This window comes from Hydrocarboniphaga sp. FW305-C-57 (assembly GCF_058783045.1).
Map to the genome: position 1 here is coordinate 1 of NZ_JBYSYG010000001.1, position 113,096 is coordinate 113,096.

Here is a 113,096-nt window from a genome sequence, read left to right on the forward strand (position 1 = left end):
GCCAACTGGGTGTATCGCGCACCGGCTACTGCCAATGGCGAACGCGGCCGCCGAGTCCGCGCGCGCAGGCCAATGCGGCGCTGGATGCGCAGGTGGCTGCGCTTCACGCCCAGTACAAGTGCCGCTACGGCCGCCCACGGATTCTGCGGGAGCTGGGACAGCCGATCGGGCACGAGCGCGTACGCAAGAGCCTGCAGCGCCAGGGGCTGCGCCCGCTGTATCGGCGACCCTACCGGGTGACGACGGACTCGGATCATCGCAAGCCGGTAGCCCCGAATGTGCTCGATCGTCGCTTCGACGGCTGGCAGATCAATCAGGCGTGGGTCGGCGACATCACCTACATCGCTACGGCCGAGGGCTGGCTGTATCTGGCCTGCGTCATGGACTTGGCCAGCCGCCGTATCGTCGGCTGGTCGATGAGCGATCGCATCAAGGCCGATCTGGTTTGTCAGGCGCTCAAATCCGCGTATTGGCAGCGCAAGCCGGTGCCGGGACTGATCATGCACACGGACCGTGGCAGCCAATACGCTGGCGATCGGCACCGCGCGCTGATCAAGGATTTCCGCATGGTCCAGTCCATGAGTCGCAAGGGCAACTGCTGGGACAACGCACCGATGGAGAGCTTCTTCAAGACGCTCAAGGTCGAGCGCGTGCATCAGCTACGCTACGACACGCGGGCGCAGGCCCGGCTCGATATCGTCGATTGGGTCGAGGGCTTCTACAATCGGCAACGCATGCACTCGGCGATCAACTATCAGATTCCCGTGGCTGCAGAGTCAGGCCTCAAGGCCGCATAGGCTGCTGTACGTCGAAACGAGGCAAGGTCACAATGGAGTTGAGCCGGCTATTGAGGCATATGCCAGTCAAAGACCGGGAGCAGATCAGCGAGCGCGAAATTGACCAGATTACATCGCTAGTGTCTGATCCAGACCCAACAGTTAGTGGGTGCGCGGTTGATTCTTTGGGTTATGTCGGAAGACGTGCTGAGCGAGCCGCTCCTGCAGTCCGAGCATATTTGGCGCAAGTGCAAGCTGAGGAGAAGGCCATGATACTAAAGCCTTCGGTTTCAAAGACTATCCCAGCGTACCTGGCGCTTGAGAGCATCACAGGTGAGTCGCCGCCAACTGGTGTTATTCGATAATCTGAGAGCGGGCAGCGAGAGTTGGCAGAGGAAAACCGGCGGTTGAAGAAGATGTACGCTGAGGCGTAACTGGGCATCGTTGCTCAGGGGAGCCTTGGACAAAAAAATGGTGAGGCCATCTCAGCCGCCCCTAGCTGCTTCATGAATTTAGGGATAGAAGGGCTAACGCTAAGCGCTCGATAGGCCGTTCTTCGATTTCCGCGACTTTATTTAACGGTAATAGCCGCTGCAGCAGACGCTCAGCGCCCGACGACTTCCACTTTGACCGGATCGAGCTCCGCGCAGCGGCTGCTTCGATTTTGCGTGCCGAGCTTGGCATCGACGCAGCCCTGCAGCAGCGGCATCAGGATGGGACTCGGGTTGCGCAGGGGCTCGACCATCGGCAGGCCGCGCGCATCGTTCCAGAACGCGCGATGCGTGGAGAAGTTCTTGAAGTAGACCTTGATCAGGTCCGGGTAGTCGTAAATGCCGGTGAACGCTGTCGGTATCAACAAGCTGCGTGACCGCTTCTCGCGACTGTCCGGGTCGAAGCTGTAGGCCGCGATCCAATAACCTTCGCACTGCGCCTTCCTGCAGGCCGTGCTCGCGCCGTGATCGATGCGCAATTGATAGCGCAGCGTCGCGAGCTCACCGTTCTGCGCGACTTTCGCGACCCGATAAAGAATGGGCTGCTCGGGGCTAAAGCGCGTCCATTCGCCGAAGCGCAGCAGCGTCGCCGCCGGTGTCGCCGCTGCTGCGGTGAGCGCTGTGGGCGGTGTGACGCTCGCAGGCGTCGTGACCGGCGCTGCGGGCTTGGACGCAATGACGGGAGCGACGACCGCTGCGGGCCTGGGGGGTGCGGCAGGCGTGATCACCGGAGCCGGCAGTGCCGCGACCGCGGCCGGTGCGACCGCTGCGGGCACCGGCGCCGAGATCGGGATCGGAATCGCGATCGGCAGTGCGACGGCCGCGGCGATTTCAGGGCCCACGACCGGCAGCGCCTTGATCGTGAGCTGGTTCAAGAAGCGCCGAATGCGCTCGTCCATCGACCAGGCTTCGCTGCCGTCCGCAAACGTGTACTGCAGCAGATCCTGCTGATGCTGCCTGAGCGAGCCGACGGTGCGCGTCTGCGCGCCCTTGCATGAGAGCTGCGACACTGCGAACTTGGTGGCGCGTGGATCCTCGAACGAACCGATCAGCGCGCCGCGATTGAAGACGCGCGCCTTCAGCGGCACCGTGCGATTCGCCGCGCGCGCGAGCGTGTAGGCGATGCGAATGTCGTCGCCGCAAGCCATGAACTGATAGCGGATCTCGGCGCTGTCGAGCGGTGGCCCGATCACCACGTTCGCGGTCTTGCCGATCGACGCGCCGATCTCCTGCGAACGCTGCGGACCGTATTTTCGCGGGCGCGGTTTTTCCGCGGCGCCTGCGGGCGCTTTGGAGCTGACCACTTCGGTGACCTTGCAGCCGGTCGGCGTCGCCGATGCGCAGGATTTCTGCTGACCGCGACGGTCGTAGGTCGTCATCGGACCGGACAGATCGCCGTTGGCGTCGAGCGTGCCGACGAGCTTGGCATCATGGCTCCAGAACACCACGGGCCCGGCGCGGCACTCGCCCTCGGGGCCGAGCACGCAGTCCTTGATTTCGCCACCCGAAAAAATCCAGCGGCCGCTGCCGACCCACTTCATGTCGTAGCCCTGCGTGCGCAAAACGCCGTGCAGGGTTTCCTTCGACGGCAGGCGCATCACCGCTTCGCCATTGCAGGCGCCCGTCGCATCGACCACGCATTCGAGCTTGCGGCCGTCGGGATGAATCGTGACCGAGATGCCTTCGTATTCGTCGATGCCCGACTGGATGCGCAGCGATTCGATCTTGCGTTTGCCGTCCGGAAAGAAGGTGGTGAGCTGGCCTTCGCAGCGCCCGCTCGGCGCATAGCTGCAGACGCTGCGCAGGCCGGAGTTTTCGGTGCGCGTGAGCGTGCCGAGCCAGACCACTTCCTGCGGGGCGATCAGCGCGCGCAGTCCGCTCAGGCGTTCGCCGCCTTCGCTCAGTGTGGCAGGGCCCAGGCAATCACCGCTCGGCAAGCGCTTGCTGCAGCTCCAGTCCGCGGCCGCGCCTGCCGCATGCAGCAGCAACGCCAACGGCAGCAGCGCTCGAACGAGCCCGCGGACAGTCATCCGACGATGAGTCACGATCTTTTCTTTCCCCGTGAAAAAGACGCTTTCCGAAGATTCGTTTTTGGGACGTTCTCCCCTTCACTAGCATAGCGCCAGTTTGCCGAGACCCCGGTTCGTATCCAGCGTGCGCGGCGAGCCGCCCAGTGGTCATGTGCGCTGCGTCCTTGCGAGCGCTCGTCTGCGGCAGGCAGACTCGCTACGCGGTTTGGGTGACTCAGGCGGTCGTCATGCGAAGGGGAAGCGTGATGCTCGTGTGGCCGCGCATATCGGTGGCTTTTTTCGAACGGGGGTTTTCAGATGATTCGTGAATTCATGCGGGCCTGCGCCGTGGTCGCGCTGGCCTTCGCCGGCTGCGCCCAGGCGCAGGAACAGACGCAGCAGTCCGATCCCGCCGCGACGGCCTGGCGGGCCGCCAACGAGGCCATGCAGCGCGGGCCGAGCGACGTGCCGCTCAAGAGCGAGGCCACGCTGCATCTGCCCGAGGGCTTCGGCTTCGTTCCGCGCGAGCAGTCCATCGCGGTCATGAACGTGATGGGCAACCAGACCGGCGACGACTTCATCGGCCTGGTGTTTCCGATCGCGGACGAGGAGCAGCACTGGTTCGCCACGCTCGACTACACCGGCGACGGGTACATCGAAGACGAGGAAGCCAAGAACTGGAATGCGGACGAGCTGCTCGACAATCTCAGGAAAGGCACCGAGCACGGCAATGAATTCCGCCAGCAGCACGGTGCGCAGCCGATCGAGGTGACCGGCTGGGTGGAATCGCCCGCCTACGACGCGGCGACGCATCGACTCGTGTGGTCGGTCGGCATCAAGGACAAGGGTGCCGCGGCGAGTGCCGACGACGGCGTCAACTACAACACCTATGTGCTCGGACGCGAAGGCTACATCTCGCTGAACTTCATCACCTCCAAGGCGGCGATCGAAGCCGAGAAGCCGATCGCGCGCCAGCTGCTCGCCGCGGTGGAGTTCAACCAGGGTCGCAGCTACGCGGATTTCTCGGCTTCGACCGACAAGATCGCGGCTTACGGCATCGGCGCGCTCGTCGGTGGCGCGCTGCTCAAGAAAGCCGGCCTGTTCGCGGTGGCGGCGGCTTTCTTCGCCAAATTCTTCAAGCTGATTCTGGTCGGCCTCGCGGCGATCGGCATGCCGATCTATCGCAAGTTCTTCAAGAAGAATTCGCCCTGAGTTTTCAGCGAGTGCGAACGTGATCAAAGGCCTGTTGCTGCTGCTCACCGCGGGCAAGTTCGGCAAGCTGTTGCTGAGCAGCGGCAGCATGCTGCTGTCGGTCGCCGTCTATGGCTGGATGTTCGGCTGGCCGTACGCGGTCGGCATCGTCGCGCTGCTGTTCGCGCACGAGATGGGGCACTACCTCGCCGCGCGCAGCAAGGGGCTCGAAGTCGGCCTGCCGACGTTCATTCCGTTCGTCGGCGCCTGGGTGGCGCTCAAGCAGATGCCGCGCGATGCCGAGACCGAGGCCTACATCGGCCTCGCCGGCCCGCTGATCGGTTCGCTCGCCGCACTCGGTGTCTACTGGATCGCGCGCGACCAGCATGCGCCGTGGCTCTACGCGGTCGCCTACGCGGGCTTCATGCTCAATCTGTTCAACCTGATTCCGCTGTCGCCGTTCGATGGCGGACGCATCACCGCTGTGCTGTCCCCACGCATCTGGCTGCTCGGCGTGCCGATGCTGATCGCGCTGTTCTTTCATCGACCGTCGCCGCTGCTGATCCTGATGGCCGTGCTCGCCGCGCCGCAGGTCATGAAGGCGCTGCGTCACGATTCGACCACCGAGGAGGCGAAGTCCTATTACGGCAGCGCGAGCGCCGAGACGCGCTTTACCTACGCGGTGCTGTATCTCGGGCTCGCGGCGTTTCTCGCGCTCATGTGCGACCAGCTGCATCGCTCGCTGCCGCGCGCGAGCTTCTGAAGCGCTGCGGGTACACTGGATCATCGTCGCCGACTTCGTGCGACTCATTGAACTCCGGAAAACCCCATGACGTCCCGCCTGCACATCAGCGACCGCTTCGACAGCGGCGCCATCGAAGTTCTCTCGCTCGACGATCCGGCCGATATCCGGCTGCGCATACGCCCCGATACGCAGGCCGAGTTCGCGCAGTGGTTCCATTTTCGCCTGAGCGGCGCGCGCGGCCTGGTCTGCAATTTCACATTCGAGAACGCCGGCGAATGCGCGTACCCGGATGGCTGGCGCCACTACAGCGTCGCGGTCAGCGACGACGGCGAACGCTGGTATCGCGTGCCGGCGAGCTATGACGGCAAGCAGCTGCGTTTTTCGCTGACGCCGAAAGTCGATGCGGTCACCATCGCCTACTTCGAGCCTTATTCGGAATCGCGTCATCAGGCCTTCATGGCGCAGGTGCAGACGCATGCGTCGGTAAGGCTCAGCGAAGTTGGCCGCTCGGTGCAGGGCCGTCCGCTCGATCTGCTGACCATCGGCACGCCCGGCGAGGGCAAGCGCAAGCTCTGGATCATCGCGCGCCAGCATCCGGGCGAAACCATGGCCGAATGGCTCGTCGAAGGCCTGCTCAAGCGCCTGCTGAACCTCGGCGATCACGCGGGCGATCCGCTCGGCAACAAGCTATTGCAGCATGCGGTGTTCTACGTCGTGCCGAACATGAATCCGGACGGCGCGGCGCTCGGCAACCTGCGCACGAATGCGGTCGGCGCGAACCTCAATCGCGAATGGATGGAGCCGAGCGCCGGGCGCAGCCCCGAAGTGCTCGCGGTGCGTGAGGCGATCGCGGCGACCGGCTGCGATTTCTTTCTCGACGTGCACGGCGACGAAGCGCTGCCATACGTCTTCGTCGACGGCTGCGGCGGCCTGCCGACCTTCGACGACGCGCAGGCCGCGGAGCAGAAAGCGTTCCTGCAGCGCTTCCTGCGCGCGAGCCCGGATTTCCAGACCCAGCACGGTTACCTGAGCAATCACTTCCGCGAAGAAGTGCTCAAGCTCGCGACCAAGTACATCGGCTATCACTACCGCTGCCTCGCGCTGACGCTCGAGCTGCCGTTCAAGGACAACGCCAACGATCCGCGCCCCGAAACGGGCTGGAACGGAGCGCGCAGCGCAGCGCTCGGAGCCGCCCTGATCAGTGCCCTGTACTGGCACGTGGTGCCTGGCGCCGACGTCTAGTCGGCTCCGGTGTCGATCACGAAAAAGCCCGCTCGCAGCGGGCTCTTTCGGAGGTGTATCGATCGATGCCGATCAATAATGCGCGACCAGCGGCTCGGCGTTGTCCCACAGCCGCAGCCATTCGTTCTTGTATTCCTGCGCGAGCGGCGCGTGGTTGCGGATGTAGAGCACGTTCTCGGCGTTGCGATCGGCCGCGGCCTGCGTGTAGTTGAAGCTGCCGGTCTGAATCGACACGCCGTCGATGACCATGAACTTGTCGTGCATGACCGCGTAGACCGTGCTCACGCGCACCGGAATGCCGGCGTTGGCGAGCGACTGCGGGCCGTTGTACTGGATGCTGCGGCTCGACTGATCCGCCACCACGCGCACGTCGATGCCGCGCTTGCGCGCCTCGACGAGCGCCTTGGCGATCGAGCGCGAGGTGAAGCTGTACGCGGCCACGTCGATCGAACTGCGCGCATCGCGAATGCCTTCGAGCACGAGCGCCTCGGCGGTCAGATCGCCGATGCCCGGCGAGAACGCGACCGCCACGTCGGCGGCGAAGGAGCGTTGCCCGAAGGCGAGCAGGATCAGGAACAGCAGGGCGGTGACGGGAGCGCGGACGGGCGAGGGAGCGGTTTTCATGGCGATCTGTGAGACTGGACAGGAACGGGTTCTAACATTAATGTTAGACACTATTGTTAGTTCAGTCGCCGGAAGTCAAGCCCGGAGTCCTCATGGAAGCCCTTACCGAACGTCAGGCCCAGATTCTCGAATTCCTGCAGCGGCACATCGAAAGCCAGGGCCGCCCGCCGACCCAGGCCGAGCTCGCGCTCGCCTTCGGCTTCAAGGGGCGCACGGCCGCGCGTGATCAGCTGCTGCAGCTCGCCCGCAAGGGCTACATCGAGTTCAACGAAGGCACCGCGCGCGGCCTGCGCGTGCTGCGCAGCCCGCTGAGCGCGCTGCCCGCCAATCGCGTGCCGATCGTCGGGCGCATCGCCGCAGGCTCGCCGGTGCTGTCGGACGAGAACGTCGAGGATTTCCTGACCATCGACCCGGACATGTTCCGGCCGCGCGCCGATTACTTTCGGCGCGTGCAGGGCGAGTCGATGGTGAGCGCCAACATCTTCGATGGCGATCTCGTCGGTTTGCATGCCACTTACGAGGCCGCGCGCGGGCAGATCGTCGCCGTGCGCATCGAAGACCCGGCTACCGGCGAGCCCACGCTGACGCTCAAGCGCCTGCAGCGCGAGCGCGAGGTGGTGGTGCTGTACTCGGAGAATCCGGATCAGGACAGCTATCCGCCGATCCGTCTCGATCCGAGGGAGCAGTTGTTCCAGGTAGAAGGTCTGTTCGTCGGCTTGATTCGAGCGCGGACGCACTGACATTGAATCGTGGCGCGGGAAAGCGGCCGGGAAACCGGGCGTGAAACCATGCACGCGGCGCCGGCGCCTATTCCGAAGGCGCCGGCGCCCCGCTTTCCCGTCCTGCGATGTTGTTTTTGACCGGCCGAGCCGGACTCGGCGAGCCTGGCTTCAGCCGACCAGGTTGTCGAGGTCGACTCGCTCGCCGATGGGTTTTTTCCAGAGTGCGATGTTCTTGATCGGCGCCTTGAAGTAGGGACTCAGCTTGATGAGTCCGAGCAGGGCCTGGTTGGCGGCGGCGCCGACGGCGTCCATCGGGCGGTCGAAATCGAGGAACAGCACGACGCGGCGATCCGGCGTGTCGTTGTGGACTTCGTGCTCGTAGGTGTCGTCGAACAGCACGGCCTTGCCTTCGGTCCAGCTGTAGCGCTGGTCGTCGACGCGGATCCAGCAGCGTTCGCGGTCCTTCGGCACTTCGAGCGCGAGATGGCAGCGCACGAGGGCGCGCGTCGGGCCGCGGTGCGGCGGAATTTTGGTGCCGGGCGCGAGGATCGAGAACCAGGCGTTCTGCAGGCCGGGCAATGAATCGAGCACCGCCGCGGTATGCGGGCAGCGCTCGCGGTTGTAGTCGATGCGCTCGCCGAGCATCAGGAACGCGAAGGTCGTCCACTGGCGGCCTTTCGAAATGCGCGACTGGTCGGGCGAGAGGTCGTGGAAGGCCGGAATGTCGTCCGGGCGCTTGAGCACCTCGTCGAGCTCGCGGCGAATCTCGCGCCAGTTGGCTTCGAGCGTGGCGAGCTGCGGGAAGTCTTCGGCGAACAGGAAGGGGCTGACCGGAATCTTCGAGTGCTTGCCCTGGAAGGCCCAGAGCGAGCGCAGCAGGTTCTTGCCGCCGACATGCACGAGCTGGTGCAGCGGCGAGCGCTTGCGGGCTGTTGAGCCCGCGGCTTCTGTTTTCATGGAAGGAGTGTGGGGTGCTTGGGATGCGAAGCAGCGGGTCAGCCAGTCGATCAGCCCATCCAGCGGCGGATCAGACGCACTTCTTCAGATGCGCATCGAGCAGGCTGCGCGCCGCCGCGCCGGCGTTCACGGCCGGGCCGCCGTCGCACGGAAAGATCAGTCGCGATTGCACGCTGCCGCTCATCAGCAGCATGAGGCCGTCGCCGAGCACGTCGGGGTCGCGGGCCTGCATCTGGTGGGCGAGCGCGCGAAAGCGGGCGCGGATCTCGGTCTTGTGCTCGCGCACGACCATCAGCGCCGGATGGTCCTCTTCGCGGATTTCGACGGCTGCATTGGCCATCGGGCAACCGCGCATGTTGGTGTCGCAGGGGCTGGCGGCGAACAAGGCCTCGCACTGGGCGCGCGGGTTGCCCTCGTGGGCGGCCATGACGCTGTCCCACCAGAGCCAGAAGTCGCGTTCGGAATCGCGCAGATACTCGGCGACGAGCTCGTCCTTGGACGAGAAGCTTCGGTAGAAGCTCATCTTGTTGGTGCCGGCTTCGTTGGCGATCGCATCGACGCCGACGCTGCGGATGCCCTGTTTGTAGAACAGGTCGCAGGCGGTATCGAAGATGCGATCGCGCACGCAGGGCTTGCGCGTCGTTTCACGTGCGGTGTCGGTCGTGGTCACGTCGGCCATAGCCGTGTCGCTCTGTTTCATTTTTCTCCAACCCTCTTGACAGTGGGTGTTACCGGTCAGTAACGTATCACACATTGTTACTGACCGGTAACACCCATCTGCACATTCTCTGCTCATCCGACCGCTCGGTAAAGCGGCACCCGGATGAGGGACCTGGGAATTTTAGTGGAGCGGGCCGGGCGGGGCATCTCGAAGCTTGAACAAGAAGTTTGGATCGCTGTTCCAAGAAAAAGGGGTTGGTCATGAGTCACCGCATTTCCTTTCGCAACACCACCCGCCGCATCACCCGTCGCATCTGGGGCGGCGCTGCCGTCGCGGCTCCGCTGCTCTACCTCGCGCTGCTCACGGGCTGCGAGCGCGCCGAATCCCAGCCGGCTCCGCCGCCTCCGCCGTCCGTCACCGTCAGCAAAGCCCAGCAGGGTGACGTCACCGATTGGGCCGAATTTACCGGCCGCTTCGAGGCCGTCGACCACGTCGAACTGCGGCCGCGCGTGTCGGGCTACATCGAATCGGTGCGCTTCCACGAAGGCGCCGAGGTCAAGAAGGGCGACGTGCTGTTCGTGATCGATCCGCGCCCCTACAAGGCCGCGCTCGATCGCGCCGAAGGCGAACTGGCCCGCATCCGTGCGCAGGCCGCCTACGCCAGCAGCGAGTCGCAGCGCGCCGAGCGCCTGCTGAGCTCGAAGGCGATCAGCCAGGGTGAGCACGATTCCCGGGTCAGCCAGAGCAGCCAGTCGCAGGCCGACGTGCGTTCGGCCCAGGCCGCGGTCGACGCGGCTCGCCTGAACCTGGAATTCACGCGCGTGGTGTCGCCGATCGCCGGCCGCGTGTCGCGTGCGGTGGTCACCGAAGGCAACTACGTGAGTGCCGGCGGCAGCGTGCTGACGTCGGTGGTGTCGCTCGATCCGATCTACGTTTCGTTCGACGGCGACGAGCAGAGCTATCTGAACTTCCGTCCCAGGGTCGGCGGCGACAGTCCCAACAGCGCGGTTTTCGTCGGGCTCGCCAACGAAGAGGGGTATCCGCACACGGGCCAGCTCAACTTCCTCGACAACGCGCTGAACCCCGCCACCGGCACCATCCGCGTGCGCGCCCTGCTCGCGAATCCCGATCGCCAGTTCACGCCGGGCCTGTTCGCCCGCGTGCGCATTCCGGGCAGCGAGCGCTATTCGACGACGCTGGTCCCCGAAGCGGCCATCGCCACCGACCAGGATCGTCGCTACGTGCTCGTCGTCGACGACACCGGCACCGTCGAGTATCGCCCGGTGCAGCTCGGCAGCGTGCACGAAGGCAAGCGCGTGGTTCGCGATGGCCTCAAGCCCGGCGAACAGGTGGTCGTGAGCGGCCTGCAGCGTGCGCGCCCGGGCTCCAAGGTCACGCCGCAATCGGCCGATCAGCCGGCGCAGGCTTCGAACAACAACAGCCCGGCCAAATCTTGAACGTAGCGGCCTAGGGAGCAAGCCATGAGACTCACCCACTTCTTCATCGAGCGGCCGATTTTCGCCGGCGTGCTCTCGGTGCTGATCCTGCTCGCCGGCCTGGTTTCGGCCTTCGTGCTGCCGGTTTCGGAGTACCCGGAAGTCAGCCCGCCCACCGTCGTCGTCACCGCGCAGTATCCGGGCGCCAACCCGCAGGTCATCGCCGACACCGTGTCGTCGCCGCTAGAGCAGGAAATCATCGGCGTCGAGGGCATGATCTACATGAACTCGCAGGCGCAGCAGGACGGCACGCTGCAGATCACCGTGGTGTTCCGCCAGGGCACCGACATCGACACCGCGCAGGTGCAGGTGCAGAACCGCGTCGCCCAGGCGCTGCCGCGCTTGCCCGAGGAGGTCCGCAACTTCGGCGTCACCACGCGCAAGAGCTCGCCCGACCTCACGATGGTCGTGCATCTGTTCTCGCCCGATGGCCGCTACGATGGCCTCTACCTGCGCAACTACGCGGTGATCCAGGTGCGCGACGTGCTCGCGCGTCTGCCCGGCGCGGGCGACGTGCGTATCTTCGGCGCCGGCGACTACGCCATGCGCCTATGGCTCGATCCGCAGAAGATGGCCTCGCGCGACCTGACCACCGGTGACGTCATCGGCGCCGTGCGCGAGCAGAACGTGCAGGTCGCTGCCGGTAGCGTCGGCAGCGCGCCGATGCACTCCGATGTCGAGTTCCAGCTCGCGATCAATGCGCAGGGTCGTCTGACCAACGAGCAGGAGTTCGGCGACATCGTGCTCAAGACCGGTGCCGATGGCTCGGTGACGCGACTGCGCGATGTCGCTCGATTGGAGATGGGCGCCGGCGAATACGCGCTGCGCAGCCTGCTCGACAACAAGTCGGCAGTCGCGTTGCCGGTGTTCCTGCAGCCCGGCGCCAATGCGCTCGACCTCGCCAAGAACGTGCGCGCGACGATGGCCGAGCTCAAGAAGAGCTTCCCCGAAGGCGTCGATTACTCGGTGGTCTACGACCCGACCGTGTTCGTCAGCGACTCGATCAAGAAGGTCATGGAGACGCTCGTCGAGGCGACGCTGCTCGTCGTGCTCGTGGTGCTGCTGTTCCTGCAGCGCTGGCGGGCGGCGCTGATCCCGATCATCGCGGTGCCGGTGTCGATCATCGGCACGCTCGCGGCGCTGCAGTTCTTCGGCTTCTCGCTCAACACGCTGACCTTGTTCGGGCTCGTGCTCGCGGTCGGCATCGTCGTCGACGATGCGATCGTGGTCGTCGAGAACGTCGAGCGCGGAGTGGCCGAAGGACTCACGCCGCGCGCGGCCGCGCACCGTTCGATGGACGAAGTGGGCGGCGCGATCATCGCGATCTCGCTGGTGCTCTGCGCGGTGTTCGTGCCGCCGGCATTGGTGCCCGGATTCACCGGCCTGTTCTATCGCCAGTTCGCGCTGACCATCGCGTTCGCCTCGGTGATTTCGGCGATCAACTCGCTGACCTTGTCGCCGGCGCTCGCCGCGCTGCTGCTGCGCGATCACCACGCCCGGCCCGACGCGCTGCAGCGTGTCATCGACGGCTCGCTCGGCTGGTTCTTCCGCCCGTTCAATCGTGCCTTCGATGCGACCGGCAACGGCTATACGACCGCGGTGCGCCGCATCCTGCGCTTCGGCGTGATCGGTCTGGTCGTCTACGCCGGCCTCGTGCTGTTCGCGGGCGGCGCGTTCAAGGCCGCGCCGACCGGCTTCGTGCCGGCGCAGGACAAGGGCTATCTCGTCACCATCGTGCAGCTGCCGCCATCGGCCTCGATCGAGCGCACCGAACGCATCGCCAAGCAGGTCGGTGAAATCGCGCTCAAGGAACCCGGCGTGATTCACGCGGTGCAGTTCCCGGGCCTGTCGATCAACGGCTTCACGCGTTCGTCGAATGCGGCCGTGGTGTTCCTGACGCTCGCGCCGTTCGAAGAGCGCGGCAGCGACATCACCGGGCAATCGATCGCGGCGAGCCTGAACCAGAAGCTGTCGGCGATCGACGGCGCGATGATCTTCGCGGTCGCGCCGCCGCCAATCCAGGGCTTCGGTCCGGCCGGCGGCATCAAGCTGCAGATCGAAGACAAGACCAACCGCAGCCAGCAGGAGCTCTACGCGCTCACGCAGGAAGTGCTCGCCAAGGTGCGCAGCAATCCGCAGCTCATGAACGCCTTCAGCAACTACGACGTCAACGCTCCGCAGCTCTACGCCGACATCGATCGCGTGCAGGCCAAGCAGCTCGGCATCAGGCTCGGCGATGTGTTCCAGACCCTGCAGACCTACCTGGGCTCGTTCTACATCAACGACTTCAACAGCTTCGGCCGCACTTTCCGCGTGATCGCGCAGGCCGACGAGCAGTATCGCGATCGTCCGCAGGATGCGCTGCTGCTCAAGACGCGCAATGCCGAAGGCGAGATGGTGCCGCTCGGCAGCGTGCTCAAGCTGCGCGAAAGCTTCGGCGCGACCACGGTGCAGCGCTACAACGGCTATCCGTCGGCCGACGTCAACGCCGCTCCGGCGCCCGGCGTGAGCTCGGGCCAGGCGGTCGCGGCGCTCACGCAGATCGCCGAGCAGACGCTGCCGCCCGGCGTGGGCTACGACTGGACCGAGATCACCTATCAGCAGGTGCAGAAGGACGCGCTCGGCTACGTGTTCCCGCTCTGCGTGCTGCTGGTGTTCCTGGTGCTGTCGGCGCAGTACGAAAGCCTGCGCCTGCCGCTCGCGGTGATCCTGATCGTGCCGATGTGCCTGCTGTCGGCCTCGCTCGGCATCCTGATGATGGGCTCGGAGATCAACATCTTCACGCAGATCGGCCTGTTCGTGCTGATCGGCCTGTCGGCGAAGAACTCGATCCTGATCGTCGAGTTCGCCCGCGAGAAGCAGGCCGAAGGCATGGGCGTGATCGAAGCGGCGCTCGAAGCCTGCCGTCTGCGCCTGCGCCCGATCATCATGACCAGCGTCGCCTTCATTCTCGGCGTGCTGCCGCTGGTGCTCGCCACCGGCGCGGGCGCCGAGATCCAGCGCTCGATGGGCATCGCGGTGTTCTTCGGCATGATCGGCGTGACCTTCTTCGGCCTGTTCTTCACGCCGCTGTTCTACGTGGCCATGCGCGGCTGGAGCGAGCGCAAGAAGGCGCTCGAGGTCGAAGTCACCCCAACCAATCACACGGCCGAGCACGCCGTGACGCATCAGTGAGCGAAGCGCACGCAGGCTCATCCACCCCGTATCGGAGAATTTCCATGCAACAGAAGATCGCACTCGTCACCGGCGGCAATCGCAGCATCGGCTTCGAAACCGCGCGCCAGCTCGCGCAGAAAGGCGTGCACGTGATCATCGGCGCGCGTCGTCGCGGCCAGGGCGTCGAAGCGGCCATGCAGCTGCAACTGCAGGGCTTGTCGGTCGAGACCGTCGAGCTCGACGTGTCGAACCGCAACACGATTCTCGCGGCGGCCGACGAAATCGGCCGCAAGCACGGCCGGCTCGACATTCTCGTCAACAACGCCGGCATTGTCGGCGACAAGCCGGGCACCGCCTCGCAGCAGCCGGTGTCGGACTGGCGCGTGGTGTTCGACACCAACCTGTTCGGCGTCATCGAGACCACGCAGGCGTTCCTACCGCTACTCCGGAAATCCGACGCCGGCCGCATCGTCAACGTGTCGAGCGCGCTCGGCTCGATGGCGCTGCATGCGCAGCCCGGCACGCTCGACGCGTTCAAGAACCTGTCGGCCTACAACGTCTCCAAGAGCGCCTTGAACGCGTACACGCTGCATCTGGCGCATGAGCTCGGCGGAACGAGCATCAAGGTCAATGCGATCCACCCGGGCTACGTGAAGTCCGACATGAACAAGGGCGGCGGCGATCTCGACCTCGCCACCGGCGCGAAGACCAGTGTCGATCTCGCGCTGATCGACAGTGATGGCCCGAACGGTAGCTTCTCTCATCTCGGTGAAACACTGCCTTGGTGAGACTGTAGCGGCCGTTTGCAGTCCTCTCTCCCGCTTGCGAGAGGGGGGGCGTCAGGACCGGGAGGGGATTTGGCGGTGCTCTCGCCGGCGACAAAAGCCCCTCTCTCCCTTCGCTGACGCGAGGGACTCTCTCCCGCAAGCGGGAGAGAGGAACGGCAGGGCCGCGACGATCAACGACGACCAAATCCGCTTTCCACTTCGAAAAAGATCAAAGGAATCCCATGACGCTCAAGCTCCACACGCCCACGCAACTCGGTGATCTGAGCCTGCGCAACCGCATCGTGATGTCGCCGATGACGCGCACGCGCAACGAACCCGGCCATGTGCCGGGCGCACTCGTGGTCGAGCATTACGCCGATCGCGCCGATGCCGGCCTGATCATCACCGAATGCACCAGCGTTTCGGCCGACGCCTCGGCCTTCGGCGACGATCCGGGCATCTACAACGAGGCGCAGGTCGCCGGCTGGAAGCGCGTGACCGATGCCGTGCACGCCAAGGGTGGGCTCATCGCGTTGCAGATCTGGCATCCGGGCCGCGCCACGCACCCGTTTCTGAACAATGGTGCGGAGTCGATCTCGTCGACCGATCGCGCGATTCGCGACGACGGCATCCACACGCCCAAGGGCACGGTGCCGCAAGCCAGGCCGCGTGCGCTGCGCACCGACGAGATCCCGGGCATCGTCGCCCAGTTCAAGGCTGGCGCCGAAAATGCCAGGCGCGCGGGCTTCGATGCGATCCAGATCCACGGCGCCCACGGCTATCTGATCGACCAGTTCCTGCGCAGCAGCGTCAACGATCGCAGCGACGAATACGGCGGCTCGATCGAGAACCGCGCACGCCTGCTGCTCGAGATCACCGATGCGATCATCGGCGTGTTCGGCGCCGGCCGCGTCGGCGTGCGCATTTCGCCGCTCGTGGCCTACAACGACATCAGCGATGCCGATCCGCAGGCGCTCGTTGCCTATGTCGCCGAGCAGTACGCCCGGCGCGGTGCCGGCTTCTTCGAACTGCGCCACAACGATCATCGTGTCGCCGAGGAACTCGAACTCGCGCGCATCGCCCGCGCCAGGCTCGGTTCGGTGCCGCTGCTGCGCAACGGCGGCTATGGCGGTGCCGATGGTGACGAGGACCTCGTCGCCGGTCGCGCCGACGCCATCGTCTACGGCAAGCCCTTCATCGCCAATCCCGATCTGGTCTCGCGTCTCGCCAGCGGCACCGAACTCAATGCGGTCGATTTCACCACGCTCTACGCGGGTGGCGCGAAGGGCTACAACGACTATCCGCGGCTCGCTGCTTCATAAGCGACAGCTGCAAGAGGGAGTTTCACCATGAAGACTTCATCATCGCTGCTCAAACTCTCGCCGCTGCTGGCCGCGCTGCTCGCGGCCTGCGCGGTCGGGCCCGACTACGAGCGCCCGGCGCCGCAGACGCAGGCGAGCTTCGCCAATGTCGCCGGCAGCGACGAGTTCCAGCAGGCCCAGCCGGTGGTCGCGTTCTGGACCGTGTTCGACGATGCGCAGCTCACCACGATCGTCGAGCAGTCGCTGCGCTCGAATCACGACCTGCGCATCGCGCTCGCCAACTTGAACCAGGCGCGCGCGCTGCGCCGCGAAGCCAAGTTCGACTACCTGCCGACGATCACGGCCGATGCGGGCTATACGCATCGCCTGCAGCCCGAAGCGCAGCTGCCGGGCTTCGGCCGCGACGTGCGCGAGAACGAAATCTACAGCGGCGGCTTCGACGCCACCTGGGAGCTCGACTTCTTCGGCCGCGTGCGCCGCGCGAACCAGGCCAGCAAGGCGACCGAACAGGCGCTGGCAGCCACGCTCGCCGACGCGCAAGTCAGCGTTGCCGCCGAAGTCGCTCGCACCTACTTCGAACTGCGTGGGGCGCAGGAGCGCCACGCGGTGGCGGCGCGCAATGCCGACAACCAGCTGCAGACCGTGCAGCTCGCCAAGGCCCAGCTCGACGCCGGCAGCGGCACCGAATTCGACGTCGCGCGTGCGCAGGCCCAGCTGTCGACGACGCTGTCGGCGCTGCCGCAGTTCGATGCGAACGTGCAGAACGCGATCCACCGGCTGTCGGTGCTGACCGGCCAGCAGCCGAACGCGCTGCAGGACACGCTGCGTCCGATCAAGGCGCTGCCCGAGCTGCCCAAGCTCACCGCGATCGGTTCTCCGGAGGATCTGCTGCGCCGTCGCGCCGACATCCGTGCGGCCGAACGCCGGCTCGCGGCCTCGACCGCGCAGGTCGGCGTGGCGACGGCCGATCTGTTTCCGCGCGTGAGCTTCCGCGGCGAAATCGGATTCGCCGCCGGCAGCGTCGACGACATCGGTCATGCCGCCGGCGAAACCTGGAGCTACGGGCCGGGCATCACCTGGGCCGCATTCGATCTGGGCCGCGTCAAGGCGCGCATCGACCAGACCAAGGCGATGCAGGACGGCAGCCTCGCACGCTACGAGCAGACCGTGCTGCGGGCGCTCGAGGAAACCGAGAACGCGCTGGTCTCGTACAGCCGCTCGCGCCGGCAGCTCGAATACCTGCGCGATAGCGTCGCCGCCGGTGATCGCGCGGTGGAGCTCGCGCACGTGCGCTACGACGGCGGGGCCAGCGGCTTCCTCGACGTGCTCACGGCCGAGCGTGCGCAGCTGCAGGCCCAGGACGAACTCGCCGCCGCCCGTACCGCGACCGGTACGCATCTGATCGCGCTGTACAAGGCGCTCGGCGGCGGTTGGACCGCGCGCGATTCGGCAGTCGCGAAACAAAGCGATGCAAGCGGTTCAGTTGCGAGCGTGCCAGCCTCGCGCATGATCGCACCCGAGCGCATCGCCGCGATGTCGCTTCCTCACTCGGCGGCTCCTTGAGTCTCAGCAAGCCATGATCGATCTGCACTACTGGACCACGCCGAACGGCCACAAGGTCACGCTGTTTCTCGAAGAGAGCGGCCTGCCGTACCGGCTGTTGCCGGTCAACATCCTGCGCGGCGCGCAGTTCGAACCGCAGTTTCTCGCCATCGCCCCGAACAACCGCATTCCGGCCATCGTCGACCACGAGCCACAAGGCGGCGGTGCGCCGGTGTCGCTGTTCGAGTCGGGCGCGATCCTGCTGTATCTGGCCGAGAAGACGCAGCGTTTCATTCCCACCGATCTGCATGGCCGGGCCGAAGTGCTGCAATGGCTGTTCTGGCAGATGGGCGGGCTCGGGCCGATGGCCGGGCAGAACCATCACTTCGCCCGCTACGCGCCCGAAAAGCTGCCGTATGCGATCGAGCGCTATCGCAAGGAAACCGCCCGGCTCTACGGCGTGCTCGACCGGCGCCTGGCCGATCGGGTCTTCATTGCCGGCGACGACTACAGCATCGCCGACATGGCGAGCTATCCGTGGATCGTTCCGCATGCGGACCAGGGCCAGTCTCTGGACGATTTTCCAAATCTGAAACGCTGGTTCGAAGCGATCCGGCAAAGGCCCGGCACGATTCGCGCTTACGAGTTGGCAGACCGCCTCTCGAAATCGACCGGAAATCTCTCTCCCACGGACGATGAGGCTCGCCGTGTACTGTTCGGACAAGATGCAAAACGCTGACGCCACCGTTGAAGACCCCGCACCGCGGAATCCGCAGGGCTGCGACCACGCCCCCTCGCAGGAGCCGTGGCTGCAGCTGCTGCTGATTCCACTCGCGCTGGCGACGCTGCTGCTGTTCTCGCTGCACGGAAGCGCAGCCTGAGCGTAAGCGTGGGAGGCGTCCCGTTTCGAGGCACGCCGCTCGAATCCCTCAAGTCACCCGTTTCAGGAAGCGCAGCGCGAGCGTCTCGGCCTTGCGCGGCGCTCGCGACAGGTCTTCGCGAACCACCTTGTGCAGCCGGCCGTCGCGCCAGGCTTCGAACACCACCGGATTGATGTAGGACTTCCTGCAAACCGCGGGCGTGTTGCCGAGTTCGCTTGCAACCTGCTTGATCGCGTTGTTGATGCATTGCGTCAGCGAGCGCTCGCTGACGAGCTCGGGCATCGGCGTGCAGCCCATCAGCGCGATCGCGCGCAAGGTGCCTCCCCAGGTGCGGAAATCCTTGGCGGTGAAATCCTGCCCGGTCGCCTCGCGCAGGTAGTCGTTGACCTGCCCCGAATCGACCGGATGGCGCTCGCCTTCGTCGTCGAGATACTGGAACAACTGCTGCCCCGGAATCTGCCTGCAGCGGCGCACGATGCCGGCGAGCCGCTTGTCGTTGATGACGACCTCGCGTTCTAGCCCGCCCTTGCCGCGAAAGCGCAGCAGGGCGCGGCCATTGCGCACGAAGCTGACATGCCGGTCACGCAGCGTGGTGAGTCCGTAGCTCTTGTTGCTGCGCGAATACTCGGGGTTGCCGATGCGCACGAGCGTCGAGTCGAGCAGGGCGACGATGACCGCGAGCACTTTCTCGCGCGGCAGTCCCTTGCGCGCGAGGTCGTGGCGCACGCGCCGGCGCAGACGCGGCAGCGCTTCGCCGAACTCGACCATGCGCTCGAACTTGGCGCCGTCGCGCACGCTGCGCCAGCGCGGGTGATAGCGGTACTGCTTGCGCCCGCGCGCATCCGCATCGCGGATCACCCGTCCCTGCGTATCGAGATAGCGAAAGCCCTTGCCGTCGCGCTCGCGCCGGATGCCGGGCTCGCCGGCCGCGACGTAGCGCAGCCCGGCCGAGCGGGCCGCCATTTCGGCGAGTTCCGCGAGCTCGTTGCGGGTGTCGATCGTGATGGAGGCGTCCATGCCGAGAGCATGCTCAGGCTCAATGAATCGATCATGAGCCCGTGAGGGCCGCTTCAGACCTTGGGCTTCGCGGGTCGACGCGATATGGTTGCAGCTGAATTGAGCCAGGGAATCTTCGATGAGCAAGGGGCTTCAGGGGCGACGCCCTGCGCGAGTCGATCGTGTCAGATGTATTCGCTGAAGTTCCTGCCGATCTCGGTCAAGACGCTGGCCTGGGTGCTGGCGGCGAGTCTCGTCGCGTTCATGGCGATCACCGGCGGCACCTACGCCTACCAGCGTTCGCGCCTGCTCGACGAAGCACACGACTCGGCGCGGCGCTCGGTGCTGCGAAGCCAGGACGCGATTGCCCAGGAGCTCGCGCGAGGTGACATCGAGCACCTGCGCGCATTTCTCTCGGGGCTCGTGCAGACCGGCGCGATCGTGTCGATCGAGCTTGAAACGCAGCAGGGCACGCTGATCCAGTTGAGCCGCGAGGACGGCGTGACCAACCGCGCGATCGATCGCAACTGGCAGCTCGACCTGCGCGACGAAGCCGGCCGTCCTATCGGCGAGCTCCACGTCTACGAATCGTATGTCTCGATCCGCGAGCGCATCCGTACCGACGCGGCGCTGCTGGTGATGGTCGAGCTGCTGCAGATCGTCGGGCTGTCGGCGCTCATCCTGCTGATCGTCTACCGGCTCATCACGCGGCATCTGTCCGCGATCGTCGACGACCTGCAGACGCTGCGACGCCCCGGCGCGACCGGCCTGATCGGCTGGAGCCACCGCAGCGGCTGGCGTGACGAGCTCGATGAGCTCGTCGATGCGCTCAACCGCTTTCATCTCGGCCAGGCGAAGGCCGAGACCGAGCTGCGCGAGCGCATCGCCGAGACCGAGGCCACGCTCGCGGCGCTGACTTCGGGTGTCGTCACGCTCGATAGCCTGGGCCATCTGGTCTATCTGAACCAGGCGGCACGCAGTCAGCTCGGGCTGGCCGGGCAGGACGTCGCCCGCAAGCATTTCCGCGAGCTGTTCACGCTGGTCGACGAAGCCGACGGCCGCGATCGCGGCGCGCTGATCGAAGAAGCCATCGGCGCACGTGACAAACGGTTCATGCGCGGCTCGCTGAGCCTGCGCCCGCTCGCGGCGAGAGCGCCGGCGTTCTGCGCCGAGCTGAGCCTGATGCCGATCTTCGATGCCGGCGAAGTCGCGCTCATCGTGGTGTTTCGCGACATCTCCAGCGAGATCGCGCGCGAACGGCAGATCGAATTCCAGGCTTTCCACGACAGCCTGACCCGCCTCGGCAACCGCTCGCTGCTGCTCGAGAAGCTGCCGTTCGAAATCCAGCGCGCGCGCAGCGAGGGGGCTCGCGTGGCGGTGCTGTTCATCGACCTCGACAACTTCAAGCTCATCAACGACAACCTCGGTCATGGCACCGGCGACCTGCTGCTGCGCGAGCTCGCCGAGCGCCTGCGCGCGAGCGTGCGGGCTCCGGCCTGGGTCACCCGGCATGGCGGCGACGAGTTCATCGTGGTGATGCCGTCGCCCGGCGACGACGCGGCGATCGCCGCCTATGCCGAAACGCTCATGAGCGAAATCCGCCGGCCGTATCGCGTCAGTGGCAACGACCTGCGCGTGTCCTGCTCGATCGGCATCAGCCTGTTCCCCGAGCATGGCGACGGCTACAAAGAGCTCATCAGCCGGGCCGACATGGGCATGTTCGCGGCCAAGAAGCTCGGCCGGAACACGGTCGCACTGTTCGACGACCGCCTGCAGCAGCAGGCGCGCAAGCGCCTGGTGATCGCCGAGGCGCTCAAGACCGCGCTCGACGGCGACGAGTTCTCGCTCGCGTTCCAGCCGATGTTCACGCTGGCCAGCGGCCAGCTCGCCTCGGCCGAAGTGCTGCTGCGCTGGGATTGTCCGAGCCTGGGCCAGGTGTCGCCGGCCCTGTTCATTCCGATCGCCGAGGAGACCGGGCTGATCGTCGACATCGGCGACTGGGTGTTGCGCGGGGCGGCGGCCACGGCGATGCGCTGGCGCGAGCGGCTCGGCCGCGACGTGGTGCTGGCGGTCAATGTCTCGGCGCTGCAGTTCCAGAGCCCGCGGCTGCTCGCGACGCTCGGCGAGCTCGTGCGTGAATCGTCCGACTACGCGAGCCTGCTGAGCCTCGAGATCACCGAAAGCGCGCTGGTCGGCGATCTCGGCGATCTGAGCGACAAGCTGCGCACGATCCGCCAGCTCGGCTTTCGCATCGCGATCGACGATTTCGGCACCGGCTATTCGTCGCTCTCGTATCTCAAGAACCTGCCGATCGACGCGCTCAAGATCGATCGCGAATTCATCCGCGACCTGCATGTGAACGCGCAGGACGTGGCGATCGTGTCGTCCATCATCCAGCTCGGCAAGAGCCTGGGCTACGAGATCGTCGCCGAGGGCATCGAGGCGGCCGAGGCCGTGCGCATCCTGCGCGATCTGCAATGCGACGTGGCGCAGGGCCATTACTACGCGGTGGCGGCGTCCGAGGAGCAGATCCTGCGGCAGCTCGAGCACTGGCTCGATCGGGCGCCGAACCCCTTGCGGGCGCCGGAGCTGCGCTGAGGAAGCGAAAACCCCTCTCCCGAACGGAGAGGGGAGAACCGCTCGCGTCAGGGGCTCAGGAAGCTGTCCTTGAGCGCCTTCATGAGCGGGGCTCGGGCGCCTTCCGGGGCGTTCGGCAGATAGCCCTGGTCGATGGTCCAGACGATCGCGCCGCCGAGGCCGTTCTGCTTCACGTAGAGCGCCTTTTCGGCGATCGAGCGCTCGTCCTCGTACGAGACGAAGTTGCACTTCTGCGGGCCGAGCGGCGTTTTCGAGCTCAGATACGGCGTCTTCGCCGCCTCGTGCCATTTCTTCGTGCCGGGCTGGGTGTAGAGCGTGACGATGTTGGTGTAGCTCATGTCGTTGTCGTCGTTGCCCATGCGCGGCAGGCCGCTGGTGTCATCGCTGGCTTTCATGACCTGATACGGCTCGGTCACGCCGCGCCAGCAGGAGCCGTAGAAGCCGATGCCGATGCCGAGCTTGGCGGCCGGCACGCCAACGCGCAGCCAGTTGCGCACGGTGGAGTCGATCGAGCTCGGCGTGGTGCCGGTTTCGCCGTAGATCGCCGACGAATGCCAGGTGTCCCAGTTCCAGTAGCCCGAGGACATGCCGTAGCTCATGACGTTGATCTGGTCGAGCAGCGGCGCGACCTGGGCATAGTAGGCGTCGGCCTCGTCCGGGAAGTTGTTGTTGACCCAGTAGATTGGCGCGGTGATGAGCTTGTTCGGCGCCGCGCCGCGCAGCGCCTGGGCGAGCCAGGTGAAGGCCGGCTGGTCGGGCTGCTCGATCGGTTCCCAATCGAGATCCCAGCCGTCGAAGCCGTAGTCGTTGGCGAGCTTGACGAGGTTCTGCACGAAGCGCGCGCGGTTCTCGGGCTGGGTCGCGGCGACGAAGTTCTCGTACTCGCCGAAACCGCCGACCATGACGATGGCCTTGGTTCCGGCCGCATGCGCACGCGCGATCACGTCCTTGGCCCATTCCGGACCGTAGACATCGTCGATGTCGAAGTTGGTCACCAGGCCGCCGTCGGCCTTCGGCGTGATGCGGCCGACCGCGACGTGCGTGAGCGCCGAGAAGTCGACCTCGTCGACCGGATACAGGTCACGGTTGTAGCCGACGTAATAGCCCATCACCCACTTGCCCGCGGACGGGGCGCTGTCGTTGTCGACGATCGTGCGCGTGTGCGTCGGCGTGGTTCCGAGCGTGGCGTTGCTAGGCGCGCTCAGGCTCAGCACCACGGTTTCGCTGCTCTCGACGAGGTTGTCGTCGATGAGCTTGATCTTGACCGTCTTGCTGGTCTGGCCCGGGCTGAAGCTGATCGAAGCCGGGCTCGTCGGCGTGAGTTTGTAGTCGGTATTGGCGGTCGCGCTGCCACTCGCGGCGAGCTGCACGCTCACGGTCTGCGTGCTCGCTTTTGAAAGCTTGATCTGCACCTCGCTGTCCTGCGATTCGGGCGCGCTCGCGCTGGCGGACGAGAAGCTCAGCGTCGGCAGGGCGGGCGCATCGTTGTCGACGATGGCCAGGCTCAGGTTGCCGGGCGTGCCGACCGTCGCGTTCTTCGGCGTGCCGAGCGCGATCGTGAGGGTTTCGGTGGATTCGACGTCCTTGTCATCGATCGTCGTCAGCGTGAACTGGCGCGTGGTTTCGAGCACGCCGAAGCTCAAGGATGCCGGAATGTCGTTGCGGTAGTCGCGGCCCTTGGTCGCGCTGCCGGCTAGCGTGAGCGGCACTTTGACGTTGCGCAGGCTGCCCTGCGAGAGCTTGACCGTGACGGTCACCTGACCACCTTCGGTGACGCTGGACGTCGATGCCGTGATGCTCACGGCCGGCGGCTTGAGGATGTCGAGCAGCCCGGCCGATGCGGGCATGGAGGCCGTGACGGCCGGGATCGACAGCAGGCAGGCGAGGGCGCTGGGCGCCCGAGACAGACGAAACATGGAGTTCCCCCAGAGAGCGATGAAGCCGGGAAGGCTGGTTGACCGTCGCTGGCCGATAGGCGGCCGGCGACGGGGCGCAGTCTCGGGATGTCGCTGCGATCAGGCTTGAGGTCGGGCTGATCGATTCATGAGGTTTTGATGAGGCCGCCGCGAACGGTGTTGCGCGGCCGATCGGCGGCCTTGGCTAGGCCGAAAACCAGCGCTCGAGCATCGCGTAGGTCAGCCGGTTGGCGGTCGCGAAGGCGGCGAGGTTTCCGGCCATGCCGGCCGGATGCTGCAGGCCCGAGGCGGCGTCGAGATGCTCGTCGGACAGCCAGCGGTGCAGGTTCGCGGCGGTGACTTCGGGGTGGTACTGCAAGGCCAGCACGCGGCCGCCGTCGTATTCGAAAGCCTGCTGCTCGCAGAGCGTGCTCGAGGCCAGCAGCGTGGCCCCGTGCGGCAGCTCGTAGCCGTAGCCGTGCCAGTGCATGGCCGGATAAACGTCCGGAAAGTCCGCAAACCACGGCGAGCGCCGCCCGGCCTCGCTGAGCGTCAGGTCGAACCAGCCGATCTCGTTGACCGGGTTGCGCGCGACGCGCGCTCCGAGCGCTTCGGCGAGCAGCTGCGCGCCGAGGCAGATGCCCAGGATGCGCTTGCCGCCCGCGAGCGCCTCTTCGATGAAGCGCTTCTCGGCCGTGAGCCACGGATACCGCGCTTCCTCGTCGACGTTCATCGAGCCGCCGAGGATCAGCAGGCTGTCGAAACTGCCCAGTGGCGGCGCCGCATCGCCTTCATAGAACGCGGTGCGCTGCGGGTTGAGACCGCGCGCCGCGAGCCAAGGCGCGATGCAGCCGAGATCGTCTGCGGGCGCGTGCTGCACCCAGTGGACGCGCGGTTTCACTTGCGGCCGCTCAGCGGCGCTCTTCGAAGCTCAGCGAAGCCGAGTTGATGCAGTAGCGCAGGCGCGTCGGCGGCGGGCCGTCCGGGAACACGTGGCCCAGATGGGCGTCGCAGCGGTCGCAGGTGACTTCGATGCGGCGCATGCCGTAGCTGTTGTCCTCGTGCGTGCCGATCGGGGCGTTCGGCGCGGGCTTGAAGAAGCTCGGCCAGCCGGTGCCCGATTCGAACTTGGAGCCCGACTCGAACAGCTCCGCATCGCAGCACACGCAGCGATAGACGCCGATACGATGGTCGTCCCAGAGCGCGCCCGTGAACGCGCATTCGGTGCCGCCATGGCGGGTGACCTGGTACTGCTCGGGTGTCAGCTGGGCGCGCCATTCGGCGTCGGTCTTGACGATCTTCTGCGTCGTCGGCGTCTGGGTCATGTCGGCCTCGATGGCGCGTGCTGCGCCGCTTCGATGAGGGATGAAGTGTCGCGGAACAGCATAGATGGGTCCGTCCCGGCTTTCATTCAAGCTGGCGCGGCAGCCAAGGTGCGCGGTGCGAGTTCGCGTTTAGGCTGCGTCGATAACGAAAACCGGGGAGAACGATCATGTCGACACTGACGCTGCTGTGCCTGGCCGCCGCCGCGAGCGGCCTGCTCGCGATCGCCTGCGAAGTCGTCAACGAGCTGCGCGGCCGGCGTCCGGCCGCGTTCCTGCTGCTCAAGCCGCTGACCACGGTGCTGATCGCGGCGACGCTGTTCGTCGATGGGCGGCCCGAGGCCCTGTTGATCGCCGCGTTCGCGTTCGCGCTGGCCGGCGACATCGCGCTGATGTTCGACGGCCAGGCCGCGTTCCTCGCCGGGCTCGGCAGCTTCTTCGTCGCGCACCTGGCTTTCGTCGCGGTGTTCCTCGACGGCGCGACGCTGTCGGCGACGCCCTGGTGGACGCTGGTCTTCGTCGTCTACGCCGTCGGCTTCTTCGCCTGGCTGCTGCCCAAGACCGGCGAACTCAAGTGGCCGACGCTCGCTTACGGCGTGGTGCTGACCGGCATGGTGCTGGCCTCGGCCGCGGCGTTCGAGACGCTCGCCACGCCGGCGACGAAACTGGGCCTGATCGGCGCGTTGCTGTTCGCGTTCTCCGATTCGGTGCTCGCCGTGCGTCAGTTCAACGGCCCGTATCGCGGGGCGCAGCCTCTGATCCTGTCGAGCTACTGGCTCGCGATCGGGCTCATCGCGGCCTCGCACTGGGGTTGAGGCTCGGAGTCGTCGAGCCGGGCTTTAACGCGCCCGGCTGCCGGGGGCAATAGGGTCTTTCCTTCAGGCGACCCGTGGGAACCTGCGGGACAATCGTGGGGTCCAGCCGCTGTTCTGTTCGTATTGCCGGTGCGAGCACTGCTTCGCCGCACCGCCGCAGCTTCGGCTCCATTCCCCTTTTCGGAGAGGTTCCCCCATGAAGAAACTACTGGCCGGCGCCTGTTGCGCGCTGTCGCTGGCCGCTTGCCACAAGCAGGCCAGCGATACGGCTCCCACCGAGAGCGCGAGCAGCGTGCCCGCCGCCGGCTCGGGCGTCGACAAGGCGCTGTTCGATACCAGCGTGCGTCCGCAGGACGACCTCTATCACGCCATCGACGGCACCTGGCTCAAGAACACGCCGATCCCGGCGGACAAGTCCAATTACGGCGCCTTCACCAAGCTCGCCGACGATGCCGAGGCGCAGCTGCGCGCGATCATCGAAGAGCTCGCGGCCAAGGCCGGCAAGCAGCCCGGCAGCGTCGAGCAGAAGATCGGCGATTACTACGCCGCATTCATGGACGAGGCCAAGGCCGAGCAGCTCGGCCTGGCGCCGATCGAGCCCGAGCTCGCGCGCATCGCCGCGATCAAGGACAAGCAGGAACTGCCGGTGCTGATGGCCGAGCTCGTGCGCAAGGGCGTCAACGTGCCGCTGGTGCCCTACGTGCACCAGGATCCGAAGGATTCGACGCGCTATGCGGGCGATTTCTTCCAGTCTGGCCTGGGCCTGCCGGATCGTGACTTCTACCTGATCGCGGACGACAAGTTCAAAGGCATTCGCGCGAGCTATCTCGCCCACGTGCAGAAGATGTTCGAGCTCGCCAAGATCGACGGCGCGGCGCAGAAAGCCGGCAGCGTGCTCGAACTCGAAACCGCGCTCGCCAGGGCGCAGTGGGACAAGGTCGAGAACCGCGATCCGGTGAAGACCTACAACGCCTACGAGCCGGCCAAGCTCGCCGAAGTCAGCCGGCAGATCGACTGGCCGAAATATCTCGATGCCGTCGGCTACGGCTCGCTCAAGCAGGTGCTGATCTCGCAGCCGACCTATGTCGCGGGCTTCGGCAAGCTGCTCGACAGCGGCTCGCTCGAAGCCTGGAAGACCTATCTCGCCTGGCACGTCATCAACGCCCATGCCGAACTGCTGTCGGCGGCCTTCGTCGACGAGGACTTCGCCTTCAACGGCAAGATCCTCAACGGCCAGCAGGAGCAGCGTCCGCGCTGGAAGCGCGGGGTGGGCGGCGTCGAAAACTCGCTCGGCGAAGCCGCCGGCCAGATCTACGTGCAGCGTCACTTTCCGGCCGAGAACAAGGCGCGCATCGAGCAGCTCGTGAAGAACCTCATCGCGGCCTACGCGGTCGCGATCGACGGCCTCGAATGGATGAGCGCGGACACCAAGAAGGCCGCGCAGGAAAAGCTTTCGAAGTTCACCTACAAGATCGGCTATCCGGACGTCTGGCGCGATTACGCGGCGCTCGAGGTCAAGGCCGGCGATTCGGTCGGCAATGCGCAGCGCGCAGCGGCGTTCGGCTATGACCGCGACATCGCCAAGCTCGGCAAGCCGATCGACCGCAAGGAATGGCACATGACGCCGCAGACGGTGAACGCCTACTACAACCCCGAGATGAACGAGATCGTGTTCCCGGCCGCGATCCTGCAGCCGCCGTTCTTCCAGGCCGACGCCGAGGACGCGGTCAACTACGGCGGCATCGGCGCGGTGATCGGCCACGAGATCAGCCACGGCTTCGACGACCAGGGCAGCCAGTACGACGGCGACGGCAACCTGCGCATGTGGTGGACGGACGAGGACCGCAAGAAGTTCGAGGCGCTCGGCAACGCGCTCGCCGCGCAGTACGACGCCTACGAGCCCGTCAAGGGCTATCACGTCAACGGCAAGTTCACGCTCGGCGAGAACATCGCCGATCTCGGCGGCCTGACGATCGCGCATGCGGCCTACCTGAAATCGCTGGGTGGCAAGCCCGCGCCGGTCATCGACGGCTTCACGGGCGACCAGCGCTTCTTCATCGGCTGGGCCCAGGTCTGGCGCCGCAAGTACCGCGACGAGAACCTGCTGAACCGCCTGTCGACCGACCCGCATTCGCCGAGCGAATACCGCTGCAACGGCGTGGTGATCAACGTGCCGGCGTTCGGCACGGCCTTCGAGGTCAAGCCGGAGGACAAGCTGTTCCGCACGCCCGAGCAGCGCATCAAGATCTGGTAAGCCCGACGCAGCGTGACGAGCCTCTTCGCCGCAAGGCGGAGAGGCTTTTTTGTGCTCAGCTGCCGGCAGGCCTCGACTGCGGATACGCCGGCAAGCCGTCGCCGAAATGCAGCCACGGCAAATCGTGCTGCAGCCAGGAGTGATGCGTCGGAGCAAAGCGCTCGGGCTCGTCGAGCGAGCAGGTGGTGAGGTCGATTTCGTGCGGGGACTGCGCGTTCTCGTAGCTCAGCTGCGTTCCGCACTGGCCGCAGAAGCGCCGGCGAACGCCGGGCGAGGATTCCAGGCTCCGCGGAGCCGCGCCCGTGAAGCGCAGCCCGTCCAGGCGAAACGTCACCCAGGCCACCGCCGGCGCGGCGGCGATGCGCCGGCAGCTGGCGCAGTGGCAGATCATGCTGCCGAACGGGGCTTCGCTGGCCTCGTAGCGCACGGCGCCGCAGAAGCAGCCGCCGCGAACCGGGGCGGCGAGGGTGACGGTCTGGCGCTCGTTGCCGGTGTGAGGGCTCATGGTGTCGGCTCCTGCGATTGTCTGCGAGCGCGCGTGGCTTTCTGCCGCGTTGGATCGGTCAACGGTATCGCGAACACCAGCCGCGCGGCGCCTCTGCGGTGCTGCGGTTCAAGAAAATCGTGAGTACGCCGACGATCGCAGCCGGCACCATAGCGCGCCGCGCGCTTTCCGCTTGCGCGCCACGACTAGAACATCAGGAGCCTGCATGTCTGCCTTTCCGAACGGCCATCGCGGCCGGTTTCGCCTGAGCCTGCTGGCCAGCGGCCTGCTCGCCAGCCTCGGCGCCGCCGCGCAGGACGCGGCGACCACCGAGGTCGCCGCGAACGACGTCGAGACGGTCACGGTGACGGCTACGCGCCTGGCGGCGCCGAGCTACGACACGCCGGCTTCGATCGACAGCGTCTCGGGCGGCGAGCTGTTCGGCGAGCGCGCCGGCGTGAACCTGTCGGAAGCGCTCTTCAACGTGCCCGGCATCGTCGCGCGCGATCGCCAGAACTACGCGCAAGACACGCAGATTTCGGTGCGCGGCTTCGGCACGCGCTCGGCCTTCGGCCTGCGCGGCGTGCGGCTCTACGTCGACGGCATTCCGGCGACGCAGCCCGACGGCCAGGGTCAGGTCTCGCACTTCAATCTCGCGACGGCCAAGAGCGTCGAGATCCTGCGCGGCCCGTTCTCGAGCCTCTACGGCAACTCGTCGGGCGGCGTGATCCAGATGTTCACGGCCGACGGCACCGAGACGCCGACCGTCTCGGCGAGCACCGCGATCGGCAGCTACGGCAGCTCGCGCAGCAGCGTCGGCACCACCGGCAGCATCGGCAGCGCCGACTATAACCTCGGCTACACGCACTTCGAAACCGATGGCTATCGCGATCACAGCAAGGCCACGCGCGACGGCTTCAACGGCAAGCTCAACCTGCAGCTCAACGATGCGAGCAAGCTGACTTTCCTGCTCAACTCGTTCACCACCGATGCCGACGATCCGCTGGGCCTGACCGCGGCTCAGGCCGAGGAAAACCCGCGCCAGGTGGCGACCCAGGCCACGCAGTTCGATACGCGCAAGTCGGTCGACCAGACCGTCGGCGGTGTGGTCTACGACCTGCGCATCAGCGACAGCCAGAGCATCCATGTGCTCGGCTATTACGGCCAGCGCGACGTGGTGCAGTTCCTCGCGATTCCGCAGGGCCCGCAGAACGCGGTCGGGCATTCGGGCGGCGTGATCGACCTGGGCACCGACTACGGCGGCACCGATGCGCGCTGGGCCTGGCGCGGTTCGCTGGCCGGCCGCCCGGCCTCGCTGATCGCGGGTCTCACCTGGGACAGGCTCGACCAGCAGCGCCGCGGCTACGAGAACTACGTCGGCACCACTTTCGGCGTGCGCGGCAACCTGCGCCGCGACGAGGACAACACGGTCGACGCCTTCGAGCAGTACCTGCAGGCGAGCTGGGATTTCGCCGAAAAGTGGAGCGCGATGGCCGGTCTGCGCCACAGCCAGATCGACTTCGAATCCAAGGATCATTACATCGTCGGTACCAACGGCGACGACAGCTATCAGCGCGACTACTCGCGCAGCACGCCGGTGGTGGGCCTGATGTTCCGTGCCGATCCACGTGCGCACTTCTACGCCTCGTACGGCAGCGGCTTCGAAACGCCGACGCTCGCGGAACTCGCCTACCGGCGCGATGAAGGGGCCGGCGCTTCCGGTTCGAACGCGCTCGACGCGGCGCGCAGCCAGAACTACGAAATCGGCGCCAAGCTGCGCCCGACCCGCTGGCTGCGTTCGGAGATCGCGCTGTTCCAGACCGACACCAAGGGCGAACTCGCGGTGGCCAGCAACAGCGGCGGCCGTTCGACGTATCTGAACATCGACAAGTCACGTCGCCGCGGTGTCGAGCTGAGCGCCGACGCCAGGCTCGCGCGCCTGTGGTCCTGGCAGCTGGCCTACACCTACCTCGACGCCGAGGTGCGCCAGGACTACCAGTCCTGCTCGGGCACGCCGTGCACCACGCTCAACACCACGGTGGAAGCGGGCAATCGCATTCCGGGCATCGCCCGCAACGTCGCCAGCACGCAGCTGCGCTTCGGCGGCGAACTCGGCGCCTACGCGACGCTCGACGCGCGCCACGTCGGCAGCGTGCAGGTCAACGACACCAACAGCGAATCGGCCGACGCCTACGAAGTCGTCGACCTCGGCGCCGGCTGGCGCTGGAGCTTCACGCACTGGAACCTGCGTGCCTACGCGCGCGTCGACAACCTGTTCGACGAGGACTACATCGGCTCGGTCATCGTCAACGACGGCAACGGCCGCTATTACGAGCCGGCGCCCGATCGCACGTATCTGGGCGGTGTCGCGATCGAGTGGAAGTCGTAAGGCGTCGCCACCCAACGCGGAATCGCTAGAACCCGCGCAGCGTCGCGATCTCGTCGACGCTCGCGCGCTCGCTGCGCAGGCGGTTCACCGGCGCATCCGGGTCGGCGTAGCCGAGCGCCATGCCGCAGTAGAGCAGTTCGCTCGCAGCCAGCCCGAAGTGTTTGTGCAGGCGGCCCCGATAGACGCTCCAGGCTTCCTGCGCGCAGGTCGCCAGGCCGCGCTCGGTGGCCGCGAGCATCAGCGATTGCATGAACATGCCCATGTGCGCCCACTGGCCGTGGCCCATGCGGCGGTCGATGACGAAGAACAGGCCCACCGGGGCGCCGAAGAATTCGTAGTTGCGCGCGAAGTTCGCGAGCCGGCCCTGCTTGTCGTCGCGCCCGATGCCGAGCAGCGCGTACATGGCTTCGCCGATCGCGAAGCGGCGGCTGCGGTAGGGCTCCCACAGCGAAGGCGGATAGATCGCATAGCCGCCGTCCTCGGCGCCGCCCTGCGAGGCCCACTGGCCGTTCCTGGCGAGGTCGATGACCGCATCGCGCTCCTTGCCGGCCACCGCGATCACGCGCCAGGGCTGCAGGTTGCCGCCCGACGGTGACCAGCGCGCCGCTTCGAGCACCTCGCGCAGCAGCGCCTCGGACACCGGCTTGTCGAGGAAGGCGCGCACCGAGATGCGCTGCTGCAATGCTTGGCTGACGCTGGTCATCGAGGCCTCCAGAAGGAAAGTCCGACCATAACGCAAAGAGGCGAGGCCAGCGCAAGCCGGCCCCGCCCCGGTCCACTGCGCTTGCCGGCTAGAACGAGAGCTGAGCCCCGATGTAGAGCTGGCCGAAGTTGTACTCGTAGTCGTCGCTGTCTTCGAAGGCGTAGCTCTGCACGCCTCCGACCACGGCGAAGGCCGGCGTGAAGCGGTAGCCGACGCTGGCGTCGAGGCTCGCACCGTCGAGTTCGTCGAGCTTGATCAGGCTCAGTTCGACGCCCCAGATCCAGTCGCCGGTGCCCTGGTCGCCGATGCCGCCCGTGAGGGCGACGCCGTCGTCGGTGGCCTTGAGGTTTTCGCCGTCGACCGAGAGCTCGAGTTCCAGATCGACGTACTCGACCGCGCCGTACAGGCGGACCGCGCCGACGTTGCCGCCATAGCCGACGGCCAGGCGCAGCGTGTTGATGTCGGTGTCGAGGTCGTAGTCGACGCCATCGACTTCGACCTCGTCGGCCGAACTCAGCGTGTACTGCGCGCGCAGGAAAACGTTCTCGGTGGGCTTGAACGCGGCGCGGAAGTCGAAGGAAGTCGGCTCGCCTTCGAGCTTGTCACCGCCGCCGGCGTCGAGCTCGAAAGCGCCGGCGCCGACCGAAGCGCGCAGCTCGCCCGCCGCCTGAACCTGCATCGCCGCCCCCATCAGACCGGCGCCAATCAACCAGATGCTGCTTTTCATGATTCTCCCCAGATATATGAAACCCGGCGGCGGCCGCCGCCGGGTCGCGCATTCTGACGGCGCCCGATGACGGCATCCACGCGCTGGTTCTCAATTGCCCGGGCAGTAGGCGAACGGACCGTTCTGCAGACCGGTTTCGGGCGGGCGACAATAGAGCCTGTTTCGCCTGCAGGATCTCCATGACGCTCAGCCTCGCTCTCGCAGCGGTCTTCGCACTCGTCGCCGGCCTCGCGCTCGGCTGGCTGCTCGCCCGGCTCAAAATCGCGGCGCTCGCCGACAAGGCCGCGCAGTTCGAGGCGGCGCGCGAGCAGGCCGAGGCGCTGCGCCGCCAGCTGTCCGATGCCGCCGCCGCGACCGCCGGTCGCGAGGCGACGCTGGCCGAGCAGCTACGCCAGCTGCAGTCGCGAGCGCAGGAGTTCGAGCAGCGCGTGCGTGCGCTCGACGAGCAGCGCGTCGTCGCGACCGAGCGCGCGATGCAGGCCGAAAGCCAGGTGCGCGTCATCGAAGGCGCTCGCGACGCTGCACGCACGCAGCACGCGGAGCTGCAGTCGCGCCACAACACGCTGCTGCAGCAGCACGAGGCGCTCGCGGGCACCGAGCGCAAGCTGCAGGGCGAACTCACCGCGCTGCGCACGAGCACCGAGGCGCTGCGCGAGCAATTGCAGCATCAGAAAGTCTGGTTCGAAGAGCAGACGCGCCATCTGCGCACCGAGGCCGAGAACCTCACGGGCAAGATTCTCGAAGAGAAGACCCAGCGCTTCACCGCGCTCAATGCGGAGCGGCTTGGCGAGCTGCTGAATCCGCTGCGCGAGCAGCTCGGCGATTTCAAGCAGAAGGTCGAGCAGGTCTACACCGACGAGGCCAAGGAGCGCAGCGCGCTGAAGGCGCAGGTCGAGCAGCTGCATTCGCTCAACAAGGCGCTGTCCGAGCGCACCGAGGACCTCACGCAGGCGCTGACCTCGAGCAGCAAGGTGCAGGGCGACTGGGGCGAGATGGTGCTCAAGCGGCTGTTCGAGGAATCGGGCCTGGAACGCGGGCGCGAGTACGAAATCCAGGACAGCATCGAGAACGACGAGGGCGGTCGCCAGAGGCCCGATGCGGTGATCTACCTGCCCGAAGATCGCCAGCTGGTGGTCGATTCCAAGGTTTCGCTGACGGCCTGGACCGACTACTGCGCGGCCAGGGACGAGGCCGAGCGCGCCGCCTGCCTCAAGCGCCATCTGGCCTCGGTGCGCGCGCACCTGCGCGAACTCGCGCTGCGCGACTACACGCGCTCGCCCGACCTGCACACGGTCGATTTCGTCGTCATGTTCGTGCCGATCGAAGCGGCCCTGCTCGAAGCCCTGCGCGGCGACGACAAGCTCTACGCCGAAGCCTTCAGGAGCAAGGTCGTGCTGGTGTCGCCGACGACGCTGTTCTCGGTCATCAAGATGGTCGAGGGCATGTGGTCGGTGCGCCGGCGCGAGCAGAATGCCGAGAAGATCGCCGAAGCCGGCGGCAAGCTCTACGACAAGCTCGAAATGTTCGTCGCGAGCTTCGAAAGCGTGCGCAAGGGCCTGGCGAGCGCGAACAAGGCGCTCGATGACGCCTGGGATCACCTGAGCGCCAAGCGCGGCAACGCGCTCAAGCTCGCCAAGGAGATGCGCGACATGGGCTTGCGCACCAAGGGCAAGACTCGCATCGTCGAACTTGTGAGCGCGCAGGAGGCGCTGCCGCTGGCCGACGACGGCGAGCCGGACCCGGACGAGGACGCGCCGAACGCGTAGCCGCCTCACGCGGCCGTGACTCCAGAAACGACGAGGAGAAACCCGATGAGCAGCATCGCCCCGATGTTCGACCTGAGCGGCAGGATCGCGGCCGTGACCGGCGCCAGCCGAGGCATCGGCGAATCGATCGCGCGCACGCTCGCCGCGGCCGGCGCGCACGTGATCGTGTCGAGCCGCAAAATCGCCGAATGCGAGCGCGTCGCCGAATCGATCCGGCAGGACGGCGGCCAGGCCAGCGCGATCGCCTGCCACGTCGGCGAGATGGCGCAGATCGAGGCTTTCTTCGCGCAGCTGCGCGAGCGCTTCGGACGGCTCGACATTCTCGTCAACAACGCGGCGGCCAATCCGTATTACGGGCCAATCCAGGACACGCCGCTCGATGCGTTCCAGAAGACCGTCGACGTCAACATTCGCGGCTACTTCTTCATGAGCTCGGCCGCAGTGAAGCTGATGGCCGAGAACGGTGGCGGGGCGATCGTCAACACCGCGTCGATCAACGGCGTGGTGCCGGCGCCCTTGCAGGGTATCTACTCGATCACCAAGGCCGCCGTGATCTCGATGACCAAGGCCTATGCGCGCGAATGCGCGCCGCTCAAGGTGCGCGTGAACGCGCTGTTGCCGGGGCTCACCGACACCAAGTTCGCCGGCGCGCTGATCCGCGAGGGCGAGGCCAACCGGCTGTTCGTATCGCACACGCCGATGCAGCGCCACGCCGTCCCCGACGAGATGGCCGGCACCGTGCTGTACCTGGTCTCGGACGCGTCCAGCTACACCACCGGCGCCTGCATCAACGTCGACGGCGGCTACCTGACGGCCTGAGTCCGGCGTTAGAACCCGGATGACGGCGATCCGACTCCGGCAGCGAGCCAAGGGCTCATCGACGGCCTTTGTAACAGCGCGATCGCGACCTTGGTGGGGGACGCTCAGCGGTCTGGCGGGCTTCGCCGAGCGTCAAGGTGAGCGCGGCGAGTCTACCGTCTCATGTCTCTTCGGTCGTCGGCTTGCGGTTCGCGCGCGCGGCACGCTTCTCCTTCGACAGCTTGCGCGCGAGCGTGAGCAGCTGCGTCACCGCGGGCGACACGTGGTTCTCGCGGTAGACGATGCTCATGTGCGCGCGCGGGGCCTCGCCGTCGATGCGCCGGTAGGTCACGCCCTGCGAATTGATCTGCTTCATCGACTCCGGAACCATCGACACGCCGAGGCCCGCGGCGACGAGGTTGACGATCGAGGTCACCTGCGAGGCCTGCTGCTCGATGCGCGGCGAGAAGCCGGCGCGCGTGCAGGCGGCGATGATCTCATCGTAGAGGCCCGAGCCGATGACGCGCGAGAACAGCACGAAGGGCTCGCGTGCGAGCTGTCCCACCGAGAGCGACTTGTGCCGGGTCAGCGGGTGCCCGGTCGGCAGGGCGATCAGCACGTCCTCCTCGAACAGCGGCTCGACGATGAGCCCCGGGTCGTCACTGATCAGCGGGCGCACGAAGGCGGCGTCGAGCGTGCCGGCGAGCACGTCTTTTGCGAGCTCGGGCGTGCTCGCTTCGGTCAGCGAGAGCTGCACTTGCGGGAAGCGCTGGCGGAATTCGCGCAGGATGCGCGGAATGCGCGGATTGAACGGGGCCGAGTTGATCATGCCGACGGTGATCGCGCCCTGGTCACCGCGCGCGATGCGCTGCACGTTGCGCGTGGCGCGCTCGACCTGCGCGAGGATGGCCTTGGCGTCGAAGAAGAAGGCCAGCCCAGCCTCGGTCAGCGCCACGCCGCGTGGCAGCCGGCGGAACAGCTGCGAGCCGAGCTCCTGCTCGAGCTGCTGGATCTGCTGCGACAGCGGTGGCTGGCCGATGCCGAGCCGCTGCGAGGCTCGCGTGAAGTGCAGTTCTTCGGCGACGACGACGAAGTAGCGCAGGTGTCGCAATTCCATCAGCAATATCCAGAAGAAATGACTAGGGTAGGTGCCATATATTGGACGTATCGTTAAGGCCGGGTCTACAGTCCAAGACCTAGATTGCAAAAATGAATGCGCGACAGCGCGCCTCGCCAATGCACGCGCACCTATGTGGAGTAGGCCGATGATGAACCAGATGGACCAGGATCCCATTGAGACCAAGGAATGGCTCGACGCCCTTCAATCGGTCCTGCAGCGCGAAGGCCCCGAACGCGCGCATCAGCTGATCGAATCGCTGGTCGAAAAGGCGCGCATGTCGGGCGCCTTCATTCCGTTCTCGCCGAACACGCCCTACCTCAACACCATTCCGGTCGACCTCGAAGAGCGCAGCCCGGGCAACCACGAGCTCGAGTGGAAGATCCGCTCGCTGCTGCGCTGGAACGCGATGGCGCTGGTCGTCAACGCCAACAAGGAGCACAGCGGCATCGGCGGCCACATCGCGAGCTACGCCTCGGCCGCGACGCTCTACGAAATCGGCTTCAACCATTTCTGGAAAGGCCCGGACCACCCGGATGGCCAGGACCTCGTCTATATCCAGGGCCATTGCACGCCGGGCATCTACGCGCGCGCCTATCTCGAAGGCCGCCTGACCGAGGAGCAGCTGCAGCGCTTCCGCATGGAAGCCCTGGAGCCGGGCCTGTCGTCGTATCCGCATCCCTGGCTGATGCCGGATTTCTGGCAGTTCGCCACCGTGTCGATGGGCCTCGGTCCGATCATGGCGATCTATCAGGCGCGCCTGATGAAGTACCTGCATCACCGCGGTCTCAAGGACATGACCAACCGCAAGGTCTGGTGCTTCTGTGGCGACGGCGAGATGGACGAGCCCGAATCCGTCGGCGCGCTCGACATCGCCGATCGCGAGAAGCTCGACAACCTCGTGTTCGTGGTCAACTGCAACCTGCAGCGCCTCGATGGCCCGGTGCGCGGCAACGGCAAGATCATCCAGGAGCTCGAAGGTTACTTCCGCGGCGCCGGCTGGAACGTCATCAAGGTGGTCTGGGGCGGCCCGTGGGATGCGCTGCTCGCGCGTGATGCGAGCGGCAAGCTCGTCGAGGCGATGAACGAAACCGTCGACGGCGAATACCAGAGCTACAAGGCGCGCGGCGGCAAGTACACGCGCGAGCATTTCTTCGGCAAGTATCCGGAGCTCGAGCGTCTCGTCGCGACGATGAGCGACGAGGAGATCGCCGCGCTGCCGCGTGGCGGCCACGATCCGCACAAGGTCTACGCGGCCTATGCGGCGGCGATGAAGCACACCGGCTCGCCGACCGTGATCCTCGCCAAGACCGTCAAGGGCTACGGCATGGGCGAGGCTGGCGAAGGCCAGAACATCACCCATCAGCAGAAGAAGATCGGCCTCGACGCGCTCAAGAAATTCCGCGACCGCTTCAAGATTCCGGTTCCGGACGATCAGCTCGAGAAGCTGCCGTTCTACAAGCCGGCCGAAGATTCGCCCGAGATGCAGTACCTCAAGGCGCGTCGCGCCGAACTCGGCGGCTCGCTGCCGGCGCGCGTGATCAAGACCGACAAGATCGAGATTCCGCCGCTCTCGGTGTTCCAGCGCCAGCTCGAAGGCACCGGCGAACGCGAGATCAGCACGACGATGGCCTTCGTGCAGCTGCTGCAGACGCTGATCCGCGACAAGAACATCGGCCAGCGAGTGGTGCCGATCATTCCGGACGAGGCGCGCACCTTCGGCATGGAAGGCATGTTCCGCCAGCTCGGCATCTATTCGGTCGTGGGCCAGAAATACAGCCCCGAAGACGCCGACCAGCTCGCCTTCTACAAGGAAGACATCAAGGGCCAGATTCTCGAGGAAGGCATCACCGAATCGGGCGCGATGTCGAGCTTCATCGCGGCCGGCACCGCTTACGCGAACCACGGCATCAACCTGATTCCGTTCTATACCTTCTATTCGATGTTCGGCTTCCAGCGCGTGATGGACCTGTGCTGGGCCGCCGGCGACATGCGCGCGCGCGGCTTCTTGCTCGGCGCCACCGCGGGCCGCACGACGATCAACGGCGAAGGCCTGCAGCACGAGGACGGCCACAGCCTGGTCATGGCCGGCCTGGTTCCGAACTGCGTTTCGTACGATCCGGCGTTCGGCTACGAGCTTGCAGTGATCATCCAGCACGGCCTCAAGGAGATGATCGAGCAGCAGAAGGATCGCTACTACTACCTGACCATCTACAACGAGAACCATCAGCACCCGCCGATGCCGGCCGGTGTCGAGAAGGGCATCGTGCGCGGCATGTATCTCTTCAAGTCCGAAGACAAGCCTGCGAAGACGCACGTGCAGCTGATGGGTTCGGGTTCGATCATGCGCGAGGTGATCGCCGCCTCCGAGCTGCTGCGCGAAGACTGGGGCGTGACGAGCGACGTCTGGAGCGTGCCGAGCTTCAACGAACTCGCGCGCGACGGCCGCGAGGCCGAGCGCATCAGCCTGCTCAATCCGGGCAAGCCCGCGAAGATGTCGTACGTGCACGAATGCCTGGCCGGCATGAGCGGCCCGGTGATCGCCTCGACCGACTGGGTGCGCGCCTACGCCGAAAGCATTCGTCCGTTCGTGCCGCTGCCGTATCACGTGCTCGGCACCGACGGCTTCGGCCGTTCGGACAATCGTCCGGCGCTGCGTGATTTCTTCGAAGTCGATCGTCGCTGGATCGCGGTCAAGGCGCTTAAGGCACTCGCCGAACTCAAGCTGGTTCCGGCCGAACGCGTGACGCAAGCGATTAAGATCTACGGCATCAAGCCGGGTCGCCAGTCGCCCTGGACGGTCTAAGGAAAGCCATGGCAAAGACGATCGAAATCAAGGTTCCGGATATCGGCGACAGTCACGACGTTCCGGTGATCGAGTTGCTGGTCGCCGCCGGCGACACGCTGAGCAAGGAGCAGGCGCTGCTCGTGCTCGAATCCGACAAGGCGACGATGGAAGTGCCGTCGCCCGAAGCCGGCGTGCTCAAGAGCCTCGCGGTCAAGGTCGGCGACAAGCTCAGCACCGGCTCGGTGATCGGCGTGCTCGAAGTCGGCGGCGCGGCGGAGGAAGCTCCCGCCAAGTCCGAAGCCAAGCCCGCCGCGAAGGAAGAAGCCCAGGCGGCGCCGGCCGCCAAGCCCGAGCCCGAAAAAGCCAAGGCGCCTGCCGCTGAAAAGCAGGCCGCTGCACCCGCTGCGAAGAAGCCCGCCAAGTCCGGCGGCAGCAGCACGACCAACGTCACGGTGCCGGACATCGGCGATTTCGCCGGCGTGCCGGTGATCGAAGTGCTCGTCAAGGATGGCGATACGGTGGCGGCCGAGCAGGCGATCATCGTGCTCGAAACCGACAAGGCAACGATGGAGATTCCGAGTCCTGCGGCCGGCGTCGTCTCGGGCTTCAAGCTCAAGGTCGGCGACAAGGTCAGCAAGGGCGATGCGATCTGCACGCTGCAGGGCGAGGGCGGTGGTGAGGCCTCCGTCGATGAAGCCGAGGCCGAACCCGAGGCGCCGCAGCCTGCGCCGGAAGCCAAGGCCGAAAAGTCGGAGAAGTCCGAATCCGCCGCGCCCGCCAAATCGACCGAACCCAAGCCCGCTGCGCCCGCCGCCGAAACCCCGCAGGCCGCGAGCGGCAAGCCCGGCGAGCTGCCTTATGCCGGCCCCGGCACGCGCAAGTTCGCGCGCGAACTCGGTGTCGATCTGGCCAAGGTCAAGGGCAGCGGCAAGGGCGGTCGCATCGTCGTCGAAGACGTGCAGGAGTTCGTCAAGCAGACGCTCGCTGCGCCGCCAGCAGCCGCGGCCCCGGCCGGTGGCAGCGGCATTCCGCCGATTCCGGCGCAGGATTTCTCGCTCTACGGCGAGATCGAAACGGTGGCGCTCGCACGCATCCGCAAGATTTCGGCGCAGCACCTGCATCGCGCCTGGGTCAACATTCCGCACGTCACCCAGACCGACGAAGCCGACATCACCGATCTCGAAGCCTTCCGCAAATCGGCCAGCGACGACGCCGGCGTCAAGCTCACGCTGCTGCCGTTCGTGATGAAGGCGGTCGAGAAAGTGCTGATCGCGTATCCGGATTTCTGCAGCTCGCTGTCGCCCGATGGCGCGAGCCTGATCCGCAAGAAGTACGTGCACATCGGTTTCGCGGCCGATACGCCGAACGGACTCGTGGTGCCGGTGGTGCGCGACGTCGACAAGAAGGGCATCGTCGAACTCGCCAAGGAATGCGGCGAACTCGCCAAGAAGGCGCGCGACGGCAAGCTCAAGCCCGACGACATGAAGGGTGGTTGCTTCTCGATCAGCAGTCTCGGCGGCATCGGCGGCGGCTACTTCACGCCCATCGTCAATGCGCCCGAAGTCGGCATTCTTGGTGTGTCGAAGGGCGTGATGAAGCCGGTGTGGGACGGCAAGGCTTTCCAGCCGCGCCTGATGCTGCCGCTGTCGCTCTCGTACGACCATCGCGTCATCGATGGCGCTTACGCTGCGCGCGCGATCGTGCTGCTCGGCAAACTGCTGGGTGATCTGCGCCGATTGGCGTTGTAGGAAGCTCGGGAAACGGTGGCTTGGCGGCCAGACCGCGTGAGCCGCCACACTTCCGCCTTTAGTTTTGCTTGACTAAGAAAGCGCCGCCTTCCCAGGCGGCGCTTTCTTGCTACTGCCAAGTTTTTTCGACCTGACCGTTTCGCAGCGAACCTCATTTGTCGGACAATACGTAGAAATACGCTTTTTCGATCGGGCGGCGGCTCGCAGCCAGCCCGACATTTCTACGCCTGTTCAACACGCCGCTTTCGGGCGGCCGCTTCGGGGAGATTCACGTGGCCAGCATTCGCAAGATTCTCGTTGCCAACCGATCCGAAATCGCGATCCGTGTCATGCGCGCGGCGAACGAGATGGGGATCAAGACGGTGGCGATTTACGCCAACGAGGATCGCTTCGCGCTGCATCGCTTCAAGGCCGATGAAAGCTATCGCGTCGGCGCCGGCAAGAAGCCGATCGCGGCCTACCTCGATATCGACGACATCATCCGCGTCGCCAAGCAGGCCAAGGTCGATGCGATCCATCCGGGCTACGGCTTTCTGTCCGAAAACCCGGAGTTCGCCGAAGCCTGCGCGGCCAACGGCATCCTGTTCATCGGTCCCACGCCCGAAGTGATGCGCACGCTCGGCAACAAGGTCGCGGCGCGCAACGCCGCGGTCGCGGCCGGCGTTCCGGTGATGCCGGCGACCGCGCCGCTGCCGCACGATATCGAAGCGAGCAAAAAGCTCGCGGCCGCGGTCGGCTATCCGCTCATGCTCAAGGCGAGCTGGGGCGGCGGCGGGCGCGGCATGCGCGTGATCGAGAGCGAAGCGGACTTGCCATCGAACATCGAGATCGCGCGCCGCGAAGCCGCCGCGGCCTTCGGCAACGACGAGGTCTATCTCGAAAAGCTCGTGCGGCGTGCGCGCCACGTCGAAGTGCAGATACTCGGTGATCGTCACGGCAACCTCGTGCACCTGTTCGAGCGCGATTGCTCGGTGCAGCGCCGCAACCAGAAAGTCGTCGAGCGCGCACCGGCGCCGTATCTCGACGAGGCCACGCGCGCTTCGCTCTGCGAATCGGCGCTCAAGCTCGGGCGCGCGGTCAACTACACGCATGCGGGAACCGTCGAGTTCCTCATGGATGCGGACAGCGGGCAGTTCTACTTCATCGAAGTGAACCCGCGCATCCAGGTCGAGCACACGGTGACCGAGCAGGTCACCGGCATCGACATCGTCAAGGCGCAGATTCGCGTCTGCCAGGGCGCGACGATCGGCAAGGACGCCGGCGTGCCGGTGCAGAACGAGATCAAGCTCAATGGCCACGCGCTGCAATGCCGCGTGACGACCGAAGATCCCGAGAACAACTTCACGCCGGACTACGGCCGGCTCTCGGTGTATCGCAGCGCGGCCGGCTTCGGCCTGCGCCTCGATGGCGGCACCGCGTACGCGGGCGCCATCATCACGCCGTATTACGACTCGCTGCTCGTGAAGGTGACGGCCTGGGCGCCGACCGCCGAGGAGGCGATCCACCGCATGGATCGCGGCCTGCGCGAGTTCCGCATTCGCGGCCTGTCGACGAACCTGCAGTTCCTCGAGAACGTGATCAACCATCCCGACTTCATCTCGGGCGACGTGATCACCAAGTTCATCGACAACACGCCCGAGCTGTTCAACTTCAAGAAGCGCCGTGACCGTGCGACCAAGCTGCTGCGCTTTTTGTCGGAGACCACGCTGCGCGGCAACCCTGAAATGAAGGGCCGCGTCGCCCCGACCGGCGAACTCGCGCCCGCGATCCTGCCGAGCGCCGACCTGTTCGCGCCGATTCCGGCCGGTACGCGCGACAAGCTCAAGCAACTCGGTGCGAAAGGTTTCAGCGAGTGGATGAAGGCGCAGCCGCAGGTGCTGCTGACCGATACCACGATGCGCGATGCGCACCAGAGCCTGTTCGCGACGCGCATGCGCACGACCGACATGACCACGATCGCGCCGTATTACGCGCGCATGTTGCCGGGGCTGTTCTCGCTCGAATGCTGGGGCGGCGCGACCTTCGACGTGGCGATGCGCTTTTTGAAGGAAAGCCCGTGGGCACGCCTGCATCAGCTGCGCGCGGCGGTGCCGAACGTGCTGTTCCAGATGCTGCTGCGCGCGAGCAACGCGGTTGGTTACACCAACTATTCCGACAACGTCGTGAAGTTCTTCGTGCAGCAGGCGGCGGCGAACGGCATCGACGTGTTCCGCGTGTTCGACTCGCTCAACTGGGTCGAGAACATGCGCGTGGCGATGGACGCGGTGATCGAGACCGGCGCGCTCTGCGAAGGCACGATCTGCTACACCGGCGACATCTTCGACAGTGCGCGGCCCAAGTACGACCTGGCCTATTACGTGAAGATGGCCAAGGAACTCGAAAAGGCCGGCGCGCACATCATCGGCATCAAGGACATGGCCGGCGTCTGCAGGCCGCGTGCGGCGCGTGAACTCGTCAAGGCGCTCAAGAACGAAGTCGGCCTGCCGCTGCACTTCCACACGCACGATACGAGCGGCATCGCGGCGGCGAGCGTGCTCGCCGCGATCGAAGCGGGCGTCGATGCGGTCGACGGCGCGCTCGATGCGATGTCGGGCCTCACCTCGCAGCCGAACCTCGGTGCGATCACCGCCGCGCTGCAAGGCAGCGAGCGCGATCCGAACCTGGCGGGCGGCGTCGATCTCGAAAAGATGAAGGCGCTGTCGTTCTACTGGGAGGGCGTGCGCAAGTTCTACGCGCCGTTCGAAGCCGACATCCGCAGCGGCACGGCCGACGTCTATCGCCACGAGATGCCGGGCGGCCAGTACACCAATCTGCGCGAACAGGCGCGTGCGATGGGCCTCGAGCATCGCTGGCCCGAAGTCAGCCAGGCCTATGCGGACGTGAATCAACTCTTCGGCGACATCGTCAAGGTCACGCCGACCAGCAAGGTCGTCGGCGACATGGCGTTGTACATGGTCGCCAACGATCTGACGCCCGAGGAAGTCGCCGATCCGGCGCGCGACATCGCGTTCCCGGAATCGGTGATCTCGCTCATGAAGGGCGAGCTCGGCTATCCGTCGGACGGCTTCCCGCCCGACTTGCAGAAGAAGATCCTGCGCGGCGAACCTGCGCTGGTCGGACGGCCGGGCCTCAACATTCCGCCGGTCGATCTCGAAGCCACGCGCCATGAACTCGAGAAGGCCATCGGCCACAAGGCCAGCGACACCGAACTCGCTTCGTACCTGATGTATCCGAAGGTCTTCAAGGATTACGCCGCGCACCTGAAGACTTACGGCGACGTGAGCCAGCTGCCGACACCGGTGTTCTTCTACGGCATGAAGGAGCAGCAGGAAGTCTCGGTCGATCTCGAGCCTGGCAAGACGCTGCTGATTCGCCTGCAGGGCAGCACCGAAAACCTCGAGGAAGGCGAGGACAAGCTGTTCTTCGAACTCAACGGCCAGCCGCGCATGACACGTCTGCCCAAGCTCGATTCGAAAGCCAAGGCAGCGCTGCCGAAGGCCGAAGACGGCAACCCGAAGCACGTCGGCGCGCCGATGCCGGGCATGGTCGTGACGATCGCGGTCAAGGCCGGGCAGAAGGTGGCCAAGGGCGATCCGCTCGTCTCGATCGAGGCGATGAAGATGGAGACGCAGATTCGCGCCGACTTCGACGCCACGATCAAGCGCGTGGTCGCGAGCACCGGCCAGAGCGTCTCGGCCAAGGACTTGCTGATCGAACTCGGCTGAGTTGCCGGCAGCGCCGCCGCCTGAACGCGGGCGGCGCTGTTATTGCATCGCCAGCGGCATGAAGACTCCAAGCAAGCTGTTCCTCATCACCGCCATGCTCGTCTCCGGCGATCTGCTCGCCGCCGATTCCGTGCTCGTCGTCACCGCCGAGCAGAAAGCGCAGTGCCGCTTCATGCACTTCATCGACGTGCGCGGCAGCAGCAGCGAAGCCGCGCTGCAGGCGGCGTTCGCCAAGGTGAAGCACTACAAGGGCGATGCGCTCTACATCCGCAATCAGAGCGAGAACGACAAGGGCGTGCTGATTTCGGGTGAAGGGCTCAAGTGCAATCCTTGAGCCGTGGCGCCGTCGTCGCGCGCGATTCGGCGCTTGAAGAAAAATCTCCGCTGTTGTCGATATCGCGTGGGCCCGTTCGACGGTCATGAGTGACCAGATCCGTGTCACGCCCGAACCAACGGAGTCGCCCGCATGACCAAGACGATTTTCATCAGCCTGCCCGTCGCCGACCTCGACAAGTCGGTCGCTTTCTACAAGGCGATCGGTTTCACCAGCAACCCGCAGTTCACCGACGACACGGCCGCCTGCATGGTCTGGAGCGAGACCATCAGCCTCATGCTGCTGACGCACGCGAAGTGGCGCACGTTCACGACCCGCCCGATTCCGCCGTCGACCTCGAGCGAAGTGGCGTTCAACGTGACCTGCGAAAGCCGCGCAGCGGTCGACGCCATGAACCAGGCCGCAGGCGCGAACGGCGGCACGGCCGACATCAACCCGGTGCAGGACCACGGCTCCATGTACGGCCGCGACATGGCCGACCCCGATGGTCATATCTGGGGCGCGATGTGGATGGACCCGGCCGGGTTTCCGGCCGAATAGCTCCGGTGTCGAGCGCCCGCTCAGCTCACAGCGCCGCCGCGATCTTCTCGCCGAGCGCCTTGATCTTCTCCATGTCGCCGAGCTTGGCCGCGTGCAGCGTAAGCTCGGCACGCTCGTAGCGCGGGATGACGTGGAAGTGGATGTGCGGCACGGTCTGGCCGGCGATCGGGCCATTGAGCTGCATGACCTGGATGCCGGCGCAACCGAGCGCCTTCTGCGCCGCGATCGCGACGCGGCGCGTGAGCTTGGCCACCGCCACCGCGCTTTCCTCGGACAGGTCGAGCAGCGTCACGGCAGGCTCCTTCGGGATGATCAGGGCGTGGCCGTCGGACTGCGGCATGATGTCCATGAAGGCCAGCGTCTTGTCGTCCTCGTAGAGCTTGAAGCAGGGCAGTTCGCCGCGCAGGATCTTGGCGAAGGGATTTTGCGGGTCGTAGCTCATGGGGCTCCTGTCGGCGGTTCGTTCTTCGAGGCCGGCATTGTCAACCAAGCGACGCGTCGGGCGTTACCTTCCGGGTAAACCAGGACAGGAGACCGGGATGGTCGCGCCAATCCGCGGCATGGAAATCATCGGGCGATGCATTCGCAGCGCCGCCATCGCCGGCGTGCTCGCGCTGAGCCTCGATGCGGGCGCGGCTGATCGCGATCTGCAGACGCTGATGCACGACGGTCTCGAGCGCCACTATCTCGTGCGTGCTCCGCAGACGATGCCGGGCCCGACGCCGCTCGTGCTCGTGCTGCACGGCGGCGGTGGCGATGCGCGCAATGCCGAGCAAATGACCGGCTTCACCGCCAAGGCGCGCGAGCAGGGCTTCATCGTCGCCTATCCCGAAGGCACGAGCCGCATGGGCAAGCTGCACACCTGGAACGCCGGGCACTGCTGCGGATACGCGCTCAAGAAGAACGTCGACGACGTCGGCTTCATTCGTGCGCTGATCGATGCGCTGTCGGCCCGCTATCCGGTCGATGCGCGACGCATCTACGTCACCGGCATGTCCAACGGCGGCATGATGACGCACCGGCTCGGCATCGCCCTCGGCGACCGCATCGCCGCGATCGCGCCGGTGGTCGCCACCGTGTTCGGCGACGAGCCGCAGGCGATCGCGCCGGTGTCGGCGCTGATGATCAACGGCGCGCTCGACCAGAACGTTCCGCCCGCGGGCGGCGAGCCCGGCGGGCGCGGAGCGCGCGCCTGGGACGACGACATCCGGACGCGGCCCGCGCTCGACCAGGCGGCGTTCTGGGGCAGGGTGGATGGCTGCGCCGAGGTCTCCGCGCAAACCGACGTCGGCACCGCCTTGCGGTGGGAATATCGCTGCCCTTCGGGTCGCGACGTCGGCCTGTATCTGGTCAAGGACAATGGCCACGCCTGGCCGGGCGGGCAGGCCGGCAGCCGGCGCGGGGACACGCCGAGTGCGAGCTTCGACGCCACCGACGTGATCTGGAAATTCTTCGCCGCGCATCCGAAATAGCGCGTGCAGGCGGGTCCAGACCCGCCCTGCCGAGACGCAGGCTCGCTGAGTGCTTTCCCGGCTTGGATGGTCCGCGCTGCCGGCCGACACTGGTCGCTTGCTTCAATGCCAGCGAGCTCATGCACTTCCAGCTTCAGTCCAGCAGCATCCTCCGGTCGTTCGCCGCCGCTTTCGGCCTGTTCGTTGCTAGCGCGAGCGCGCAGGCCGAGCTCGACACCGCCACGCTCGAACGCATTCGCGATGCGGCATTGAGCAGCGATTACGCCTGGCAGCGGCTGGCCGACCTGTCAGACAAGATCGGCCCGCGGCTGTCGGGTTCCAGGGGCGCCGAGGCCGCGGTCGCGCAGGTAGCGCAGGCGATGAAGAATGCCGGGCTCGACGTGCGCCTTCAGCCCGTCAAGGTCCCGCACTGGGTGCGTGGAGCCGAGCAGGCCGAGCTCGTCGATTACGCCGGCCGACCCGAAGGCATTACGCAGCCGCTGCACCTGACCACGCTCGGCGCCTCGGTGGCGACGCCGGCCAAGGGCATCGTCGCTCCCGTGCTGTTCGTCCGCAGCCTCGCCGAACTCGAAGCCCGCGCGGCCGAAGTGCCCGGCAGGATCGTGCTGATCAACATGCCGTTCGATCAGAACCTCGCCGACAACGGCCAGGCCAGCGCGGCGTATACGCAGGCCGGCGAGGCGCGGTTCACCGGCCCTGCAAAGGCCGCGAAGCTCGGCGCCGCGGCGGCGCTCGTGCGCTCGATCGGCGGCGCCAACTACCGCTTGCCGCACGCGGGCAACACGAGCTGGGATGTCGATGGCCCGAAGATTCCGGCTGCGGCGCTCGCCGCCGAGGATGCGATGCTCATCGAACGCCTGTCCGCGCAAGGCCCGGTGAAGCTGCGCCTGCTGCTGACGCCCAAGACCCTGCCCGACGCCGACAGCCACAACGTGCTCGCCGATCTGCGCGGCCGCGAGCGGCCCGACGAGGTCGTGATCGTGTCGGGCCATCTCGACTCCTGGGATCTCGGCACGGGTGCGATGGACGACGGCATCGGGGTCGCTTCGTCGATGGGCGCGGTGCAGGTGCTGCAATCGCTCGGCATCCGTCCGCGTCGCAGCGTGCGCATGGTGGCCTGGATGAACGAGGAGAACGGCGGACGCGGTGGAGCCGCGTATCAGGCCGAGGTGAAGCCGCGCATCGAAACGCAGATCGCCGCGATCGAAAGCGACTTCGGGCTCGCCGGCCCGCTTGGGTTCTCGGCTTCGATCAGCGCGCCGCAGCTCAAGCGTCTCGACGCCGTCGGCCGCGTGCTGCGGACGATCGGCGCGGGCGTGATGGAGACGCGCGCGGGTAGCGCCGGTGCCGACATCGCGCCGCTGCAGGCGCTCGGCGTTCCAGGCTTCGCTCCGATCGTCGATGGCCGTCACTACTTCGATCTGCACCACACCGCGGCCGACACGCTCGACAAGGTCGACCCGCAGGCGCTGCGGCGGCAGACCGCGGTGCTCGCCGTGCTCGCGTATGCGCTGGCCGAAATGAGCGAACCGCTCGAGCGCGTCCCCGCACCGTGATGTCGCTGCGCCCGAATCGGCACTGAATCGATCGCCACGGAATCCGGCTCTGGAGTTCAGGCCCGGTTTCTGGTGCCTGAGTAAATTGGAACCTGGCTGATTCGGTCTGCAAGGACGCAGGCATCGACGCAAGGAAGCGTCATCAGCGCCCGCTGCAATCTCATACTCAAATCGGCACCAGGGACTCCCGCTTCATCGCTCGATGAAGCGATACCTATGCGAAGCCCTCGAGGCTTCACGCGACAAGGAGTGTCGTCATGAAGAAGATCCAACTGCTGTGCGGTTCCACCGTGATCGTTGTCGCGGCATTCGCGGCTCCCGTGCTGGCCGACCCGAGCGGCTCCGGATACCGCGGCCCTCAACCGGTGCAGAATGCACCCACGCCGCAGGTCCGTGTCATCGACAAGGAGCAGGATGAGCGGGAGCAGCGCATGCGGATGCAGCGCGCGCCTCAAGGTTCCCAGGCCCAGCCTCAAGCCATGCAGCAGCCGCGGCAGGTCTATGGCCTGGCGTTCAATTCGGAAAATCGCGGTTCGGGACCGGATAAGACCAAGTTCAACATCGTCAACGAAGATGAGGCCCGTCGGCAGCAGGGTCGTCTCAACCAGGGCGGCGGCGACCAGGGAACCGATGGCACCGGAGGCAGCGACAGTTCGGGTGGCGGACGCTAATTCGCACACCCGAATGCGCATGAAAAGGCCTGCTTCGAGCAGGCCTTTTCATGCGCATTATCAGACCGTGGAGCGATGCTTCATGATCACGCAATCCGCGTCGCTGACCTTTTGCAGCTGCCGGCGAAAGTCGAACGTGAAGCCCGGCCACAGCGCGGTGATCTTGCCGCTCTTGTGCTTGTACCAGCTGTTGCAGCCAGTCGACCAGGTCGAGGTAGCGAGCCGTTGCTGCAGCTTGCGATTGAATTCGTCATGCACGTCGGCGCGGATTTCGAGCGATTGCGGGCCACCGGACAGCAGCTTGCCGATAAGCCGGCGAATCAGCGCGACCTGGCTTTCGATGATGTAGACCATCGAGGTGTGGCCGACGCCGGTGTTCGGACCGACGATCATGAACAGGTTCGGGAAGTTCTTGACGAGCGTGCCGAGGAAGGCTTCCTCGCCGTTGACCCAGTCCTGCGCGAGGCTGCGGCCGGCGCGGCCGCGCACGACTTGGCCGATCGGATTCTCGGTGGCGTAGAAGCCGGTGCCGAAGATCAGGCAATCGACTTCGCGCACCGTGCCGTCGGCGGTGACGACCGCGTTTTCGCGAATCTCGCGGATCGGCGTCGTCACGAGATCGACGTTGCTGCGGCCGATCGCCGGATACCAGTCGTTGGAGATCAGGATGCGCCGGCAGCCGATCAGGTAATCGGGCGTGACCTTGGCCTTGAGCACCGGATTCTTCACCTGCCTGGCGATGTGGCGCTCGGCGATCTTCTGGAACAGCTTCATGAAGGCCGGTTGCAGCACCAGGCCGAACACGCGCGCCTCATGGCCCCAGTAGATCATCTGCCGATAGAGCTTGCGCCACAGCGGCCAGCTCTTGAAGCGCCGTTTCTCGCCCTCGGAATACGGCCGGTCCGGACGCGGAATGATCCAGTTCGGCGAGCGCTGATAAACGTCCAGGCGCGCGACCTTGGCCGCGATCTCGGGCACGAACTGGATCGCCGAGGCGCCGGTGCCGATCACCGCGACACGCTTGCCGGCGAGGTCGTAGCCGTGATCCCAACCCGAGGAATGGAACGTCTTGCCCTTGAAGCGCTCGACGCCCGGAATCTCCGGCAGCTTGGGCTCGGCGAGCCCGCCGTTGGCGAGCACCAGCGCGCGCGCGGTGAGGGTCTGCAGGCCGAGTGCGGATTTGAGGCGCACCGACCAGATCTGCCGCACCTCGTCGTAATCCGCGCCGATGAAAGTCGTGTTGAAGCGGATCGAGGGCAGCAGTTCGTATTTTTCGGCGACCGAGCGCAGGTAGGCGTAAAGCTCGGGCTGGGTCGGATAGATGCGCGACCAGTCGCTCTTGGGCGCGAAGGAGAACGAATACAGATGGCTCGGCACGTCGCAGGCCGCGCCCGGATAGCGGTTGTCGCGCCAAGTGCCGCCGACGCTGTCGCCGCGTTCGATCAGCACGAAGTCGCGAACACCGTCCTCGCGCAGCTTGATCGCCATGCACAGGCCGCCGAAGCCGGTGCCGACGACGACGACCTCATGATCCGGTTTGATGCTGCCGCCACCGCCGGACAGACCGGCGGCGAGGTTCTGGTTGATGCCCATGCGCTGCGCTCTCCTCCGGCCCCGGCCGGACGCCTAAACTGACAACAATCGATGTCAAGTTAAGAATGACATCGATGAATGTCAAGATTTCAGCGCCCGCGTCTTTGGGCGGAGCAGCCTCTGCGGAAAGAGCCGACACCAGTGGGGCGGGCGCTGGGCCCCGCCGACGAATGCGCGATACGACCGAGGCAGCTGGGCAATGCGCGCCGCCTCGTCCCACCCAAATCGGCAGCGCTCAAGCGCTGCGACGATCCTTGCCGTCCTGGGACTGGCCAACCGCTTGCCCGCCCTGCTGGCTTTCGCCGGACTTGCCGCGCGTGAGCAGCTCTTCACGATGCACCGGCACGCCCGTGGGCGCCCGGATGCCGATACGAACCTGATTTCCTTTCAACCCCAAAACCGCGACTTCGATGTCTTGGCCGATCAGAATGCTTTCCCCGACCCGCCTTGTCAGTATCAACATTGCTTTCCCCGCTACTTGTCGTACGCGCGGCTCGTCCTGAGCGAGCCGCTTCGGCTGTCCCCGAGCCGAAGCCGACCGAGTAAGCAGTATGTCAGCTTAACGGCTGTTCAGGGATGTAGGCTGTTTCAGACTGTTGCGAAGGCCACTTCCTAAGCCTGGCACTCGGGCGCAGAATGCGCGCCCTTTTTCCGAGACATCCAGCGGACCGGTGGGTCCGTGGGGGCGACATGAGCGGCAGTGGCAGCAGGGGCTCCGCACCGGCGGCGGGCCCGGCGGTGAATCCAGGACTGGACCGGCGCGGCTTGCTGGCGACCGGCCTGTCGTTTCTGACCTGGGGCCTGCTGCCTCTCTACCTGAAGCTGCTGGCCAGCGTGCCGATGTTCCAGGTCATGGGGCATCGCATCATCTGGGCCTGCGTGTTCGTGTTCGCCTGGCTCGGCCTGCGCGGGCAGTTCGCGGCTGTGGGGCGCGTGATCCGGCAGCCGAAGGCCCTGTCGAAGCTGCTCGTGACGGCCGGCCTGATCAGCGTCAATTGGGCGGTCTACGTGTGGGCGGTCGCCGATGGCCACGTCGTCGAGGCGAGCCTCGGCTACTTCATCAATCCGCTGGTGTCGGTGATGCTCGGCGTGTTCCTGTTGTCTGAGAAGCTCAATCGCTGGCAGTGGCTTGCGGTTGCCGTCGCGGGCGTCGGCGTGCTCTGGCTGACCGTGCAACTCGGTCATCCGCCGTGGGCCGCGCTCGCGCTGGCGATTTCGTTCGGGCTCTACGGCTTCGTGCGCAAGACCGTGACCGGTGTCGATTCGGTGACGGGGCTGGCGATCGAGACGCTGCTGATCCTGCCGTTCGCGCTGGGTTGGGTCGGCTTCGAAGTCTGGCGCGGCCAGAATGCGTTCGGGCATCAGGGGCTGGTCATGGACATCCTGCTCGTGCTCAGCGGGCTGGTGACCGCGGTGCCGCTGGTGCTGTTCGCTTATGGCGTGCAGCGCATTCCGCTCAGCACGGTCGGCCTGATGCAGTACGCCGCTCCGAGCTTGCAGCTCATCACGGCGGTGCTCCTGTTCGGAGAGCCGTTCACGCACGTGCAACTGGTCGGTTTCGCCTGCATCTGGGCGGCGCTGGTGATTTACGCGATCGACGGCTTCGTGCGCGGGCGCGCGCCGAAGCCGGCGGCCAGCGTCCAGGCTGCCGAGGCGACCTGAGCGCGAGCGGGCGCCGGATCGCGAGCCTTCAGCGCGTCGCGATCAGCTGCTTGAGCGAGGCCAGCGTATCGGCCTCGCGGGCCGGCTTGTCACGGCGCCAGCGCGCGATGCGCGGAAAACGCAGTGCCACGCCGGCCTTGTGGCGCCGGCTTTCCTGGATGTTCTCGAACGCGATCTCGAACACCTGCACGGGCTCGACGCTGCGCACCGGTCCGAACTTCTCGAGCGTATGCGAGCGGATCCAGCGGTCCATGCTCGCGAGCTCCTCGTCGGTGAGCCCCGAATAGGCCTTGGCGACCGGCACGAGCGCATCGTCGTCCCAGACCGCGAGCGTGTAGTCGCTGTAGAGATTGCTGCGTCGGCCGTGGCCGGCCTGGGCGTAGATCAGCACGCAGTCGACCGTCAGCGCGCCTAGCTTCCATTTCCACCAGAGCCCGGTCTTGCGGCCCGGCGTATAGGCCGAATCGAGCCGCTTGAGCATGAGCCCCTCGACGCCGCGCTCGCGGGCCTGCTCGCGCTGCTGCTTCAGGTCATCCCAATCGCGCGCGTCGACGCGCGGCGAAACCAGCAGGCCGAACTCGGTGCAGACGGTTTCGAGCCGGGCCCGGCGCTCGGCCAGCGGGCGCTCGCGCCAGTCTTCGCCGCGCCATTCGAGCAGGTCGTAGGGCAGGAAGATCACCGGAGCGTCGGCGAGGCTCTTCTTGCCCGGATTCTTGCGCCCGATGCGTGTCTGCAGCGCCGAAAACGGCATCACCGCGCCGTCCTTCCAGGCCAGCAGCTCGCCGTCGAGTACGCTGCCGTCGGGCAGGCGCTCGGCCATCGCCTCGATTTCGGGAAAGCGGCCGTTGAGCAGGTCTTCGCCGCGCGACCACAGCCAGGTCTGGCCGGCGCGGCGGATCAACTGGCCGCGGATGCCGTCCCATTTCCACTCGGCGAGATAGCCGGCCAGTTCGCCGATCGCCTCGGGCGCGGCCTCGTCGACCGGGTGCGCGAGGCAGAACGGATAGGGCTGCGAAGGCAGGGCTTCGGCGCGTCCGGCCTGCAGCAGGCTCGCGTAGGACGCCGCGCTCGGCTGCCAGTCGCCCATCAGACGATGCTGCACGACGGCCGTCTCGAGCCCCGCATGCGCCGCGAGCGCGCGCGCGGCGAGGCCCGAGGAAACACCGACGCGCAGTGAGCCGGTCAGCAGCTTGGTGAATAGGAAGCACTGGGCGAACGGCAGGCGCCGCCACCAGGCGAAGACGGTTTCGCGCTGTGTTAATTCATCTTCATTTGCGAGGTTTTGGAGCAGTTCTACACATTCGTGCAGAGCGGGCGCTGTTGGCTTGTCCTCTCTCCCGCCGGCGGGAGAGAGTCCCGCCGCAGGCGGGGAGAGAGGGGCTGTTGGTTCTGCGAGCGATGTCTCGTTTTCGACCGGACCCTCTCCCGGTCCTTCGGACCCCCCTCTCCCGCCAGCGGGAGAGGGGGCAAGCGACGACGTGTGCATGCCTCCAAACTGCGTATCGATCAGCAGCGCCACCGTCTCGGCCAGATCACCCACATGCGCGTAGCTTTCCTCGACGAGCATCGGCGAGAGCTGCGTGAGCTCGGTGATCCAGTCGCGCAGCCGGGTCGGGGCAATGAGCCGCTTGAGCCGTCCGCCCTGCAGGAAGAACAGGCCCCAGGCCGCGTCCGCAGGCGGCGCCGATTCGAAATAGCGCCGCATCGCCGCGACCTTGGCGGAGGTCGAGGTCGTCGCATCGAGCTCGGCGTACAGACGGGCGAAGCGCTCCATGCCGTGGGCGGTCCTGCATAGCGGTGGTGCGCCGAGTATCGCCAACGCGCTTGAACCGCAGGCGCAAGCTCGCGGTCGTTGATGGACGATCGCCCGCTGTGATAACTCCTGCGTCTGCTGCCGCAGTGCAGCAGGCTTTCGCCCCGAATTCCCGCCGATGCCGAACGACGACGCCCTCGACGATCTGATCGCCACCGAACCCGAGCGCCGCCGCGCCCGCGATCTGCTGCCGCTGTTCTACCCGCAGGTGCGGGCGATGGCGCGCCGCGAGCGGCGGCGCTGGGACGGCGGCGCCGAAACCCTGCAGACCACCGCGCTCGTCAACGAGGCTTTTCTCAAGCTGCGGCACCAACCCGAGTTCGCGAGCGAAGGGCATTTTTTGCGCTCGGCCGCGATCGCGATCCGCCATGCGCTGATCTCCTACGCGCGCGAACGCCAGGCCGAGAAGCGCAACCACGGCCGCGCCGCGCTGCCGCTCGAAGCGGCCAACGAGGTCGCCGACGAAGACGCCGGCGAGCGCCTGCTGCTCGAGGTCGGCGAGGCCTTGCAGCGCCTCGCCGAACTGAGCCCGAGGCTCGCGCAGGTCGTCGAATGCCGCTTCTACGCGGGCTACAACGACGAGGAAACCGCGCTCGCGCTCGGCCTGACCGCACGCACCGTGCGCCGCGACTGGGTCAAGGCGCGGGCCTGGTTGCAGCAGGCGCTCGGCGAGTGAGGCTTTCGGTCGCGCTCAACGGCCGATGCGGCACTCGATCTGCGCCCCGAGTCGCGTGATCGCGGTGCTGCCACCGAGCGAGTACGAATCCGCGGTCAGCGAAAAAGTCAGTCGCGAACCGAGCTGATAGCCGATGCCGATTCCGCCGCCGAGGCCGAAACCGCTGTCCTTGTTCTCGGCGCTCAGCTCGCCGATGCGGATCTTTTGCGTCGATCGGTAGGCGACGCCGGCCAGCCGCAAATTGAAACGCCAGTCGCCGAGCGCGGTTCGGTTGTTGAGACCGAGCGAAACGCCGCGGCCGGCGGGCCGCAGCGATTCGGCTGCGGCATCGACCAGACGCGGGACGTCAAGGGTGCTGCCGCTCAGCTCGCCTTCGTACTCGCCGAATTCCTGCCAGCCCGCTTCGATCGCCAGGCCCGGATAGACCGGCAGGCCGGCGTAGACCGAACCCGAAAAAGTGCTGCGGTCGAACGAGGCTTCGATGTCATGGCCGGCGTCACGGAGTTCGCGCTCGAAACTCGCGCGCGGCAGGCCATAGTGGCCGACGCCGAGCTGGGTGCCGAGATAAAGACCGGGCAGGTAGAGCGGTTCATCGACCGGCTTGAACTCGCCGGCCTGCGCGGGCAGCACGCTGCCGGCCAGCGCGAAGGCCAGCAGCTGCAGGCTGCGGCGCATGCTGCGCAGCAGTGCGAGCAGGCCGAGCAGCAGCATGACGCCTGGTTGCAGCGCTCCGGCACCGGCTTTCAGCCCGCCGTCGACCGGCGTCGGCGGATTGGAAGGCGGCGGCTCGGTCGGTGGCGGGGTGGCGGTGTCGTCGTCGGTGATCGTCACCGTCGCGCTGGCCGGCGTGCCGAGCGCGACCCCGCTGGCGTTGCCCAGCGAGACCGTGAAGTTTTCGTCGCCTTCGACCGTCGAGTCGTTGCTGATCGCGATCGCCAAGCGCTTGGGTTCGGCGTCGCCATCGGCGAAGTTCAGCGTCGTCGACACCGCCGTGTAGTCGCTGCCGGCCAGCGCGGTCTGATCGGCGGTGGCCAGGTTCACGCTCGCGGCACCGGAAGACCCGCCGGTTCGCGTGACGACGACCTCGACGCTGCCGCCGCTTTCGCTGACCGAATAGCTCGCCTGTTCGAGCTGCACGCTGCCCGGGCTCGGCGCGCCGCCGCCGCCGGTGATCGCGACGCAGGAGCGCGACACCTCCGAGACCACGATCGCGTCCTGAAACGGCGTCGGTTTGGAGATGAAGCGCGTCAGCGCGGTCAGGTAGGGATAGGTGCTGATATCGAAGCCGCTGCCGAAGGTCACGTCGATGTCGGCATGGCCGTTGGCGTCCGTCATCACCGAGGTGCTCGACTTGTTGGACTGGCGGAACTGCAACTGGCCGCCGTTTGCGTCGCAGCGGTCGGTCTGGTACAGGGCGATCTCGAAGCGCGTGTTCGGCAGCGAGTCGAGGCTGCCGCGCACGCTGCCGTTGCTGCCGGTGGTGGCCGAGGTGAGCACCGGCCAGTTGACACCCTCGTTGGCGCCGCCGTCGGCATCGAGCGCATCGTTGGCGTCCGAACCTTCGGCATTGAGGTCGATCGGCAGGCCGCCGTTGTCGCTGATGATTCCGCCCGAAAAATCGACCCGTGCCGGGCTTTCGACGCGAATGCCGGCGCCGCCGTTGTGCTGGATCGTCGCGTTGACCGAGGCGCCCGTCGATCCGGAGAAATGCAGGCCGTGCCCCTGGTTGCCGAGGCTGGCCTGCGCTCCGCCGACGGTGGTCTGGTCGACCACGCTGGTGAGCGAAAACTGATTCGGCAGCGCTGCGCTGCGCGTGATGTCGATGCCGTTGGCGCCGCTCGCGGACACGCGCGAATAAAGCAGCCGCACGGCGCCGAACTCACCGACTTCGACGCCGTTACCGCCGTTGCCGAGCGGCTGCGTGCCGCTGGCGTCGGTGCCGATGTCGCCGCCGTAGATCTGCGCGTAGCAGTTGTAGGCGGAGCCCGGATTCGCGGTTGGCGCATCGATGCGCACGCCGGCGCCGAGGTTGCCCGAGATCAGGTTGCGATCACCGACCGGCGGCCGGCTGGGCGCCTGCACGCCCGGAATCTCGCCGCCGATATAGCCGACCGCATTGAGCCCGATGTCGATGCCGATGCCATTGCCGGCGGCCGCCGTGCCGTTCGCATCGGTGCCGATGCGCGAGCCGACCACCGTCAGCTGGGCGCGACAGCCGACCAGAGCCGGATCGCAGCCGCTGCGTCCGGTCGCGACGAGGCCGCGGCCGCTGAAGCGATTGATGACCAGGCCGCGGATCGTCAGCGGCGGCGTGTAGCCGCAGCAGTCGTTCTGGCCGATCGCGATGCCATCCGCATTCGCGCCGGCGAGGCTGCCGTCGAGCTCGATCAGCAGCACCGCGTTGCTGCCGCTCGCGAGCGTGTTCCTGCTGCTGCCCGGCTGCGTGTAGCCGTCGATGACCGTCGCCGCGGTGATCTTCGGCAGCGGCGTGGCGGGGCGGATCGTCTGCACGCCGGTGCCGGCGATATCGAAGGCGATGGTGTGGTTACCGTCGCTGCCCACGCTGGTCGCGTTGGCATCGACGATCGCCTGCCGCAGCGAACCCGGCTCGCTGTCGGCCGTCGTCGTCACCGTGAACGTCGCCGCCTGCGACGATGCCAGCGGCAACAGCGCGGCGATCGCGATCAGAACTCCCGGCATGCGCCGCGCCGCTCGCGCGGCAAAAGCGCCCTCGAACCTCTGCTGCTTGCTCATGCTCCCTGTCCCTGATGGTCATCCGTACTGCTCAATGACGCAGGGGAGTGGCAAAGGCGGACATCGCGGTTTCTGACGCCGTCCTATGCCGCCGCCGTACTCGGGGCCGAGGCCGAAACCATCCTGCGGCCGGCGAGCTTGCGGACCGTGGCTTCCGCGTCGGCGGCGGGCGCCAGCGTCACCCCGCGAAAGCCCAGGGCGACGCGAAACGCGAGGGTCTGGCCCGCGGCGATCCGGAAATCCGCCTGCTGCGGCTGGCCGATCCAGCGGCCGTTCCTGGCGATGCCGGCCATGACCCGGTGCTCGCCCGGCGCCAGGTCCATCGCCGTGAAGTGGCTGAAGCTGAGCTGCCCGAGCGGGTCGCCGTCGACCGTGACGTCGATGGGGTTGGTCTGCCCGATCCAGCCTTCGCGGTAGACGATGACGACGGCGCGTCCCGAAGGCGGCTTGAGCGACAGCGCAGCCTGCTTGGTGCCGGCATCGGCCGTGCCCCTCTTTCTGATCTGCGAGAAACCGCCGAGCAGGTACATCGCCAGCCAGAAGAACGGCAGCCCCAGGCCGATCGACCAGCCGGCCTCGTGCGGCTGGCCGTTGGCGGCGTCGAGGCTGGCGTTGAGGATGCCGAACAGCTTGGCCGCGACCAGTCCGGCGATGACGGAGAGGGCGATCTTGATCGCGGGAGGCAGGGTTTTCATGGCAGTGGTTCCTGGGGACGAAAAGCGGGCGTGACGTAGCCGAGCAGGCCGGAAGGCGAGCGCCGCAGCGCATGGAGCTTCCAGGCGCCGCGTCGCTTGATGAGCAGAATCCACAGCGTAGTCTGGCCGCTCGGCAGCGCCGCGCTCGGGACCGTGTCCAGGCGTGCGAGCAGGTAGCCGCAGCGGCCCCGGCGGATGCGGTTGATCCACTGGCGGCCGCGCACCTGGCCGATGCCCAGTCCCGTGGTCAGCCGCATCAGTGCGTCGGCGTCGTAGAGCGCGTGGAACTCGTCCGAAAGCAGTCCCTGTGCGGCCTGAAAGTCACGCGCCGCGACGGCGGCGAAGAAGGCCTCGGCGGTCCGCGTCAGCGGTGCGAGCAGGGCCGTCAGCAGTTTCAGCAGGCCGAAGACGAAGCCGGCGACCGCCATGAGCGCGGCGAACAGGATCGGCAGCACCTCGCCGATCGTCGGGGCGGAATCGCTTCCACTGTCCTGAGCCCAAGCCGAGCCGGCCAGCAGGCCGGCGGCGCACAGCATGGCGCCTGCGATCGCATCGGCTTCTTTGCTGCGATGTCCCATGCTGGCCGCTCCCGTGGCCGGCATTCCGCCCGTGTCCTGCGTCTCGTCTACCTGACAAGCCCATACGCAGGGCTTCGCGGAAAGCGGACATCGCAGCGAACGACGGCGGAGCGGTGCGGCTCGGTCCGGGCTAGTCGCGCCGCTCCAGCCGGTGGCGCAGCCGCGCGAGCGGCTCGCGATAGCGCAGCGACAGCGAGCTGTGCTGCCGCTCGATCGCGGCGGCCTGCGCGATCAGCCCGGCCGCCTCGTCGCGCCGGCCGAGTGCGAGCGCGGATTCGGCCAGCGCGAGCTGGGCTTCGGCGATCTTCGGGTGCTGCGGCAGGTAGAGCTCGGCGCGCGTCGCGAGCACCCCGCCGAGCAGGGCTTGAGCGCCGGCGGCGTCGCCGCTGCGCAGGCGCGCGAGCGCTTCGACGAGCTCGGCGTCGGCGATCTCCAGGCGCAGGTATGGCGCCTGCCGGCTCGCGCGCGATTGCTCGACCGCGGCGGCTGCGAGCGTGATCGCGTTCGCGTAGTCGCCCGCGGCGAGATTGATGCGCGCGGCGAACAGATTGCGCGACTGCGCCTTCGGCGTGACCGTGCGGGTATCGGCGCCGCCGGGCGGCAAGGTGGCGAACAGTGCGCGTGCCTGCTCGAGCCGGCCCTGATCGAGCGCCAGGCCGATCTGCAGCCAGGTCGTCAGCCGGCTCGGTTCCGGGCGCAGGCGAGCGAGCACGTCGAAGGCCTCCTGCGCCGTCGTCGCGGCTTCGCCGATGCGTCCGAGCTCCTCGAGCGCCGCGCCCTTGCGCTGCAGCGCGCTGACGAGCACCACGCCCTCGGGGTCGTGTATGCGCGCGAGCTGTACGGCGACCTGCGCATCGGCCAGCGCGCCGTCGAATTCGCCGGCCGCCAGCGCACTGCGGCTCGCAGTATCGAAGACGTAGGCGCGCAGCAGCGCGGCGTCGGCGCCTTCGCTCGCGGGCGGCGCCTCGGCCTTGGCGAGCGTGGCGAATTCGAGGCTGCGCCGGGGCTGGTCTTCGTTGAACAGCACCACCGCCATCGTGGTCTGCGCACGCACGCGGTCGTAGTCGTATTCGGCCTTGTTCTCGTGCGCCTGCTCGATCGCCTGGGCGATCGACGCTTCGGCCTCGGCATAGCGCAGCGTGAAGCCCTGCGCGTTGCCGAGCTGCTCGTAGTACAGCGAGAGCTTGGGGTTGGGCGCGCCGAGCGCACTGATCGACACCGCGATCGCCTGCTGGAGCGGCTCGATCGCGCCGGCGTAGTCGCCCTGGCTGCAGCGGGTGATGCCGACGATGTAGTGCGCCTCGGCGAGCTCGGCGGAATCCGCGAAGCGCTGCAAAATCGCGACCGCCTGCAGCGCGTTTTCCTGCGCCCCTTCCGGGTCGTTCGATTCGTTGTTGATCGCGCTCGCGAGCCGCTGCTGGCCGCGCACGAAAGAGTGCTCGTCGCGGCGGCGATCGAGAATCGCGCCGGCCTGTGCGATGAGCCGCTCGGCCTCGTCGTGATCGTCGACCACGCGGGCCAGCGCGACGAGGTCGCCCGCGAGTTCGGCCGAGTCGGCGCCAAAGAGCCGGCGACTCAGTTCGACCGCCTGCTTGCGCACCGGCAGCTGCTCGGACGACAGCGCGAATTCGCCGTACAGGCCGCCGAACAGGCGCAGCAGTGCGAGCTTGTTCTCGGGCGCATCGAGCAGCCCGCTTTCGATGCGCCGGGCGCCGATGTCGAGCAGCTCGCGCGCGGTGGTCTGGCGCGCCTTCACCGGATCGGCCTGGCGGCTGCTGTTGGTGCGGAACAGATCGACCATGAAGTCCTGCACGGCCGCGGCGCGCCGGGCTTCGAGCCGCGCCTTGCGCGCCTGCCAGCCGATGCCGCCGATCGCCGCGGCCATCGTCACGAAGATCGTCGCCGCGGCCGACCAGGCCAGCCAGTGCCGACGCAGAGAGCGGCGCAGCACGTAGCTGCGCGAGCCCGAACGCGCGAGCACCGGCTCGTGATCGAGATGGCGGCGCACGTCGTCGGCGAGCGCGCGCGCGTCGGCGTAGCGAGCATCGGGCTCGGCACGCAAGGCACGCGCGACGATGGCGTCGAGGTCTCCGCGCAATTGCGCGCGCGGCACCGGGCTCGTTTCGGCGTGGGACGCGCGGCTCGGCAGCGGCAGCGGCGCATCGAGCAGGCGCCGAGCCGCGGCCGCGAGCGAGGCGCCGTCGCCGGCCCACGGCACGCGACCGGTCAGCAGTTCGAACAGGATCACGCCGAGCGCGTAGACATCGGTGGCCGTCGTCGCCGCTTCACCGCGCAATTGCTCGGGCGCGGCATAGGCCAGCGTCAGCGGCGCGTTGAGGGTTTGCGTGCTGTCGTCGTCGAGCTGCTTGGCGATGCCGAAATCGAGCAGCTTCACCTGGCCATCCGGCGTCACGCGCAGGTTCGCGGGTTTCAGATCACGGTGCACGAGCAAATGCCGGTGCGCCCAGCTGACTGCGGTGCAGATCTGCAAAAACAGCGCGAGCCGCGTCGGCAGATCGGCCTCGTGTTCGAGGCACCAGCGCGTCAGGTCGGTGCCCTCGACCCATTCCATGACCGTGTACGGCCGGCCGTCGTCGGCCACGCCGGCGTCGTAGAGCCGCGCGATGCCCGGATGCTCGAGCCGCGCGAGGATGCGCTGCTCGGCCTCGAAGCGCGGCAAGGTGTCGATCGCCTCGCGCCGCAGCAGCTTGACCGCGACGGTCTGCGCATAGCGTCCGTCGGCGCGCTCGGCCCGGTACACCTCGCCCGAGCCGCCGCTGCCGATGCGCTCGACGAGCTTCCAGGCGCCGATCTGCTGTCCGGCGGCGTCGCGCACCGCTCGCGTGAGGGCAGGACGCAGCGCATCGACGGCCGGCGCATCGAAGCGCGCACTCGGCGCATCGGCCGCCGCGAGCAGGCGAAGCAGTTCGGCGTGTAGCTCGGGCTGGGTCGTGCTCAGCTCGGCGAGATAGCGCACGCGCTCGTCGGCGCCGAGCTCGATCGCCTCATCGAACAAAGCCTCGAGCCGTGCCCAGCGTGCCGCGTCCATGCGTTCGTCCCCGACTAGAACCCCGATTCCTGCCCGAAGAATGCGGCAACGGCGGCGAGGCGGGAAAGCGGTTCATGCCGAATCGGCAGTGCTCTCTTCGGCGCCCTGGTCCGCCTTGGTCGGCTCGCCCTCGTACTCGGTCTTGAGCTCGCGCGCCTCGATGCCGCGTTCGCGGCACCAGGCGACCAGGGCGTCGGTGTTGCCGTGCGTGGCGAGCACGCGCTTGGCTCCGGTCTCTTCGATCGTGCGCAGCAGCGAGGGCCAGTCGGCGTGGTCGGAGAGCGTGAAGCCGCGATCGTAGGCTTCGCGGCGGCGGGTGCCGCGCACGCGCATCCAGCCCGAGGCGAAAGCGGCCGAGAACGGCTTGAAGCGGCGCATCCACGGCGTTCCGCCAGCGCCCGGTGGCGCGAGGATGAGCCGGCCTTTCCAGTCGAAGAACTTGGGCTGATTGCCGACCGCGTCGGTCGGCAGCATCTTGATGCCGGCGTCGCGATAGAGCTTCACGAGCTTGGTCATCGCACCGTGCAGATAGACGGTCTCACTGCTCAGGCGCGCGAGTTCGGCGAGGATGCGCTGGGCCTTGCCGAGCGCGTAGCAATGCAGGATCGCGGTGACGCCGTCGGCCTTGCACTGCTGCCACCACTCGAAGATTTCCTGCGCGACTTCCTCGGTCGGCTGCCAGCGATACACCGGCAGGCCGAAGGTGGCCTCGGTGATGAAGACGTCGCAGGGCACCACTTCGAAGGGCTCGCAGGTCGGGTCCGGATCGCGCTTGTAGTCGCCCGAACAGACCCAGACTTCGCCCTCGTGCTCGACGCGCACCTGCGCCGAGCCCAGCACGTGTCCGGCCGGATGCAGCGAGACCGTGGTCGGGCCGAATGCGACGCGCTGGCCGTAGGCCAGAGGCACGATGCCAGCGCCATAGCCGATGCGTTCGCGCATCAGGCCCAAGCCCGGCGCCGCGCCCCAGTAGCGTCCACAGCCCGAGCGCGCGTGGTCCGCGTGGCCGTGCGTGATGACCGCGCGCGGCACCGGCCGCCACGGGTCGATGTGGAAATCGCCGGCCGGGCAATAGAGGCCCTGGTCGGTCGGGATGATGAGATCAGTCACGCGGTTTCGAGCTCTTGCAGCAGTCTGTGGAGAGCGCCGCGATTGGCGGCGACCGCGTCGCGTCCGGCCGCGCCCATGCGCTCGCGCAAAGCGGCGTCTTCGAACAAGCGAGTCAGTGCGGGCGCCAGGCCAGCGGCGTCGGCGACTTCGATCGCAGCGATGCGCTCCAGCAGCAGTTCGCGCGCGGGCAGGAAGTTGTGCATGCGCGGGCCGAACAGCACGGGCAAACCGGCCGCGGCGGGTTCGAGCACGTTGTGGCCGCCGACGTCGACGAGGCTGCCGCCGACGAAGGCGGCGTCGCCCGCGGCGTAGTACAGGAAGATTTCGCCCATCGAGTCGCCGAGCAGCACGGCGGTGTCGCCGAACTCGCGCGGTTCGGACCGGCGCCGGTACGCGAGGCCCTGGCGCTCGATCGTGCGCGCGGCTTCGTCGAAGCGCTGCGGATGCCGCGGCACCAGGATCAGCACCGCGTCGGGCCAGCGCTGGCGCAGCGCCGCATGGGCCTGCAATGCGGCGAGCTCCTCGCCCTCGTGCGTGCTCGCCGCAATCCACACCGGCCGGCTCGCGCCGATGCGCTCGCGCAGTTCGCGACCGGCGGAGAGCTGCGCCTCGGGCAGCGCGAGATCGAACTTGATGTTGCCCATGACCGTGACCCGCGGCGCTCCGAGCGAGCGGAAGCGCTCCGCATCGGCCGGGCTTTGCGCGGCCACGCGGCAGCAGGCCAGCGTTTCGGCCGCAAAGCCGCGCACGCGCGAATAGCCACGGAACGAGCGCGGCGACAGCCGGGCGTTGGCGATCACGAGCGGCGTGCCGCGGCGCTTGAGCGCCTGGAACAGATTGGGCCAGAGCTCGGTCTCCATGATCACGACGCGCTCAGGACGCGTGCGATCGACGAAGCGGGCGACCGCGTCGGGCAGGTCGTAGGGCATGTAGCTGTGCAGCACGGCGTCGCCGAGCGCCTCGGTGACGCGGGCCGAGCCGGTCGGCGTGGTGGTGGTGACCCAGACCCGGCCGCGACCATGGCGTTCGACCAGCGCCTTGATCAGCGGCATCGCGGCGAGCGATTCGCCGACCGAAACCGCATGCACCCAGACCGCGACGGGCTGCGCGGGCCGGCGCACGAAGCCGAAGCGCTCGTTCCAGCGTCGGCGGTAATCCGGCAAGGCGCGGCTGCGCAGCAGCAGGCGCAGCAGCACGAAGGGCGTCAGCAGGTAGAGCAGCAGGGTGTAGAGCGGGCGCATGGCCGGTCCAGGATATCGGCAACCGGGCGGATCGATGCGCGTTCGAGGCGTGCCTGCGCTCGATGTTCCTCTCTCCCGCTGGCGGGAGAGAGTCCCTGCAAAGCAGGGGAGAGAGGGTTCGCCGGAAAAATGCGCGCAGGTCGTGCAGTTGCCTAGACTGCGCGACTTATGACTCCGGCCCCTTCCGCAGCCCCGCCGTTCACCGCGCGCCTGATCGCCCCCTGGTACTGGCCGACCTGGCTCGCCATCGGCCTGCTCTGGCTCGTCGCCCAGCTGCCGGTGCCCTGGGTGCTCGCGCTCGGCTCGGGACTCGGCCGGGCGCTCGGCCGGCTCGCAGGCAGCCGGCGCCAGGTGGTGCTGACCAATCTGCGCGTCTGCTTTCCGGAGCTGCCGTCGCAGGAGCACGAACGGCTCGCGGACGAGCACTTCGCCGCGGTCGGTGCCGGGGCGCTCGAAGCGGGTATCGCCTGGTTCGCCTCGGATGCCCGGCTCGCTCCACGGTTCGCGATCGAAGGGCGCGAGCATCTCGACGCGGCGCTGGCCTCGGGCCGCGGCTTTTTGCTGCTGACCGGCCATTTCACGACGCTCGAGATCGGTGCCCGCGTGCTCTGCACCACGGCGCGGCTGCCGTTCCACGCCATGTACCGGCCGTACAACAACGCGGTGCTCGATTTCTGCATGCACCGCTGGCGCGAGAGCCGCTCGAAGCTGCCGGCGCTGCCGCGCGACGACCTGCGCCGGCTCGTGCGCGCCCTGCGCGAGGGCCGGGCGATCTGGTACGCGCCCGACCAGACGCTCGACGAGAAGATTTCGGTGTTCGCCCCGTTCTTCGGTGTGCAGACGCTCACCTTGACCGCCACCGCCCGGCTCGCGCAGATGGGCCGCGCCGGCGTGCTGCCGTACTTCCCGCGCCGCGAGGGCTCGCGCTGGGTGGTTCGCTTCCTGCCGCCGCTGGAAGATTTTCCGAGCGGCGACGAGCAGGCCGATGCCCGGCGCATCAACGCGCTCATCGAAGAGGGAGTGCGGCTCGCGCTGCCGCAATATTTCTGGATCCACCGCCGTTTCAAGAAGCGGCCCGCCGGCGAGCCGAAGCTTTACTGAACGCCTGTCCGTAGAGGCAAAACCCTCGCCGATTCAGCGCATGGCGCGCATGACCCGCATCGGTGACCTGCTGCTAAGATGCGGGCTTCCCGCTCCATTCACGAATCACCGAGGTTCCAAGCGTGAATAAACGTGTGACCTGGCACTCCTGCAGAATGATCGGTCGCGGCCTGACGGCCGCATTGTTGCTCGCGGCGGCGCAGACCGCGGTCGCGGCCACCGCCGTCGAAGAAGCGTCCACGCTGCTGCAGCAGGGCCAGCTCGACCAGGCGCTCAAGAAGCTCGATGCCCAGCTCAAGTCACAGCCGCAGGACGCCCAGGCGCGCTTCCTGCGCGGCCTCGTGCTGGTTCGCCTGAACCGCAGTGCCGAAGCCGTGAAGGTGTTCGCCGACCTCACGCGCGACTATCCGCAGCTGCCCGAGCCGTACAACAACCTCGCGGTGCTCTACGCCCAGCAGGGCGACTACGAAAAGGCCCGCGATGCGCTCGAGGCCGCGCTCGCCACGCACCCGAGCTATGCCACCGCGCACGAGAATCTCGGCGACATCTATGCCGCGCTCGCCGGCGCCGCCTACAACCGCGCGCTCTCGCTCGATGCGGCCAACCAGGGCGTGCGCTCCAAGCTCGCGCTGATCGGCCAGCTCGACGGCCAGGGCGTGGCCTCGACTTCGGTGGCATCGGCCCCGACCACGACGGTCTCCACGCCGCCGCCGGCCGCCGCGGCTCCGGCCACCGTGCCACCGCCGTCGACGCTGCCGTCCACTTCGACACCGCCGCCGGCGGCTGCGCTGACGGTGGATTCGGCCACCGCGGCCAGCGTCACGAGCGTCGTCAACGCCTGGGCCGCGGCCTGGTCGTCGCAGGATCTGAACGCGTACTTCGCGACGTATTCGCCGAGCTTCATGCCCGAGGGTGGTCTGGGCCGCTCGACCTGGGAAGCGCAGCGTCGCGACCGCATCTCGCGCGCCAAGAGCATTCAGGTGAAGGCGCTCAACCCGGTGTTCAGCCGTCTGGCGGCCGATCGCATGTCGGTGAGCTTCAACCAGAGCTACGTCTCCGACAGCTTCTCCGACAACACGCAGAAGACACTCGAGCTGCAGCAGGCCGGATCGAGCTGGCTGATCGTGCGCGAGTACTCGCGCTGATCCGCTGCGGCGCGGCGACAAGGCTTCCGTTGTTTCTCTGATCGGCTCCCAGCCAGGGCGCGGGCTTCTTAATGTTCAAGCGGTATTCGATGCGGCCGGCACGATCGGCCGCGCTTGCGCTGTTGGCGCTGGTGATGACGGCTGCGTCCACTGCGGCAGATCCCGAGAGCCGCCTGGTTTCGGCGATCGGTGAGATTCAGGCCGGGCATTCGGGCAAGGCGCTGCAGCTGTTGTCGCAGCTCACGCAGGCGCAGCCCAATTTCCACCTCGCCCAGTTCCTGTATGGCGACATGCTCGCCGCGCGCTCGGGCAAGCGCGGCATCATGCCGGACAGCGAAGACCCGCGCGTGCGCGAGTTCTTCGAGGAAGCGCGCCTGCGCAACGAGCAGTCGCGCTTCGTTCCGGCGCCGGGCCTCGTTCCGGCCGGCGTGCTCAGGCTCGCCGATGAATATCCGTATCTGGTCATCGTCGATCTGCCGCATTCGCGGCTCAACCTGTTCCAGAACAAGGGCGGCGAACTCAAGCTGATCCGCAGCCATTATTCGGGCATGGGCCGCAACGGTTTCGGCAAGAAGGCTTCGGGCGATCTGCGCACGCCCGTGGGCATCTATCACGTCACTGGCTGGAAGTCCGACAACGAACTGCCCGAGCTCTATGGCGCCGGCGCGCTGCCACTGAATTACCCGAACCTGTGGGACCGCTTTCAGGTCAAGACCGGCTACGGCATCTGGCTGCACGGCGTGCCACGCAGCACCTACGTGCGCGCTCCGCGTTCGAGCGAAGGCTGCGTGACGATGGCCAACGACGATCTCGTCGCGCTCAAGCCTTATGTCTATTCGAACAAGGCGCCGGTGATTCTGGCCGACAAGCTCGACTGGGTGCCCAAGAGCGAAGTCACGCGCGATCGCGAGGCGTTTCTGGCGCGCATCGAAGCCTGGCGCAAGCGCTGGGCGGGCAAGGACACCGAAGGCTATCTGTCGTTCTACGGCCCCGAATTCACCACCGGCGGCATGAACCTGAAGTCGTTCACCGAGCACAAGCGCCGCGTCAACGCGGGCAAGAAATTCATCGACGTGAAGCTCGCCGACATGAGCCTCTACCACTATCCGGGCGAGGCGATGATGCTGGCCGAGTTCACGCTGAACTACCGCAGCGACAACTTCAGCTCCAGCGCCAAGAAGCAGCAGTATTGGCGCAAGAACGCCAAGGGCGAGTGGAAAATTTTCCGCGAGGAAAATCTGGACTGAGGCTCGATGAGCAGCAGTCAGGCTCTTATCTGTCATTCCTGCCTTCGCGGGAATGACAGAAATGAAGGTGTTCCTTATTCGGCCGGATGCAGCGGCTTCCGCAGCCGCAGGCCGTCGCCCTCGTCTTCGTAGTAGCCCGGCAGCGGCTTGAGCAGCGTGTAGCCGAGCCGCTCGTACAGCGTGCGCGCCACGACGTTGTCGACGCGCACTTCGAGCACCATCGCCGAGCAGCCGCGCTGACGCGCTTCGTTCTCCGCGGCAACCACGAGCTCGCGTCCGAGCCCGAGCCCGCGTGCGGCCGGCGAGACGATCACCGAATAGATGCGCGCGAGTTTCGTATCGCGGCGCGTGAGCATCAGCAGGTTGCCCATCACGCGGCCGTTGTGTTCCGCGATCAGAAACGCCGCGTTCGGCGCCAGGATGAAGCGCCGCAGGGTGCGGCGGGTCATCGCGTCCGACGGGAACAGCGCTTCGAGTTCGATCAGCGCGGGCAGGTCGGCGAGCGTGGCCCGGCGCACGAGGCACGCGAGTTTCATCGTCGGGGCTCGGCCGTCAGGTCTTCACGCGCGCATCGAGGCGGCGCACGAAGTATTCGATGATGCGCTTGTACAGCGCGTCCTTGAGCACGAGGTCTTCGACGCCGAAGTCGATGTTGGGGTTGTCGTTGACCTCGACCACTTTGACGACGTTGCCGAACTGCTTGAGATCGACGCCGTAGAGTGCGTTGCCGACGGCCTTGGCGGCCTGCACGGCGACCGTGCGAACGGGCAGCGGCACGTCTTCGATCGCGACGGTGTCGTGATTGCCTTCGATCTTGGCGCCGTTGCCGCCGCGCTTGACCACCTGCCAGTGATCCTTGGCCATGTAGTAGCGGCAGGCGTAGAGCGGCACGCCGTCGAGCACGCCGACGCGCCAGTCGTAGTCGGTGGGCTCGAAGCTCTGGCCGATGACGATGTCGGAGCGCTCGAGCAGATCACGCACCACGCGCTTGAGCTCGGCCTCGTTCTCGACCTTGATGACGCCGCGCGAGAACTGCGAATCGGGCTGCTTGAGCACGCACGGAAACCCGAGCTCCTTGGCGATGTGCTTCACGTTGCCGCGATGGATCAGCATCGTCTTGGGCTGCGGAATGCGGTGCCGGTCCATCAGCTCGGCCAGGAACACCTTGTTCGCGGCGCGCAGGATCGATTTCGGATCGTCGACCACGATCAGGCCCTCGCGCTCGGCGCGGCGCGCGAAGCGATAGGTGTGGTGATTCACCGCGGTGGTTTCACGGATGAACAGCGCGTCGAATTCGGCGACGTGGCCGTAGTCGCCCTTGTCGATGAAATCGACCTGGAAGCCGAGGTCTTCGGCGGTCTTCTCGAACAGCTTGAGCGCCTTGGCGTTGCTCGGTGGCTCCTTCTCGTTCTCGTTGATCAGGATCGCGAGGTCGTAGCGATAGCTGTCCTTCTTCTGCCGCGGCATGCGCCGGCGCGTGAAGTAATCGCGCGCGGCCTGGTGCATGAACTCGATGTGCGAGGCCGGCACTTCGCCGAGCGCGATCGGGCCCACCGAATCGACGCGCCAGTCTTCGCCGCGATAGTCGAAGCTCACCTGCAGCAGCGGCGCCGGGAACAGGTTGAACAGCGCGCGCGCGAGTCGCTCGTGGCGCTTGGTCGGGCTCTGGCCGAAATAGACGTTGAGCACGTACTCGCTGCCGCCGAGCCGGTTCAGGCTGCTCTGGATCAGCTCGTCGATTTCGTCGTTGAGCACGCTCGGCGATTCGGCGAGCTTCAAGTCCTGGATCGTGGTGACGTCCGGCAGCGGACGATGCCCGCGCGCACCGGCGAGCAGGCTCACGTAGTAGCCGGTGCTCTGGTACTCGAAGCTGCGGCAGAGGTTGTAGACGCGGATGTTGCGCTGGAGCACCTCGGGCTCGAGCGTCAGGTAATCCCAGGCCGTCATCACATGCATGCCCGGAATCTGCAGCGGCCAGTCGCTGCGCGAATCGACGACGACGAGGCCGCTCACGGCGCGCCCCGGCGCGAGGCGTGTCGCGATGGGTCCGCTTCGGAGGCGGCTTCGAAAGGTTCGTCGGACGACGTGCTGAAGCCTTGAAGCGGTGGCGCGGAGCTCATGCGCTGTAAAACCGCGAGTCGGTGAGGAAAGGAGTGGGAAATCCTAGCATCCCCTTCCAGCCTTCACTCATTATTCACCGCCGCGATCAGCGGCTCTGATTCGCTGTCGCCGATCGCCCTGACGAGGGCCGCGTCGCCAACTGCTCGATGGTGTGTTTAATTGAGTGGCAAAATTCTTTTTTTGTATAAATAATCTCAGCTATCGTGATCTCAGCCGGTATCGCCACGCCCATGTCCGCCCGCCTCGCGTCCTCTCGTGCCTCCCGTCTTGCGCTCGCCGGGCTACTGTCGATCGCCTCTACCGTCGCCGTAGCCGAAGAGCCTTCGCTGGCCGTCGAGCGCGTGGCCGCTCCGGCACAGCTGCAGCGCGCCTCGACCAAGTACGAACTCGAGACGCATCGCCGGCTGCTCGCCGGCGATCGCATCGTCACCGGCGCACAAGGGCGGGCGTCGTTCGATTTCATCGACGGCACGCTGATCCGCCTGGGCGCCGACAGCAGTCTCGAAGTTCCCCAGCAGTCGCCGATCACGCTGACTTCGCGCATGGCCGTGCTCAAGCTCGCGCTCAACAGCGGCACCATCCGCATCGACGGCCGCCGTGCCACCGCGGTTCCGCAGGACGTGCGGCTCACGCTCGGTGACGTGCGCCTGCGCACCGAAGGCGGCGACGTCTGGGCCCAGGTCAGCGGCAAGCAGAAGACCATCTGCGTGCTCGCGGGCACGGTGGAGCTGCAGGGCATCAATGGCTACGACCGCCTGCAGGAGCCCGGTGAATGCCTGCAGGTCGACACCACCGCCACGCGCCGGCTGATGCCCGATCGGCTCGCGACCACGCAGCGACTGAGCCAGCTGGCGTTCGCGGACGAGCTGCCGGCGACGCAGGTCGCGCAGGTTCAGCGTCCGGCCCAGCCGGCGGCTCGCCCGGTGCCGCTGCCGATTCCGGCGCCCAAGCCGATCGCGCCCGAACAGCTGCCCGACTCGGTGATCGAAGCGCCCGCCGCCGCGGCGGCCCCGATCGTGCCGGTGCGCTCGCTGGCCTCGTCCGAAGTGCAACGCCCGGTCGCAGCCCCGGCTCCTCCTGCGCCCGCGGCGCGTCCGGCGGTGATGCCGGCCGTTTCACAGGCTGCGGCGGTGGCGAATCCGGCGGCCGCGACGCCGGCCGTTGCGGGCGACCACGGCTGGACGCTCGTCGCCGCCTCGCTGGCCGACGGTGAATCGGCCCGGCTCGAGGCCAAGGGCCTGGTCGACATGGGCCTGTCGGCTCAGGTGCGTCCGCTGCTCAAGGACGGCCAGACCTACTACCGCGTGACCATCGGCAACTTCACCTCGCGCGCCGAAGCCGCGTCCTACGCCGAGCAGCTCAAGCAGCGCTACGGCATGGCGCAGGTCTGGCCCGCGAACTACTGAGCCGCTTCCGGGCGACTCAGGCGAGCTCGATCTCCGAGCGCAGGCTGATCGAGCGCCAGCCGCGCTGCCGGGCCACCGCGAGCAGTCGGGCGTCGGCATCGACGACCACCGGCAGGTCGGCGCGCTCGAGCAGCGGCAGGTCGTTGTGCGAATCGCTGTAGAAGCTCAGATGCTCGACGCCTTCGCCCCGTTCGGCGATCCACTGCTCGAGCCGCACGACCTTGCCGGCCTGGAAGTTCGGCAGCCCGGCGACCTGCCCCGTGTAGTGCCCGTCGACGATTTCGGGATCGGTCGCGATCAGCGTGTCGACGCCGAGCAGCCGGGCGATCGGCTCGGTCACGAAGCGGTTGGTCGCCGTGGTGATGAGCAGGTGGTCGCCCTGCTGGCGGTGCTTCTCGATCAGCGCCGGCGCGAGCGGAGCGACGATCGGCGCGATCTTCTCGGCCACGAAACGGTCGCGCCAGGCCAGCAGCATGGCCGGCTCATTGGCCGCGAGCGGGGCGAAGCTGAAGCGGCAGAACTCGTGAATATCGAGCGTTCCGGCCTTGTAGGCCTCGTAGAAGCGCAGGTTCTCGCGCTCGTAGGTCCCGCGATCGACGCAGCCCTGCTCGATCAGGAACTGGCCCCAGAGATAGTCGCTGTCGCCGGCAAGCAGGGTGTTGTCGAGGTCGAATAAGGCCAGGCGCATGTGATTCGGGAGTCGGCGGAACGGGGGCGCGGCAGTTTGCCGGGCCTGACGGGCTTGTGGAAGAATCGACCCAAGGCTCTTCTTCGAAGTTGAATCAAGTGATTGATTCTGACGGATATCGCCCTAACGTGGGCATCATCCTGACGAACACCGCAGGCCAGGCACTCTGGGCCAAGCGGATCGGCCAGGAGGCTTGGCAGTTTCCGCAAGGCGGAATCAAGCGCGGCGAATCGCCGAGGCAGGCGCTTTTTCGCGAATTGCACGAAGAACTGGGTCTGATCGACGACGATGTCGAAATTATCGGTGTAACCCAAGGCTGGTTGCGCTATCGGCTGCCGCAGCGCTATGTGCGCCAGGGCCGCGGGCGCATCTGCATCGGCCAGAAGCAGAAGTGGTTCCTGCTCAAGCTCGTCGGGGACGAGGGCCGGGTGCATTTCGACGAGACCCAAACTCCCGAATTCGATGGCTGGCGCTGGGTGGACTGGTGGCTACCGGCCAGCGAAGTCGTCGAATTCAAGCGTGAGGTCTACCTGCAGGCGCTCAGCGAACTCGCCCCGCTGATCGGTGCGCTGCCGCGCGTCCAGGCGGCTGTCTAGGTCTACGATTTGCCGGGTGGCGCTCTGGCGCTGAGACGATAACGATTGTCATTTGATTCCGTCCGCGCGATGTCGTAGCGTATCGCCAATCGTTCTCATTTGAGCTTGCGTGCATGTACGTCTGTGTCTGCAAGGCCGTTTCGGATACCAAGATCCGCCGTCTCGTCAAAGACGGGTCAACGACGCTGCGTGAACTCGCGCGCGAGACCGGCCTCGGCACCTGCTGCGGCAAATGCGTCCCGCAGGCCCGAGAAGTGCTCGCCCAATCGCTCGCGACCCAGCCCGTGCGGCTGGCCGATCTGCTGCCGACGCTCGGCGCGGCCGCTGCGAGCGCATGAGAATCACACTCATAATCAGTAGAAAATAGCTTATTCAACAAGCACTTACGCTGGACATGCGAGTCCGGCGGCGGCTAGACTGCGCTCCGTTAATTCGATTCCCCGATTCGACAGGAGCCCCAGCCATGCAAGGCGACGCCAAGGTTCTCGAGTACCTCAATCTCGCGCTCAAGAACGAACTCACCGCCATCAACCAGTACTTCCTGCATGCGCGCATGCTCGGCAACTGGGGCCTCAAGAAGCTCGAGAAGAAGGAGTACGAGGAATCCATCGACGAGATGAAGCACGCGGACAAGCTCATCAAGCGGATTCTGTTCCTCGATGGCCTGCCCAACCTGCAGGATCTCGGCAAGCTCTACATCGGCGAGAACGTGAAAGAGCTGCTCGAATGCGATCTCAAGCTCGAGCACGAAGCGCACCCGCTGTATCGCGACGCGATTGCCCACTGCGAATCGGTGAAGGACTACGTGACGCGCGAGCTGCTCGTGGCTATCCAGGAGAGCGAGGAAGAGCACATCGATTTCCTCGAGGAACAGCTCAAGCTGATCGACTCGATGGGCCTGCAGAACTACATCCAGACCGCCGTCGGCGAGATGGAGCACTGAGCGGCGAGTTCTGCAGCCGCAACGAAAAAGGCCGCGACTCGTTCGCGGCCTTTTTCGTTGATGCGGCCCGAAGGCTCAGAACGGCTTGACGATCACCAGGATCACGACGGCGATCAGGATCAGCGCCGGCACCTCGTTCATGAAGCGCCAGAATCGCGCGGACTTGGTGTTCTGGCCGGCCGCGAACTTGCGCAGGTTGACCTTGAGCCAGCCCTGGTAGCCCGACAGCAGCAGCACGAGCGCGAGCTTGGCGTGCAGCCAGCCCATGCCCCAGAACACCGCCTTGGCGTAGGCCGCGTCGGCCGACAGCAGTGTGGCGATGCCGAACACCCAGGTGCCGATCATCGCGATCAGCGACAGGCCGTAGAGCTTGCGCTCCATGATCACGAAGCGCTCGTGGCCGGCCTGGTCACGGGTGTCGACGTGATAGACGAACAGGCGCGGCAGATAGAACAACCCGGCGAACCAGGCGACGACGAAGATCACGTGGAACGCTTTGAGCCACAACATGGCAACTCCTGGCTGGGAAGCTCCGATCGAGCCTTGCGAGCCGCCTGGCCGGAGTGTCCCGATGCTTTGACGGCTGGCGGGGAAGTCCTATTATCGCCGTCCTTTGGCGTCGTCTGCAGTCGGCTGGAAAACTCATGATCAAGGTCGGAATCGTTGGCGGCACCGGGTACACCGGCGCCGAGTTGCTGCGGCTGTTCGCGAATCACCCGCATGCACGGGTCGTCGCCCTGACCTCGCGCAAGGAAGCCGGGCTGCGGGCCGACCGCCTGTTCCAGAACCTGCGCGGCCATTGCGACGTGGTGTTCGCCACGCCTGACGAAGCCAGGCTCGACGAATGCGACGCGGTGTTCTTCGCCACTCCGCACGGCACCGCGATGCAGATGGCCCCGGCGCTGATCGAAAAAGGCGTCAAGGTCATCGACCTGTCGGCCGACTTCCGGCTCAAGAACGCGGCCGAATTCCGCAAGTGGTACGGCATGGAGCACACCCAGCCTGCGCTGCTCGAAGAAGCCGTCTACGGCCTGCCCGAGACGCATCGCATCGAGATCAAGCACGCGCGCCTGGTCGCCAACCCGGGCTGTCATGCCACGGCGGTGCAGCTCGGTCTGGTGCCGCTGCTCGAAGCCGGCGTGATCGACCCCCACGGCATCATCGCCGACAGCAAGACCGGCGTTTCGGGCGCCGGGCGCGAGCTTAAGCTCGGTTCGATGTACGCCGAAGTCGCCGATTCGCTGAAGGCCTATGGCGTCACGGGCCACCGCCATCAGTCCGAGATCGACCAGGAGCTCGCGATCGCGGCCGGCGGACCGGTCGGCGTGACCTTCGTGCCGCATCTGACGCCGATGATCCGTGGCATCCACGCCACGATCTACGCGCGCCTGACGCAGCCGGAAGCCGATCTGCAGAAGCTGTTCGAGCAGCGCTACAGCGGCGAGCCCTTCATCGACGTGCTGCCGGCCGGCGAGCATCCCGAGACACGCAGCGTGCGCGGCGGCAACCAGAGCCGCCTCGCTGTTCATCGCGCGCCCGACGGCAAGACCGTGATCGTGCTGTCGGTGATCGACAACCTCGTCAAAGGCGCGTCGGGGCAGGCCCTGCAGTGCTTCAACCTCATGTTCGATCTGCCCGAGGACGCGGGGCTGCAGGCCCCGGGCCTGTTGCCCTAGCGCCCGGTCGCCCGGCGCGTGCAGCACCGCATCGTCATCACGCGCCACCGACCGTGGATGCGGGCGGCGGCGATCGCGGGCGCTGCGGCCCTGCTCGCGATCGCGGGCTTCATGCTGTTCGCATACGCGCGGACCTCGACGGTGCGCGAGTTCAAGCAGACGCGTAGCGAGCTCGAACAACTGCGCGACGAGCGCCGCTCGCTGGCGCGCGAGCTGCGCAGCGCGAGGTCCGAAAACGCCGAGCTGCGCCAGCAGGTGGTGTACGCCGAGCGCTCGCAGCAGATCGACGGGCAGGCTTGCGAATCGGTCAAGGAATCGCTCGCCGGCCTGCAGGCCGAGGCCGCCGATCTGCGCGAGCAAATCGCGTTCTATCGCGGGGTGATGTCGCCCGACGTCGGCAAGGCCGGGGTGCGCGTGCTCGAAATGCGGATGACGCCCCAGGCGCAGGCCAACCTCTGGCGCTACGATCTGGTGCTGATCCAGTCGGTGCGCCAGGAGAAGCGGGTCGCCGGGCAGACGCGCGTCGCCTTGCTCGGCAGCCAGGGCGGACAGCAGAAGCGCCTCGATCTGAGCTCGCTGCTCAGCAGCGGCGAAAGCCTGCCGGCGTTCGCGTTCAAGTATTTCCAGGAATTCAGCGGCGTGTTCACGCTGCCGAAGGACTTTCGCCCGATCCGTGTCATGGTGAGCCTCGCCGTCGACGGCGAGGGCTCGCCTCCGGTCGAGGAGGAGTTTGACTGGAGTAAGATCCAAGCCCAGAGGTCCGAGCATGAAATTCACGTCGAATGATAAACAGCCTTCCAAGGGCGTCAGTGCGGTCGAAACCCTGATCGGCCGGCAGACCGAGATCGTCGGCGACACCAGCTTCTCGGGTGGCCTGCACGTCGACGGCGTCCTGACCGGCGCGGTCATCGCCAGGACCGACAAGCCGGCGCATCTGTCGGTCAGCGAGAGCGGGCGTATTGAAGGCGAGGTCCGTGTCCCCACTATCGTGCTCAACGGCATCATCAACGGCGACGTCCATGCGCTGGAGAAGATCACGCTCGGCGGCAAGGCGCGCGTGAACGGTAACGTGGTGTACCGTTCGCTCGAGATGCAGGCCGGTGCGCAGGTGAACGGCCGGCTCACCCACGAGTCCAATGTCCCCGCGGCGATCACCCACAAGCAGGACGGGGAAGCGCCGGAGTCGTCCGAGTCCAATGTCATCGATGGCCGCGACGCGTTTCATCATCAGCAGGCCAACGGCTAAAGAGGTTTTGCCATGAGTACCGAACCGTCCACCTATACGCCTTCCGCCGCTGCCGTGGCTCCGCCGAGCGACGGCGTGGTGTTCACCGAATCGGCCGCGCGCAAGGTGCGCGAGCTGCTCGAAGAGGAGGAGAACCCGAACCAGAAGCTGCGCGTGTTCGTCTCGGGCGGCGGCTGCTCGGGCTTCCAGTACGGCTTCAAGTTCGACGAGCAGGCCGAAGAGGACGACACCAGCGTCGAGACGCTCGGCGTGACGCTGCTGGTCGATCCGATGAGCCTGCAGTACCTCGTCGGCGCCGAGATCGACTACAAAGAGACCGTCGAAGGCGCGCAGTTCGTGATTCGCAACCCGAACGCGAGCACGACCTGCGGCTGCGGGTCTTCGTTCTCGGTCTGAGATTCGTGGCCTGAGCGGTGGCTTATGGCCTGCGGCCTGAGCTGAGCCACCGGCTCAGGCTGGTGCTGCCAGCAGCATCACGTAGTACCAGCAATCCACGCGCGGCGAATAGGCCCGCGCGAGCCCGCAGTCGATGAACGCGGGTTCCAGCAGGTTGGCGCGGTGCCCCTCGCTGTTCCACCACTGCAGATACGCTTCGTGTGCATCGGCCGCAGTGCGCGCGAGCACGTTCTCGCCGACGCGCGACCAGTTGTAGCCGACCGCTTCGGCGCGGCTCGCGGGCGTCGAATCGTGGCGACCGCCGTGCGACAGGAAGCCGCCCTCCGCGAGAAACCGCGCGTGGTCTTCGGCGGCGCTCGTAAGCCTGCGCTCGATGCGCAGCACGTTGGTCCCGCTGTCGAGCCGCGCCGTGTTGGTGCGTTCGAGCAGGCCCAGCAGATGCGGTTCGAGAACGTTCAAGGCCGCGGCGCTTTCGGCGTCGACGGTGCCGACGTGTAGTGCCACATGAAGGCGAGCTTGTCGGCTTCCTCGTCGATGATCTTGGCGACCGGCTTGCCGGCGCCATGGCCCGCGCGCGTGTCGATGCGGATCAGCACCGGCGCGTCGCCGCCCTGCGCGGCCTGCAGTGCGGCCGTGTACTTGTACGAATGCGCCGGATGCACGCGATCGTCGTGATCGCCGGTGGTCACGAGCGTCGGCGGATAATGCGTTCCGGCTTGCGTGGTGTGCAGCGGCGAATAGCGGCGCAGATAGGCAAAGCCGTCCGCATCGTCCGACGAGCCGTAATCGCCGGTCCAGGCGTAGCCGACGGTGAATTTGTGGAAGCGCAGCATGTCCATCACCCCGACCGTCGCCACCGCCGCGCCCCAGAGCTGCGGACGCTGGTTCACGCTCGCGCCGACGAGCAGGCCGCCGTTGCTGCGTCCCCAGATGGCGATGCGCGGATATTCGGTATAGCGCTGGTCGACGAGAAAGCGCGCCGCCGCGGCGAAATCGTCGAACACGTTCTGCTTGCGCTCGCGCGTTCCGGCGCGATGCCAGGGCTCGCCGTATTCGCCGCCGCCGCGCAGATTGGCCACCGCGAACACGCCGCCTTTCTCCATCCAGGCGAGCGCCGAGACATCGAAGGCCGGCGTCTTCGGAATGTTGAAACCGCCGTAGCCGTGCAGGAAGGCCTGCGCCTTGCCGTTGCGCGTGAGCCCTTTCTTGTAGCTGATGAACATCGGCACGCGCGTGCCGTCTAGCGATGGATAGAACACCTGTTCGGTGACGTATTGCTTCGGATCGAACGCGAGCTTCACCGAACGCAGCGGCTTGGCGCTCGCGGTTTTGAGCGAGACACGATACGGCGTCAGCGGCTGGTTGTAGCTTTGATAGCCGATCTGCAACTCGTCGTCGTGCGCATCGCCGTGCAGCGTTTCGGAGATCGCTCCAAGCCCCGGCAACTTGATGTCGGCGAGATGCCGGCCTTCGTACGACCAGGTCGCGAGACGACTCGCCGCATCGTGCAGGCTCAGCACCGCGATGCGCCCGCCGGCCTGCTTGGCGCTGATCAGCGTGTCCTTCGATTCGGGCACGACGACGCGCGCATTCTGGGTGTCGGGCCTGTCGAGATCGAGCGCGATGACGTGGTTCTTCGGCGCATCGAGATTGGTCTTCAGGAACACTTCGCGCCCCTTGCTGCCGATGAGCTGCCAGGCATGATCGAAATCATCGACGAGCTTGACGACGGGCGCGTCGAAGCGCGGTGCCTTCGCATCCTGCAGATCGAGCACATAGAGCCGGCATTCGTCGCCCGAGCCTGGACGCAGCGTGATGAACAGGTAGCGGCCATCGGGCGTCAGCTCGCCGCCGACGAACCATTTCGGCTCGGCCGGCCACTCGAACACGAGCCTGTCTTCGGCCTGCTCAGTGCCGAGGCGGTGGTAATAGATCTTCTGGTTCGCCAGGCCGTCGAACACGGCCTGGTTGCTCGTCGCATCGGCTTTTTCGAGCGCCGGGTAGCGCGAGTAGAAGAAGCCCGCGTTGTCCTGCGTCCACTGCGCGTCCGAGAACTTGATGCGCGTGAGCACTTCGGGCTGATCGGCACCGGTGCTCACATCGCGAATGCGGAACTCGTTCCAGTCCGAGCCGGCGACGGCCGTCGAATACATGAGCCAGCGACCGTCATGCGAAGGCTTGATCTGCGCGAGCGCGACGGTGCCGTCGCTAGCCAGCGTGTTCGGATCGAGCAGCACGCGCGGCTTGCCGTCGCCCTGCTGCACGTACAGCACGCTCTGGTTCTGCAGCCCATCATTGCGGCCGAAGAAGTAGCGATCGCCGACCTTCTCCGGCACCTCGTAGCGCTCGTAATTCCACAGCACCGACAGACGCTCGGCGAAACCCTTGCGCTCGGGCAGCGCCGCGAGAAACGGCAGCGTCAGCGCGTTCTGCGCCTCGACCCACTGGCGTGTCTGCGGAGAATCGAGATCCTCGAGCCCGCGATACGGATCGGCAACGGCGACGTCGTGGTAGACGTCGACGACATCGCCCTCTGGCGAGGGTGGATACGTGAGCGGGGCGGCTTGTGTTGCCGATGTCGTTGCGGCCAGCAAGCCCAATGTGAAGGATAGGTAGTGCATTACGTAAAATCCCTGAGGCTCCGAGCAGCGATGACCGATGGTAGCGGCTTGCACACCACTCCACTCGACGATCGCCATAAAAGCTTCATGCGGACTGGCACGTTCAGTGCGGATAATCGCCTCATTTCGGTATTCCGGCTCGACCGCTGGGGGCGGTAATGACTCGATCTTCAGGTGAAAAACCGCTGTTGGCGGTCATGGTGATGCTCGGCTGCGCATTGGGTACTGAGCCGGTGTTTGCTGAAACGACCTCGACTCCATCGGCAATGGCATCGGTCATTCCGGTCCGCGATTTCGCGCGATCCGACGAATACGAAGATGCAATTCTGTCACCGACCGGTGAGTATCTGGCGGTCAAGCTGCGCATCGACAACGGCAGCGCGCTGGGCATCGTGCGCACGGACGATAGAACGTTGGCCAAGGCAATCCGGCTGGTCGATCGCCAGGGCATCGCGGACATCCATTGGGTCGGCGCGGACCGGTTGGTTTATGCGCTGACGGAGAAACTCAGCGATGACGAGAAGCCCGACCTCACCGGCGAGTTGATCGGTGTCGAAGTCGGTGGGCGTGGATCGAAGTACCTGTTCGGCTACCGCGGCGACGTGTCCACTGGATCGCACATCAACAAGGCCAACGCTGAATATGCGCATGCCACGGTGATCGACAGTCTGCGAAACGATCCGAGGAATGTGTTGATCGCGGCATTCCCTTGGACGGAACGAGGAGAACTCGGGTCGGCGACGCTCTATAAAATGAACGTCAGTACCGGCGGAAAACTGCGCGTCGGGTTCGCGCCCAAGCCCGGGTGGACCGATTTTCTCGCCGACGCGAACGGTTTCATCCGCTATGCAGTCGGGCATTACTCGAGTCTGATGTCGATCGATACCTACGCGCGAACCGAGACCGAGCAGGACTGGAAGCAGATCAATGTCGGCGATCGGAAGGGCGCGAATCTGCAGGCGATCAGCTTTTCGATCGAGCGCGACACGGCGTATCTGCTTTCGGATGAACAGAACGACGCCCCGTGCCTGGTTGCACATCGCCTGGAGGACAACCGGCGTGAAACGCTGGCCTGCTATCCGCAGGCTGCTGTGCAGGATTACTCGCTATCGCACGACGGCGGCACGCCGATTGGCGTCGAGTTCGAGCCTGGCAAACCGGAGCTCGTTGTGCTCGACGAGCATGCCGACGGCAAGCTCATGCGGCAGCTCGTCAAAAGCTTCGCTGGCTATTCCGTGCGCATCACCTCGTGGTCCGACGACGGCAGCAAAGCCGTGGTGCATGTCTATGACGATCACAATCCTGGCGAGTTCTTTCTATTCGATCGTGGAACGCTCAAGGCCGATCACTTGTTCTCCGCGCGCGGCTGGCTCGATCCTCGACTGATGGCCGAGCGGCGTCCCTTGAGCTTCAAGGCCAAGGACGGCATGGAAATCCGCGGCTACCTGACGCTGCCGAATGCGCGCCCTGAGTCCCCGTTGCCGCTCGTGGTGCTGCCGCATGGCGGGCCGTTCGGAGTGCGCGATCACTGGCGGTTCGACCCGGAGGCTCAGATGCTCGCGAGCCGCGGTTACGCGGTGCTGCAGGTCAATTTCCGCGGCTCCAGCGGTTATGGCTCCCGCTACATTCAGGCGGGCCGGGATCAGTGGGGCAGCGGCATGATCGATGACATCGCAGCCGGTACGCAGCATCTGATCGACCAGGGCATGGTCGACGCGAAGCGCATCTGCATCTATGGCGCGAGCTACGGCGGCTACGCTGCGATGATGTCTGCGGTGCGCTACCCGGATCTCTATCGCTGCGCTGTCGGCTATGCCGGGACCTACGATCTAGCTCGTCAGAAACGCGACAGCGATACCGTGCGAACCAAGCTCGGACGTGCATATCTGGAGTTCGCGCTCGGCTCTGAGCCATCCATGCTGGCGGCACAGTCGCCGATCACGCATCTCGACAAGCTCAAGGCCGCGATCATGATCGCGCACGGCGAACAGGACGCGCGGGTGCCGTTCTCCCAGGCCGAAGCTTTGCGGGATGCTTTGAAGGTTCGCCAGTATCCGTTCGAATGGCTGACGTATCCGACCGAAGGACACGGTTTCTACAAGATCGAGCATCGTGAAGCCTTCTACACCCAACTGCTCGCCTTCATCGAAAAGCACATCGGCGCTACGGCCCATTAACGAGGCTCGCCTCAGATCGGGCAGGCCAGCAGCTGCGCGCGCAGCGCGGGCAGCTGCTGCATCGCGAACTCGTAGCCGCGTTCCGCGAGTTCGTCGAGCCGCTTCCAGTCGAACAGGGCGACGCCCGAGACCGGCAGGCGCAGGTAGGCATCGGCGCGCTGAGCGCGCTGGCGTACGCCCGATTCACTCGTCAGCGTGGCGGTGCGGAACAGGATCGACATCAGCGTCGGCCGGCGCGCCTCGTCGTCGGTCGGCGTCCAGCGCAGCACCGCGTCGATGTCCGGGCCTTCGATGCCGGGCATCGTCAGCGTGCCTTCGGTCGACACGTCGGACGCGAGAATCGGTCCGCGTTCGAGCTCCTGCATGACGTCGGTCGGCAGGCTGTTGACGACGGCGCCATCGACGAGCAGATCGCCGCGCCAGACCACCGGAGGCGCCACGCCCGGAACCGCCATGCTCGTGGCGATCCACATCGCCATCGAGCCGCGCTCGTGCACCACGCTCTGGCCACGCGTGAGGTTCGTGCTCACGCAAAAGTACGGCGTGCGCAGCTGCTCGAGCTGCTGTTCTCCGAACACGTTCTCGAGCTGGCGATAGAACTTGCGCCCGCGAATCAGCGAGACGCGCGGCAGCAGGTAATCGTTGAGCAGCTTGCGGCGCACGAAGGTCTCGCGCGCCACTTCGAGAATCTGCCTCCAGTTCAGGCCGCAGGCCGCGAGTCCGCCGACGAAGGCGCCCATGCTGCTGCCGCCGAGCACGTCGAGCGGCAGCTTGAGCTCCTCCAGGGCGCGCAGCAGGCCGATATGGGCGAAGCCGCGCGCGCCGCCGCCGCCCATGACGACACCGAGCGCGCGGCCGGTCATGCTGCGGGCGATGCGCGCCGCGTCGCCGTCGTAGCCCGGCCGCAGGAAGTAGTGCGCCCGCGCGCCGGCGAGCTCGCGCCAGGCCAGCACGTGCTCGGCTTCGGCACCGTCGGGGCGCAGCACGATCAGTTCGATCGGCACGCGCAGCCGCAGGTCGCGCAGCAGGTCGAGCATCGGCGTCGCGTGCGGCGGTGTCTTTGCGGACACCACCACGAGCACGCGATCGCTCTGGCGCAGGCAGCGCGCCGACCAGGTGCTCGGATGCGCATCGGGCAGATAGAGCAGGTGGCGGAACTGGCTTTCGCCCGCGTGCAGCAGGCGCGTGAGCCGGTCGGCGTTGGCATCGTCCTGCAGCGTCTGCGCCATGCCGGGCGCGATCGCGGTGTCGACGCGATGCGCGTCGACGATGCCGGTGTGGCCGCATTCGCTCAGCGTGCCGCGCAGCTGGCGCGCGAGATCGGCGATGTCGATGTCCGGCGTCGCCGGCACCAGCGCGAGCGCGCGCGGCCGGCGTGCATGCGCGAGCGAGGCCGGCGTATGGCGCATCTGCAGCCGGTCGATGATGACCTGCGTGAGCCGCAGCAAGGCCGCCGGATGCCGCTGCACGAAGTCGAGCAGTACGCTGCGATCGATGCGCAACAGGTAGCTGTCGCGCACCGCGTAGACATGGCCGCTGTGGGTGCGGTTGCCGAGCGTCGCGATCTCGCCGACGCACTCGTGCAGGCCGACTTCGCCGCGCAGGCTGCCGTCCGCGTTGTCGACGCGCAGGCGGCCGATGCCGACGATATAGAGGCAATCCGCGAGCGCGCCGATGTTGAACACGGTCTGCCCGCTGCGAAAGCTGCAGACCACGCTGCGCTCGGCCAGCGCCGCCAGCGCCGGGCCGTCGATGCCGGCCAGCAGCGGGGTCTGCGCGAGCAGGGTGGGGATGTCCATGAGTCGGCAGTTTAGATCAGTGCCCGGGCTCCGGATCGCCGGCATCGGGCTCGCGAAGCCGCCTGTGCCGCCGACGATCAGACGCTATGCTGCGCCTCGTCATGACAGTCGAACTTTCCGTCGCCACGCCCGACCCGCTCGTCTCCGCCGAGGCGCTCACGCAGTTCCTGCGACAGAGCATTCCGATTCTGGCGAGCGTCGAAGTGCAGGCGCTCGTCGCGAGTCCGCAGCGTGTGGTGCTGAGCGCTCCGCTGGCCGTCAACCGCAACCATCACCAGACCGCATTCGGCGGCTCGCTCGCGCTCGTCGGCATCGTCTCGGGCTGGGCTTTGCTGCACGTCGCGCTGCGGGCCGAAGGCCTGAAGGCGCGGCTGGTCGTGCAGAGGAGCGAGATCGACTATCGCCTGCCGGTGGCCGAAGACCTCGTCGCCGAAACCCTGCGCCCGGACGAGGCTTGGCCGGCCTTCGTCGAACGGCTGCGCAGTCGCGGCAAGGCGCGCATCGACTTGCTGACCCGCATCGGCGCGGCCGGCGCGGACGGCGTGCAGCTCAAAGGCACCTACGCGGCCGCGCTCGAATGAGCGTCGTCTTCCGTCGCTGAATCTTGGGACACAGGAAACCCCCATGAACCCGAACTCGAACTTCCGCTTCTGCCCGCAATGCGCGCGTCCGCTCACCTTCGCCTTCGTCGGCGAGCGCGACCGCATCTGCTGCGACGATCCGCGCTGCGGCTTCGTGCACTGGGACAATCCGGTGCCGGTGGTCGCCGCCGTCGTCGAGCACGAGGGCAAGATCATCCTCGCCCGCAACGTCGCCTGGCCGCGCAACTTCTACGCGCTCGTCACGGGTTTTCTCGAAAGCGGCGAAAGCCCCGAGATCGGCGTGCAGCGCGAAGTCGAGGAAGAGCTCGGGCTCGAAGCCCTCGGCGCGAACTTCATCGGGCTCTACGACTTCTTCCGTAAGAACCAGTTGCTGATCGCCTATCACGTGCCGGCGCGCGGCACCGTCAAGCTCAACGAGGAGCTCGACGACTGGAAGCACGTGGCCTTCGATCAGGTCACCTACTGGCCCGGCGGCACCGGCTTCGCACTGCGCGACTGGCTCGCCGCGCAGGGCTACACCGCGACGCTCGGCGAGGCGCCGCAGATCCGGTCCTAGCGGTTCAGAGTCTCGCCGCGAGCCGCGATCCCTGGTCGATCGCGCGCTTGGCGTCGAGCTCGGACGCTACGTCGGCACCGCCGATCAGGTGCACCGAGGCGCCGGCCGCGACGAGCGAGGCCTGCAGTTCGCGCTGCGGCTCCTGGCCCGCGCAGATCACCACCTGGTCCACTTCGATGAGCTGCCCGCGTTCGCGCTTTTCGCCGAAGCTCACGCGCAAACCCTGCGGTTCGATCGCTTCGTAGTTGACCGCGGCGAGCATCGTCACCTGCTTCATCTGCAGCGAGGCGCGATGCACCCAGCCGCTGGTCTTGCCGAGACCGGCGCCGGGCTTGCCGGCCTTGCGCTGCAGCAGCCAGATCTGGCGCGGGCTCTGCGCGGTCTGGCGATCGTCCGTCAGGCCGCCGCGCGCGTTCGGGTCTTCGGTCACGCCCCACTCACGCTGCCAGCTCGGCAGATCGAGCGTCGTCGAATGGCCGTCGCTGGCGAGGAATTCGGCGACGTCGAAGCCGATGCCGCCGGCGCCGATCAGCGCCACGCGCGCACCGACCGGCGCGTTGCCGCGCAGCACGTCGGTGTAATAGAGCACGCGCCCGTCGGCGAGGCCCGCGTCCTGCCCTGGAATCTTCGGATTGCGCGGCGACACGCCGGTGGCGAGCACGATGTCGTCGTAGTTGCCCGCGAGCAGATCGTCGGCATCGACGCGGCGGTTCAGATGCAGGCGCACGCCGGTGACGGCGAGGCGCTTGCGGAAATAGCGCAGCGTCTCGTGGAACTCTTCCTTGCCCGGAATGCGCTTGGCCATGTTGAACTGGCCGCCGATTTCCTCGGCCGCGTCGTACAGGTCGACCGTGTGCCCGCGTTCGGCGAGCACGGTGGCGCAGGCCAGGCCAGAAGGCCCGGCGCCGACCACGGCGATGCGCTTGGCCTTGGCGGTCGGCTCATAGCGCAGCTCGGTTTCGTGCGCGGCGCGCGGGTTCACGAGGCAGCTTGCGAGCTTGCCGCGGAACGCATGATCGAGGCAGGCCTGGTTGCAGGCGATGCAGGTGTTGATCTCGTCGGCGCGATTCGCCGCCGCCTTGTTGACGAACTCCGGGTCGGCCAGCAGCGGCCGCGCCATGCTGACCATGTCGGCATAGCCGTCGGCGAGCAGGCGTTCGGCGACGTCGGGCGCGTTGATGCGGTTGGTCGTGATCAGCGGAATGCTCAGGCCCGCTTCTTCCTTGAGCTTCTTCGTCACCCACGCGAAGGCCGCGCGCGGCACGCTCGTGACGATGGTCGGAACGCGCGCCTCGTGCCAGCCGATGCCGGTGTTGATCATCGTCACGCCGGCGTTTTGCAGCCCGCGTGCGAGCTGCACGATCTCGTCCCAGCTCTGGCCTCCCGGCACGAGGTCGATCAGCGACTGGCGGAAGATGATGATGAAATCGCGGCCCACGGCCTCGCGCGTGCGCTGCGCGATCTCGAGCGCGAAGCGCTGGCGGCGCAGCGCATCGCCGCCGTATTCGTCGTCGCGCAGATTGGTACCGGGCGCGAGGAACTGGTTGATCAGATAGCCCTCGGAACCCATGATCTCGACGCCGTCGTAACCGGCCTCGCGAGCCAGCGCGGCACAGCGCACGAAGGCGCGAATCTGCCGCTCGATGCCGCCGCTCGACAGCTCGCGCGGCGTGAACGGATTGATCGGCGCCTTGAGCCGGGACGCCGACACCGACAGCGGGTGATAGCTGTAGCGCCCGGCATGCAGGATCTGCAGCGCGATCTTGCCGCCCTCCGCATGCACCGCGTCGGTCACTTGCCGATGCGCTCGCGCCGACGCGCTGCTATTGAGCTTGGACGCGAACGGCGCGAGCCAGCCTTCGATGTTCGGCGCGAAACCGCCGGTGACCATGAGCCCGACGCCGCCGCGCGCGCGCTCGGCGAAATAGGCCGCGAGCTTGGGCAGATGCTTGCGACGATCTTCGAGGCCCGTGTGCATCGAGCCCATCAGCACGCGGTTTTTCAGCGTGGTGAAGCCCAGGTCGAGCGGGGCGAGCAGGTGCGGATAGGCAGTAGTGGCGGACATGACGAAGACTCCAATGGATGATCGTGATCGCGCATGTCCTTCACCGCGTTAAGGCGCTGGTGAAAGGGGCGCTGCCGTCGCTGCGGACATGGCTGCTTCGGGCGACGGCGGATTGGGCGCCGTCAGCCGTGCTGGAAGCGCGCATCATAAGAGGCCCGTGCGGGCGCCAAATTGGCGGCGATTCACGCCTGCGTCCATCGGCCCGATCAGCGGCGCAAACCGGCGTCGCGCTTGAGCTGGCCGATCAGCGCGTCCTGCGCGTCGCGCCAGCGCGCGATCCACTCGGGTAACTCGGGCGAGGGCTCGCGATGGCCGATCAGGTCTAGCGTCTTGGCGGTCGGCACCGGGCCCTGCTTGCTGACGAACAGATAGCGCACCGCGACCACCGCGGCGACGCGTTCGCCGAGCTTGTAGCGATGCTCGATGAAGAACCATTTGGCGTCCCAGCCGAGCAGCCGCGATTCGAGCTCGTAGCGTGCGAACGGCTGCAGCGAGGCCGAGAAACGGCCGCCACAGTCACCGGCCACAGGTCGCCAGCCGCGCTTGAGGGCCCGCTTCCACAGGTCCGAGCGCAGGCCGTGATCGAAGCGCCCGAGATCGGCCAGCGTGAAATAGCGGCCGTTGTTCATGTGCAGATTGGAATCGAGATCGTTGGGCCACACGCGTCCGCTCAGGCGACTCGTGCCGAGCAAGGGCAAGGGTCCGCGCGAGCGGTAGGTCAGCAGCAGCCAGAGCATGCGCAGCAAGATCGTTCTCCGCGGCGCCCGGCTTTCCGGCGTCGCTTTCGTGGGCGCAGAAGATGCGGCCCGGGGGACGGCGCCGCCAGTGGCGGGCACGCCAGAAGATCGTGTCGGCTCCGCCATGGCGTCCGAAGCATTCAGGCGCGACTCTGCCAGCGTCAAGAGCCGTGCGGCCACCGAGTCCAGGAACTCTTCCGTGCGACTGCCGCGGCCATTCGCGCTGACGCCCCGCCATTCATCATCGTCGCGGATTGCGGCGATAAGCTGGCGGAGCGGACCCGGCGGTTCGACCGAATTTCTTCTTCACTATTGGGATCAACCATGACCACTGCCAAGCCTCCCATCGGACGTCGCGTCGCCCTGCTCGGCGGCTCGCGCATTCCGTTCTGCCGCTCGAACACGGTGTATTCGACCAAGAGCAACCAGGACATGCTCACCGCCACGCTGCGCGGCGTGGTCGACAAGTTCCAGTTGCAGGGCGAGCGCCTCGGCGAAGTGGCGGCCGGCGCCGTGCTCAAGCACTCGCGCGATTTCAACCTGACGCGCGAATGCGTGCTGTCTTCGGGCCTGGCGGCCGAAACCCCGGCCTACGACGTGCAGCAGGCCTGCGGCACGGGCCTCGAAGCGGCGATCCTGGTCGGCAACAAGATCGCGCTCGGGCAGATCGAATCGGGCATCGCGGGCGGCGTCGACACCGCCTCGGATGCGCCGATCGCGGTCGGCGAAAAGCTGCGCAAGATCCTGCTCGAACTCAATCGCGCCAAGACCGGCAGCCAGCGCCTGGCCGCGCTCGCCAAGTTTCGTCCGTCCATGCTCGCCCCGGCGATCCCGAGCAACGGCGAACCGCGCACGCGCAAGAGCATGGGCGAGCACTGCGAGCTGATGGCGCAGGAATGGAACATCGCGCGCGAAGACCAGGACCAGCTCGCGTTCGAATCGCACCGCAAGGCTGCGGCCGCCTACGACGCCGGTTTCTATGACGACCTGATCATCGAATACGCCGGCATCAAGCGCGACAACAACCTGCGCGCCGACAGCACGCTCGAAAAGCTCGCCACGCTCAAGCCGGTGTTCGACCGCAAGTCCGGCCGCGGCACGCTGACGGCCGGCAACTCCACGCCGCTCAGCGACGGTGCTTCGGCCGTGCTGCTGTCGAGTGAAGAATGGGCCGCCGCTCATGGCTTCAAGCCGCAGGCTTTCATCACCCATGCCGAAACGGCTGCGGTGGATTTTGTGATCAAGAAGGAAGGCCTGCTGATGGCCCCGGCCTACGCGGTGCCGCGCATGCTCGCGCGCGCCGGTCTGACCCTGCAGGACTTCGATTTTTACGAAATCCACGAGGCCTTCGCCGCCCAGGTGCTGTGCACGCTGAAGGCCTGGGAAGACCCCAAGTTCTGCAAGGAGCGCCTCGGTCTCGACAAGCCGCTCGGTTCGATCGACCGCAGCAAGATGAACGTGAAGGGCGGTAGCGTCGCGCTCGCGCATCCGTTCGCGGCCACCGGCGGCCGCATTCTCGCCACGCTCGGCAAGGCGCTCGAAGAGCGTGGTTCGGGTCGCGGCCTGATTTCGATCTGCGCGGCCGGTGGTCTCGGCGTGACGGCGATCGTCGAGCGCTGATTGGTGATTTGTCGTTGACGGTCCTCTCTCCCGCTGTGCGGGAGAGAGTCCCTCGCGAAGCGAGGGGAGAGAGGGCAGGCCTGAAAAAAGCGTGCCCTTTCCCACCTTCCCCTCTCCCGGTCCTTCGGACCACCCTCTCCCACAAGTGGGAGAGGGGACAGGTCATCAGCGATCGTCATGACGTTCGCTACAATCCGCGGCCCCGTTTCTCCCTGACAGAGAACTCCGATGGCCGTCGCCTACCAGGCTCCTGAATCCCTTCCTTCCGTCGCCGGCGTGCGCCTCGGCGTGGCCGAGGCTGCGATCAAGAAGCCGGGCCGCCGCGATCTGCTCGTCATCGAACTCGCGCCGGGCACGCGCGTGGCTGGTGTGTTCACGCAGAACTCGTTCGCCGCCGCTCCGGTGCTGCTGTGCCGCGAGGTGCTCGCGAGCGGCGCCGCGGTGCGCGCGCTGGTGGTCAACTCGGGCAATGCCAACGCCGCGACCGGCCAGGGCGGGCTCGACGATGCGCGCGCGGTCGCAGCCGCCGTCGCTGCGGCCGTCGGCTGCGAGCCGAACCAGGTGCTCTCGTTCTCGACCGGCGTGATCGGCCAGCGCCTGCCGGTCGAGCGCATGGTCGCGGCGGCGCCGAAGGCCGTGTCCGATCTGAGCGCCGATGGATGGATCGCCGCGATGCTCGCGATCATGACCACCGACACGGTCGGCAAGGGTGCTTCGCGCAAGGTGGCGACCTCGCAGGGCGAGGTCACCGTGACTGGCATCGCCAAGGGCGTCGGCATGATCCACCCGAACATGGCGACCATGCTCGGCTACGTGGCCACCGACGCCAGGCTCTCGCAGGCGGCGACGGACACCGTGCTGAAATCGGCGGTCTCGCGCAGCTTCAACTGCGTGACCGTGGATGGCGATACCTCGACGAACGACTCCTGCGTGCTGATGGCGACCGGCCAGGTCGGCTCGCGCGAGATCGAAACCGGCGACGCCGACTACGCGCTCGTGGCCGACGCGATCGAAGCGGTCTGTCGCGAACTCGCGCATGCGATCGTGCGCGACGGCGAGGGCGCGACCAAGTTCGTCACGATCGAAGTGAGCCAGGCCGCTAGCTCCGCCGAGGCGCGCCAGGTGGCGCTCGCGGTGGCGCATTCGCCGCTCGTGAAGACGGCGCTGTTCGCCTCCGACGCCAACTGGGGCCGCATCGTCATGGCGGTCGGCAAGTCCGGCGTCGCGGTCGACCCGGCGAAGGTCGATCTCTGGCTCGACGAGGTCTGCCTGCTGCGCGGCGGCCAGCCGCATCCGGACTATCGCGAGGAGCGCGGCTCGGCCGTGGTCGCCCAGCCCGAATTCGCGATCCGCATCGCGCTCGGCAGCGGCGAGGCCAGCGCGACGGTCTGGACCTGCGATTTCAGCTACGACTACGTGAAGATCAATGCCGAATATCGGACTTGATCTTCTGTCCTCTCTCCCGCGTGCGGGAGAGAGTCCCTCGCGCAGCGAGGGGAGAGAGGGGAGGCTCGAAAAGAGGTGCGCCTTTTCCGAGCCTCCCCTCTCCCGGTCCTTCGGACCACCCTCTCCCACAAGTGGGAGAGGGGACAAGCGTGGAGCGTGTCGATGACCGACCCGCGCCCCATCCTCGAAGTCGCCTGCGGCGTGCTGCGCAACGAGCGTGGCGAGCTGCTGCTGGCCCAGCGCCCCGAGGGCAAGGTCGCGGCGGGGTTCTGGGAGTTTCCGGGCGGCAAGGTCGAGCCCGGCGAATCGGTCGCCGGCGCGCTCGCGCGTGAGCTGCACGAGGAACTCGGCGTCAACGTCACGCAGGCGCGACCGCTGATCCGGCTGCGGCACGCCTACAGCAATCGCATCGTGCAGCTCGATACCTGGCTCGTGACGGGCTTCGACGGCGAGCCGTCTTCGCGCGAGCGGCAGGCGCTGGCCTGGTGCGGGCTCGCCGAGATCGCTCGGTTGCAGACGCTGCCGACGGTCGCGCCCATCCTCAAGCCGCTACGGCTGCCGACGGATTACGTGTTCACGCGGCCCGACGCGACGGTCGCTTCGATCCGCGCCGGCCTGGACCGTCTGCCGGCCGGCGCGCTGCTGCGCCTGCGCCTGCCCAAGCTCGACGACTTCGGCTATGCCGCGCTTGCCCGCATGTTGCAGCCCGAGGTCCAGGCGCGCGGGCTCACGCTGATGCTCGATCGCGAGCCCGGGCTTTCGCGCGAGCTCGGTTGCGGACTGCATGCCACCTCGAAGGTCTGGCCGACGCTGACGAGCCGGCCGGTTCCGGCGCATCTGCCGTTCGCGGTCTCGGTACATTCGGCTGCGGAGCTGTCGCGCCTCGCGGCGCTCGACGTCGACGCGGCCGTGCTCGGCCACGTGCTCGACACGCCCACGCACGAGGGCCAGCCCGGGCTCGGCTGGGATGGTTTCGCCACAGCGGTCTGGGAATGCGGCCTGCCGGTCTATGCGATCGGTGGCGTCGGCCCGGGCGATCACGAGCGCATCTGGGCCGCGGGCGGGCAGGGCAGCGCGGGTATCGGTGCTTACTGGCCGTAAAGGCTTAGCAGCTACTGCAGGCGGGACGGCGGCGGGCGGCCCTGCTCGACGGTCGGCTCCTCCGCGTCGGACTCGTCGTCCGCGGCCGGAATCGCGTACTGGCCGCTGGCCCAGGCGCCCAGGTCGATGAGCTTGCAGCGCTCGCTGCAGAACGGGCGGAAGCGGTTCGTCTTCTCGAGCGACGCGGGTTCTCCGCAACGCGGACAGCGGGCCTGCTTGATCGACATCAGGTCAGAGCGAACAGCACTGGATGCCGAACGCCACGTCCTGATGCACCTGCGTGCTGCGGCGGTTGACGTCGCGCAGCGAGACGAAGCGGATCGTGAAGCGGTGCGCGCCGGCGCTGATTTCCGGATACGCGGCCGCGGCCTGCGGAACGAACACGCGCAGCAGCTGCACCGGACCTTGCGGCGAATGCACGTAGGTGCCGCCGCGCGCGAGGCCCGAGGCGATCTCGGTGCTGCCGCGCAGCAGCTTCAGGTACAGGCCGATCGCGCGCTCGAACGGCGCCAGATCGGCGAACCAGGCGTCGAGGTCGCGATTGACGATCTCGGGCGACTGCGAGAGCCAGAAGTGGTATGCGGGCAGGTCGAACGCACAGCTGCCGCCCGGGATCGAGGTACGGTTGTGGATCGAGATCAGGAACTCGTTGTCGCGCAAAGCGCTGCCGGCGAACTGCGTCGCGAGCTGCTGCAGGCCGGTGACCGAGGTCGTCAGATCCTGCAGCACGCCGGACAGGCGCGACTGATCGACACCCGGGCGCGCGGCGAGCCGCGTGAGGTGCGAGTGCTGTTCGAGCAGTTCCTTGAGGATGTCTTTCTTGAGGTCCGAGCGCGACAGCACCGTGAGCGTGTCGAGCAGGGTCTGCAGACGGGCGCGCAGGCCGTAGTTGGACGAGTCCTGGCGATGGTGAGCGTGCTGGCCGAACAGGAATTCGAGGCGCAGGAAGGTGCGCACGCGCTCGTTGAGCGGTTGCTCGAAGATGATGGCGGAAGATCCGTCTGCCAGTACTGGAGTCACGGCCACAGGCTGAAGCAAAGTGGGCTGGATTGTGACGCAGTGCACCAGTCACGGCAAATGCAAATCGAACTCCGTCAAGCCGCTGCCCGGAGCCCGGAATTCGGGTTCTTTGGCGACGCGAAAACTCAGTGCGGCGGCCGCTCCCGGGCCATTTGCAGATAGCGCTGATGCAGTCGCGAAACCGCTTCTAGCGTCGTCGACACGGCGGCGTCGTTGACGATCACGTCGTCCGCCGCCGCGAGCCGACGCTCGCGCGTGGCCTGTGCGGTCATCATCTGGCGGGCCAGGGTTTCGCTGACCTTGTCGCGTGAAGTCAGCCTCGCGAGCTGCACGGACTCGGGCACGTCGACCACGAGCACGCGATCGACCAGGGCGCGCAGATGCCCCGCTTCGATCAAAATCGCCACCGACAGGATGCAGTAAGGCGTGGTCTGCTCGGCGAGCCAGCGCCGCATGCGATCGCCGATCGCCGGATGCGTGATCGCCTCGAGCTGTTTGAGTGCGGCCGGATCGCCGAACACGCGCTCGCGCATGCGACGGCGATCGAGCGTGCCGTCGGCCTGCAAAAAATCCGCGCCGAAGGTTTCGGCGATCTGCAGCAGCGCCGGTTCGCCTGGGGCGACCACGTCGCGCGAGACCTGGTCGGCATCGAGCACCGGCACGCCGAGCGCGATGAAGGCGTCGCCGACCAGCGTCTTGCCGCTGGCGATGCCGCCGGTCAGTCCTATCGTGAGTCTCGACACGTCACTGCATCCCGGTGAAGTTCAGGTACCAGCCGTTGATGTCCGCTCCCCAGATCAGCGCGAGCCAGCCGGCGCCGGCAATGTAGGGGCCGAACGGAATGCGCGTGCTCCATTCGGCGCGCCGGGCCACCATCAGCGCCAGGCCGACCGCAGCGCCGACCAGGGCCGACAGGATGATGATCTGCGGCAGCGCCTGCCAGCCGAGCCAGGCGCCGAGCGCGCCCATGAGCTTGAAGTCGCCATAGCCCATGCCTTCCTTGCCGGTGACGAGCTTGAACAGCTGGAACACGACCCAGAGCACGCCGTAGCCGGCCGCCGCGCCGACGATGGCCGTCGCCGGACCGACGAACACGCCGGCCAGACTTGCGAGCAGGCCGAGCCAGAGCAGCGGCAAGGTGAGATCGTCGGGCAGGAACAGGGTCTTGAGGTCGGTGACCGTCAGCGCGACCAGCGCCCAGGTCAGCACGAGCGCGCCGAGCAGTTCGGGCGAATAGCCGAAGCGCCAGACGCAGACCATCGACAGCGCTCCGGTGACGGCCTCGACGATCGGATATTGCACCGAGATCGGCGCCTTGCAGGCCGCGCAGCGCCCGCGCAGCAGCAGCCAGCCGAGCACCGGCAGGTTGTGCCAGGGCTTGATCGGGGTCTTGCAGGCCGGGCAGTGGCTGGCCGGGCGCAGCAGCGAGACCGGCGGTTCCCGGTCGGCTCCGGCCGGCACGCCGAAGCTCTCGAACGTGGCCTTGCGGAAATCCTGCTCGATGCGCAGCGGCAGACGATAAGCGAGCACGTTCAGGAAGCTGCCGATGCACAGCCCGAGCAGCAGCGTGGCGATCATCAGAAACGCGAAGTTGTTTTGCAGCGCTAGCAGAAACGGGTCGAAGAGGCTCAATCAGACCACCATGCCGAGCTTGAAGATGGGCAGGTACATGGCGACCACCAGGCCACCGACCAGTACGCCGAGGATGGCCATGATCATCGGTTCGAGCAGGCTCGACAGCGAGTCGACCTGGTTGTCGACCTCGGCCTCGTAGAAATCGGCGACCTTGGCGCACATCTCGTCGAGCGAGCCGGATTCCTCGCCGATCGCCACCATCTGCGTCGCCATCGACGGGAACATGCCGCTCTGCTGCATCGTCAGCTGCAGTTGCTGGCCCGTGGAGACCTGGTCTTTCATGATCAGGATCGCGTCCTGGAACACGATGTTGCCCGAGGCGCGGGCGACCGAATCGAGCGCTTCGACGAGCGGAACGCCGGCCGCGAACATGGTCGACAGCGTGCGCGCGTAGCGCGCGACGGCCGACTTGTAGAGGATGTCGCCGACCACCGGCACCTTGAGCAGCGCGCGATCCATGAAGCGCCGCATCTTCGGCGAGCGCTTGTGGAAATAGAAGAACGCGTAGATCGAGCCGCCGAGCACGCTGAGGATGAAGAACCACTGGTCCTGCACGAAGCGCGACAGCGAGATCACCATCACCGTGAAGGCCGGCAGGTCGGCGCCGAAGCCCTTGAACAGATCCTCGAACTGCGGCACCACGAAGTACAGCAGGATGCCGGTGACGATGAAGGCCACCACGAGCACCGCGCTCGGGTAGGTCATGGCCTTCTTGACCTTCTTCTTGATCGCCTCGGTCTTTTCCTTGTACGTCGCGACCTTGTCGAGCAGGGTTTCGAGCGTGCCCGAGCGCTCGCCGGCGTCGACCAGATTGACGAACAGGTCGTCGAAATGCAGCGGATATTTGGCGAGCGATTCGGCGAACGAGCTGCCGCCCTCGATGCTGGTCTTCACGCCCATGATCAGCTCGGCCATCGCCGGGTTCTGGTGACCGCGGCCGATCAGTTCGAGCGACTGCACGAGCGGAACGCCGGCCGCCATCATCGTCGCCATCTGTCGGCTGAAAATGGCGATGTCGCCGCTCTTGATCTTCTTGCGGTTGCCGAACAGCTCCAGCTTCTTGCGCACCTTGGTCGGGTTGATGCCCTGCTTGCGCAGCTGGGTCTTGATCATGCTCTCGGACGGCCCACGGCTTTCGCCGCGCACCTTCGCGCCCTTGCGATCGAGCCCTTCCCAGAGAAAGGTGTGTTCCTTGATGGTGAGTGCCTGTGCCATGAGTCCGTTGATCAGCCGTTGAACCCCTCTCCCTCCGGGAGAGGGGCAGGGGTGAGGGAATCGCCTCGATAGCCAAGCCCGCTCATCCCGGATGGTCCCTCACCCTCGGTCCCTTTCCCGGAGGAGAGGAATGCAGAGCAGCTTACGGCGCCATCACACACCAAAGCTCGACGCACCGCCCAATCCGGCCGATCGGCGGCGGGGCTCAATCGCCGACCGTGACCCGATTTGCCTCGAGCAGGTCGATCGCGCCTTCGCGCACCTTGCGCAGGGCCGACTGCCGCAGGTTCTCGATGCCTTCGCGCTGAGCCTGGTCCGCGAGATCCATGGCGCTGCCGCCTTCCATGATGATGCGGCCCATCGCCTCGGAGAATGGCATCACCTGGTAAATGCCCGTGCGGCCCTTGTAGCCGCGATCGCACTGATCGCAGCCGACCGCCTGGTACAGCGTGAAACCCGGGGCATCGACTTCGGCCTCGGTGAAGCCTTCGCGGATGAGTTCCTGGCGCGGAATGCTGGTCGGCCGCTTGCAGACGCCGCAGAGCCGGCGCGCGAGCCGCTGGGCGATGATCAGCGTCAGCGTCGAGGCCAGGTTGTAGGCCGGCACGCCCATGTTCATGAGGCGCACGATGGTCTGCGGCGCATCGTTGGTATGCAGCGTCGACAGCACCAGATGGCCGGTCTGCGCGGCCTTGATCGCGATCTCCGCCGTTTCCAGGTCGCGGATTTCGCCGACCATGATCACGTCCGGATCCTGGCGCAGGAAGGCCTTGAGCGCGGCCGCGAACGTGAGCCCGACCTTGGGGTTCACATTGACCTGATTGACGCCCGGCAGATTGATTTCGGCCGGGTCTTCGGCCGTCGAGATGTTGATGTCGTCGCGGTTGAGGATGTTCAGGCCGGTATACAGCGACACTGTCTTGCCCGAGCCGGTCGGGCCGGTCACCAGGATCATGCCCTGCGGCTTGTCGAGCGCGTTGAGGTAGGCCTGCTTCTGCTCGGGCTGATAGCCCAGCGCGTCGATGCCGAGCTGCGCGCTGCTCGGATCGAGGATTCGGCAGACGATCTTCTCGCCCCACAGCGTCGGGCAGGTGCTGACGCGAAAGTCGATCGCCTTGGTGCGCGACAGGTTCAGCTTGATGCGCCCGTCCTGCGGAATGCGGCGCTCGGCCAGATCCAGCCGCGACATCACCTTGACGCGGGCAGCGAGCCGCAGCGCGGTCGCCACCGGCGGCGTCGCGACGGTGCGCAGCTCGCCGTCCTTGCGATAGCGGATGCGGTACTGCTTTTCGTAGGGCTCGAAATGGATGTCCGAGGCGTTCTGGCCGATCGCGTCGAGCATGATCTTGTTGACGTAGCGCACGATCGGCGCCTCGTCGGCATCCGACCGGGCGATGTCGGCCTCGGAGGCCGAAGCGTCGCTGATGTCGATGTTGTCGAGATCGGCGTCGCCGAGGTCCATCGAAGCCGCGCTGATCTTCTGCGAGGTGGCTTCGATCGCCTTGGTGAGCTTGTCTTCCTCGACGACCACGGCTTCGGTGTTGAAGCCGGTGGCGAACTTGATCTCGTCGAGCGCGGCGAGGTTGGTCGGGTCCGACACCGCCACGAACAGCGTCTTGCCGCGCTTGTAGAGCGGCAGCGTATGCGTCTTGCGCAGCAGCTTCTCGGACAGGTCCTTGATCAGGTTCGGATCGACATCGACCGCGTTGAGGTCGATCAGTGCAGCGCCGAAATCACCGCTCGCAATCTCGGCTACACGCAACGGCGCCACCGCCTTGGCCTCGACGATCAAGGCGACGAAGGTCTGCCCGGATTTGACCGCCTTCTGCTGAAACTCCCGCGCCTGCTCCTCGCTCAGCAGCTTGTCGGCGACGAGCTTGCGCGCCAATCCGCCGAGGGGCGGAGCGATGGGAGCTGTCGGAGTCTGGCTTTGAGCGCTGAGGGGCATCGAATCGCCTGGCTGAACTACGGATCAGGCGATGGTGGTCCGGCTGGGGCGGATCGTCAATAAACGCGAGCGGCAATTGACGTCTATGGCGCGTCTAGGGGTGTTTGTATCCGGCTTCACGGTGACTGCGGATTGCCAGTACCAGAACCGTGCCGGCTAGAGCCTCGACGATCTCGCCGATGCGCAATGTGCAGGAAGGTGCTTCGCGCGTGAGCCGATGATCGAGAGCGATCGAAATCTTCGGTAAATCCTGGCGCCAGCTCGATGCGCGTCATGCGCGCTCCTGATCGTGGACCGCGACGAATGTAGCGCGCACGTGCTCCAAACCTGGCGCAGGCGCAAGCCAGTGCGCGGCCCATCTTGAACCCTCGACCAGGGTCGCGAGCATCGCGGTTGATACTGGTGAGCATCAACGGTGACGGGCTTGGCTATCTCGGGTGATTCATTTCGGGTCGTCGGTGATGCCCGAGAGCATCGGTGATGAGGTGCCGAGCCCTCATCGTTGATACGTCCGAGCATCAACGCCGATGCTCGGGTGTATCAACGTCATACCTCGTGAGCGTCACCGGCGCTCCGTTGTGGGTCGCGGTTGACACTCCCGAATATCAACGGTGATTCACGGTGGGGCGTCGTTGATGCAGTTGAACTTCAACGTCGATGCTCTTGTGTAGCCCGGGTGCAACCCGAGATGGCGGAGAGCACAAAGCAGAACGCCACCCGGAGGGTGGCGTTCGGTGGGGCGGTTTCCCGGGGTTGCACCCGGGCTACGCTCGCTGCCTATTTGCAAGCAGAAGGCAAATAAGCGTCCGGGACCGGATTTGTGGCTCCGCCTGCACATGCCCAGGTGATAGAGCCGTTAGTGATCGTTGGCGACATCCGAATCGTCTTTGCAGCAATATTGGAGTTAACACCGTCGGTAGCAGCCTTAAATGTGGCCGTCATTACACCTTCGTCCACAGCTACTTGACTGACGTATTTGCCGGTTACTGCTGCTGCGGCTGGTACTTCCCCAGTTCCGCTGTCGATACCCGTAACGGCGCCGCTGCTGGTGATGTCCTGAGTAACCGACGCCTTCAGTCCGTCCATTAACGTGAGAGCTTCTGCAGCCTGCGCTTTGGCCACGTAACTCGCATACGCCGGAATCGCAATCGCGGCCAGGATGCCGATGATCGCCACGACGATCATCAGTTCGATCAGGGTGAAGCCTTGCTGCTTGTTCATTTCAAACTCTCCGGTGTGTGCCGATAAGTCGTTTCGGGATCTGACATTGGGGGACTGATCCCGCCGGAATTCATCTGGCAACCCGGGTGCCAGCTCGAGAAATTTTTGCATTTCCATGAAAAACAAAGATTTGCATCGCGCCCCGAAGCGGGCAGCGCGGTCGGAACTGACACTTTTTGTCAGCTCCTGACAAAACCGGACAACAAATCGCCAGCTCAACTTGCAAATAGGCCCGTCATAACGGGGCTCCCGCACCGGCCTGGGCTAAACTTCGCGCTTTCCCGCAACACGAATTCAAAAAACCCATGCAGGAGCAATACAGCCCCGCCGACCTCGAAGCGCAGGCGCAGGCTTTCTGGGAGCGCGAGCAGTCGTTCAAGGCGGTGGAAGACCCCAGCCGCGAGAAGTACTACTGCCTGTCGATGTTCCCGTATCCGAGCGGCAAGCTGCACATGGGTCATGTGCGCAATTACACGATCGGCGATGTCATCAGCCGCTATCAGCGCATGCTCGGCAAGAGCGTGCTGCAGCCGATGGGCTTCGACGCCTTCGGCCTGCCGGCCGAGAACGCGGCCATCGCCAACCACACGCAGCCGGCGAAGTGGACCTACGCCAACATGGAATACATGGTGGCCCAGCTCAAGCGGCTCGGCTTCGCCTACGACTGGTCGCGCCGGCTCGATACTTGCCGGCCCAACTACTACCGCTGGGAACAGCTGCTGTTCACCCGGCTCATGAAGAAGGGCCTGGTCTATCGCAAGGACTCGGTGGTGAACTGGGACCCGATCGACCAGACCGTGCTCGCCAACGAGCAGGTCATCGATGGCCGCGGCTGGCGCTCGGGCGCGGTGGTCGAGCGGCGCTCGATTCCGCAGTGGTTCCTCAAGATCACCGCGTATGCGCAGGAGCTGCTCGACGATCTCGACGCGCTGCCGGGCTGGCCCGAGCCGGTCAAGACCATGCAGCGCAACTGGATCGGCCGCTCCGAGGGCCTGGAACTCCAATTCCAGATCGAAGGCGAGGACCAGCCGCTGACGGTCTACACGACGCGCCCGGACACGCTGATGGGCGTGACGTACTTGGCCGTGGCGGCCGAGCATCCACTAGCCAAGAAGGCCGGTGCGGGCAATGCCGAACTCGCGGCGTTTCTGGCCGAAGCCTCGCGCAGCGGCGTCGCCGAGGCCGAACTCGAGACGCAGGAAAAGCGCGGCATGCCGCTGGGCATCGACGCGATCCACCCGATCAGCGGCGAGCGCGTGCCGGTCTGGGCCGCCAACTTCGTGCTGATGGGCTATGGCACCGGCGCGGTCATGGCGGTGCCGGCGCACGACGAGCGCGATCATGAATTCGCGACCAAGTACGGCCTGCCGATCAAGCGCGTCATCCGCAGCGCCAAGGAAGCCGAGCTCGAAGCGCGGCTGGCGACGCTCGGCTCGCTGTCCGACGAGGACGATCCGGTGGAAGGCTCGGTCAAGGAGCCGCTGCTGCGCGAACTGCAGGCGATCCGCGCCGAGTGCTCGGCCGAACATGGCATCTGCATCAACTCGGGCGAATACGACGGCCTTGATTTCAAGCAGGCTTTCGATGCGATCGCCGACCGCTTCGAGAAGGCCGGCACCGGCTCGCGCCGAGTGAACTTCCGCCTGCGCGACTGGGGCGTTTCGCGCCAGCGCTACTGGGGCTGCCCGATTCCGGTCATCTATTGCGAGAAGTGCGATGCGCAGCCGGTGCCCGAGGACCAGCTGCCCGTGGTGCTGCCCGAAGACGTCGAATTCACCGGCGTGCAATCGCCGATCAAGGCCGATCCGAACTGGGCCAGGACCACGTGCCCGAACTGCGGTGGCGCCGCGACGCGCGAGACCGACACCTTCGATACCTTCTTCGAATCGAGCTGGTACTTCGCGCGCTACGCCTGCCCGGACAACGACACCCGGATGCTCGACGAGCGCGCCGACTACTGGCTGCCGGTCGACCAGTACATCGGCGGCATCGAGCACGCGATCCTGCATCTGCTGTACTCGCGCTTCTTCCACAAGCTTATGCGCGACGAAGGCATGGTCAAGAGCGACGAGCCGTTCATGCAACTGCTCACGCAGGGCATGGTGATCAAGGAGACCTACTTCCGCGAAAACGCGGAAGGCAAGAAGACCTGGATCAATCCGTCCGACGTCGTGCTCGAGCGCGATGCCAAGGGCCAGCCGATCGCGGCCCGGCACGCGGTCGATGGAGAACCCGTGACCATCGGTGGCATCGAGAAGATGTCCAAGAGCAAGAACAACGGCGTCGATCCGCAGGCCATGATCGATGCCTACGGCGCCGACACCGTGCGCCTGTATTCGATGTTCGCCGCGCCGCCGGACGCCTCGCTGGACTGGAAGGAAGACGGCGTCGAAGGCATGGCGCGCTTCCTGCGGCGTCTGTGGCGCGCGGTGCACCAGCACGTGCAGCTCGGCGCCGCGCCGGCACTCGACAAGAGCGCGCTGAGCGATGCGCAGAAAGACCTGCGTCGCGCGCTGCACGAAACCATCGCCAAGGTCGGCGACGATTTCGGCCGCCGCCGCACCTTCAACACCGCGATCGCCGCGATCATGGAGCTGCTCAACACCGTGAGCCGCTACAACGACGACGGCGCGCAATCGCGCGCGGTGCTGCAGGAAGTCTGGGAGAGCATCACGCTGATGCTGAGCCCGGTCGTCCCGCACGTGGCGCATGCGCTGTGGGTCGAGCTGCGCGGCAGCGAGGGCATTCTCGATCAGCGCTGGCCCGTTGCGGACAGCGAAGCCATGGTCCGCGATCAGATCACGCTCGTCGTACAGGTCAACGGCAAGCTGCGCGGCAAGATCGACGTCGCCGCCGATGCGGGCAAGGACGCGATCATCGCGGCCGCGCTGGCCGACGAGGCGGTGCAGCGCTTCATCGCCGGGGCGCCTGTGAAGAAGCAGATCGTGGTGACCGGCAAACTCGTCAACCTGGTGATCTGAGTGAACGCATCCGGCAGCCGCGCTGCGCGCATCGTGTCGAAATGGCGCTGGATCGCGGCGAGCGCGCTGCTGGTTCTGGTCGCGGGCTGCGGCTTTCATCCCGCGGGCTCGCGACCGCTGCCGGTGGCCCTGCAGAAGGTCTATATCGAGGTGGTCGCTCCGTATCGCGTGTCGGAACCGCCGCTCGAGACTTCGCTGCGCACGCGGCTGCTGCGCCAGGGCGCCGAAGTCACCAAGGAGGCGGCGAGCGCTCATGCCACCATCAAGCTCAGCAATCTCAAGGAAGGCCGCCAGGTGCTTTCGGTGGGGCCGGACGGCAAGGCGCTGGAGTTCCTGCTCGTCACGACGGTGGACTACGAGGTGCACACCGCGACGCAGGTGCTGGTGCCGCCCGGCAGCCTGCGCATGACGCGCGATTACTCGTTCAACGAAGGGCAGATTCTCGCCAAGGAAGCCGAAGAAGATCGCCTGCGCGAGTTTATCCAGGACGCCTTGGCCGAGCTTTTGCTGCTCAAAGTGGAAACCCTGCTTTCGCGGCAGGAAACCGTGGTGCCGCAGGAGCCGGCGCGGGTCGTTCCGTCGCCCGCGCCCGCCGATCCGGTGCAGGCCACTCCTGCCTCGGAGCCGCCGGCTCTCTAGGGCTGCGCGGCGTTCCGGTCGATTCGTTCCTAGCGATCGGTTTCAATTCGTATTCGCCAACGACAAAGGAAAATGTTCGATGCAAGGGAATGCATGGCTGCTGCTTCCGTATCTGTTCGCCGCGCCGGCTGTCGCAAGCGCAGCACCCTGGTGGGGCGAAGCTTCGCTCGGCGTGCTGAGCACTTCGGGCAATAGCGAGACGCGCTCGATCAACGGCAAGTTCGCGCTCAATTATCAGCAGGACGCCTGGCGCAACGTGCTGACCGCGCAGGCGATCAATACGGCGGATAGCGGCGAGACTTCGGGCGAGCGGTATCTGGTCACCGACAAGGTCGACTACACGTTCTCCGGGCAGACCTATGCTTTTCTGGCCGGCGAATTCGAAAAGGATCTGTTCGGCGGTATTCGCGAGCGCACCTCGCAGACGACCGGTCTGGGTCGCCACTTCCTGACCGGGCCGCGTCATCTGCTCGACATCGAACTCGGCGCCGGTGCGCGCCAGCAGCAAGCGCAGGAATCGCGCGAGAAGGACTCGGATTTGATCGGTCGCTTCGGGCTCGATTACCAGTGGAAGCTGTCGGATACCAGCGGCATTCGCCAGCGCGTCAAAGTGGAAAGCGGCGCGTCGAACACCTTCACGGAATCGGTGTCGGAGCTCAAGCTCTACGTGATCGGCAACCTGTTCGCCTCGCTGATCTTCACGGTGCAGAACAACAGCGAAGTCGACCCCGGCGTGAAGCACACCGATTCGTCCACGGCGGTGAATTTCAGCTATGCGTTCGGCGCCAAGCCGGGCTGAGCCGCGTCGCATCTGATCAGGAGAAGCAAGTGAGTTCCGATGCTCGTCCGTTCTATCGCCACCACGTGTTCTTCTGCACCAACGTGCGCAAGCCCGGTGAGCGTCGCTCCTGCGGGCTGCACGGTGCGGTCGAGGCGCGCGATCACGCGAAGAAGCGCATCAAGGAACTCCAGCTCGCAAGACCGGGCTCGGTGCGCATCAACAACGCCGGTTGCATGGAGCGCTGCGAACTCGGGCCCTGCATGGTCATTTATCCGCAAGGCATCTGGTATGGCTACGAGAACGAAGCGGATGTCGACGAGATCATCGACACGCACATCGTCGGCGGCCGGATCGTCGATCGCCTGAAGCTCAAGTGAGGCTTGCATGATCCGCACGGTTCTTCGCATGGGAGACGCGCGCTTGTTGCGCGTCTCGCGTCCCGTCGAGCGATTCGGAACGCCGCAATTGCGCGAGCTCGTCGCCGACATGTTCGACACCATGCGGGCGCTCAACGGTGCCGGACTCGCCGCGCCGCAGATCGGAGTCGACTTGCGCGTGGTGATCTTCGGCTTCACATCGAGCCCGCGTTATCCGGATGCGCAGGCGGTGCCGGAAACCATCCTGATCAATCCCGTGCTCACGCCCTTGAGCGACGAGCAGGAAGACGGTTGGGAAGGCTGTCTGTCGGTGCCCGGATTGCGCGGTGTGGTGCCGCGCTATCAGCGCTTGCGCTATACCGGCTTCGATCTCGACGGTGGTGTGATCGATCGCAGCGTCGATGGTTTTCACGCTCGCGTCGTGCAGCACGAATGCGATCATCTCGACGGCATTCTGTATCCGATGCGCGTGCGTGATTTCACGCGCTTCGGCTTCAACGAAGAGCTGTTTCCGGGTCAGCAGATCAGCGACGATTAAGACGACACCGGGCGATTCGTCGCATCGCGATGAACTGCCGATGCGAGCGAGCGACTAAAGAATCGGCGCGCGAATGCGCAGCACTTCGCTGGGATCGGGAATCGCTACTTCGGCCGCGACCGCTCCGCCTGCGGGAATCGTCGGTTCGTCGAGCAGCGTCGATTCGGCCTGCGCCGATTGCAGCGGCGGCGAAGTGGATTCGCTGAGCCAGACCAGCATGTCGTAATACGTGCGTACGTTGCTGACGAATTCCATCGCCTGGCGTCCACGCGCATAACCATGCTCGGTCTGGCGATACCAGCGCGGCTGCGTCAGCAGCGGCAGGTTGTTGCGCACGTCGAGCCAACGGTTCGGATCGCCACCGAGTTTTTGCGTGAGCTTGCGCGCGTCGTTCAGATGCGCGGTGCCCATGTTGTACGCCGACAGCGCGAGCCAGGTGCGATCGGGTTCGCCGATGTCTTCGGGCAGCTGGTTGAGAATGCCGCGAATGTAGCGCGCGCCACCCGAAATGCTTTGCAGCGGATCTTCGCGATCGTCCACTTTCAGATGCAGCGCGGTCTGCATGGTGAGCTGCATGATGCCGCGCACGCCGGTCGGGCTCACGGCCGCCGAATCCCAATGCGATTCCTGATACGCGATCGCCGCGAGCAGGCGCCAGTCGAGCTTGGATTTGCGAGCCGCGGCCTCGAACGACTTGCGATACGCCGGCAGGCGCGTCTGCATATGCGTCGCGAGCGCGACCGCGCCGACGTGATCGACGGCCTCGATATGCCCGAAGTGCCGATCCTGCAGGCGCGCGAGTTCGAGCTTGCCGGCGCCGGTGATGTAGTCCGCGGCCGCCTGGGTCAGGCTGTTGTCGTGCGATTTCGGAAACGCCCAGGCCAGCGGCTGCGATTCCGCACCCGCGAAGGCGACGCGCAACTTGGGGTAGTAGCGCTGGTTGATCGACACGAGGTCCGAATTGACCAGCGTGTAGTCGAGATTGCCGTCGGCCACCTGCTCGAGCAGGTCTTCGGCGTCGCCTTCCTCGACTTCCTCCCACTTGAGGCCGCTGTATTGCTTGCGCCGGGTCGCCAGCAGCTCGGTCTGCGCGCTGCGGCTCGGCACGGCCAGGCGGCCGCCGTCGAGCTCTTCCCAGGATTTCGGACGCTTCTGGCCCATGCGGTAGACCAGTTGAGGCACTACGCTGCGCACGGGCGGCGAGAAACTCACCATGGCCTCGCGCTGAGGCGTAACGGCAAGCCCGGCGGCGGCCATGTCCACCTTGCCCAGGCGCGCGAGCTCGAGCGCATCGGGAGCGGACGCGACCACTTCGATCCGCAATTCGACACCGAGTTGCTTGGCGAAACCGCTCGCGAGGTCATAGTCGAAGCCGGTGGCTCCGTCGGGACCGACGAAATAGCTCGTCGGACTGTTGACCGTCGCCACGCGCAGCACGCCGGTCATGCGCACTTTTTCCAGTGCGGTGACCGAGGGAGTGCAGGTCGTCAGGGAACAGGCCGCGGCGACGCTGAACAGCGCGGCCATCGTCCAACTTCCCTTTTTTCGCAAGGCAGTAGGCTTCACTGCATCAATCATCTACAATGCGCGCCTCATCGCGGGGCCGCGTACCCTAACACATGCTTCGAGTCGCCCAACAAGCGCTCGGATCAGGGCCAGGGACACTGAATGGCCGGAGCGCGTTAGGCAGGGAACGGCGGCTTGAGTTCATTCGCAGTTCACTAGGGCTAGCCCGTACGGGAGCTTAATCACTGCTAAAACAAGCGCTTGCTGCGACGATGGTTGTATTTGCGGAGAGGTACCGAAGCGGTCATAACGGCGCCGACTCGAAATCGGATGGTGGGTGAAAGCCCGCACAGGAGTTCGAATCTCCTCCTCTCCGCCACTTATTCAACGAAGCCCGAAACCCGGTAATTCGCGCTTCGGATGGGCAAAAAGAAACCCCGCAGGGTCACCCATGCGGGGTTTTTCGTTACTGCAGCCGGCTCAGTGGTACGAGCTGACCAGATCGACCTCGTTCTTCGAGCCCATGATCACCGGCACACGCTGGTGCAGCTTGCTCGGCGTGATGTCGAGGATGCGTTCGCGGCCCGTGGTCGCGGCGCCGCCAGCCTGCTCGATGATGAAGCTCATCGGGTTGGCCTCGTACATCAGGCGCAGCTTGCCGCCCTGGTCCTTGGTCTTGGAGTCGAGCGGATACATGAAGACGCCGCCGCGCGTGATGATGCGGTGCACGTCGGCCACCATCGAGGCGACCCAGCGCATGTTGAAGTCCTTGCCGCGCGGGCCGTCCTTGCCGGCGACGCATTCGTCGATGTAGCGCTTGACCGGCGCTTCCCAGAAGCGCTCGTTCGACATGTTGATCGAGAACTCCTTGGTATCGGCCGGAATCTTCATGTCGCGCTGGGTCAGCACGAAGCTGCCGAGCTCGCGATCGAGCGTGAACTGATGCACGCCGTTGCCGATCGTCAGCACGAGCGTGGTGCTCGGGCCGTAGACGCAGTAGCCGGCCGCGACCTGTTGCGTGCCGGGCTGCAGGAAATCGTCTTCGCTCGAGGCGCTGCCGCCTTCGGGCTTGCGCAGCACCGAGAAGATGGTGCCGACCGAGACATTGACGTCGATGTTCGACGAGCCATCGAGCGGATCGAACAGCAGCAGGTAGCCGCCCTTCGGGTACTGCTCCGGAATCGGGTGCGGGTGATCCATTTCCTCGGAGGCGAGCGCGGCGAGGTGGCCGCCCCATTCGTTGGCTTCGAGCAGGATGTCGTTGGAGATGACGTCGAGCTTCTTCTGCGCCTCGCCCTGGATATTGCCGGTGCCCGCATCGCCGAGCACGCCGCCGAGCGCGCCCTTGCCCACCGCGATGGAGATGCGCTTGCAGGCGCGCGTGACGACCTCGAGCAGCAGGCGCAGATCGGGCGTGATCTTGCCCATGGCGCGTTGTTCTTCGATCAGGAATTGGGTCAGGAATATGGGCTTCATGGGCGGCGGGCGGTCGTTCTGGTGGAATCCATCGTAGTTTAAGCGCAGTTAGGCGCCGGCAATTCAACGGGTGTTCAAAACTTGGCGGGCGTTGGTAGACTCCGGCCACTATGACAAGGACGTTAGTGGTGTTGAGCCTCGCGCTCGCCTCCGCGCCTGCATTTGCGCAGGAAGGGGGACGCAATCAATACATTTCCGATGATATCAGCGTCACCTTGCGCGATGCCCCGCGCAACGACGCCGCGTCGGTCGGCGCGGTCAACAGCGGCGACAAGGTGACGGTGCTGCAGACGCTCGGTGCCCAGAGCTTCGCGCAGGTGAAGACGGCCGATGGCCGCACCGGCTGGCTGACGGCGCGTTACATTTCCGCGGAACCGGCGGCCAAGACGCGGCTCAAGGAACTGCAATCGCAGCTCGCGGAGGCGCAGTCGCGCATCAAGGCGCTCGATGCGGAACTCGCCGACGCCAAGGCGCTGCTCGAGAAAGCCAAGCCGGCATTCGAGCTCTCGGGAGAAAACGAACGCCTGCAGCAGGCGCTCGAATCGGCCGAACAGCAGAGCCAGATCGCGGCGTCGCGCTATGACACCGAGCGTGCGCGTCGACGCACGCTGGTCACCGGCGCCTCGCTCGTCGGCGGCGGCATTCTGGTCGGTTTGATCCTGCCCTGGCTCGGGGCTGGCAGGCGCCGTCGGCGCAGCGATTTCTAGTCGTCTCAAAGCCCGGCGCTTCACTTGCGAAGCGCCGTCGTATGTTCGAGCGACGTTCTGCAAGGGTTCAGAAAGAACCCAGAAAATCCTGCTTGCCCAATTCCACGCCGTTGTGGCGCAGGATGTTGTACGTCGTGGTGCAATGAAAAAAGACATTCGGCAAGACGAAATCGAGGAGATAAGCCTGCCCTTTGAAATGCCGGTCACCACGCGGCGACTTGAGCACGATGTCGCGCAGCTCGGCGCCTTCGAACTGGCTCGGCTCGAATCGACGGATCAAGGCGATGGTCTTCTCCACGCGCGCGACGAGTTCGGCGAAGCTCTGCTCGGTGTCCTCGAATCGCTCAGGCTCGATGCCGGCCAGGCGGGCGACCGCGCCCTTGGCCATGTCGGTCGCGATGTGCACCTGGCGCGTCAGCGGAAGCATGTCCGGAAACAGCCGGGAGCCCGTCAGTACGAGCCCGTCGAGCTTGCGAGCCTCGGCGTGCGCGGCTCCCTTGTTCAGCACGGCGATGAGGTTTTCGAGCGCGCGCGTGAGCGTCGGCACGCAGGCGTCATACAGGGTCAGGCTCATGCTAGGTTCCCCTCAGGTTCGGGCGCGCGCCAATGCAGCGCGCGCTGATGATGATCGACACAAATTACAACGAAGGATGAAACTCATGAATCGTACTCTCGGCAGCTGGTCGCTCGCAGCGGCGGCGGTGTTTGGGTCCTTTGCGGCCCAGGCTCAGGATGAATCCGATGCCCCGGCCAGCAAGGGCCGGCATCTGGTGCAGATCGGCGTGTTCCATGTCGATACGCTGGACAGCAGCACGCCGCTGCGCAGCCACATCCAGCCCGGCGCACTCGCCGCGCTCGGCGTGCAGAGCGACTTCACGTCCGACACCACCAACAAGGTCGGCTCGTCGAATACGCTCGCGCTGATCTACTCGTACTTCCTTACCGACAATCTCGCGATCAAGTTCGAAGGCGGCATTCCGGCGGAATTCAAGCTCTATGGCAGCGGCGTGGTGCAGCCGACCGGGCCGCTCGGATCGGCGGTGGCCGTCGACCTGGGCTCGCCGGACTTCAATCCGCTCGCCAAGGTCACGCAGTGGAGCCCCGCGATCCTGCTGCAGTACTACTTCCGCGATGCGCAGGAAAAGATTCGCCCGTATGTCGGCGTCGGCGCTACCTACACCTGGTTCACCGACATCAAGGCCGACGAAGACTTCAAGAACGCGTTGAATACGCGCTTCGGCGCCACGCTCGCGGCCGGCAACGGCAAGCTCGGGCAGTCGACCACGGTCGATGCCGCGGCCGCGGACGATCTCGCGCCGATCTTCAACATGGGCGTGTCTGCGGAGTTGTCGGATCGCTGGAGCCTGTCGGGCTCGGTGTCGTACACGCTGCTGAAGACCACGGCCAACATCACCATCGACGCCGAAGACGGCACGCGCCTGGCGACCAGCCGTACCAAGCTCGATCTGAATCCGCTGGTCGTCGCCTTCGTGCTCGGCTACCGCTTCGATCTCTGATCGTTAACGGTCGAGCCGCTCGAGCAGGGCCTGCAGCGTTTCGCCGCAGCCCTGCTCGATCTTCAATGCCAGCAAATCGTCGGCGCGAGTGCGGCCGAGATTGATCGCCGCGATCGGCTTGCGCTGCTTCTCCGCCGCCAGTGCGAAGCGATACCCCGAGAACACCATCAGCGAGGAGCCGACGACGAGCATCGCATCGGCCTCGCCCAGTGCATCCATTGCCTCGTCGACGCGCGCGGCCGGAACGTTCTCGCCGAAGAACACCACGTCGGGCTTGAGCATGCCGCCGCAGACCGCGCAGTCGGGCACCTGGAACGACGAGAAATCCACCGCATCGAGATCGGCATCGCCGTCGGGCGCGGTGCTCGCGCTCAAATCGGCCCATTGCGGATTCAGCGCGCCGAGTCGCGCCTGAAACGCGGAGCGTGCGGTGAGGTCCGCGCAGCCCAGGCAGACGATGCGATCGAGCCGCCCATGCAGGTCGATCACATGGCGGCTGCCGGCCGCCTGATGCAGGCCGTCGACGTTCTGCGTGAGCAGTGTCTCGCAGCGACCGCGCGCTTCGAGCGCGGCCAACGCAAGGTGCGCCCGGTTCGGTTTGGCGGCGGCGATCACCGGCCAGCCGATCAGGCTGCGCGCCCAATAGCGCGAGCGTGTCGCCGGATCCTGCGTGAAGGCCTGGTAGGTCACGGGCTGGCGACGCTTCCAGGCGCCGTCGGTGTCGCGGTAGTCCGGAATGCCCGACTCGGTGCTGCAGCCGGCACCGCCGAGCACGAACAGACGCGGATGGCGCTCGACGAATTCGGCGAGCTGCGCAGCGGCTTCGACGGCAGAAGGTGTAGGGTAGGGCGCCTCGATCATTGCGGGAGCATAGCCGGATCATGTCGGAGCCTTCACACGACGCGCGCCTCATGGAGCTCGAAACCAAGCTCGCCTATCAGGAGACGACGCTCGAGACCTTGAACCAGGAGCTCATTCGACAGCAGCAGCTCATCGAGCAGTTGCAGCGCGCCGTGCGTGCGCTCGCCGAGCGCCTGCCGGCGCCGACGCCCGAAGGCGCAGCCCGCGGCTCTTTGGAAGACGAAATTCCGCCCCATTATTGAGGCAGCGCCCCGAACCACTTCCAGGACCCAGTCATGAGCTTCTTCAACAGCAGCCTGCGCATCAGCCCGAAGGATTTCCCGGTCGCCGACCTCGACGAGCCCTTGGCCTCGGCGCCGGGCCGCAAGCTCGCGGTGCTCGCGGGCGGCTGCTTCTGGTGCGTCGAGGCGGTGTATCGCGAAATCGCCGGCGTGCTCAACGTGGTCAACGGCTATTCGGGCGGAACCGCCGAAACCGCCGATTACAAGGCCGTCTGCACGGGGCGCACCGACCACGCCGAAGTGGTGCAGATCGAATACGACCCGTCGCAGACCAGCTTCGGCGCCCTGCTGCGCATCTTCTTTGCGGTGGCGCACGATCCGACGCAGCTCAATCGCCAGGGCAACGACATCGGCACGCAGTACCGCTCGGCGATCTTCTACGCCGACGAGGAGCAGAAGCGCATCGCCGAGGCCTACATCCGCCAGCTCGATGCGGCAAAGGTCTATTCGGCACCGATCGTGACAAAGCTCGACAAGCTCGAAGATTTCTTCGAAGCCGAGGCCTATCACCAGAACTACGCGGCACTGCATCCTCACGAGGGCTATATCGCCGGCGTGGCGCTGCCGAAGGTCGACAAGCTGCGTCGTTATTTCGGCGAAGAACTCAAAAGCTGATCGCCAACAAAAAGCCCGCTTCGAGCGGGCTTTTTGTTGCTCAGGGTGTCGTCGCTCAGTGCAGAACTTCGATCACGAGCCGGTGGTACTTCTGCGCGAGACGGAACGGACGCTGGCGAACAATCTTCATGAGCGCCTCGGTCTGTTCGTCTCCCTCGGCCTTCACGAGCAGGAAGTGGCAGCCTTCCTTGGCCAGCTTGTTGTGCAACTCGACCATCTTGAGCGACGAGCCCGTCGCGGCGATCGGGCTCGCCGAATCGAGGCCTTTCTGCGAGGCGGATTCCATCTCTCGATCATCGATGGCCTTGAGTTCCTCGAAGCCTGCGTCCTGCAGCGCTTGCTGGGTATCGCTCGCCTGCTGCTCCTGCTCGAAGGCCAGCAGGACGTGATGCTTCGGAAAGAAGTTGCCGAAATCCGAGCCACTCTCCTGCAGATCGTGCAAGCTTTTCTCGGTGGGTTCCTGCTTGCTTTTGTCCGAAGCCTGAATCGTGGTGTCGGGTCTCATGACATCCTCCTTGACGTCCCTGGAATTGGCGGTTTTCAGCATGCGCCCGTGAACTGACGAGTCCATTAACTGTTCCGCAGATGGCTCTGTTCACGCGGCTCGCGGGCGAATCGCATCGTTGGCCCGCCGTGCGAGTTCAGAGCGGCTTCAGTGCGGTGTGAGCATGCTGCGGCTTCGATGATTTCGAGCGCTTCCGTGTATGCGGGATCGCGACCCAACAAAGATCCAGTGGAGATCGCCATGAATGATTTGACTCATTCGCACCGCCAGGACATGTCCGACGCCGAGCATTTGCAGCACTTTCGCAAGCTGGTCGAAAAAGCGCGTGTCGGCATGCTGACGACACTCGATCGCGACATGGAAATGCGCAGCCGTCCCTTGCATACCGTCGAAGTGGAGGAGAACGGAACGCTTTGGTTCGTGATCGGAGCGGGCTCGCCGAAGGCCGGTGAAGTCAGCGAGCATGACGGCAAGGTGTGTCTCACTTACGCCAACAAGGGCGATTCGGAATACGTCTCGGTGAGCGGCCACGCCCAGCTCGTGCGCGATCAGGCGCTCAAGCAGGCGTTCTGGAACAAGATGATCGATGTCTGGTTCCCGAAGGGTGATCAGGATCCGGACGTGGCCCTGCTCAAGATCACGCCGAACCGGGCCGAGTATTGGGATGGCCCGAGCAACACGGTGACCCGGTTCTACGCCTTCGCCAAGGCGATGGCGACCGGCAAGAAGGACGCCTTCGGCGAGAATGCCAAACTCGGCTTCTGAGACCGGTACCGATACCGGCGTGCTCGTCGCTCCCAAGCAACGAGCGTGGTGGCCGTGGGCGCGTCGAGCGCTCACGGCCATTTTCTTTGCGGGTCTGGCCTGGCTGCTCTACAGCCGGGCACGCGACATGGACTGGACGCAGGTCGGCGAATCGCTGGTCCAGTACACGGCATCCGAACTCGCGCTCGCGATAGTGCTCGTCGCCTCGAGCTACCTGCTCTATGCCGCATTCGACCTGATCGGCCGCCGCTATACGCGGCATTTGCTGAGCCATCGCGCGGTGCTGTCCACGGCGATGGTCAGCTATGCGTTCAACCTGAATTTCGGAGCGCTCGTCGGAGGCGTCGGCTTCCGTTACCGGCTGTACTCGCGCCTGGGACTGCGCACCGCCGTCATCACGCGCGTGCTCGGCATGTCGATGATCGGGAACTGGATCGGCTACACGCTGCTGCTCGGGCTCGTCTTTGTCGGAGGCGCCTTCGAGTTGGGCGATCAGGCTCGCCTCGGTGAGGATGCCCTGCGCCTATTCGGGGCCTTGTTGCTCGCGGCCGCCCCGGCCTATCTCGTGCTTTGCATCGCCTCACGCCGGCGCGAGTGGATCGTCCGCGGCATTCCGATCGATCTGCCCAACTGGCGACTCGCCGCACTGCAGCTCGCGTTCTCCGTGACCAACTGGCTCGTGATCGCGAGCATCCCGTATCTGCTGCTCGATGGCGCCGTGAACTATTCGGCCGTGCTGGCGGCCCTGCTGCTCGCCGCGATCGCCGG

The 113,096-nt window shown here is 66.2% G+C and carries 99 protein-coding genes and 1 tRNA gene (1 of these 100 running past the window's edge); 57 read left to right on the plus strand and 43 right to left on the minus strand.

The annotated features are described in order from the left end of the window. Window positions 1–797 (plus strand): IS3 family transposase (locus AC3WUM_RS00005; RefSeq protein WP_492407994.1); only part of this gene is annotated, 797 nt, incomplete at its 5' end. A gap of 583 nt (window positions 798–1,380) precedes the next feature. Here the strand turns inward: AC3WUM_RS00005 and AC3WUM_RS00010 are convergent. Next, window positions 1,381–3,312, minus strand: coding sequence for a hypothetical protein (locus AC3WUM_RS00010; RefSeq protein ID WP_492407995.1), 1,932 nt, complete (start codon window positions 3,310–3,312; stop codon window positions 1,381–1,383). A gap of 282 nt (window positions 3,313–3,594) precedes the next feature. Here AC3WUM_RS00010 and AC3WUM_RS00015 point away from each other — a divergent pair, with 282 nt between their 5' ends. From AC3WUM_RS00015 to AC3WUM_RS00025, 3 genes are all read left to right on the plus strand, one after another. Then, window positions 3,595–4,488, plus strand: a complete 894-nt coding sequence (locus AC3WUM_RS00015; RefSeq protein ID WP_492407996.1) for a DUF2167 domain-containing protein — start codon at window positions 3,595–3,597, stop codon at window positions 4,486–4,488. 19 nt (window positions 4,489–4,507) lie between these two features. Beyond that, window positions 4,508–5,230, plus strand: a complete 723-nt coding sequence (locus AC3WUM_RS00020; RefSeq protein WP_492407998.1) for a site-2 protease family protein — start codon at window positions 4,508–4,510, stop codon at window positions 5,228–5,230. Between the two features lie 66 nt (window positions 5,231–5,296). Further along, entirely contained in the window at window positions 5,297–6,454 is a 1,158-nt protein-coding gene (locus tag AC3WUM_RS00025; protein ID WP_492407999.1) for a M14 family metallopeptidase, read from the plus strand. A 72-nt stretch (window positions 6,455–6,526) separates the two neighbouring features. Here the strand turns inward: AC3WUM_RS00025 and AC3WUM_RS00030 are convergent, their stop codons facing one another. Then, window positions 6,527–7,078 (minus strand): phospholipase D family nuclease, encoded by a 552-nt coding sequence (locus AC3WUM_RS00030; protein ID WP_492408000.1) that lies wholly within the window; start codon window positions 7,076–7,078, stop codon window positions 6,527–6,529. A 92-nt stretch (window positions 7,079–7,170) separates the two neighbouring features. Here AC3WUM_RS00030 and lexA point away from each other — a divergent pair, with 92 nt between their 5' ends. Further along, window positions 7,171–7,818, plus strand: a complete 648-nt coding sequence (gene lexA / locus AC3WUM_RS00035; RefSeq protein ID WP_322266893.1) for a transcriptional repressor LexA — start codon at window positions 7,171–7,173, stop codon at window positions 7,816–7,818. 150 nt (window positions 7,819–7,968) lie between these two features. Here lexA and AC3WUM_RS00040 read toward each other — a convergent pair whose 3' ends face one another. Next, the gene (locus AC3WUM_RS00040; protein WP_492408001.1) at window positions 7,969–8,757 is read right to left on the minus strand and encodes an aspartyl/asparaginyl beta-hydroxylase domain-containing protein; all 789 of its coding nucleotides are present in this window, start codon (window positions 8,755–8,757) and stop codon (window positions 7,969–7,971) included. A 70-nt stretch (window positions 8,758–8,827) separates the two neighbouring features. Beyond that, window positions 8,828–9,457, minus strand: coding sequence for a TetR/AcrR family transcriptional regulator (locus AC3WUM_RS00045; RefSeq protein WP_492408003.1), 630 nt, complete (start codon window positions 9,455–9,457; stop codon window positions 8,828–8,830). Window positions 9,458–9,678: 221 nt separating this feature from the next. Here AC3WUM_RS00045 and AC3WUM_RS00050 point away from each other — a divergent pair, with 221 nt between their 5' ends. The 7 genes from AC3WUM_RS00050 (at window position 9,679) to AC3WUM_RS00080 (ending at window position 18,582) form a co-directional block, all read left to right on the plus strand. Beyond that, window positions 9,679–10,875, plus strand: coding sequence for an efflux RND transporter periplasmic adaptor subunit (locus AC3WUM_RS00050; RefSeq protein WP_492408004.1), 1,197 nt, complete (start codon window positions 9,679–9,681; stop codon window positions 10,873–10,875). Between the two features lie 24 nt (window positions 10,876–10,899). After that, a complete protein-coding gene (locus AC3WUM_RS00055) occupies window positions 10,900–14,088 on the plus strand; it encodes an efflux RND transporter permease subunit (RefSeq protein ID WP_492408005.1) in 3,189 nt (1,062 codons plus the stop codon). A gap of 44 nt (window positions 14,089–14,132) precedes the next feature. Beyond that, complete coding sequence (locus AC3WUM_RS00060) at window positions 14,133–14,858, plus strand: SDR family oxidoreductase (RefSeq protein WP_492408006.1); 726 nt, start codon at window positions 14,133–14,135, stop codon at window positions 14,856–14,858. Between the two features lie 221 nt (window positions 14,859–15,079). Beyond that, window positions 15,080–16,159, plus strand: coding sequence for an alkene reductase (locus tag AC3WUM_RS00065; protein ID WP_492408007.1), 1,080 nt, complete (start codon window positions 15,080–15,082; stop codon window positions 16,157–16,159). A 27-nt stretch (window positions 16,160–16,186) separates the two neighbouring features. Next, window positions 16,187–17,722: an efflux transporter outer membrane subunit gene (locus tag AC3WUM_RS00070; RefSeq protein ID WP_492408008.1), complete on the plus strand. Its 1,536-nt coding sequence runs from the start codon at window positions 16,187–16,189 to the stop codon at window positions 17,720–17,722. A gap of 13 nt (window positions 17,723–17,735) precedes the next feature. Continuing rightward, entirely contained in the window at window positions 17,736–18,440 is a 705-nt protein-coding gene (locus AC3WUM_RS00075; protein ID WP_492408009.1) for a glutathione binding-like protein, read from the plus strand. Further along, the gene (locus AC3WUM_RS00080; protein ID WP_492408010.1) at window positions 18,427–18,582 is read left to right on the plus strand and encodes a hypothetical protein; all 156 of its coding nucleotides are present in this window, start codon (window positions 18,427–18,429) and stop codon (window positions 18,580–18,582) included. The genes AC3WUM_RS00075 and AC3WUM_RS00080 overlap by 14 nt, the downstream gene beginning before the upstream one ends. Before the next feature lie 48 nt (window positions 18,583–18,630). Here the strand turns inward: AC3WUM_RS00080 and AC3WUM_RS00085 are convergent, their stop codons facing one another. Beyond that, a complete protein-coding gene (locus AC3WUM_RS00085) occupies window positions 18,631–19,599 on the minus strand; it encodes a DNA topoisomerase IB (RefSeq protein WP_492408011.1) in 969 nt (322 codons plus the stop codon). 168 nt (window positions 19,600–19,767) lie between these two features. On the opposite strand from AC3WUM_RS00085, the gene AC3WUM_RS00090 reads away from it, so the two are divergent. Continuing rightward, entirely contained in the window at window positions 19,768–22,176 is a 2,409-nt protein-coding gene (locus tag AC3WUM_RS00090) for a putative bifunctional diguanylate cyclase/phosphodiesterase (protein WP_492408012.1), read from the plus strand. A gap of 47 nt (window positions 22,177–22,223) precedes the next feature. Here AC3WUM_RS00090 and AC3WUM_RS00095 read toward each other — a convergent pair whose 3' ends face one another. From AC3WUM_RS00095 to msrB, 3 genes are all read right to left on the minus strand, one after another. Beyond that, window positions 22,224–24,092 carry a glycosyl hydrolase family 18 protein gene (locus AC3WUM_RS00095; RefSeq protein WP_492408013.1) on the minus strand — a complete coding sequence of 623 codons (1,869 nt, stop codon included), beginning with the start codon at window positions 24,090–24,092 and terminating at the stop codon, window positions 22,224–22,226. 184 nt (window positions 24,093–24,276) lie between these two features. Next, on the minus strand, window positions 24,277–24,972 hold the full coding sequence (locus AC3WUM_RS00100) for a type 1 glutamine amidotransferase (protein WP_492408014.1): 696 nt from the start codon (window positions 24,970–24,972) through the stop codon (window positions 24,277–24,279). A 10-nt stretch (window positions 24,973–24,982) separates the two neighbouring features. Beyond that, window positions 24,983–25,396, minus strand: a complete 414-nt coding sequence (gene msrB / locus AC3WUM_RS00105; RefSeq protein WP_492408015.1) for a peptide-methionine (R)-S-oxide reductase MsrB — start codon at window positions 25,394–25,396, stop codon at window positions 24,983–24,985. Between the two features lie 167 nt (window positions 25,397–25,563). Here msrB and AC3WUM_RS00110 point away from each other — a divergent pair, with 167 nt between their 5' ends. Further along, the gene (locus AC3WUM_RS00110) at window positions 25,564–26,208 is read left to right on the plus strand and encodes a lysoplasmalogenase (RefSeq protein ID WP_492408016.1); all 645 of its coding nucleotides are present in this window, start codon (window positions 25,564–25,566) and stop codon (window positions 26,206–26,208) included. Window positions 26,209–26,404: 196 nt separating this feature from the next. Further along, window positions 26,405–28,462 carry a M13 family metallopeptidase gene (locus tag AC3WUM_RS00115; protein ID WP_492408017.1) on the plus strand — a complete coding sequence of 686 codons (2,058 nt, stop codon included), beginning with the start codon at window positions 26,405–26,407 and terminating at the stop codon, window positions 28,460–28,462. Window positions 28,463–28,517: 55 nt separating this feature from the next. Here the strand turns inward: AC3WUM_RS00115 and AC3WUM_RS00120 are convergent, their stop codons facing one another. Continuing rightward, on the minus strand, window positions 28,518–28,967 hold the full coding sequence (locus tag AC3WUM_RS00120) for a GFA family protein (RefSeq protein WP_492408019.1): 450 nt from the start codon (window positions 28,965–28,967) through the stop codon (window positions 28,518–28,520). A gap of 205 nt (window positions 28,968–29,172) precedes the next feature. Between AC3WUM_RS00120 and AC3WUM_RS00125 the strand changes: the two genes are divergently transcribed. Next, on the plus strand, window positions 29,173–31,335 hold the full coding sequence (locus AC3WUM_RS00125; RefSeq protein ID WP_492408021.1) for a TonB-dependent receptor family protein: 2,163 nt from the start codon (window positions 29,173–29,175) through the stop codon (window positions 31,333–31,335). A gap of 25 nt (window positions 31,336–31,360) precedes the next feature. On the opposite strand, the gene AC3WUM_RS00130 is transcribed toward AC3WUM_RS00125, so the two are convergent. Together AC3WUM_RS00130 and AC3WUM_RS00135 are read right to left on the minus strand one after the other, a co-directional pair. Continuing rightward, complete coding sequence (locus AC3WUM_RS00130) at window positions 31,361–32,038, minus strand: nitroreductase (protein ID WP_492408023.1); 678 nt, start codon at window positions 32,036–32,038, stop codon at window positions 31,361–31,363. 88 nt (window positions 32,039–32,126) lie between these two features. Further along, window positions 32,127–32,765, minus strand: a complete 639-nt coding sequence (locus AC3WUM_RS00135; RefSeq protein ID WP_492408025.1) for an outer membrane beta-barrel protein — start codon at window positions 32,763–32,765, stop codon at window positions 32,127–32,129. Window positions 32,766–32,944: 179 nt separating this feature from the next. Here AC3WUM_RS00135 and AC3WUM_RS00140 point away from each other — a divergent pair, with 179 nt between their 5' ends. Both AC3WUM_RS00140 and AC3WUM_RS00145 read left to right on the plus strand, forming a co-directional pair. Then, a complete protein-coding gene (locus AC3WUM_RS00140) occupies window positions 32,945–34,531 on the plus strand; it encodes a DNA recombination protein RmuC (protein ID WP_492408026.1) in 1,587 nt (528 codons plus the stop codon). Between the two features lie 45 nt (window positions 34,532–34,576). Further along, window positions 34,577–35,350 (plus strand): SDR family oxidoreductase, encoded by a 774-nt coding sequence (locus AC3WUM_RS00145; protein WP_492408027.1) that lies wholly within the window; start codon window positions 34,577–34,579, stop codon window positions 35,348–35,350. Between the two features lie 160 nt (window positions 35,351–35,510). Here the strand turns inward: AC3WUM_RS00145 and AC3WUM_RS00150 are convergent, their stop codons facing one another. Continuing rightward, the gene (locus tag AC3WUM_RS00150) at window positions 35,511–36,446 is read right to left on the minus strand and encodes a LysR family transcriptional regulator (protein WP_492408029.1); all 936 of its coding nucleotides are present in this window, start codon (window positions 36,444–36,446) and stop codon (window positions 35,511–35,513) included. A 148-nt stretch (window positions 36,447–36,594) separates the two neighbouring features. Here AC3WUM_RS00150 and aceE point away from each other — a divergent pair, with 148 nt between their 5' ends. The 5 genes from aceE (at window position 36,595) to AC3WUM_RS00175 (ending at window position 45,581) form a co-directional block, all read left to right on the plus strand. Then, on the plus strand, window positions 36,595–39,252 hold the full coding sequence (aceE, locus tag AC3WUM_RS00155) for a pyruvate dehydrogenase (acetyl-transferring), homodimeric type (RefSeq protein ID WP_492408030.1): 2,658 nt from the start codon (window positions 36,595–36,597) through the stop codon (window positions 39,250–39,252). 8 nt (window positions 39,253–39,260) lie between these two features. Then, a complete protein-coding gene (gene aceF / locus AC3WUM_RS00160; protein ID WP_492408031.1) occupies window positions 39,261–40,982 on the plus strand; it encodes a dihydrolipoyllysine-residue acetyltransferase in 1,722 nt (573 codons plus the stop codon). Between the two features lie 266 nt (window positions 40,983–41,248). Beyond that, window positions 41,249–44,707 carry a pyruvate carboxylase gene (locus AC3WUM_RS00165; RefSeq protein WP_492408926.1) on the plus strand — a complete coding sequence of 1,153 codons (3,459 nt, stop codon included), beginning with the start codon at window positions 41,249–41,251 and terminating at the stop codon, window positions 44,705–44,707. A gap of 58 nt (window positions 44,708–44,765) precedes the next feature. Then, complete coding sequence (locus tag AC3WUM_RS00170) at window positions 44,766–45,041, plus strand: hypothetical protein (protein ID WP_492408032.1); 276 nt, start codon at window positions 44,766–44,768, stop codon at window positions 45,039–45,041. A gap of 132 nt (window positions 45,042–45,173) precedes the next feature. After that, window positions 45,174–45,581 (plus strand): VOC family protein, encoded by a 408-nt coding sequence (locus AC3WUM_RS00175; protein ID WP_492408033.1) that lies wholly within the window; start codon window positions 45,174–45,176, stop codon window positions 45,579–45,581. A gap of 25 nt (window positions 45,582–45,606) precedes the next feature. Here the strand turns inward: AC3WUM_RS00175 and AC3WUM_RS00180 are convergent, their stop codons facing one another. Further along, a complete protein-coding gene (locus tag AC3WUM_RS00180) occupies window positions 45,607–46,023 on the minus strand; it encodes an HIT family protein (RefSeq protein WP_492408034.1) in 417 nt (138 codons plus the stop codon). Between the two features lie 97 nt (window positions 46,024–46,120). Between AC3WUM_RS00180 and AC3WUM_RS00185 the strand changes: the two genes are divergently transcribed. The 3 genes from AC3WUM_RS00185 to AC3WUM_RS00195 all read left to right on the plus strand — a co-directional run bounded on the left by AC3WUM_RS00185 (window position 46,121) and on the right by AC3WUM_RS00195 (window position 49,280). Beyond that, window positions 46,121–47,053 (plus strand): extracellular catalytic domain type 1 short-chain-length polyhydroxyalkanoate depolymerase, encoded by a 933-nt coding sequence (locus tag AC3WUM_RS00185; protein ID WP_492408035.1) that lies wholly within the window; start codon window positions 46,121–46,123, stop codon window positions 47,051–47,053. A 119-nt stretch (window positions 47,054–47,172) separates the two neighbouring features. Continuing rightward, window positions 47,173–48,609: a M20/M25/M40 family metallo-hydrolase gene (locus AC3WUM_RS00190; RefSeq protein WP_492408036.1), complete on the plus strand. Its 1,437-nt coding sequence runs from the start codon at window positions 47,173–47,175 to the stop codon at window positions 48,607–48,609. Between the two features lie 257 nt (window positions 48,610–48,866). Next, entirely contained in the window at window positions 48,867–49,280 is a 414-nt protein-coding gene (locus AC3WUM_RS00195; protein WP_492408037.1) for a hypothetical protein, read from the plus strand. Window positions 49,281–49,340: 60 nt separating this feature from the next. Here AC3WUM_RS00195 and AC3WUM_RS00200 read toward each other — a convergent pair whose 3' ends face one another. Together AC3WUM_RS00200 and csrA are read right to left on the minus strand one after the other, a co-directional pair. After that, the gene (locus tag AC3WUM_RS00200; RefSeq protein WP_492408039.1) at window positions 49,341–50,873 is read right to left on the minus strand and encodes a flavin-containing monooxygenase; all 1,533 of its coding nucleotides are present in this window, start codon (window positions 50,871–50,873) and stop codon (window positions 49,341–49,343) included. A 235-nt stretch (window positions 50,874–51,108) separates the two neighbouring features. After that, window positions 51,109–51,336, minus strand: coding sequence for a carbon storage regulator CsrA (gene csrA, locus AC3WUM_RS00205; RefSeq protein WP_492408040.1), 228 nt, complete (start codon window positions 51,334–51,336; stop codon window positions 51,109–51,111). A 227-nt stretch (window positions 51,337–51,563) separates the two neighbouring features. Here csrA and rarD point away from each other — a divergent pair, with 227 nt between their 5' ends. Further along, window positions 51,564–52,535 carry an EamA family transporter RarD gene (rarD, locus tag AC3WUM_RS00210; protein WP_492408042.1) on the plus strand — a complete coding sequence of 324 codons (972 nt, stop codon included), beginning with the start codon at window positions 51,564–51,566 and terminating at the stop codon, window positions 52,533–52,535. Between the two features lie 28 nt (window positions 52,536–52,563). Here rarD and AC3WUM_RS00215 read toward each other — a convergent pair whose 3' ends face one another. Further along, window positions 52,564–54,309, minus strand: a complete 1,746-nt coding sequence (locus AC3WUM_RS00215) for an ATP-dependent DNA ligase (protein ID WP_492408043.1) — start codon at window positions 54,307–54,309, stop codon at window positions 52,564–52,566. A 157-nt stretch (window positions 54,310–54,466) separates the two neighbouring features. Between AC3WUM_RS00215 and AC3WUM_RS00220 the strand changes: the two genes are divergently transcribed. Continuing rightward, window positions 54,467–55,024, plus strand: a complete 558-nt coding sequence (locus AC3WUM_RS00220) for an ECF-type sigma factor (protein WP_492408045.1) — start codon at window positions 54,467–54,469, stop codon at window positions 55,022–55,024. Window positions 55,025–55,039: 15 nt separating this feature from the next. Here AC3WUM_RS00220 and AC3WUM_RS00225 read toward each other — a convergent pair whose 3' ends face one another. From AC3WUM_RS00225 to waaA, 6 genes are all read right to left on the minus strand, one after another. Further along, window positions 55,040–57,778 carry a Calx-beta domain-containing protein gene (locus AC3WUM_RS00225; protein ID WP_492408046.1) on the minus strand — a complete coding sequence of 913 codons (2,739 nt, stop codon included), beginning with the start codon at window positions 57,776–57,778 and terminating at the stop codon, window positions 55,040–55,042. An 83-nt stretch (window positions 57,779–57,861) separates the two neighbouring features. Further along, a complete protein-coding gene (locus tag AC3WUM_RS00230) occupies window positions 57,862–58,473 on the minus strand; it encodes a hypothetical protein (RefSeq protein WP_492408048.1) in 612 nt (203 codons plus the stop codon). Then, entirely contained in the window at window positions 58,470–59,051 is a 582-nt protein-coding gene (locus AC3WUM_RS00235) for a hypothetical protein (RefSeq protein ID WP_492408049.1), read from the minus strand. Before AC3WUM_RS00235 ends, AC3WUM_RS00230 begins: the two co-directional genes overlap by 4 nt. Window positions 59,052–59,181: 130 nt before the next feature. Then, entirely contained in the window at window positions 59,182–62,100 is a 2,919-nt protein-coding gene (locus AC3WUM_RS00240) for a serine/threonine-protein kinase (RefSeq protein WP_492408050.1), read from the minus strand. A 72-nt stretch (window positions 62,101–62,172) separates the two neighbouring features. Further along, window positions 62,173–63,210 carry a ligase-associated DNA damage response exonuclease gene (locus AC3WUM_RS00245; protein WP_492408052.1) on the minus strand — a complete coding sequence of 346 codons (1,038 nt, stop codon included), beginning with the start codon at window positions 63,208–63,210 and terminating at the stop codon, window positions 62,173–62,175. After that, window positions 63,207–64,451: a lipid IV(A) 3-deoxy-D-manno-octulosonic acid transferase gene (gene waaA, locus AC3WUM_RS00250; protein ID WP_492408054.1), complete on the minus strand. Its 1,245-nt coding sequence runs from the start codon at window positions 64,449–64,451 to the stop codon at window positions 63,207–63,209. Before waaA ends, AC3WUM_RS00245 begins: the two co-directional genes overlap by 4 nt. Before the next feature lie 168 nt (window positions 64,452–64,619). On the opposite strand from waaA, the gene lpxL reads away from it, so the two are divergent. The 3 genes from lpxL to AC3WUM_RS00265 all read left to right on the plus strand — a co-directional run bounded on the left by lpxL (window position 64,620) and on the right by AC3WUM_RS00265 (window position 67,944). Further along, window positions 64,620–65,552, plus strand: coding sequence for an LpxL/LpxP family Kdo(2)-lipid IV(A) lauroyl/palmitoleoyl acyltransferase (lpxL, locus tag AC3WUM_RS00255; RefSeq protein ID WP_492408055.1), 933 nt, complete (start codon window positions 64,620–64,622; stop codon window positions 65,550–65,552). Between the two features lie 122 nt (window positions 65,553–65,674). Beyond that, complete coding sequence (locus tag AC3WUM_RS00260; protein ID WP_492408056.1) at window positions 65,675–66,697, plus strand: tetratricopeptide repeat protein; 1,023 nt, start codon at window positions 65,675–65,677, stop codon at window positions 66,695–66,697. Between the two features lie 89 nt (window positions 66,698–66,786). Then, window positions 66,787–67,944: a L,D-transpeptidase family protein gene (locus tag AC3WUM_RS00265; protein WP_492408057.1), complete on the plus strand. Its 1,158-nt coding sequence runs from the start codon at window positions 66,787–66,789 to the stop codon at window positions 67,942–67,944. A 74-nt stretch (window positions 67,945–68,018) separates the two neighbouring features. On the opposite strand, the gene AC3WUM_RS00270 is transcribed toward AC3WUM_RS00265, so the two are convergent. Next, a complete protein-coding gene (locus AC3WUM_RS00270) occupies window positions 68,019–68,480 on the minus strand; it encodes a GNAT family N-acetyltransferase (protein ID WP_492408059.1) in 462 nt (153 codons plus the stop codon). A gap of 16 nt (window positions 68,481–68,496) precedes the next feature. Continuing rightward, window positions 68,497–69,957, minus strand: a complete 1,461-nt coding sequence (locus AC3WUM_RS00275) for a RimK family ATP-grasp domain-containing protein (protein WP_492408060.1) — start codon at window positions 69,955–69,957, stop codon at window positions 68,497–68,499. Between the two features lie 338 nt (window positions 69,958–70,295). Here AC3WUM_RS00275 and AC3WUM_RS00280 point away from each other — a divergent pair, with 338 nt between their 5' ends. Continuing rightward, the gene (locus AC3WUM_RS00280; RefSeq protein ID WP_492408061.1) at window positions 70,296–71,471 is read left to right on the plus strand and encodes a FecR domain-containing protein; all 1,176 of its coding nucleotides are present in this window, start codon (window positions 70,296–70,298) and stop codon (window positions 71,469–71,471) included. Between the two features lie 16 nt (window positions 71,472–71,487). Here the strand turns inward: AC3WUM_RS00280 and AC3WUM_RS00285 are convergent, their stop codons facing one another. Further along, the gene (locus AC3WUM_RS00285) at window positions 71,488–72,159 is read right to left on the minus strand and encodes a histidinol-phosphatase (RefSeq protein WP_492408063.1); all 672 of its coding nucleotides are present in this window, start codon (window positions 72,157–72,159) and stop codon (window positions 71,488–71,490) included. A 98-nt stretch (window positions 72,160–72,257) separates the two neighbouring features. Here AC3WUM_RS00285 and AC3WUM_RS00290 point away from each other — a divergent pair, with 98 nt between their 5' ends. From AC3WUM_RS00290 to bfr, 3 genes are all read left to right on the plus strand, one after another. After that, the gene (locus AC3WUM_RS00290; RefSeq protein ID WP_492408928.1) at window positions 72,258–72,755 is read left to right on the plus strand and encodes an RNA pyrophosphohydrolase; all 498 of its coding nucleotides are present in this window, start codon (window positions 72,258–72,260) and stop codon (window positions 72,753–72,755) included. Window positions 72,756–72,868: 113 nt separating this feature from the next. Further along, on the plus strand, window positions 72,869–73,093 hold the full coding sequence (locus AC3WUM_RS00295; protein WP_492408064.1) for a bacterioferritin-associated ferredoxin: 225 nt from the start codon (window positions 72,869–72,871) through the stop codon (window positions 73,091–73,093). 125 nt (window positions 73,094–73,218) lie between these two features. Then, complete coding sequence (bfr, locus tag AC3WUM_RS00300) at window positions 73,219–73,698, plus strand: bacterioferritin (RefSeq protein WP_492408066.1); 480 nt, start codon at window positions 73,219–73,221, stop codon at window positions 73,696–73,698. A gap of 75 nt (window positions 73,699–73,773) precedes the next feature. Here the strand turns inward: bfr and AC3WUM_RS00305 are convergent, their stop codons facing one another. Continuing rightward, the gene (locus AC3WUM_RS00305) at window positions 73,774–74,208 is read right to left on the minus strand and encodes a CopD family protein (RefSeq protein WP_492408067.1); all 435 of its coding nucleotides are present in this window, start codon (window positions 74,206–74,208) and stop codon (window positions 73,774–73,776) included. A gap of 134 nt (window positions 74,209–74,342) precedes the next feature. On the opposite strand from AC3WUM_RS00305, the gene argC reads away from it, so the two are divergent. From argC to erpA, 4 genes are read left to right on the plus strand one after another with little or no spacing between them, the layout of a single operon-like run. After that, the gene (gene argC / locus AC3WUM_RS00310; RefSeq protein WP_492408068.1) at window positions 74,343–75,374 is read left to right on the plus strand and encodes an N-acetyl-gamma-glutamyl-phosphate reductase; all 1,032 of its coding nucleotides are present in this window, start codon (window positions 74,343–74,345) and stop codon (window positions 75,372–75,374) included. Window positions 75,375–75,392: 18 nt separating this feature from the next. After that, entirely contained in the window at window positions 75,393–76,160 is a 768-nt protein-coding gene (locus tag AC3WUM_RS00315; protein ID WP_492408070.1) for a DUF6776 family protein, read from the plus strand. Continuing rightward, window positions 76,141–76,620: a bactofilin family protein gene (locus AC3WUM_RS00320; RefSeq protein ID WP_492408071.1), complete on the plus strand. Its 480-nt coding sequence runs from the start codon at window positions 76,141–76,143 to the stop codon at window positions 76,618–76,620. The genes AC3WUM_RS00315 and AC3WUM_RS00320 overlap by 20 nt, the downstream gene beginning before the upstream one ends. 12 nt (window positions 76,621–76,632) lie before the next feature. Beyond that, window positions 76,633–77,016 (plus strand): iron-sulfur cluster insertion protein ErpA, encoded by a 384-nt coding sequence (erpA, locus tag AC3WUM_RS00325; protein ID WP_492408072.1) that lies wholly within the window; start codon window positions 76,633–76,635, stop codon window positions 77,014–77,016. A gap of 54 nt (window positions 77,017–77,070) precedes the next feature. Here the strand turns inward: erpA and AC3WUM_RS00330 are convergent, their stop codons facing one another. Beyond that, window positions 77,071–77,475, minus strand: coding sequence for a CAP domain-containing protein (locus tag AC3WUM_RS00330; RefSeq protein ID WP_492408074.1), 405 nt, complete (start codon window positions 77,473–77,475; stop codon window positions 77,071–77,073). Then, complete coding sequence (locus AC3WUM_RS00335) at window positions 77,472–79,637, minus strand: prolyl oligopeptidase family serine peptidase (RefSeq protein ID WP_492408076.1); 2,166 nt, start codon at window positions 79,635–79,637, stop codon at window positions 77,472–77,474. The genes AC3WUM_RS00330 and AC3WUM_RS00335 overlap by 4 nt, the downstream gene beginning before the upstream one ends. A 197-nt stretch (window positions 79,638–79,834) precedes the next feature. On the opposite strand from AC3WUM_RS00335, the gene AC3WUM_RS00340 reads away from it, so the two are divergent. Then, window positions 79,835–81,814, plus strand: coding sequence for a S9 family peptidase (locus AC3WUM_RS00340; RefSeq protein ID WP_492408929.1), 1,980 nt, complete (start codon window positions 79,835–79,837; stop codon window positions 81,812–81,814). Between the two features lie 11 nt (window positions 81,815–81,825). Here AC3WUM_RS00340 and AC3WUM_RS00345 read toward each other — a convergent pair whose 3' ends face one another. Then, window positions 81,826–83,613, minus strand: a complete 1,788-nt coding sequence (locus AC3WUM_RS00345) for a patatin-like phospholipase family protein (protein ID WP_492408078.1) — start codon at window positions 83,611–83,613, stop codon at window positions 81,826–81,828. A 101-nt stretch (window positions 83,614–83,714) separates the two neighbouring features. Here AC3WUM_RS00345 and AC3WUM_RS00350 point away from each other — a divergent pair, with 101 nt between their 5' ends. Together AC3WUM_RS00350 and AC3WUM_RS00355 are read left to right on the plus strand one after the other, a co-directional pair. Then, window positions 83,715–84,194, plus strand: a complete 480-nt coding sequence (locus tag AC3WUM_RS00350) for a YiiD C-terminal domain-containing protein (RefSeq protein ID WP_492408079.1) — start codon at window positions 83,715–83,717, stop codon at window positions 84,192–84,194. Between the two features lie 43 nt (window positions 84,195–84,237). Next, on the plus strand, window positions 84,238–84,771 hold the full coding sequence (locus AC3WUM_RS00355; protein ID WP_492408081.1) for an NUDIX domain-containing protein: 534 nt from the start codon (window positions 84,238–84,240) through the stop codon (window positions 84,769–84,771). Window positions 84,772–84,775: 4 nt separating this feature from the next. On the opposite strand, the gene AC3WUM_RS00360 is transcribed toward AC3WUM_RS00355, so the two are convergent. Further along, the gene (locus tag AC3WUM_RS00360) at window positions 84,776–86,836 is read right to left on the minus strand and encodes an oxidoreductase (RefSeq protein ID WP_492408082.1); all 2,061 of its coding nucleotides are present in this window, start codon (window positions 86,834–86,836) and stop codon (window positions 84,776–84,778) included. Between the two features lie 206 nt (window positions 86,837–87,042). Then, window positions 87,043–87,573, minus strand: coding sequence for a thioesterase family protein (locus AC3WUM_RS00365; RefSeq protein WP_492408931.1), 531 nt, complete (start codon window positions 87,571–87,573; stop codon window positions 87,043–87,045). Window positions 87,574–87,897: 324 nt separating this feature from the next. Between AC3WUM_RS00365 and AC3WUM_RS00370 the strand changes: the two genes are divergently transcribed. The 3 genes from AC3WUM_RS00370 to AC3WUM_RS00380 all read left to right on the plus strand — a co-directional run bounded on the left by AC3WUM_RS00370 (window position 87,898) and on the right by AC3WUM_RS00380 (window position 91,740). Next, entirely contained in the window at window positions 87,898–89,193 is a 1,296-nt protein-coding gene (locus AC3WUM_RS00370) for an acetyl-CoA C-acetyltransferase (protein WP_492408083.1), read from the plus strand. A 228-nt stretch (window positions 89,194–89,421) separates the two neighbouring features. Then, window positions 89,422–90,639: a bifunctional glutamate N-acetyltransferase/amino-acid acetyltransferase ArgJ gene (gene argJ, locus AC3WUM_RS00375; RefSeq protein WP_492408084.1), complete on the plus strand. Its 1,218-nt coding sequence runs from the start codon at window positions 89,422–89,424 to the stop codon at window positions 90,637–90,639. A 162-nt stretch (window positions 90,640–90,801) separates the two neighbouring features. Then, the gene (locus AC3WUM_RS00380) at window positions 90,802–91,740 is read left to right on the plus strand and encodes a Nudix family hydrolase (protein ID WP_492408085.1); all 939 of its coding nucleotides are present in this window, start codon (window positions 90,802–90,804) and stop codon (window positions 91,738–91,740) included. Between the two features lie 11 nt (window positions 91,741–91,751). Here the strand turns inward: AC3WUM_RS00380 and AC3WUM_RS00385 are convergent, their stop codons facing one another. The 7 genes from AC3WUM_RS00385 to AC3WUM_RS00415 form a co-directional block, all read right to left on the minus strand. After that, window positions 91,752–91,967: a DNA gyrase inhibitor YacG gene (locus AC3WUM_RS00385; RefSeq protein ID WP_492408086.1), complete on the minus strand. Its 216-nt coding sequence runs from the start codon at window positions 91,965–91,967 to the stop codon at window positions 91,752–91,754. A 4-nt stretch (window positions 91,968–91,971) separates the two neighbouring features. Beyond that, window positions 91,972–92,760, minus strand: a complete 789-nt coding sequence (gene zapD / locus AC3WUM_RS00390; protein ID WP_492408087.1) for a cell division protein ZapD — start codon at window positions 92,758–92,760, stop codon at window positions 91,972–91,974. 125 nt (window positions 92,761–92,885) lie between these two features. Then, window positions 92,886–93,503 carry a dephospho-CoA kinase gene (gene coaE / locus AC3WUM_RS00395; RefSeq protein ID WP_492408088.1) on the minus strand — a complete coding sequence of 206 codons (618 nt, stop codon included), beginning with the start codon at window positions 93,501–93,503 and terminating at the stop codon, window positions 92,886–92,888. A 1-nt stretch (window position 93,504) separates the two neighbouring features. Then, window positions 93,505–94,392, minus strand: coding sequence for a prepilin peptidase (locus tag AC3WUM_RS00400; protein WP_492408089.1), 888 nt, complete (start codon window positions 94,390–94,392; stop codon window positions 93,505–93,507). Beyond that, window positions 94,393–95,610, minus strand: a complete 1,218-nt coding sequence (locus AC3WUM_RS00405) for a type II secretion system F family protein (RefSeq protein ID WP_492408090.1) — start codon at window positions 95,608–95,610, stop codon at window positions 94,393–94,395. It lies immediately after the preceding gene. A gap of 205 nt (window positions 95,611–95,815) precedes the next feature. After that, the gene (gene pilB / locus AC3WUM_RS00410) at window positions 95,816–97,558 is read right to left on the minus strand and encodes a type IV-A pilus assembly ATPase PilB (RefSeq protein WP_492408091.1); all 1,743 of its coding nucleotides are present in this window, start codon (window positions 97,556–97,558) and stop codon (window positions 95,816–95,818) included. Between the two features lie 777 nt (window positions 97,559–98,335). Then, the gene (locus AC3WUM_RS00415) at window positions 98,336–98,779 is read right to left on the minus strand and encodes a pilin (RefSeq protein WP_492408092.1); all 444 of its coding nucleotides are present in this window, start codon (window positions 98,777–98,779) and stop codon (window positions 98,336–98,338) included. A gap of 305 nt (window positions 98,780–99,084) precedes the next feature. Here AC3WUM_RS00415 and leuS point away from each other — a divergent pair, with 305 nt between their 5' ends. The 5 genes from leuS (at window position 99,085) to def (ending at window position 104,095) form a co-directional block, all read left to right on the plus strand. Then, the gene (gene leuS / locus AC3WUM_RS00420) at window positions 99,085–101,760 is read left to right on the plus strand and encodes a leucine--tRNA ligase (protein WP_492408093.1); all 2,676 of its coding nucleotides are present in this window, start codon (window positions 99,085–99,087) and stop codon (window positions 101,758–101,760) included. After that, window positions 101,761–102,399 carry an LPS-assembly lipoprotein LptE gene (locus AC3WUM_RS00425; RefSeq protein WP_411887106.1) on the plus strand — a complete coding sequence of 213 codons (639 nt, stop codon included), beginning with the start codon at window positions 101,761–101,763 and terminating at the stop codon, window positions 102,397–102,399. Between the two features lie 79 nt (window positions 102,400–102,478). Continuing rightward, the gene (locus tag AC3WUM_RS00430) at window positions 102,479–103,198 is read left to right on the plus strand and encodes a DUF481 domain-containing protein (RefSeq protein ID WP_341917545.1); all 720 of its coding nucleotides are present in this window, start codon (window positions 102,479–102,481) and stop codon (window positions 103,196–103,198) included. A gap of 29 nt (window positions 103,199–103,227) precedes the next feature. Then, window positions 103,228–103,557, plus strand: a complete 330-nt coding sequence (locus AC3WUM_RS00435; RefSeq protein WP_341917543.1) for a (2Fe-2S) ferredoxin domain-containing protein — start codon at window positions 103,228–103,230, stop codon at window positions 103,555–103,557. A gap of 7 nt (window positions 103,558–103,564) precedes the next feature. Then, window positions 103,565–104,095, plus strand: a complete 531-nt coding sequence (def, locus tag AC3WUM_RS00440) for a peptide deformylase (protein WP_492408094.1) — start codon at window positions 103,565–103,567, stop codon at window positions 104,093–104,095. A 54-nt stretch (window positions 104,096–104,149) separates the two neighbouring features. Here def and mltF read toward each other — a convergent pair whose 3' ends face one another. Continuing rightward, window positions 104,150–105,622: a membrane-bound lytic murein transglycosylase MltF gene (gene mltF / locus AC3WUM_RS00445; RefSeq protein ID WP_492408095.1), complete on the minus strand. Its 1,473-nt coding sequence runs from the start codon at window positions 105,620–105,622 to the stop codon at window positions 104,150–104,152. 265 nt (window positions 105,623–105,887) lie between these two features. On the opposite strand from mltF, the gene AC3WUM_RS00450 reads away from it, so the two are divergent. After that, window positions 105,888–105,980, plus strand: a tRNA-Ser gene (locus tag AC3WUM_RS00450). Window positions 105,981–106,081: 101 nt separating this feature from the next. Here AC3WUM_RS00450 and AC3WUM_RS00455 read toward each other — a convergent pair. Then, the gene (locus AC3WUM_RS00455; protein WP_492408096.1) at window positions 106,082–107,077 is read right to left on the minus strand and encodes a class 1 fructose-bisphosphatase; all 996 of its coding nucleotides are present in this window, start codon (window positions 107,075–107,077) and stop codon (window positions 106,082–106,084) included. A 128-nt stretch (window positions 107,078–107,205) separates the two neighbouring features. Between AC3WUM_RS00455 and AC3WUM_RS00460 the strand changes: the two genes are divergently transcribed. Continuing rightward, on the plus strand, window positions 107,206–107,784 hold the full coding sequence (locus AC3WUM_RS00460) for a TIGR04211 family SH3 domain-containing protein (RefSeq protein ID WP_492408097.1): 579 nt from the start codon (window positions 107,206–107,208) through the stop codon (window positions 107,782–107,784). A 67-nt stretch (window positions 107,785–107,851) separates the two neighbouring features. On the opposite strand, the gene AC3WUM_RS00465 is transcribed toward AC3WUM_RS00460, so the two are convergent. Further along, window positions 107,852–108,358, minus strand: a complete 507-nt coding sequence (locus AC3WUM_RS00465; RefSeq protein ID WP_492408098.1) for a DUF1993 domain-containing protein — start codon at window positions 108,356–108,358, stop codon at window positions 107,852–107,854. 85 nt (window positions 108,359–108,443) lie between these two features. Here AC3WUM_RS00465 and AC3WUM_RS00470 point away from each other — a divergent pair, with 85 nt between their 5' ends. Further along, on the plus strand, window positions 108,444–109,301 hold the full coding sequence (locus AC3WUM_RS00470; RefSeq protein WP_492408099.1) for an OmpW/AlkL family protein: 858 nt from the start codon (window positions 108,444–108,446) through the stop codon (window positions 109,299–109,301). A 3-nt stretch (window positions 109,302–109,304) separates the two neighbouring features. Here the strand turns inward: AC3WUM_RS00470 and AC3WUM_RS00475 are convergent, their stop codons facing one another. Then, window positions 109,305–110,162: an NAD-dependent protein deacetylase gene (locus AC3WUM_RS00475; RefSeq protein ID WP_492408100.1), complete on the minus strand. Its 858-nt coding sequence runs from the start codon at window positions 110,160–110,162 to the stop codon at window positions 109,305–109,307. Window positions 110,163–110,182: 20 nt separating this feature from the next. Here AC3WUM_RS00475 and AC3WUM_RS00480 point away from each other — a divergent pair, with 20 nt between their 5' ends. Together AC3WUM_RS00480 and msrA are read left to right on the plus strand one after the other, a co-directional pair. Beyond that, a complete protein-coding gene (locus AC3WUM_RS00480; RefSeq protein ID WP_492408101.1) occupies window positions 110,183–110,404 on the plus strand; it encodes a SlyX family protein in 222 nt (73 codons plus the stop codon). A gap of 33 nt (window positions 110,405–110,437) precedes the next feature. Next, entirely contained in the window at window positions 110,438–111,058 is a 621-nt protein-coding gene (gene msrA, locus AC3WUM_RS00485) for a peptide-methionine (S)-S-oxide reductase MsrA (RefSeq protein WP_492408102.1), read from the plus strand. 55 nt (window positions 111,059–111,113) lie between these two features. Here msrA and AC3WUM_RS00490 read toward each other — a convergent pair whose 3' ends face one another. After that, complete coding sequence (locus AC3WUM_RS00490) at window positions 111,114–111,563, minus strand: hypothetical protein (protein ID WP_492408103.1); 450 nt, start codon at window positions 111,561–111,563, stop codon at window positions 111,114–111,116. Window positions 111,564–111,803: 240 nt separating this feature from the next. Between AC3WUM_RS00490 and AC3WUM_RS00495 the strand changes: the two genes are divergently transcribed. Both AC3WUM_RS00495 and AC3WUM_RS00500 read left to right on the plus strand, forming a co-directional pair. Further along, on the plus strand, window positions 111,804–112,328 hold the full coding sequence (locus tag AC3WUM_RS00495; protein ID WP_492408104.1) for a pyridoxamine 5'-phosphate oxidase family protein: 525 nt from the start codon (window positions 111,804–111,806) through the stop codon (window positions 112,326–112,328). Between the two features lie 19 nt (window positions 112,329–112,347). Continuing rightward, window positions 112,348–113,096, plus strand: partial view of a lysylphosphatidylglycerol synthase domain-containing protein gene (locus AC3WUM_RS00500; protein ID WP_492408105.1) — the 5' portion only. It continues 199 nt past the right edge of the window; the window shows 749 of its 948 coding nt (coding positions 1–749); its start codon is at window positions 112,348–112,350; its stop codon lies off the right edge, out of view.

Bases quoted from the DNA above. Each gene is read 5' to 3' on its own strand.
- AC3WUM_RS00015 (WP_492407996.1), top strand. From the start codon at position 3,595: ATGATTCGTGAATTCATGCGGGCCTGCGCCGTGGTCGCGCTGGCCTTC.
- AC3WUM_RS00025 (WP_492407999.1), top strand. From the start codon at position 5,297: ATGACGTCCCGCCTGCACATCAGCGACCGCTTCGACAGCGGCGCCATC.
- AC3WUM_RS00030 (WP_492408000.1), bottom strand. From the start codon at position 7,078: ATGAAAACCGCTCCCTCGCCCGTCCGCGCTCCCGTCACCGCCCTGCTG.
- lexA (WP_322266893.1), top strand. From the start codon at position 7,171: ATGGAAGCCCTTACCGAACGTCAGGCCCAGATTCTCGAATTCCTGCAG.
- AC3WUM_RS00040 (WP_492408001.1), bottom strand. From the start codon at position 8,757: ATGAAAACAGAAGCCGCGGGCTCAACAGCCCGCAAGCGCTCGCCGCTG.
- AC3WUM_RS00045 (WP_492408003.1), bottom strand. From the start codon at position 9,457: ATGAAACAGAGCGACACGGCTATGGCCGACGTGACCACGACCGACACC.
- AC3WUM_RS00050 (WP_492408004.1), top strand. From the start codon at position 9,679: ATGAGTCACCGCATTTCCTTTCGCAACACCACCCGCCGCATCACCCGT.
- AC3WUM_RS00055 (WP_492408005.1), top strand. From the start codon at position 10,900: ATGAGACTCACCCACTTCTTCATCGAGCGGCCGATTTTCGCCGGCGTG.
- AC3WUM_RS00060 (WP_492408006.1), top strand. From the start codon at position 14,133: ATGCAACAGAAGATCGCACTCGTCACCGGCGGCAATCGCAGCATCGGC.
- AC3WUM_RS00065 (WP_492408007.1), top strand. From the start codon at position 15,080: ATGACGCTCAAGCTCCACACGCCCACGCAACTCGGTGATCTGAGCCTG.
- AC3WUM_RS00070 (WP_492408008.1), top strand. From the start codon at position 16,187: ATGAAGACTTCATCATCGCTGCTCAAACTCTCGCCGCTGCTGGCCGCG.
- AC3WUM_RS00075 (WP_492408009.1), top strand. From the start codon at position 17,736: ATGATCGATCTGCACTACTGGACCACGCCGAACGGCCACAAGGTCACG.
- AC3WUM_RS00080 (WP_492408010.1), top strand. From the start codon at position 18,427: ATGCAAAACGCTGACGCCACCGTTGAAGACCCCGCACCGCGGAATCCG.
- AC3WUM_RS00085 (WP_492408011.1), bottom strand. From the start codon at position 19,599: ATGGACGCCTCCATCACGATCGACACCCGCAACGAGCTCGCGGAACTC.
- AC3WUM_RS00090 (WP_492408012.1), top strand. From the start codon at position 19,768: ATGTATTCGCTGAAGTTCCTGCCGATCTCGGTCAAGACGCTGGCCTGG.
- AC3WUM_RS00095 (WP_492408013.1), bottom strand. From the start codon at position 24,092: ATGTTTCGTCTGTCTCGGGCGCCCAGCGCCCTCGCCTGCCTGCTGTCG.
- msrB (WP_492408015.1), bottom strand. From the start codon at position 25,396: ATGACCCAGACGCCGACGACGCAGAAGATCGTCAAGACCGACGCCGAA.
- AC3WUM_RS00110 (WP_492408016.1), top strand. From the start codon at position 25,564: ATGTCGACACTGACGCTGCTGTGCCTGGCCGCCGCCGCGAGCGGCCTG.
- AC3WUM_RS00115 (WP_492408017.1), top strand. From the start codon at position 26,405: ATGAAGAAACTACTGGCCGGCGCCTGTTGCGCGCTGTCGCTGGCCGCT.
- AC3WUM_RS00120 (WP_492408019.1), bottom strand. From the start codon at position 28,967: ATGAGCCCTCACACCGGCAACGAGCGCCAGACCGTCACCCTCGCCGCC.
- AC3WUM_RS00125 (WP_492408021.1), top strand. From the start codon at position 29,173: ATGTCTGCCTTTCCGAACGGCCATCGCGGCCGGTTTCGCCTGAGCCTG.
- AC3WUM_RS00130 (WP_492408023.1), bottom strand. From the start codon at position 32,038: ATGACCAGCGTCAGCCAAGCATTGCAGCAGCGCATCTCGGTGCGCGCC.
- AC3WUM_RS00135 (WP_492408025.1), bottom strand. From the start codon at position 32,765: ATGAAAAGCAGCATCTGGTTGATTGGCGCCGGTCTGATGGGGGCGGCG.
- AC3WUM_RS00140 (WP_492408026.1), top strand. From the start codon at position 32,945: ATGACGCTCAGCCTCGCTCTCGCAGCGGTCTTCGCACTCGTCGCCGGC.
- AC3WUM_RS00145 (WP_492408027.1), top strand. From the start codon at position 34,577: ATGAGCAGCATCGCCCCGATGTTCGACCTGAGCGGCAGGATCGCGGCC.
- AC3WUM_RS00150 (WP_492408029.1), bottom strand. From the start codon at position 36,446: ATGGAATTGCGACACCTGCGCTACTTCGTCGTCGTCGCCGAAGAACTG.
- aceE (WP_492408030.1), top strand. From the start codon at position 36,595: ATGATGAACCAGATGGACCAGGATCCCATTGAGACCAAGGAATGGCTC.
- aceF (WP_492408031.1), top strand. From the start codon at position 39,261: ATGGCAAAGACGATCGAAATCAAGGTTCCGGATATCGGCGACAGTCAC.
- AC3WUM_RS00170 (WP_492408032.1), top strand. From the start codon at position 44,766: ATGAAGACTCCAAGCAAGCTGTTCCTCATCACCGCCATGCTCGTCTCC.
- AC3WUM_RS00175 (WP_492408033.1), top strand. From the start codon at position 45,174: ATGACCAAGACGATTTTCATCAGCCTGCCCGTCGCCGACCTCGACAAG.
- AC3WUM_RS00180 (WP_492408034.1), bottom strand. From the start codon at position 46,023: ATGAGCTACGACCCGCAAAATCCCTTCGCCAAGATCCTGCGCGGCGAA.
- AC3WUM_RS00185 (WP_492408035.1), top strand. From the start codon at position 46,121: ATGGTCGCGCCAATCCGCGGCATGGAAATCATCGGGCGATGCATTCGC.
- AC3WUM_RS00190 (WP_492408036.1), top strand. From the start codon at position 47,173: ATGCACTTCCAGCTTCAGTCCAGCAGCATCCTCCGGTCGTTCGCCGCC.
- AC3WUM_RS00195 (WP_492408037.1), top strand. From the start codon at position 48,867: ATGAAGAAGATCCAACTGCTGTGCGGTTCCACCGTGATCGTTGTCGCG.
- AC3WUM_RS00200 (WP_492408039.1), bottom strand. From the start codon at position 50,873: ATGGGCATCAACCAGAACCTCGCCGCCGGTCTGTCCGGCGGTGGCGGC.
- csrA (WP_492408040.1), bottom strand. From the start codon at position 51,336: ATGTTGATACTGACAAGGCGGGTCGGGGAAAGCATTCTGATCGGCCAA.
- rarD (WP_492408042.1), top strand. From the start codon at position 51,564: ATGAGCGGCAGTGGCAGCAGGGGCTCCGCACCGGCGGCGGGCCCGGCG.
- AC3WUM_RS00215 (WP_492408043.1), bottom strand. From the start codon at position 54,309: ATGGAGCGCTTCGCCCGTCTGTACGCCGAGCTCGATGCGACGACCTCG.
- AC3WUM_RS00220 (WP_492408045.1), top strand. From the start codon at position 54,467: ATGCCGAACGACGACGCCCTCGACGATCTGATCGCCACCGAACCCGAG.
- AC3WUM_RS00225 (WP_492408046.1), bottom strand. From the start codon at position 57,778: ATGAGCAAGCAGCAGAGGTTCGAGGGCGCTTTTGCCGCGCGAGCGGCG.
- AC3WUM_RS00230 (WP_492408048.1), bottom strand. From the start codon at position 58,473: ATGAAAACCCTGCCTCCCGCGATCAAGATCGCCCTCTCCGTCATCGCC.
- AC3WUM_RS00235 (WP_492408049.1), bottom strand. From the start codon at position 59,051: ATGGGACATCGCAGCAAAGAAGCCGATGCGATCGCAGGCGCCATGCTG.
- AC3WUM_RS00240 (WP_492408050.1), bottom strand. From the start codon at position 62,100: ATGGACGCGGCACGCTGGGCACGGCTCGAGGCTTTGTTCGATGAGGCG.
- waaA (WP_492408054.1), bottom strand. From the start codon at position 64,451: ATGCGCCCGCTCTACACCCTGCTGCTCTACCTGCTGACGCCCTTCGTG.
- lpxL (WP_492408055.1), top strand. From the start codon at position 64,620: ATGACTCCGGCCCCTTCCGCAGCCCCGCCGTTCACCGCGCGCCTGATC.
- AC3WUM_RS00265 (WP_492408057.1), top strand. From the start codon at position 66,787: ATGCGGCCGGCACGATCGGCCGCGCTTGCGCTGTTGGCGCTGGTGATG.
- AC3WUM_RS00270 (WP_492408059.1), bottom strand. From the start codon at position 68,480: ATGAAACTCGCGTGCCTCGTGCGCCGGGCCACGCTCGCCGACCTGCCC.
- AC3WUM_RS00280 (WP_492408061.1), top strand. From the start codon at position 70,296: ATGTCCGCCCGCCTCGCGTCCTCTCGTGCCTCCCGTCTTGCGCTCGCC.
- AC3WUM_RS00285 (WP_492408063.1), bottom strand. From the start codon at position 72,159: ATGCGCCTGGCCTTATTCGACCTCGACAACACCCTGCTTGCCGGCGAC.
- AC3WUM_RS00295 (WP_492408064.1), top strand. From the start codon at position 72,869: ATGTACGTCTGTGTCTGCAAGGCCGTTTCGGATACCAAGATCCGCCGT.
- bfr (WP_492408066.1), top strand. From the start codon at position 73,219: ATGCAAGGCGACGCCAAGGTTCTCGAGTACCTCAATCTCGCGCTCAAG.
- AC3WUM_RS00305 (WP_492408067.1), bottom strand. From the start codon at position 74,208: ATGTTGTGGCTCAAAGCGTTCCACGTGATCTTCGTCGTCGCCTGGTTC.
- argC (WP_492408068.1), top strand. From the start codon at position 74,343: ATGATCAAGGTCGGAATCGTTGGCGGCACCGGGTACACCGGCGCCGAG.
- AC3WUM_RS00320 (WP_492408071.1), top strand. From the start codon at position 76,141: ATGAAATTCACGTCGAATGATAAACAGCCTTCCAAGGGCGTCAGTGCG.
- erpA (WP_492408072.1), top strand. From the start codon at position 76,633: ATGAGTACCGAACCGTCCACCTATACGCCTTCCGCCGCTGCCGTGGCT.
- AC3WUM_RS00335 (WP_492408076.1), bottom strand. From the start codon at position 79,637: ATGCACTACCTATCCTTCACATTGGGCTTGCTGGCCGCAACGACATCG.
- AC3WUM_RS00340 (WP_492408929.1), top strand. From the start codon at position 79,835: ATGGTGATGCTCGGCTGCGCATTGGGTACTGAGCCGGTGTTTGCTGAA.
- AC3WUM_RS00345 (WP_492408078.1), bottom strand. From the start codon at position 83,613: ATGGACATCCCCACCCTGCTCGCGCAGACCCCGCTGCTGGCCGGCATC.
- AC3WUM_RS00350 (WP_492408079.1), top strand. From the start codon at position 83,715: ATGACAGTCGAACTTTCCGTCGCCACGCCCGACCCGCTCGTCTCCGCC.
- AC3WUM_RS00355 (WP_492408081.1), top strand. From the start codon at position 84,238: ATGAACCCGAACTCGAACTTCCGCTTCTGCCCGCAATGCGCGCGTCCG.
- AC3WUM_RS00360 (WP_492408082.1), bottom strand. From the start codon at position 86,836: ATGTCCGCCACTACTGCCTATCCGCACCTGCTCGCCCCGCTCGACCTG.
- AC3WUM_RS00365 (WP_492408931.1), bottom strand. From the start codon at position 87,573: ATGCTCTGGCTGCTGCTGACCTACCGCTCGCGCGGACCCTTGCCCTTG.
- AC3WUM_RS00370 (WP_492408083.1), top strand. From the start codon at position 87,898: ATGACCACTGCCAAGCCTCCCATCGGACGTCGCGTCGCCCTGCTCGGC.
- argJ (WP_492408084.1), top strand. From the start codon at position 89,422: ATGGCCGTCGCCTACCAGGCTCCTGAATCCCTTCCTTCCGTCGCCGGC.
- AC3WUM_RS00380 (WP_492408085.1), top strand. From the start codon at position 90,802: ATGACCGACCCGCGCCCCATCCTCGAAGTCGCCTGCGGCGTGCTGCGC.
- AC3WUM_RS00385 (WP_492408086.1), bottom strand. From the start codon at position 91,967: ATGTCGATCAAGCAGGCCCGCTGTCCGCGTTGCGGAGAACCCGCGTCG.
- AC3WUM_RS00405 (WP_492408090.1), bottom strand. From the start codon at position 95,610: ATGGCACAGGCACTCACCATCAAGGAACACACCTTTCTCTGGGAAGGG.
- pilB (WP_492408091.1), bottom strand. From the start codon at position 97,558: ATGCCCCTCAGCGCTCAAAGCCAGACTCCGACAGCTCCCATCGCTCCG.
- AC3WUM_RS00415 (WP_492408092.1), bottom strand. From the start codon at position 98,779: ATGAACAAGCAGCAAGGCTTCACCCTGATCGAACTGATGATCGTCGTG.
- leuS (WP_492408093.1), top strand. From the start codon at position 99,085: ATGCAGGAGCAATACAGCCCCGCCGACCTCGAAGCGCAGGCGCAGGCT.
- AC3WUM_RS00430 (WP_341917545.1), top strand. From the start codon at position 102,479: ATGCAAGGGAATGCATGGCTGCTGCTTCCGTATCTGTTCGCCGCGCCG.
- def (WP_492408094.1), top strand. From the start codon at position 103,565: ATGATCCGCACGGTTCTTCGCATGGGAGACGCGCGCTTGTTGCGCGTC.
- mltF (WP_492408095.1), bottom strand. From the start codon at position 105,622: ATGGCCGCGCTGTTCAGCGTCGCCGCGGCCTGTTCCCTGACGACCTGC.
- AC3WUM_RS00455 (WP_492408096.1), bottom strand. From the start codon at position 107,077: ATGAAGCCCATATTCCTGACCCAATTCCTGATCGAAGAACAACGCGCC.
- AC3WUM_RS00465 (WP_492408098.1), bottom strand. From the start codon at position 108,358: ATGAGCCTGACCCTGTATGACGCCTGCGTGCCGACGCTCACGCGCGCG.
- AC3WUM_RS00470 (WP_492408099.1), top strand. From the start codon at position 108,444: ATGAATCGTACTCTCGGCAGCTGGTCGCTCGCAGCGGCGGCGGTGTTT.
- AC3WUM_RS00475 (WP_492408100.1), bottom strand. From the start codon at position 110,162: ATGATCGAGGCGCCCTACCCTACACCTTCTGCCGTCGAAGCCGCTGCG.
- AC3WUM_RS00480 (WP_492408101.1), top strand. From the start codon at position 110,183: ATGTCGGAGCCTTCACACGACGCGCGCCTCATGGAGCTCGAAACCAAG.
- msrA (WP_492408102.1), top strand. From the start codon at position 110,438: ATGAGCTTCTTCAACAGCAGCCTGCGCATCAGCCCGAAGGATTTCCCG.
- AC3WUM_RS00490 (WP_492408103.1), bottom strand. From the start codon at position 111,563: ATGAGACCCGACACCACGATTCAGGCTTCGGACAAAAGCAAGCAGGAA.
- AC3WUM_RS00495 (WP_492408104.1), top strand. From the start codon at position 111,804: ATGAATGATTTGACTCATTCGCACCGCCAGGACATGTCCGACGCCGAG.